This window comes from Streptomyces sp. NPDC024017, from assembly GCF_040638895.1.
GTDB lineage: Bacteria > Actinomycetota > Actinomycetes > Streptomycetales > Streptomycetaceae > Streptomyces.
The window spans coordinates 111,747-225,494 of sequence record NZ_JBEZYZ010000012.1; the positions used below are offsets into that span (position 1 = coordinate 111,747).

At 71.8% G+C, this 113,748-nt stretch carries 101 protein-coding genes, 1 tRNA gene and 1 pseudogene (2 of these 103 running past the window's edge); 44 read left to right on the top strand and 59 right to left on the bottom strand.

Annotated elements, in window-relative coordinates:
- On the bottom strand, window positions 1–137 hold the start of the coding sequence (locus AB0G20_RS29800; RefSeq protein ID WP_361307659.1) for a helix-turn-helix domain-containing protein. Its footprint begins 499 nt before the window's first position; 137 of the gene's 636 nt are visible here — the first part of the coding sequence; the start codon lies at window positions 135–137; the stop codon falls past the left edge of the window.
- A 122-nt stretch (window positions 138–259) separates the two neighbouring features.
- Between AB0G20_RS29800 and AB0G20_RS29805 the strand changes: the two genes are divergently transcribed.
- Window positions 260–874 (top strand): RNA-binding S4 domain-containing protein, encoded by a 615-nt coding sequence (locus AB0G20_RS29805; RefSeq protein ID WP_361307661.1) that lies wholly within the window; start codon window positions 260–262, stop codon window positions 872–874.
- Window positions 875–986: 112 nt separating this feature from the next.
- Here the strand turns inward: AB0G20_RS29805 and AB0G20_RS29810 are convergent, their stop codons facing one another.
- From AB0G20_RS29810 to AB0G20_RS29820, 3 genes are all read right to left on the bottom strand, one after another.
- On the bottom strand, window positions 987–1,451 hold the full coding sequence (locus AB0G20_RS29810) for a DoxX family protein (RefSeq protein ID WP_361307663.1): 465 nt from the start codon (window positions 1,449–1,451) through the stop codon (window positions 987–989).
- Window positions 1,452–1,613: 162 nt separating this feature from the next.
- Window positions 1,614–2,324 (bottom strand): class I SAM-dependent methyltransferase, encoded by a 711-nt coding sequence (locus tag AB0G20_RS29815; protein WP_361307665.1) that lies wholly within the window; start codon window positions 2,322–2,324, stop codon window positions 1,614–1,616.
- 103 nt (window positions 2,325–2,427) lie between these two features.
- A complete protein-coding gene (locus AB0G20_RS29820) occupies window positions 2,428–3,345 on the bottom strand; it encodes an acyltransferase domain-containing protein (RefSeq protein WP_361307667.1) in 918 nt (305 codons plus the stop codon).
- 73 nt (window positions 3,346–3,418) lie between these two features.
- Here AB0G20_RS29820 and AB0G20_RS29825 point away from each other — a divergent pair, with 73 nt between their 5' ends.
- Window positions 3,419–3,682: a DUF6343 family protein gene (locus tag AB0G20_RS29825; RefSeq protein WP_361307669.1), complete on the top strand. Its 264-nt coding sequence runs from the start codon at window positions 3,419–3,421 to the stop codon at window positions 3,680–3,682.
- A 19-nt stretch (window positions 3,683–3,701) separates the two neighbouring features.
- Here AB0G20_RS29825 and AB0G20_RS29830 read toward each other — a convergent pair whose 3' ends face one another.
- From AB0G20_RS29830 to rpsA, 4 genes are all read right to left on the bottom strand, one after another.
- The gene (locus AB0G20_RS29830) at window positions 3,702–4,082 is read right to left on the bottom strand and encodes a tetratricopeptide repeat protein (protein WP_283969766.1); all 381 of its coding nucleotides are present in this window, start codon (window positions 4,080–4,082) and stop codon (window positions 3,702–3,704) included.
- Between the two features lie 50 nt (window positions 4,083–4,132).
- Window positions 4,133–4,753, bottom strand: a complete 621-nt coding sequence (coaE, locus tag AB0G20_RS29835) for a dephospho-CoA kinase (RefSeq protein ID WP_361307671.1) — start codon at window positions 4,751–4,753, stop codon at window positions 4,133–4,135.
- A 53-nt stretch (window positions 4,754–4,806) separates the two neighbouring features.
- A complete protein-coding gene (locus tag AB0G20_RS29840; protein WP_361307673.1) occupies window positions 4,807–5,745 on the bottom strand; it encodes a PAC2 family protein in 939 nt (312 codons plus the stop codon).
- A gap of 231 nt (window positions 5,746–5,976) precedes the next feature.
- On the bottom strand, window positions 5,977–7,476 hold the full coding sequence (gene rpsA / locus AB0G20_RS29845; protein WP_030852955.1) for a 30S ribosomal protein S1: 1,500 nt from the start codon (window positions 7,474–7,476) through the stop codon (window positions 5,977–5,979).
- A 316-nt stretch (window positions 7,477–7,792) separates the two neighbouring features.
- On the opposite strand from rpsA, the gene AB0G20_RS29850 reads away from it, so the two are divergent.
- Window positions 7,793–8,653 carry a class I SAM-dependent methyltransferase gene (locus AB0G20_RS29850; protein WP_361307675.1) on the top strand — a complete coding sequence of 287 codons (861 nt, stop codon included), beginning with the start codon at window positions 7,793–7,795 and terminating at the stop codon, window positions 8,651–8,653.
- A 4-nt stretch (window positions 8,654–8,657) separates the two neighbouring features.
- Entirely contained in the window at window positions 8,658–11,198 is a 2,541-nt protein-coding gene (gene hrpB / locus AB0G20_RS29855; protein ID WP_361307677.1) for an ATP-dependent helicase HrpB, read from the top strand.
- Here the strand turns inward: hrpB and AB0G20_RS29860 are convergent.
- The 3 genes from AB0G20_RS29860 to AB0G20_RS29870 all read right to left on the bottom strand — a co-directional run bounded on the left by AB0G20_RS29860 (window position 11,188) and on the right by AB0G20_RS29870 (window position 14,225).
- The gene (locus tag AB0G20_RS29860; RefSeq protein ID WP_361307679.1) at window positions 11,188–12,180 is read right to left on the bottom strand and encodes a DUF3068 domain-containing protein; all 993 of its coding nucleotides are present in this window, start codon (window positions 12,178–12,180) and stop codon (window positions 11,188–11,190) included. The genes hrpB and AB0G20_RS29860 overlap by 11 nt on opposite strands.
- Before the next feature lie 25 nt (window positions 12,181–12,205).
- Complete coding sequence (locus AB0G20_RS29865) at window positions 12,206–12,340, bottom strand: SPW_0924 family protein (RefSeq protein WP_361307681.1); 135 nt, start codon at window positions 12,338–12,340, stop codon at window positions 12,206–12,208.
- A 148-nt stretch (window positions 12,341–12,488) separates the two neighbouring features.
- Window positions 12,489–14,225, bottom strand: a complete 1,737-nt coding sequence (locus AB0G20_RS29870; RefSeq protein WP_361307683.1) for a lytic transglycosylase domain-containing protein — start codon at window positions 14,223–14,225, stop codon at window positions 12,489–12,491.
- 341 nt (window positions 14,226–14,566) lie between these two features.
- Here AB0G20_RS29870 and AB0G20_RS29875 point away from each other — a divergent pair, with 341 nt between their 5' ends.
- On the top strand, window positions 14,567–15,424 hold the full coding sequence (locus tag AB0G20_RS29875) for a DUF4184 family protein (protein WP_361307685.1): 858 nt from the start codon (window positions 14,567–14,569) through the stop codon (window positions 15,422–15,424).
- Here the strand turns inward: AB0G20_RS29875 and AB0G20_RS29880 are convergent.
- Together AB0G20_RS29880 and polA are read right to left on the bottom strand one after the other, a co-directional pair.
- On the bottom strand, window positions 15,342–16,034 hold the full coding sequence (locus AB0G20_RS29880) for a hypothetical protein (RefSeq protein ID WP_361307687.1): 693 nt from the start codon (window positions 16,032–16,034) through the stop codon (window positions 15,342–15,344). The two genes, AB0G20_RS29875 and AB0G20_RS29880, sit on opposite strands and share 83 nt — an antisense overlap.
- Before the next feature lie 524 nt (window positions 16,035–16,558).
- The gene (gene polA / locus AB0G20_RS29885; RefSeq protein ID WP_361307689.1) at window positions 16,559–19,285 is read right to left on the bottom strand and encodes a DNA polymerase I; all 2,727 of its coding nucleotides are present in this window, start codon (window positions 19,283–19,285) and stop codon (window positions 16,559–16,561) included.
- Between the two features lie 190 nt (window positions 19,286–19,475).
- Between polA and AB0G20_RS29890 the strand changes: the two genes are divergently transcribed.
- The 9 genes from AB0G20_RS29890 to AB0G20_RS29930 all read left to right on the top strand — a co-directional run bounded on the left by AB0G20_RS29890 (window position 19,476) and on the right by AB0G20_RS29930 (window position 30,016).
- Window positions 19,476–21,755 (top strand): FdhF/YdeP family oxidoreductase, encoded by a 2,280-nt coding sequence (locus AB0G20_RS29890; RefSeq protein WP_361307691.1) that lies wholly within the window; start codon window positions 19,476–19,478, stop codon window positions 21,753–21,755.
- A 56-nt stretch (window positions 21,756–21,811) separates the two neighbouring features.
- Window positions 21,812–22,300, top strand: coding sequence for a hotdog fold thioesterase (locus tag AB0G20_RS29895; protein ID WP_361307693.1), 489 nt, complete (start codon window positions 21,812–21,814; stop codon window positions 22,298–22,300).
- A gap of 119 nt (window positions 22,301–22,419) precedes the next feature.
- Complete coding sequence (locus tag AB0G20_RS29900) at window positions 22,420–23,292, top strand: trypsin-like serine protease (RefSeq protein ID WP_361307695.1); 873 nt, start codon at window positions 22,420–22,422, stop codon at window positions 23,290–23,292.
- A gap of 103 nt (window positions 23,293–23,395) precedes the next feature.
- Complete coding sequence (locus AB0G20_RS29905) at window positions 23,396–24,196, top strand: hypothetical protein (RefSeq protein ID WP_361307697.1); 801 nt, start codon at window positions 23,396–23,398, stop codon at window positions 24,194–24,196.
- A gap of 121 nt (window positions 24,197–24,317) precedes the next feature.
- Complete coding sequence (locus AB0G20_RS29910) at window positions 24,318–25,547, top strand: branched-chain amino acid ABC transporter substrate-binding protein (RefSeq protein WP_031107138.1); 1,230 nt, start codon at window positions 24,318–24,320, stop codon at window positions 25,545–25,547.
- 138 nt (window positions 25,548–25,685) lie between these two features.
- The gene (locus AB0G20_RS29915) at window positions 25,686–26,615 is read left to right on the top strand and encodes a branched-chain amino acid ABC transporter permease (RefSeq protein ID WP_094052589.1); all 930 of its coding nucleotides are present in this window, start codon (window positions 25,686–25,688) and stop codon (window positions 26,613–26,615) included.
- A 4-nt stretch (window positions 26,616–26,619) separates the two neighbouring features.
- Complete coding sequence (locus tag AB0G20_RS29920; protein WP_361307699.1) at window positions 26,620–28,434, top strand: branched-chain amino acid ABC transporter permease; 1,815 nt, start codon at window positions 26,620–26,622, stop codon at window positions 28,432–28,434.
- 5 nt (window positions 28,435–28,439) lie between these two features.
- Window positions 28,440–29,303 carry an ABC transporter ATP-binding protein gene (locus AB0G20_RS29925; RefSeq protein WP_361307701.1) on the top strand — a complete coding sequence of 288 codons (864 nt, stop codon included), beginning with the start codon at window positions 28,440–28,442 and terminating at the stop codon, window positions 29,301–29,303.
- Entirely contained in the window at window positions 29,300–30,016 is a 717-nt protein-coding gene (locus AB0G20_RS29930; RefSeq protein WP_306924131.1) for an ABC transporter ATP-binding protein, read from the top strand. Before AB0G20_RS29925 ends, AB0G20_RS29930 begins: the two co-directional genes overlap by 4 nt.
- Window positions 30,017–30,089: 73 nt before the next feature.
- On the opposite strand, the gene AB0G20_RS29935 is transcribed toward AB0G20_RS29930, so the two are convergent.
- On the bottom strand, window positions 30,090–30,746 hold the full coding sequence (locus AB0G20_RS29935) for a response regulator (protein ID WP_361307703.1): 657 nt from the start codon (window positions 30,744–30,746) through the stop codon (window positions 30,090–30,092).
- Window positions 30,747–30,847: 101 nt separating this feature from the next.
- Between AB0G20_RS29935 and AB0G20_RS29940 the strand changes: the two genes are divergently transcribed.
- Both AB0G20_RS29940 and AB0G20_RS29945 read left to right on the top strand, forming a co-directional pair.
- Window positions 30,848–30,934 (top strand) — tRNA-Leu (locus tag AB0G20_RS29940).
- Between the two features lie 84 nt (window positions 30,935–31,018).
- On the top strand, window positions 31,019–31,807 hold the full coding sequence (locus AB0G20_RS29945; protein WP_361307705.1) for a helix-turn-helix domain-containing protein: 789 nt from the start codon (window positions 31,019–31,021) through the stop codon (window positions 31,805–31,807).
- Window positions 31,808–31,810: 3 nt separating this feature from the next.
- Here the strand turns inward: AB0G20_RS29945 and pyk are convergent, their stop codons facing one another.
- Both pyk and AB0G20_RS29955 read right to left on the bottom strand, forming a co-directional pair.
- On the bottom strand, window positions 31,811–33,247 hold the full coding sequence (gene pyk, locus AB0G20_RS29950; RefSeq protein ID WP_361307707.1) for a pyruvate kinase: 1,437 nt from the start codon (window positions 33,245–33,247) through the stop codon (window positions 31,811–31,813).
- A gap of 163 nt (window positions 33,248–33,410) precedes the next feature.
- Window positions 33,411–34,127, bottom strand: a complete 717-nt coding sequence (locus AB0G20_RS29955) for an SIMPL domain-containing protein (RefSeq protein WP_361307709.1) — start codon at window positions 34,125–34,127, stop codon at window positions 33,411–33,413.
- 161 nt (window positions 34,128–34,288) lie between these two features.
- Between AB0G20_RS29955 and AB0G20_RS29960 the strand changes: the two genes are divergently transcribed.
- Window positions 34,289–36,085 (top strand): 5'-nucleotidase C-terminal domain-containing protein, encoded by a 1,797-nt coding sequence (locus AB0G20_RS29960; RefSeq protein WP_361307711.1) that lies wholly within the window; start codon window positions 34,289–34,291, stop codon window positions 36,083–36,085.
- Between the two features lie 13 nt (window positions 36,086–36,098).
- Here AB0G20_RS29960 and AB0G20_RS29965 read toward each other — a convergent pair whose 3' ends face one another.
- From AB0G20_RS29965 to AB0G20_RS29995, 7 genes are all read right to left on the bottom strand, one after another.
- On the bottom strand, window positions 36,099–37,517 hold the full coding sequence (locus AB0G20_RS29965; protein ID WP_361307713.1) for a SidA/IucD/PvdA family monooxygenase: 1,419 nt from the start codon (window positions 37,515–37,517) through the stop codon (window positions 36,099–36,101).
- Window positions 37,517–38,914: an aminotransferase class V-fold PLP-dependent enzyme gene (locus AB0G20_RS29970; protein WP_361307715.1), complete on the bottom strand. Its 1,398-nt coding sequence runs from the start codon at window positions 38,912–38,914 to the stop codon at window positions 37,517–37,519. Before AB0G20_RS29970 ends, AB0G20_RS29965 begins: the two co-directional genes overlap by 1 nt.
- A gap of 108 nt (window positions 38,915–39,022) precedes the next feature.
- Window positions 39,023–39,856, bottom strand: a complete 834-nt coding sequence (locus tag AB0G20_RS29975) for an NAD(P)H-binding protein (RefSeq protein WP_361307717.1) — start codon at window positions 39,854–39,856, stop codon at window positions 39,023–39,025.
- Between the two features lie 112 nt (window positions 39,857–39,968).
- On the bottom strand, window positions 39,969–42,461 hold the full coding sequence (pepN, locus tag AB0G20_RS29980) for an aminopeptidase N (protein ID WP_361307719.1): 2,493 nt from the start codon (window positions 42,459–42,461) through the stop codon (window positions 39,969–39,971).
- Between the two features lie 67 nt (window positions 42,462–42,528).
- A complete protein-coding gene (locus AB0G20_RS29985; protein WP_361307721.1) occupies window positions 42,529–43,077 on the bottom strand; it encodes a response regulator in 549 nt (182 codons plus the stop codon).
- Window positions 43,078–43,204: 127 nt separating this feature from the next.
- Window positions 43,205–43,555, bottom strand: coding sequence for a chorismate mutase (locus AB0G20_RS29990; protein ID WP_361307723.1), 351 nt, complete (start codon window positions 43,553–43,555; stop codon window positions 43,205–43,207).
- A 45-nt stretch (window positions 43,556–43,600) separates the two neighbouring features.
- Window positions 43,601–44,074: a GNAT family N-acetyltransferase gene (locus AB0G20_RS29995; RefSeq protein WP_361307725.1), complete on the bottom strand. Its 474-nt coding sequence runs from the start codon at window positions 44,072–44,074 to the stop codon at window positions 43,601–43,603.
- 123 nt (window positions 44,075–44,197) lie between these two features.
- On the opposite strand from AB0G20_RS29995, the gene AB0G20_RS30000 reads away from it, so the two are divergent.
- The gene (locus tag AB0G20_RS30000) at window positions 44,198–45,085 is read left to right on the top strand and encodes a hypothetical protein (RefSeq protein WP_361307727.1); all 888 of its coding nucleotides are present in this window, start codon (window positions 44,198–44,200) and stop codon (window positions 45,083–45,085) included.
- 75 nt (window positions 45,086–45,160) lie between these two features.
- Here AB0G20_RS30000 and AB0G20_RS30005 read toward each other — a convergent pair whose 3' ends face one another.
- Together AB0G20_RS30005 and AB0G20_RS30010 are read right to left on the bottom strand one after the other, a co-directional pair.
- Complete coding sequence (locus AB0G20_RS30005) at window positions 45,161–46,069, bottom strand: SDR family oxidoreductase (RefSeq protein WP_361307729.1); 909 nt, start codon at window positions 46,067–46,069, stop codon at window positions 45,161–45,163.
- 1 nt (window position 46,070) lies between these two features.
- Window positions 46,071–46,829 (bottom strand): SDR family oxidoreductase, encoded by a 759-nt coding sequence (locus tag AB0G20_RS30010; protein WP_361307731.1) that lies wholly within the window; start codon window positions 46,827–46,829, stop codon window positions 46,071–46,073.
- A gap of 55 nt (window positions 46,830–46,884) precedes the next feature.
- Between AB0G20_RS30010 and AB0G20_RS30015 the strand changes: the two genes are divergently transcribed.
- Genes AB0G20_RS30015 through AB0G20_RS30030 form a run of 4 tightly spaced genes read left to right on the top strand, consistent with a single transcriptional unit; the run spans window position 46,885 to window position 50,235 of the window.
- A complete protein-coding gene (locus tag AB0G20_RS30015) occupies window positions 46,885–47,637 on the top strand; it encodes an enoyl-CoA hydratase family protein (RefSeq protein WP_361307733.1) in 753 nt (250 codons plus the stop codon).
- Entirely contained in the window at window positions 47,634–48,470 is an 837-nt protein-coding gene (locus AB0G20_RS30020; RefSeq protein WP_361307735.1) for a CoA-transferase, read from the top strand. The genes AB0G20_RS30015 and AB0G20_RS30020 overlap by 4 nt, the downstream gene beginning before the upstream one ends.
- A complete protein-coding gene (locus AB0G20_RS30025) occupies window positions 48,467–49,186 on the top strand; it encodes a CoA-transferase (protein ID WP_361307737.1) in 720 nt (239 codons plus the stop codon). The genes AB0G20_RS30020 and AB0G20_RS30025 overlap by 4 nt, the downstream gene beginning before the upstream one ends.
- Window positions 49,183–50,235: a nitronate monooxygenase gene (locus AB0G20_RS30030; RefSeq protein WP_361307739.1), complete on the top strand. Its 1,053-nt coding sequence runs from the start codon at window positions 49,183–49,185 to the stop codon at window positions 50,233–50,235. The genes AB0G20_RS30025 and AB0G20_RS30030 overlap by 4 nt, the downstream gene beginning before the upstream one ends.
- Here the strand turns inward: AB0G20_RS30030 and AB0G20_RS30035 are convergent.
- Genes AB0G20_RS30035 through AB0G20_RS30045 form a run of 3 tightly spaced genes read right to left on the bottom strand, consistent with a single transcriptional unit; the run spans window position 50,219 to window position 52,851 of the window.
- Window positions 50,219–51,376 (bottom strand): acetyl-CoA C-acetyltransferase, encoded by a 1,158-nt coding sequence (locus AB0G20_RS30035; protein ID WP_361307741.1) that lies wholly within the window; start codon window positions 51,374–51,376, stop codon window positions 50,219–50,221. The genes AB0G20_RS30030 and AB0G20_RS30035 overlap by 17 nt on opposite strands.
- A gap of 23 nt (window positions 51,377–51,399) precedes the next feature.
- Window positions 51,400–52,023, bottom strand: a complete 624-nt coding sequence (locus AB0G20_RS30040) for a TetR/AcrR family transcriptional regulator (protein ID WP_248501463.1) — start codon at window positions 52,021–52,023, stop codon at window positions 51,400–51,402.
- Between the two features lie 39 nt (window positions 52,024–52,062).
- Complete coding sequence (locus tag AB0G20_RS30045; RefSeq protein WP_361307743.1) at window positions 52,063–52,851, bottom strand: SDR family oxidoreductase; 789 nt, start codon at window positions 52,849–52,851, stop codon at window positions 52,063–52,065.
- A gap of 47 nt (window positions 52,852–52,898) precedes the next feature.
- On the opposite strand from AB0G20_RS30045, the gene AB0G20_RS30050 reads away from it, so the two are divergent.
- Both AB0G20_RS30050 and AB0G20_RS30055 read left to right on the top strand, forming a co-directional pair.
- Complete coding sequence (locus tag AB0G20_RS30050; RefSeq protein WP_361307745.1) at window positions 52,899–54,038, top strand: acyl-CoA dehydrogenase family protein; 1,140 nt, start codon at window positions 52,899–52,901, stop codon at window positions 54,036–54,038.
- Complete coding sequence (locus tag AB0G20_RS30055) at window positions 54,038–55,000, top strand: acyl-CoA dehydrogenase family protein (protein ID WP_361307747.1); 963 nt, start codon at window positions 54,038–54,040, stop codon at window positions 54,998–55,000. The genes AB0G20_RS30050 and AB0G20_RS30055 overlap by 1 nt, the downstream gene beginning before the upstream one ends.
- On the opposite strand, the gene AB0G20_RS30060 is transcribed toward AB0G20_RS30055, so the two are convergent.
- From AB0G20_RS30060 to AB0G20_RS30070, 3 genes are all read right to left on the bottom strand, one after another.
- Window positions 54,972–56,630 (bottom strand): cytochrome bc complex cytochrome b subunit, encoded by a 1,659-nt coding sequence (locus AB0G20_RS30060; RefSeq protein ID WP_361307749.1) that lies wholly within the window; start codon window positions 56,628–56,630, stop codon window positions 54,972–54,974. The genes AB0G20_RS30055 and AB0G20_RS30060 overlap by 29 nt on opposite strands.
- Before the next feature lie 112 nt (window positions 56,631–56,742).
- Window positions 56,743–57,477, bottom strand: coding sequence for a VWA domain-containing protein (locus AB0G20_RS30065; RefSeq protein ID WP_361307751.1), 735 nt, complete (start codon window positions 57,475–57,477; stop codon window positions 56,743–56,745).
- A gap of 13 nt (window positions 57,478–57,490) precedes the next feature.
- Entirely contained in the window at window positions 57,491–58,222 is a 732-nt protein-coding gene (locus AB0G20_RS30070) for an ABC transporter ATP-binding protein (protein WP_361307753.1), read from the bottom strand.
- 137 nt (window positions 58,223–58,359) lie between these two features.
- On the opposite strand from AB0G20_RS30070, the gene AB0G20_RS30075 reads away from it, so the two are divergent.
- The 4 genes from AB0G20_RS30075 (at window position 58,360) to AB0G20_RS30090 (ending at window position 66,524) form a co-directional block, all read left to right on the top strand.
- On the top strand, window positions 58,360–61,695 hold the full coding sequence (locus tag AB0G20_RS30075; RefSeq protein ID WP_361307755.1) for an FtsX-like permease family protein: 3,336 nt from the start codon (window positions 58,360–58,362) through the stop codon (window positions 61,693–61,695).
- 1 nt (window position 61,696) lies between these two features.
- Window positions 61,697–64,426, top strand: coding sequence for an ABC transporter permease (locus tag AB0G20_RS30080; protein WP_361307757.1), 2,730 nt, complete (start codon window positions 61,697–61,699; stop codon window positions 64,424–64,426).
- A complete protein-coding gene (locus tag AB0G20_RS30085) occupies window positions 64,423–65,391 on the top strand; it encodes an ABC transporter ATP-binding protein (RefSeq protein ID WP_361307759.1) in 969 nt (322 codons plus the stop codon). Before AB0G20_RS30080 ends, AB0G20_RS30085 begins: the two co-directional genes overlap by 4 nt.
- Before the next feature lie 239 nt (window positions 65,392–65,630).
- Window positions 65,631–66,524 carry a chitosanase gene (locus AB0G20_RS30090; RefSeq protein WP_361307761.1) on the top strand — a complete coding sequence of 298 codons (894 nt, stop codon included), beginning with the start codon at window positions 65,631–65,633 and terminating at the stop codon, window positions 66,522–66,524.
- Window positions 66,525–66,657: 133 nt separating this feature from the next.
- On the opposite strand, the gene AB0G20_RS30095 is transcribed toward AB0G20_RS30090, so the two are convergent.
- The 3 genes from AB0G20_RS30095 to AB0G20_RS30105 all read right to left on the bottom strand — a co-directional run bounded on the left by AB0G20_RS30095 (window position 66,658) and on the right by AB0G20_RS30105 (window position 73,838).
- Window positions 66,658–68,121, bottom strand: coding sequence for a glutamate synthase subunit beta (locus AB0G20_RS30095; RefSeq protein WP_361307763.1), 1,464 nt, complete (start codon window positions 68,119–68,121; stop codon window positions 66,658–66,660).
- Window positions 68,114–72,721 carry a glutamate synthase large subunit gene (gltB, locus tag AB0G20_RS30100; protein ID WP_361307995.1) on the bottom strand — a complete coding sequence of 1,536 codons (4,608 nt, stop codon included), beginning with the start codon at window positions 72,719–72,721 and terminating at the stop codon, window positions 68,114–68,116. Before gltB ends, AB0G20_RS30095 begins: the two co-directional genes overlap by 8 nt.
- Before the next feature lie 385 nt (window positions 72,722–73,106).
- Window positions 73,107–73,838 carry a VIT1/CCC1 transporter family protein gene (locus AB0G20_RS30105; RefSeq protein ID WP_361307765.1) on the bottom strand — a complete coding sequence of 244 codons (732 nt, stop codon included), beginning with the start codon at window positions 73,836–73,838 and terminating at the stop codon, window positions 73,107–73,109.
- 216 nt (window positions 73,839–74,054) lie between these two features.
- Here AB0G20_RS30105 and AB0G20_RS30110 point away from each other — a divergent pair, with 216 nt between their 5' ends.
- Genes AB0G20_RS30110 through AB0G20_RS30135 form a run of 6 tightly spaced genes read left to right on the top strand, consistent with a single transcriptional unit; the run spans window position 74,055 to window position 80,831 of the window.
- The gene (locus AB0G20_RS30110) at window positions 74,055–75,062 is read left to right on the top strand and encodes an ADP-ribosylglycohydrolase family protein (RefSeq protein WP_361307767.1); all 1,008 of its coding nucleotides are present in this window, start codon (window positions 74,055–74,057) and stop codon (window positions 75,060–75,062) included.
- Complete coding sequence (locus tag AB0G20_RS30115; RefSeq protein WP_361307769.1) at window positions 75,059–76,297, top strand: ADP-ribosylglycohydrolase family protein; 1,239 nt, start codon at window positions 75,059–75,061, stop codon at window positions 76,295–76,297. Before AB0G20_RS30110 ends, AB0G20_RS30115 begins: the two co-directional genes overlap by 4 nt.
- A 7-nt stretch (window positions 76,298–76,304) precedes the next feature.
- On the top strand, window positions 76,305–77,474 hold the full coding sequence (locus AB0G20_RS30120) for an ADP-ribosylglycohydrolase family protein (protein ID WP_361307771.1): 1,170 nt from the start codon (window positions 76,305–76,307) through the stop codon (window positions 77,472–77,474).
- Window positions 77,462–78,823 carry an ADP-ribosylglycohydrolase family protein gene (locus tag AB0G20_RS30125; RefSeq protein WP_361307773.1) on the top strand — a complete coding sequence of 454 codons (1,362 nt, stop codon included), beginning with the start codon at window positions 77,462–77,464 and terminating at the stop codon, window positions 78,821–78,823. Before AB0G20_RS30120 ends, AB0G20_RS30125 begins: the two co-directional genes overlap by 13 nt.
- Window positions 78,820–80,019, top strand: coding sequence for a CoA transferase (locus AB0G20_RS30130; RefSeq protein ID WP_361307775.1), 1,200 nt, complete (start codon window positions 78,820–78,822; stop codon window positions 80,017–80,019). Before AB0G20_RS30125 ends, AB0G20_RS30130 begins: the two co-directional genes overlap by 4 nt.
- Window positions 80,016–80,831 (top strand): CoA ester lyase, encoded by an 816-nt coding sequence (locus AB0G20_RS30135; RefSeq protein WP_361307777.1) that lies wholly within the window; start codon window positions 80,016–80,018, stop codon window positions 80,829–80,831. Before AB0G20_RS30130 ends, AB0G20_RS30135 begins: the two co-directional genes overlap by 4 nt.
- Before the next feature lie 61 nt (window positions 80,832–80,892).
- Here the strand turns inward: AB0G20_RS30135 and lgt are convergent, their stop codons facing one another.
- From lgt to hisI, 11 genes are all read right to left on the bottom strand, one after another.
- Window positions 80,893–81,834, bottom strand: coding sequence for a prolipoprotein diacylglyceryl transferase (gene lgt / locus AB0G20_RS30140; protein ID WP_361307779.1), 942 nt, complete (start codon window positions 81,832–81,834; stop codon window positions 80,893–80,895).
- Between the two features lie 84 nt (window positions 81,835–81,918).
- Window positions 81,919–82,695, bottom strand: coding sequence for a thioredoxin domain-containing protein (locus AB0G20_RS30145; protein WP_361307781.1), 777 nt, complete (start codon window positions 82,693–82,695; stop codon window positions 81,919–81,921).
- Between the two features lie 86 nt (window positions 82,696–82,781).
- On the bottom strand, window positions 82,782–83,600 hold the full coding sequence (gene trpA, locus AB0G20_RS30150; RefSeq protein WP_361307782.1) for a tryptophan synthase subunit alpha: 819 nt from the start codon (window positions 83,598–83,600) through the stop codon (window positions 82,782–82,784).
- Window positions 83,597–84,883, bottom strand: a complete 1,287-nt coding sequence (trpB, locus tag AB0G20_RS30155; RefSeq protein ID WP_361307784.1) for a tryptophan synthase subunit beta — start codon at window positions 84,881–84,883, stop codon at window positions 83,597–83,599. Before trpB ends, trpA begins: the two co-directional genes overlap by 4 nt.
- A 106-nt stretch (window positions 84,884–84,989) precedes the next feature.
- Complete coding sequence (locus AB0G20_RS30160; protein WP_184982751.1) at window positions 84,990–85,157, bottom strand: hypothetical protein; 168 nt, start codon at window positions 85,155–85,157, stop codon at window positions 84,990–84,992.
- A gap of 21 nt (window positions 85,158–85,178) precedes the next feature.
- On the bottom strand, window positions 85,179–85,988 hold the full coding sequence (trpC, locus tag AB0G20_RS30165; protein WP_358597006.1) for an indole-3-glycerol phosphate synthase TrpC: 810 nt from the start codon (window positions 85,986–85,988) through the stop codon (window positions 85,179–85,181).
- A 139-nt stretch (window positions 85,989–86,127) separates the two neighbouring features.
- Entirely contained in the window at window positions 86,128–86,562 is a 435-nt protein-coding gene (locus AB0G20_RS30170) for a DUF2752 domain-containing protein (protein WP_361307786.1), read from the bottom strand.
- Between the two features lie 92 nt (window positions 86,563–86,654).
- Entirely contained in the window at window positions 86,655–86,906 is a 252-nt protein-coding gene (locus tag AB0G20_RS30175) for an HGxxPAAW family protein (protein WP_361307788.1), read from the bottom strand.
- 110 nt (window positions 86,907–87,016) lie between these two features.
- A complete protein-coding gene (locus AB0G20_RS30180) occupies window positions 87,017–87,658 on the bottom strand; it encodes a TIGR02234 family membrane protein (protein ID WP_361307790.1) in 642 nt (213 codons plus the stop codon).
- A 41-nt stretch (window positions 87,659–87,699) separates the two neighbouring features.
- Window positions 87,700–89,181 (bottom strand): anthranilate synthase component I, encoded by a 1,482-nt coding sequence (locus tag AB0G20_RS30185; protein ID WP_361307792.1) that lies wholly within the window; start codon window positions 89,179–89,181, stop codon window positions 87,700–87,702.
- Between the two features lie 11 nt (window positions 89,182–89,192).
- Window positions 89,193–89,579, bottom strand: coding sequence for a phosphoribosyl-AMP cyclohydrolase (gene hisI, locus AB0G20_RS30190; RefSeq protein WP_361307794.1), 387 nt, complete (start codon window positions 89,577–89,579; stop codon window positions 89,193–89,195).
- 84 nt (window positions 89,580–89,663) lie between these two features.
- Between hisI and AB0G20_RS30195 the strand changes: the two genes are divergently transcribed.
- Entirely contained in the window at window positions 89,664–90,299 is a 636-nt protein-coding gene (locus tag AB0G20_RS30195; RefSeq protein WP_361307796.1) for a TIGR03085 family metal-binding protein, read from the top strand.
- Between the two features lie 75 nt (window positions 90,300–90,374).
- On the opposite strand, the gene hisF is transcribed toward AB0G20_RS30195, so the two are convergent.
- The 8 genes from hisF to hisD are packed head-to-tail and all read right to left on the bottom strand — an operon-like array spanning window position 90,375 to window position 96,094.
- Complete coding sequence (gene hisF, locus AB0G20_RS30200) at window positions 90,375–91,130, bottom strand: imidazole glycerol phosphate synthase subunit HisF (RefSeq protein ID WP_361307798.1); 756 nt, start codon at window positions 91,128–91,130, stop codon at window positions 90,375–90,377.
- On the bottom strand, window positions 91,127–91,531 hold the full coding sequence (locus tag AB0G20_RS30205) for a RidA family protein (RefSeq protein WP_361307800.1): 405 nt from the start codon (window positions 91,529–91,531) through the stop codon (window positions 91,127–91,129). The genes hisF and AB0G20_RS30205 overlap by 4 nt, the downstream gene beginning before the upstream one ends.
- The gene (gene priA, locus AB0G20_RS30210; RefSeq protein ID WP_361307802.1) at window positions 91,528–92,253 is read right to left on the bottom strand and encodes a bifunctional 1-(5-phosphoribosyl)-5-((5-phosphoribosylamino)methylideneamino)imidazole-4-carboxamide isomerase/phosphoribosylanthranilate isomerase PriA; all 726 of its coding nucleotides are present in this window, start codon (window positions 92,251–92,253) and stop codon (window positions 91,528–91,530) included. The genes AB0G20_RS30205 and priA overlap by 4 nt, the downstream gene beginning before the upstream one ends.
- Window positions 92,250–92,891 (bottom strand): imidazole glycerol phosphate synthase subunit HisH, encoded by a 642-nt coding sequence (gene hisH, locus AB0G20_RS30215; RefSeq protein ID WP_361307997.1) that lies wholly within the window; start codon window positions 92,889–92,891, stop codon window positions 92,250–92,252. The genes priA and hisH overlap by 4 nt, the downstream gene beginning before the upstream one ends.
- A gap of 8 nt (window positions 92,892–92,899) precedes the next feature.
- On the bottom strand, window positions 92,900–93,064 hold the full coding sequence (locus tag AB0G20_RS30220; RefSeq protein ID WP_361307804.1) for a hypothetical protein: 165 nt from the start codon (window positions 93,062–93,064) through the stop codon (window positions 92,900–92,902).
- Complete coding sequence (gene hisB, locus AB0G20_RS30225; protein WP_086601780.1) at window positions 93,061–93,663, bottom strand: imidazoleglycerol-phosphate dehydratase HisB; 603 nt, start codon at window positions 93,661–93,663, stop codon at window positions 93,061–93,063. Before hisB ends, AB0G20_RS30220 begins: the two co-directional genes overlap by 4 nt.
- Window positions 93,660–94,772: a histidinol-phosphate transaminase gene (locus AB0G20_RS30230; RefSeq protein ID WP_361307806.1), complete on the bottom strand. Its 1,113-nt coding sequence runs from the start codon at window positions 94,770–94,772 to the stop codon at window positions 93,660–93,662. Before AB0G20_RS30230 ends, hisB begins: the two co-directional genes overlap by 4 nt.
- Window positions 94,769–96,094, bottom strand: coding sequence for a histidinol dehydrogenase (hisD, locus tag AB0G20_RS30235; RefSeq protein ID WP_361307808.1), 1,326 nt, complete (start codon window positions 96,092–96,094; stop codon window positions 94,769–94,771). The genes AB0G20_RS30230 and hisD overlap by 4 nt, the downstream gene beginning before the upstream one ends.
- A gap of 178 nt (window positions 96,095–96,272) precedes the next feature.
- Here hisD and AB0G20_RS30240 point away from each other — a divergent pair, with 178 nt between their 5' ends.
- From AB0G20_RS30240 to ybaK, 4 genes are all read left to right on the top strand, one after another.
- Complete coding sequence (locus AB0G20_RS30240) at window positions 96,273–97,850, top strand: oxidoreductase (protein ID WP_361307810.1); 1,578 nt, start codon at window positions 96,273–96,275, stop codon at window positions 97,848–97,850.
- A 121-nt stretch (window positions 97,851–97,971) separates the two neighbouring features.
- A complete protein-coding gene (locus tag AB0G20_RS30245; RefSeq protein WP_361307999.1) occupies window positions 97,972–99,003 on the top strand; it encodes a hypothetical protein in 1,032 nt (343 codons plus the stop codon).
- Between the two features lie 11 nt (window positions 99,004–99,014).
- Window positions 99,015–99,755 carry an LON peptidase substrate-binding domain-containing protein gene (locus AB0G20_RS30250; RefSeq protein WP_361307812.1) on the top strand — a complete coding sequence of 247 codons (741 nt, stop codon included), beginning with the start codon at window positions 99,015–99,017 and terminating at the stop codon, window positions 99,753–99,755.
- A gap of 10 nt (window positions 99,756–99,765) precedes the next feature.
- Window positions 99,766–100,266 (top strand): Cys-tRNA(Pro) deacylase, encoded by a 501-nt coding sequence (gene ybaK / locus AB0G20_RS30255; protein WP_361307814.1) that lies wholly within the window; start codon window positions 99,766–99,768, stop codon window positions 100,264–100,266.
- On the opposite strand, the gene AB0G20_RS30260 is transcribed toward ybaK, so the two are convergent.
- The 4 genes from AB0G20_RS30260 to AB0G20_RS30275 all read right to left on the bottom strand — a co-directional run bounded on the left by AB0G20_RS30260 (window position 100,253) and on the right by AB0G20_RS30275 (window position 104,204).
- Window positions 100,253–100,945: an AAA family ATPase gene (locus AB0G20_RS30260; RefSeq protein ID WP_361307816.1), complete on the bottom strand. Its 693-nt coding sequence runs from the start codon at window positions 100,943–100,945 to the stop codon at window positions 100,253–100,255. The two genes, ybaK and AB0G20_RS30260, sit on opposite strands and share 14 nt — an antisense overlap.
- Before the next feature lie 56 nt (window positions 100,946–101,001).
- Entirely contained in the window at window positions 101,002–101,823 is an 822-nt protein-coding gene (locus AB0G20_RS30265) for an ABC transporter permease (protein WP_361307818.1), read from the bottom strand.
- A 71-nt stretch (window positions 101,824–101,894) separates the two neighbouring features.
- The gene (locus AB0G20_RS30270) at window positions 101,895–102,869 is read right to left on the bottom strand and encodes an ABC transporter ATP-binding protein (RefSeq protein WP_361307820.1); all 975 of its coding nucleotides are present in this window, start codon (window positions 102,867–102,869) and stop codon (window positions 101,895–101,897) included.
- A 123-nt stretch (window positions 102,870–102,992) separates the two neighbouring features.
- Window positions 102,993–104,204, bottom strand: a complete 1,212-nt coding sequence (locus AB0G20_RS30275) for an NYN domain-containing protein (RefSeq protein ID WP_361307822.1) — start codon at window positions 104,202–104,204, stop codon at window positions 102,993–102,995.
- Between the two features lie 221 nt (window positions 104,205–104,425).
- On the opposite strand from AB0G20_RS30275, the gene AB0G20_RS30280 reads away from it, so the two are divergent.
- A complete protein-coding gene (locus tag AB0G20_RS30280; protein ID WP_361307824.1) occupies window positions 104,426–104,593 on the top strand; it encodes a hypothetical protein in 168 nt (55 codons plus the stop codon).
- A 91-nt stretch (window positions 104,594–104,684) separates the two neighbouring features.
- Here AB0G20_RS30280 and dnaE read toward each other — a convergent pair whose 3' ends face one another.
- Entirely contained in the window at window positions 104,685–108,224 is a 3,540-nt protein-coding gene (dnaE, locus tag AB0G20_RS30285) for a DNA polymerase III subunit alpha (protein WP_361307826.1), read from the bottom strand.
- 217 nt (window positions 108,225–108,441) lie between these two features.
- Between dnaE and AB0G20_RS30290 the strand changes: the two genes are divergently transcribed.
- From AB0G20_RS30290 to AB0G20_RS30305, 4 genes are all read left to right on the top strand, one after another.
- Complete coding sequence (locus tag AB0G20_RS30290) at window positions 108,442–109,767, top strand: DUF2252 domain-containing protein (RefSeq protein WP_361307828.1); 1,326 nt, start codon at window positions 108,442–108,444, stop codon at window positions 109,765–109,767.
- A 79-nt stretch (window positions 109,768–109,846) separates the two neighbouring features.
- Window positions 109,847–110,542: a hypothetical protein gene (locus tag AB0G20_RS30295; protein WP_361307830.1), complete on the top strand. Its 696-nt coding sequence runs from the start codon at window positions 109,847–109,849 to the stop codon at window positions 110,540–110,542.
- A gap of 78 nt (window positions 110,543–110,620) precedes the next feature.
- Window positions 110,621–111,439 carry a thioredoxin domain-containing protein gene (locus AB0G20_RS30300; RefSeq protein ID WP_361307832.1) on the top strand — a complete coding sequence of 273 codons (819 nt, stop codon included), beginning with the start codon at window positions 110,621–110,623 and terminating at the stop codon, window positions 111,437–111,439.
- A 92-nt stretch (window positions 111,440–111,531) separates the two neighbouring features.
- Window positions 111,532–113,202: an alkaline phosphatase D family protein gene (locus AB0G20_RS30305; RefSeq protein WP_361307834.1), complete on the top strand. Its 1,671-nt coding sequence runs from the start codon at window positions 111,532–111,534 to the stop codon at window positions 113,200–113,202.
- A 10-nt stretch (window positions 113,203–113,212) separates the two neighbouring features.
- On the opposite strand, the pseudogene AB0G20_RS30310 reads toward AB0G20_RS30305, so the two are convergent.
- Window positions 113,213–113,748, bottom strand: a pseudogene (locus AB0G20_RS30310) (dienelactone hydrolase family protein); its annotated part runs 43 nt beyond the window's last position; the annotation flags it as partial.

Genomic DNA, 113,748 nt, shown 5'->3' on the forward strand with positions numbered 1-113,748 from the left:
GCCAGCTCACTGGCCGTGGCGGGCCCGTCCTGCCGCAGCAGTCCGAGCAGCTGGATACGCAGGGGGTGGGTGAGGGCCTTCAGGGCGGCGGTGTCGCGCTCGGGATCGAGTACGCGCTTGTGCTCGTCGCTGTCCATGCCGGGAGGTTAGGGCGCCGGGACCTTTTAGCAAAAGAGTTTTTGCAAAACTTGTTTGGGATAGTTGGCTCGGCGGGCGATATCCCGCCCGGCGGGGCGACTCGGAGGACTAAGGTCGGGGCATGGCTTCTCAAGGTGCGGAGCACGAGGGGGCGGACGGGACCGAGGACGCGGGCCCGGGCGCGGCGCCCGAGTCCCCCAAGGCCGCCGGCAGCTCCGAGAACGGCGATTCGAACACCCTGGATCCGAAGGTCGCCGCGGCGATCGCCGCCGCCGAGGCCGCGGGCCCGCAGGGCGGCACGACCGTGCGCGTCGACAGCTGGATCTGGTCCGTGCGTCTCGTCAAGACCCGTTCCATGGGAGCCACCGCCTGCCGGGGAGGCCACGTGCGCGTCAACGGCGAGCGCGTGAAGCCCGCACACGCCGTCCGCGTAGGAGACGAGGTGCGTCTACGGCACGAGGGCCGCGAGCGGGTCGTCGTCGTCACCCGGCTGATCCGCAAACGCGTCGGGGCTCCCGTGGCCACCCAGTGCTACATCGACAACTCCCCGCCGCCCCCGCCCCGCGAGGCCGTCGCCCCCGCTGGCATCCGCGACCGCGGCGCGGGCCGCCCGACGAAGCGCGACCGCCGCGAGATGGAACGCCTCCGCGGCGTGGCCGGCCCGGGCGGCGGGCCGGGCCCCGGCCCTGGTCCCGGCGGGGCCTTCGGCAGCGGCTCGGGCAAACCGAGGCCGTGAGCAGGCCGAGGAACCGGCACCACCCCTCAGACCGGCGCCCGGGACGGGCCGGTAGACCCTCCCGGACGCCGCCGGAGCCGTAAGCGACACGGTCGGACCCGGTCGCACCCGGTCACGCCCGTCGCCGGAGCAGCCGGAGCAGATCCGCGTTGTGCCCCCGCCGTGCCCACGCGATGAGGGCGAGCGGCACGATCAGGATCAGCGGCGTCGCCGCGTACTGCCCGTCGAAGACGGCTATCTGCACGATGAACGCGCCCACCATCAACGCGCTCAGCGCCATCGCCGCCACCGACTGGAGCACCGGGATCAACAGGGCGATCGCTCCGGCCAGTTCGAGCACGCCGATGATGTACATCCCCACGCTGCCCCAGCCGAGCCGCTCGAACGACTCGGCAGCCGACGCGTGCCCGATCAGCTTGGGCAGGGCGCTCGGGATCGCGTAGAAGAGGGCGAGCAGCACCTGCAGAGCGCGCAGGGCGATCCGGGCACGCCGCCCGCGAGCGGTCGCGGACTCGGCGACGACGACGCCGGCCGGGGTGGAGTCGGCGGCGGTGACGGAAGCGGTGGTCTCGGACATGGAGGTCTCCTGGGGGAAGCGGTCCGTGGTGGTGTCGGAGAGGTAGACCGGCCGTCGTCCCGGAACTCATCGCCATCGAGGAGAAGTCGAGCGGAATGTCACCCCGATTCCCTCGTCCCTCCGCCCGTCACGGGCAGGCGGGCCCTCCCTCACCCGAGCCCCCTAGACCGTCGGCACCTTCGGCACCGCCGGAACCGCCCGCACCCATATCCGGTCCTCCGTCAGATAGCGGTCCACCTTCAGGCCCGCCTCCTCCAGCGCTTCCTCGAACTGGGCCTGGGTCAGGGGCCGTGCCCGGAACGTCTGGGTCCAGACCGCGTCCGGGAACTCGTACTCCGCACGCACCGAGTTGACCCCGTCGCCGGCCGGCTCCGACGACGCGATCCGCACGGTGAAGCCGCTGGGGTCCTTGCGCTCGCGCGGCACGTTCTCGTGGTAGTCCTCGCCCTCCCGCTGGATCAGCACGCAGCCGCCCTCCGCGACATGACGCACGCAGGTGCGCAGCATGCCTCGCCGCACCTCGGCGTCTCCCGTGTGCACGAGGAACGACGCGAGCAGCACCACGTCGAACGTCTCGCCCAGGTCCAGTTCCTCGATCGGGCCGCATTTCGTCCGCGCGCCGCGCACGCGCTCCAGCATCGGGGCGGACTCGTCCACCGCAGTGACCGTGAAGCCGCGCTCCAGCAGTGCGTGGGTCATGCGTCCTACTCCGCTGCCCAGCTCCAGGATGCTCGCGCCCTCGGGGACCGCGGCCGCGATGACCTCCGGTTCGTCCCCGACGGGCAGCCGTGAGTAGAGCTCCACCGCGCAGCCGTCCGGGGTGATGGCCCCGGGTCCCGTCCCCTCGTACCCCTCACGCATTCTCATCTCCATGCCCGTCCAACGGGACGCATCCGCACGCCCGTTCCCGTGACGGCCGCCTTCACCCGACCGAGTGAACAGGGCTGTGGGGGGGCCGGAGTAGAGGCCACGGCGGCTACAGCCGGAACCAGCCGTGCTCCACGTACCAGTGGCCGCCCGCCCGCAGGTGGTCCCCCACCGCCCGCTCCACCGACGTGCGTCTCGGCAGGGCGTCTGTCGGCAGGTCCGGGTCTCCGAAGACGAAGCGGACGGGCTCGGCGTCCGCCGGTTCCGGCTCCTCGCCGGGCTCGCGACCGGGCTCGAAGCGTTCCTGGAACCGGACGATGTTGGAGTCCGGGTCGAGGTGGCGCTTCAACTGCGGGTCGAGCAGCCAGGAGTGACACACCGCCACGCGATATCGCTCCCGCGGAAAGTGGCGGGCGAAGAACTCCCGCGCCAGTTCCAGGGAACGGTCGCAGGCCGCCGGTGACAGCGGCCCGTGGAAGTCCGGGATGTGCAGGTTCAGACAAGGCTCCCCCGGCGCCGCGTCCAGCCCTGCCGCCGCCACCGCCCGCCCCGTCCGCTGCCCGAGGCGGGCCCGCTCGAACTGGAGCCGTCCCAGCTGGTACAGCTCACCCCGGAAGTGGTGCGTGAGCCACTGCGGGACCCGCAATCCTCCCGTGCCGTGCCGCCGTCGATGGATCGCCACGTTCCGCCCGAGGTCGGCGAGGGTGCGGCGGCTGACATCGGCCGTGACACCCCGCTCGCGGTGGTACGCGCGCGTGTGCGGCAACGCCGCGACGAACACGTACACGGCGAAGTAGGGGCCCAGCGCGGCCGGAGCCTCGGCGACGCGCTCGGCGAGCGGCGCCCCGGCCCCGGCCCCGACCTCTCCGATGTCCCGTACCAGCTGCTCGACGCACTCCTCCAGGAGCCTCATGGCCCCGGCATCCCCGGTGAGTGTCCGCCGCAGGGCGACCAGGTCGTTGATGTCCTCGTGCGGCACCGCGAGATCGAGCAGGATCTCGGGCAGTGTGTCGGCGTCCGGCAGCATGCGGCTCCCCCTGTCGACCTTGGTGAACCCTCGCCACGAAGAGTACGTTGCAAGCAGGAGTGGTGATCGAAGGATGCGTACAGGCAGTGAACCGCGGACCGCGCGCAGTGCCCTGCGGGCGCGCTTCTGGCTGAGCGTGTGGGGGCTGGCCTGGGCGCTCTTCGGGACGGTGGCGTTCGCCCTCGCCGGGCGGAGTGGGTGGGCCATCGCCTGCGGTGTGCTGCTGTTGATCGTCACGATCGACCTGGCCGTCGTCCTCCGGCACATCCGACAGGGCCCGCACTACCAGCCGGGCCCCGACATCCCACCCTACGAGCCGCCGGACGAACGCCCCTGAAGCAGGACGGGGCGGCCGCTCACGAGTCGAAGCGCGCCGCTTTCAGGAACTCCGGATTCGGGTCGAGCGCGGCCGCCAGGCGGAAGTGGCGCTTCGCCTGGTCGGGGCGGCCCTGGCGCTCATAGGTACGGGCGAGCGCGAAGTGCGCGAACGCGTTGTCCGGCTCCCGCTCCAGGACGATCTGGAACTCGAGCTCCGCCGGCCTCAGCTGCGCCGCCGCGAAGAAGGCACGCGCCCGCAGCAGCCGCGCCGCGGTGTTCTCCGGGTGGGTGGCGATGACGCCGTCGAGCAGCTTCACCGCGCCCCGCGGGTCCCGTGCCGCCAGCAGTTGCTCGGCGGCACGGAAGTCGATGACATGCGTCTCCGGGGTACGTCCGGTCGAACCGCTGGTCTCGGGCACGGCAGAGTCCTTCCCTCACTGCAGGGGTTCAACGCCCCCACGGGGTGCCGCTATTCCGCGGGAGACGGCCGGGACGCCTGCGACCTGCGCGCCAGCTCGGCCCACACGTCCTTCACGCGCTGCTCCAGCTCCGCCAGCGGGACGTCGTTGTCGATCACGATGTCCGCGATCTCCCGGCGCTGCTCGCGCGTCGCCTGGGCGGCCATCCGCGCGCGGGCGTCCTCCTCGGTCATGCCGCGCAGGCGTACGAGCCGGTCGAGCTGGGTCTCGGGGGCCGCGTCGACGACGATCACGAGGTCGTAGAGCGGCGCGAGGCCGTTCTCCGTGAGGAGCGGGACGTCGTGGATCACGACCGCGTCCTCGGCGGCGGCCTCCTCCAGCTCGCGGGAGCGGGCGCCCACCAGGGGGTGCACGATCGAGTTGAGGGTGGCGAGTCTGTCCGCGTCGGCGAAGACGATGGCGCCGAGGCGGGGCCGGTCCAGGCTGCCGTCGGCGGCGAGGATCTCCTCCCCGAAGGCCTCGACGACCGAGGCGAGCCCCGGCGTCCCTGGTGCGACGACCTCCCGCGCGATGCGGTCCGCGTCGATCAGCACGGCCCCGCACGCGACGAGCAGCCGTGACACCTCACTCTTGCCGGCACCGATGCCGCCGGTCAGGCCCACCTTCAGCATGCCCGCAGCTTAGGCCCTGCCACTGACAGGGCCCTCGCCCGGGCCGCACCGGTTCAGTTGTCGCCTTCTCGTTCCGCCAGGAACTTCTCGAACTCCTGGCCGATCTCGTCCGCCGACGGGATGTCCACCGGCTCGGCGAGCATGTTGCCCCGGCTCTCGGCGCCGGCGACGGCGTCGTACTGGTGCTCCAGGCCGTCGATGAGAGCGGTGAGGTCCTCGTCGCCCTCGCGGATCTGCCGGTCGATCTCCGTCTGGGTGCGGTGGGCGTCCGAGCGCAGGGCGTGGGCGATGCCGGGCAGGACCAGCCCGGTCGCCGCCGTGATGGCCTCCAGGACCGTCAGGGCCGCGTCCGGGTACGGGGAGCGGGCGATGTAGTGCGGGACGTGGGCGGCGACGCCCAGGACGTCGTGCCCGGCCTGGAGCAGGCGGTACTCGACGAGGGACTCGGCGCTGCCGGGCACCTGCGCCTCCTCGAACGGGCTCGGATGACCCGGGACGAGGTCGGTGCGGTTGCCGTGCGGGGTGAGGCCGACGGGCCGGGTGTGCGGGACGCCCATGGGGATGCCGTGGAAGTTCACGGAGAGGCGGACGCCGAGCCGCTCCACGATCTGCTTCACGGCGGCGGCGAAGCGCTCCCACTCCACGTCCGGCTCGGGGCCGGACAGCAGCAGGAAGGGCGCGCCGGTGGCGTCCTGTACGAGCCGCACCTCGAGGGCGGGGTCCTCGTAGTCGCTCCAGCGGTCGCGCTTGAACGTCAGCAGCGGGCGACGGGCGCGGTAGTCCACGAGCCGGTCGTGGTCGAAGCGGGCGACCACCTGGTGGGGCAGCGAGTCGAGCACCCGGTCGACGATCTGGTCGCCCGTCTCGCCCGCGTCGATGTATCCGTCGAAGTGGTAGAGCATGACAAGTCCGGCCGACTCCTGGGCGAGCGCCATGTCGACGACAGCCAGCCCCTTCGGCTCCCAGGCGTACAAACCCTGCGGATCAAGCACAGTGACCGCTCCTCCTCGTGTTCATACTCCACAACGCCGTTGCGGGCGTGGGCATTCCCCGGCGGAGGAGAACTTCGATCTTGGCAGCGGGCAACGCCCTTCAAGGGGCGCGGGGAACTGCGCCACGAGCCCCCACCGGCCGCCAGCCGACCGATCGCCCGGCAAGCGCTGAGGGCCCGCACCTCGAAAGGTGCGGGCCCTCAGTCAGGAAGAGCTAGTGCTCAGTGGGCGTCAGCTCTGCCCACCCGCCAGCTTCTCTCGCAGGGCGGCCAGCGCCTCGTCCGAGGCCAGCGCACCGGAGTTGTCCGGGCCCTCGGAGGAGTACGAACCGCCGCCACCACCGGACGCGGCCGGAGCGGCAGCCTCGCCACCCTCGGCAGCGGCCTTCTCGTCCGCCTCGCGGGACTTGATGACCTGCGCCTGGTGCTGCTCGAAGCGCTGCTGCGCCTCGGCGTACTGGGTCTCCCACGCCTCGCGCTGGGTCTCGTAGCCCTCGAGCCAGTCGTTGGTCTCGGGGTCGAAGCCCTCGGGGTAGATGTAGTTGCCCTGGTCGTCGTACGACGCGGCCATGCCGTACAGCGTCGGGTCGAACTCGACCGAGGCCGGGTCCGAACCGAAGGACTCGTTGGCCTGCTTCAGCGAGAGGCTGATGCGACGACGCTCGAGGTCGATGTCGATGACCTTGACGAAGATCTCGTCGTTGACCTGGACGACCTGCTCCGGGATCTCCACGTGGCGCTCGGCCAGCTCGGAGATGTGGACCAGACCCTCGATGCCCTCGTCCACGCGGACGAACGCACCGAACGGAACCAGCTTCGTGACCTTGCCGGGCACGACCTGGCCGATCTGGTGGGTGCGGGCGAACTGCTGCCACGGGTCTTCCTGGGTCGCCTTCAGCGACAGGGAGACACGCTCGCGGTCCATGTCGACGTCGAGGACCTCGACGGTGACTTCCTGGCCGACCTCGACAACCTCGGAGGGGTGGTCGATGTGCTTCCAGGAGAGCTCCGAGACGTGCACCAGGCCGTCGACGCCACCCAGGTCCACGAAGGCACCGAAGTTGACGATCGAGGAGACGACACCGGAACGGACCTGACCCTTCTGGAGGGTCGTGAGGAACGTCTGGCGGACCTCGGACTGGGTCTGCTCCAGCCAGGCACGGCGGGACAGGACCACGTTGTTGCGGTTCTTGTCCAGCTCGATGATCTTGGCCTCGAGCTCCTTGCCCACGTAGGGCTGGAGGTCGCGGACACGGCGCATCTCGACGAGGGAAGCCGGCAGGAAGCCACGGAGGCCGATGTCGAGGATGAGACCACCCTTGACGACCTCGATGACGGTACCGGTGACGATGCCGTCCTCTTCCTTGATCTTCTCGATGGTGCCCCAGGCGCGCTCGTACTGGGCGCGCTTCTTCGAGAGGATCAGGCGGCCTTCCTTGTCCTCCTTCTGGAGAACAAGGGCTTCGATCTCGTCACCGACGGCGACGACCTCGTTGGGGTCGACGTCGTGCTTGATCGAGAGCTCGCGGCTCGGGATGACACCTTCGGTCTTGTAACCGATGTCGAGCAGGACCTCGTCCCGGTCGACCTTCACGATGACGCCGTCGACGATGTCGCCGTCGTTGAAGTACTTGATCGTCTCGTCGATCGCGGCGAGGAAGGCTTCCTCGTTACCGATGTCGTTGACCGCTACCTGCGGAGTGGTAGAGGTGGTCTCGGTGCTGCTCGTCATGTGGGAAAGGGCTCCGGTACGGACAGTGAGTCGTAGGTACTGCTTACGCCGGGAGCCCGTTTCGCTCTGAAGAAGCCGGACAGCCAAGGAAGCGCCACACAAAACCACTGGTGGCGCCTCGACAACCGAGGGGACATACAACAGATGCGAGCGCGACCTGCTACGTCTGAGGTGCGCAGGCCCGCAGCGCAACTTGTAGCATACGGGGGCAGCCGGGCAGGGTCAATGCGCGAAGCCGCCCACGCGGGGCGGATCGCCGCATACCCGGCACAAGTCGTGTCGTTCGAGGCCACGCAGGCCGTACGACGCCCCCTTTGTGACACCGCCGGGACCGGCTGGACGGAAGAGTACGACGAGGGAGCCGATCATCCAAGAGTCCGAAGCGTCCGAACCCGAGGCCACCCGGCGTGATGCCGGGGCCACGGAGAGCTCCCGCGCCAATCGTGGCTGGTGGGACCGCAACGCGGACGAGTACCAGATCGACCACGGCACGTTCCTCGGCGACGACCGCTTCGTCTGGGGTCCCGAGGGGCTGGACGAGGTGGAGGCCGAGTTGCTCGGCCCGCCGGAGGAGCTGAAGGGCCGGGACGTCCTGGAGATCGGCGCCGGCGCCGCACAGTGCTCGCGCTGGCTGACCGCCCAGGGTGCGCGCCCGGTCGCCCTGGACATCTCCCACCGGCAGCTGCAGCACGCGCTGCGCATCGGCGCTTCCTTCCCCCTGGTGTGCGCCGACGCCGGTGCGCTCCCCTTCGCGGACGCGTCGTTCGACCTGGCCTGCTCGGCGTACGGGGCACTGCCCTTCGTCGCCGACCCGCGCCAGGTCCTGCGCGAGGTGCGCCGGGTGCTGCGGCCCGGGGGCCGTCTCGTCTTCTCGGTGACGCACCCGATCCGCTGGGCCTTCCCGGACGAGCCGGGGCCGGAGGGGCTGTCGGTGTCGGGCTCGTACTTCGACCGCACCCCCTATGTGGAGCAGGACGACGAGGGGCGGGCGGTCTACGTCGAGCACCACCGCACGCTCGGCGACCGGGTCCGGGACGTCGTGGCGTCGGGCTTCCGTCTGGTCGACCTGGTGGAGCCGGAGTGGCCCGCCTGGAACACCTCCGAGTGGGGCGGCTGGTCGCCCCTGCGCGGGAACCTGATCCCGGGGACGGCGATCTTCGTGTGCGTACGAGACTGAGTGCGTGATCCGTTACGACGCCCTGGAAGCCCTGCCCGTACGCGGCGCCCTGCCCGCCCTGGACGAAGCCCTGGAGGGGCACGGCACCGCCGTCCTCGTGGCGCCGCCCGGCACCGGCAAGACGACCCTGGTGCCGCTGGCGCTGGCGGGACTGCTCGGGGCGGGGCCCGGGCGGCGGGTGATCGTGGCGGAGCCGCGGCGGATCGCGGCCCGGGCCGCGGCGCGGCGGATGGCATGGCTGCTGGGTGAGAAGCCCGGCGAGAGCGTCGGCTACACCGTGCGCGGGGAACGCGTCGTCGGGCGGCACACGCGCGTGGAGGTCGTCACGACCGGTGTGCTGGTGCAGCGGCTGCAGCGGGACCAGGAGCTGGCCGGTGTCGACGTGGTGGTGCTCGACGAATGCCACGAGCGGCACCTGGACGCGGACACGGCGGCGGCGTTCCTGTGGGACGTACGGCAGACGCTGCGGCCGGAGCTGCGGCTGGTGGCCGCCTCGGCGACGACCGACGCGCAGGGGTGGGCGCGGCTGCTGGGCGGGGCGCCGGTGGTCGAGGCGCGGGGGACGGCGTATCCGGTGGAGGCCGTGTGGGCGCCGCCGGTGCGTCCGGTCCGGCCGCCGCACGGGATGCGGGTCGACCCGGCGCTGCTGACCCATGTGGCGTCCGTGGTGCGGCGGGCCCTGGCCGAGCGGGACGGGGACGTGCTGTGTTTCCTGCCGGGCGTGGGCGAGATCGCCCGGGTCGCCGGGCAGCTCGGGGGGCTCGGTGACGTCGAGGTGCTTCAGGTGCACGGGCGGGCGCCGGCGGCCGTGCAGGACGCGGTGCTGGTGCCCGGGGAGCGTCGGCGGGTCGTACTGGCCACGTCCGTCGCGGAGTCTTCGCTGACGGTGCCCGGGGTGCGCGTGGTCGTGGATTCGGGGCTGGCGCGCGAGCCGCGGGTGGACCACGCGCGCGGGTTGAGCGCGCTGACGACCGTACGGGCGTCGCAGGCGGCCGGGCGCCAGCGGGCGGGGCGGGCCGGGCGTGAGGCGCCGGGGGCGGTGTACCGGTGCTGGGCGGAGGCCGAGGACGCGCGTCTGCCGCGGTATCCGTCGCCGGAGATCAGGGTGGCCGACCTGACGGCGTTCGCGCTGCAGGTGGCGTGCTGGGGGGATCCGGACGCGTCCGGGCTCGCGCTGCTGGACGGGCCGCCGAGCGGCGCCATGGCGGCGGCGCGGGATGTCCTGGCGGCGGTGGGGGCGGTGGACGCCGCGGGGCGGGCCACTGAGCGGGGAGTCGCTCTGTCCCGGATGGGTCTGCATCCCCGGCTGGGGCGGGCGTTGCTGGACGGGTCCGGCTCGGTCGGGGTGGAGCGGGCCGCTGAGGTCGTCGCGCTGCTCAGTGAGGAGGCTCCGCGGGAGTACGGAGACGATCTGGCGGGCGCGTTGCGACGCGCTCGGCGTGGGGGTGACGCCTATGCGTCGCGGTGGCGGAGCGAGGTGCGGCGGCTGCGGGCCGTCTCCCCCGGAACGCCCCGTCGATCCACCCGGAACGGCCCTCCCGGGGCAGCGGCCGAGGGCTTGGAGAGCCTCTCCGAGGAGCAGCAGGTCGGGCTCGTCGCCGCTCTCGCCTTTCCCGAGCGGGTGGCAAGGCGTGACGGTGGGTCGTACCTCATGGCTTCCGGGACCCGGGCCGAGAGCGGCGCGGGGAGCCGGCTGGCCGGTGCTCCCTGGATCGCTGTCGCCATGGCCGACCGGCCCGTCGGCAAGGGGCACGCGCGCGTGCAGCTCGGGGCTGTCGTCGACGAGGAGACGGCCCGGCTCGCGGCGGGGGCGCTGCTGGAGGAGCGGGACGAGGTCGGCTGGGACGACGGGGATGTCGTGGCGCGGCGGGTGGAGCGGCTGGGGGCCGTGGAGTTGGCGGTGCGGGCGCTGAAGGACGCCGATCCCGGCCTCGTGCGCGCTGCGTTGCTCGACGGGCTGCGGGGTGAGGGGTTCGGGCTGCTGCGGTGGTCGGCGGAGGCCGTTGCCCTGCGGCAGCGGCTCGCTTTCCTGCGGCTGCACCTCGGTGAGCCCTGGCCGGACGTGTCCGATGACGCGCTGCACGCGCGCGTGGAGGAGTGGCTGGAGCCGGAGCTCGGCCGGGCGCGGCGGCGGGCCGATCTGGCGCGGATCGATGCCGGGGAGGGGCTCGCCCGGCTGCTGCCCTGGGCCTCCGGAGAGGCGGGGCGGCTCGACGAGCTGGCCCCGGAGCGGATGACCGTGCCGAGCGGGTCGAGGATCCGGATCGACTACTCCCGGCCCGAGCAGCCCGTGCTGGCGGTGAAACTGCAGGAGATGTTCGGACTCCAGGAGTCACCCCGGGTCGCCGGGGTGCCGCTGCTCGTGCATCTGCTGTCCCCGGCCGGGCGGCCGGCCGCCGTCACCGCCGATCTCGCCTCGTTCTGGCTGGACGGCTACAAGGGCGTACGGGCGGAGCTGCGGGGGCGGTATCCGAAGCATCCGTGGCCCGAGGACCCGGCGGGTGCCGAGCCGACCCGGCACACCAACGCGCGGCTCAGGCGCTGACCGACGACGGTTCCTCGGCCGCCGTGTTGGCCGGGCCCGAGGGGCGGCGGCTGCGGGCCTCCAGGTACAGCGCCAGGGCCAGCAGGAGGACACCGAGGGTCAGGAAGCCCCACGGCAAATAGGACGTCATCAACAGGATGAGCAGACGCTGGGACTTCACCAGGTCGACCGTGTGCGTGAGGTAGTCCTCGCGCATCTTCACGTGACCGGCGAACGCGGTCACCTTGTCGCGGTCGCCGAGGAGGGTGCCGCCGCGCAGTTCCTCCTTGTGGATCTCTTCTCCGTACACGGGGGCGCCGGTGAGGGGTTCAACCCAGAACTTGCGGACCGTGGTGTACCAGCGGGTCGTGCCGGTCTGTGCCACCGTCTCGGGGGTGAGGCCCTCCACGGGAAGGGTCTTCGGGATCTTCACCTTGGTCCAGGGGATGGTCTGCTCGAAGTAGTAGACCTCGAGGCCGCGGAAGTCCTGGGTGCCCTTGTAGGTGATGGGCGCGGTGATGCGGGCCTGGGCGTCGAAGTACTCGTAGTCCCGTTTCTCCGTCAGGAAGGGCCATTTGAACTCGATGCCCTGGCGGCGCACCGGGTCGCCGTCGACCATTTCGCCGGTGGCGTGGACGGGTTCCTGGGTGTGGGCGTCGAAGATGTAGCGCTCGGGGATCTTGGAGACCATCTTGCCGTCGGGGCCGACGACGTAGGACAGGCCGTCCCAGACGACGACGTCCCGGCCGGCCGACTCCTCGATCCGCTCGGAGGCCTCCACGTTGCCCTTGAGCGTCTGGACGATGGTGACCTTGGAGACCTTCTTCGCCTGCATCGTGCCGTAGTCGAGGAGGGTGGCGTCCTTCGCCTCCAGGACCATGTCCTGGTACTGGTTCGCGGGGATCTTGGCGAGGCGCGGGAAGGCGTACCAGCGCAGCAGCGGGGACAGGGCCGCGAAGAACACGGCGAGGGCGAGCAGGACCAGGCCGGCCTTGCGGCGCATCTCGGCCTCCCTCCCGGGCGGGCGGTCAGGGGTGTGCGGGCACCGTCGTCAGGAGCGGCTTCGGGGACGTTTCGCCCGAGGGGGACGCGAGGGCGGTCAGCGTCAGGACCACGGCGAACGCGACGGCGAGACCGGTGGCGGCGGCGATGAGAGCACGCATACGGAGCCTCCCCACGGGTCGTGACGGGTAGAACTGATACACCGTCAGCTTTCTCGGCACCGTAGCAACGCGCGGCGGAGATGAGAACACGTTGCACACACAACGACGCCCCTCTTGTAAGAGGGGCGTCGTGCGTCGTACCGGAGAGCTACGCGCTCGGACTGGCCGACGGGCTCGGCGAGGACGTCTCGGCCGCCGCCACGGTCAGTTCTACGGTGAGCGTCGCTCCGCCCGCCGTGGTGATGCGGAGCAGGAAGGTACCGGTCGTGTCGTCCGCGTACAGCTTGGGCAGCTTGAGCAGGCCCTTCGCGTCCGTCTTCAGGCCCGTCAGGGTACGGACGGTCTTACCGTCGGCGCCCTTGAAGTAGGGGCCCTTGTCGTTGGCGGTCGGGTCGTCCGCCGACTTGATCAGCGTGGCGGTGGCCGCGACACCGTCGGCGACGGCGCCTTGGTAGGTGGCCTTGACCTCGACCTGGTTCGCGAACTCGCCACCCGGGGCGCAGGTCAGCGCGGCGTCACCGGTGCGGGCGAGGGCGTCGGCGGCGCGCTCGGTAACGGTGGCCTTGTAGTCGAGGCCCGGGACGGCCCGGCCCACCACGGTGGCGCGGACGGTGACGACCCCGGTCTTCTCCCCTGCCACCAGGGCGGGCGCCACGGCCACGCCGGAGCTGTTGGTGGCGACCGTGGCCACGCTCTCGCCGCCGGTGAAGGTGGTGTCCGTGTCGCCGATGACCGTGAAGCGGACCCTGACCTTGGCCACGGCCTTGCCGGCCTCCGTCTCGGCGCGGGTGCTGATGCGCCGGCTGAACGTGTCGCCGGCCATGGCGGTCAGCTTCGCGGTTCCGGCGTCCTCCAGACGGTCCACCGTGTCGGTGGGAGTGGGGGGCGTCGCGGGCGGCGGGGCCGGGGTACCGGGCGGTGTGGTGGGCGGCTTCGGGGCCGTACCGCCACCACCGGGCTTCTCGGGCTTCTCGGGCTTGGGGCCGGGCTTGGGCGTCGAGGTGCCCGGGAGGGTCCTGCCCGGCGTGGTGGGCGTCGGGCTCGCGCCCGCGCCCCGGTCGCTGCGGTTGTCGGGCAGCGTGCCGGTGCCGTCCGGGACCTCGTGCGTGCCCTTGCGGTAGTACTCCAGCCACCTCATGACGAGGTTCAGGTAGTCCCGCGAGTTGTTGTAGCTGAGGATCGCCCGGTCGAGGTCGCCCTGGTCGGACAGGTCCCAGTTGTTGCGGCACAGGTAGTGCCCGGCGGCGAGCGCGGCGTCGTAGATGTTGTTGGGGTCCTTCTTGCCGTCGTCGTTGCCGTCGCGGCCGGCCCAGGCCCAGGTGGAGGGGATGAACTGCATGGGGCCGACGGCCTGGTCGTACGAGCTGTTGCCGTCGTACGCGCCGTCGTCGGTGTCCTTGATGAGGGCGAAGCCGTTGCCGTCGAGCTGCGGGCCCAGGATCGGCTTGAGGGTGGTGCCGTCGGCGTCGACGCGGCCGCCGCGGGCCTGTCCCGACTCCACCCGGCCGATGGCCGCGAGGAGTTGCCAGGGCAGGTTGCAGCCGGGCTTGGACTCGCGCAGCGCGGTCTCGGCCTTCTTGTAGGCGTCGAGGACGGTCGCGGGGATGCCGGCTTCCGTCGTGCCCGTGCCGCCCGGGCCGGGGCCCGTGGAGGGGGACGGGTTCGGGCTCTTGAGCGGGGGCAGGTCCGTGTAGTACGGCGAGTTGCCGGTGGCGCTGCCGTCGGAAGCACTCGCTTCGGGTGAGGGGGTGGCGTCGGCAGCGGTCTGTCTGCCGTGGTCGTTCACGCCCGGAGCCTGGGAGGCGGACAGGGCCGCGACCGCTAGCGCGGCCACGGCGGTGGTCGCCGCCCCCTTGCGCAGCCTCCTGCCGAATTGCGCCGCCATAGAGTGAACCCCTCCCGTGGACGCCCGAGCGCCCGGTCTACGTCTGCAGTGTTCGCCCTGTTGTGACGATCCAACCGCCCGAGGGGTTGCCCTCCGACGGCCACAACTCTGTTCTCTTGCGTGCTCTGCTCTTTACCGCGTTCACGTGATCGACGCGCTCCCCGCGCGGCGACTCTGGCGACCCTACGACAACTTCCTTTGCTCGGGCACCCGTTCGTGACCGTTTTTCACCAGTTGGTCATGTGCGCTCGTGACGTCGTCGGGATGGCGGGATCCCGCATACTGGGCCACTGACCGCCGGGCATCCCTGCCTGGTGCAACGACCGTCGCGAGGAGCCGAGTTGCCGTTCACGCTGAGCCATGCGGCAGCCGTACTGCCCGCCGTCCGCACCGACGGCACCGGCCGGGGCCCGCTGGTGCCCGCCGTGATGGTGGCGGGTTCCTTCGCGCCCGACATGACCTACTACGCGGCGAGTGTGCTGTCCGGGGCGATGGAGTTCGGTGACGTCACGCACGCCTTCCCGGGTGTGCTCACGGTCGATGTGCTCATCGCCTGGGCGCTGGTGGGGTTGTGGCTGCTGGTGCGTGAGCCGCTCGTCGCGTTGCTGCCGCGGACCCGGCAGGGGCGGGTCGCGGCCCTGCTGCGGTGCGGTGCGCCACGTGCGCGGGTGCGGCCGTCGCTGGTGGCGCGGTGGTACGTGTCTGCGGTGCTCGGTGCGTCGACCCATGTGGTGTGGGACGCGTTCACGCACCTCGACCGGTGGGGGATGCGGCTGTTTCCGGTGCTGGGCCGGGAGCTGGCGGGCTCACCGCTGTACTGGTACCTGCAGTACGGGGGTTCGGCCGTGGCCGCGGTCGTGATCGTCGTGTTCGTGGCGCGCGCATTGCGGCGGATGCCCGTGCGCGAGCCGGTGGGCGTCCCCGTGCTGGCGGTGCGGGACCGGTGGGCGGCCGCTGCCGTCATCTGCGGCTTCGCGCTGTTGGGGGCGGTGCAGCGGGCGTCGCGGTGGTGGGCGTACTGGGGCTCGGCCGCGAAGCCGTGGGAGATCATCCCGACGGTGTGCTTCGGCGCGGGCGCGGGGCTCGTCCCTGCGCTGCTGCTCTACGCCGTGGGGGTCAGGGTGCGGCGTCCGGTTCCGGTCCCTGCCGGTCCTGCCCCTGCCACCGAGACGGAGCCGAGCCGCCCGGCCGCTCGCTGAGGGCACTGTCGCTCGTCGTGATGTACACGGTGATGGTCGTGTGCGCGGGGCGGGGGCGTGGGAGCAGGGTGAGGACGAGGGTCAGGTAGTCGCGGGCCAGTCGAGCCCAGGGGCGGGAGGATCTGCCCCGGGTTTCGGGGGTGCCGGAGGGCCGGGACTCGGTGGGTACGTGGCCGGTGACGGCGGGCGGATCGGTACCGGTGGGCAGGGTGCCGGCGCCGGTGAGGGCGGACAGGGCGTCGGTGTCTGCGAGGCCGGTGAGCGCGGACAGGGCGTCGGTGCCGGCGAGACCGGCCAGGACGGACAAAGCATCGGTGCCGGTGAGACCGATGAGGGCGGACAGGGCCTCGGTATCGGCGAGTGCAGGAGCGGTGGCCGGGTCACCGGCGCCGGGGAGTGCCGTGGCGGCGGTCGGGTTGCCAGGGCCGGCGGAGCTGGTGGGCCGCCGTCCGCGGGGGGACAGGTGCTGCCGGAGGTCCGCCGTCGCGTGGCGCAGGGCCGTGCTGAAGGTGACGGGGACGCGAACCGTACTCGCGGCGGCCTCGAACGCCGGGACCGGCGGCAGTGCCCCGCCCTGTGCCGTGCGGCTGAGGAACGTGCGTATACCCATGCCCCGCATCTTTGCGACCGTCGGAGGCGGGGGCGCATTCTCGGGGGCCACGCGAGTGACGGGTCTGGGGGGGCGGGTGGGTGGCCGGGGGCCGCCCTTTCTCCTCGGCCGAGGCGGGCCCCGGGCTGCCGTGCGTACTCCCCGCCCGGCAGCGATCCCAGCACGCCCGCCGGGTCTCGCCCCCGCCGGGTGCTCCCTACGCCTCCGCCCCGGGGCGGCACCCCGACTGCGTGGCTACTCCCCACCCACTCGGCCCCACCTCGCGCCGTCGGACCTCACACCGGGCCGAAGCCCCTGCCACCGGCCGAGACTGCACCTCCGTACGTCGGCCGAGGCGGAACCCCGGCGCCCGGCCGAGACGGGACCCCGTCGCCCTGACCGAGACGGAACCCCCGGCGCCGCGGCCTGGCCGGACCCCAGTACCCCGGCGGAGGCGGGAGCCGGGCTGCCGTGGGTAACTCCCCGCCCGGCCCGATCCCACCACGCCCGTCGGGCCATACCCCGGGTCGGGCCCGCGCAGCGGCCTAGTGTGCTGCCGACTCCCAGTCCGGGCCCGCGCCCACGGAGACGCCCAGCGGGACGCGGAGGTGGACGGCGTTCGCCATCTCCCGGCGGACCAGTTCCTCGGCGGCGGCCCGCTCCCCGGGGGCGATCTCCAGCACGATTTCGTCGTGGACCTGGAGGAGCATGCGGGAGGCGAGGCCGGCGTCCTTCAGGGCGTCGTCGACCTTGAGCATGGCGATCTTGACGATGTCGGCCGCGGTGCCCTGGATGGGCGCGTTGAGGGCCATCCGCTCGGCGGCCTCGCGGCGCTGGCGGTTGTCGCTGTTGAGGTCGGGGAGGTAGCGGCGGCGCCCGAAGAGCGTCGCCGTGTAGCCCGTCGCCCGGGCCTCGTCGACCGCCCGCCGCAGATAGTCCCGTACGCCGCCGAACCGCTCGAAGTACGCGTCCATCAGGGCGCGGGCCTCCGCCGCCTCGATGTTCAGCTGCTGGGAGAGACCGAAGGCCGAGAGGCCGTAGGCCAGGCCGTACGACATGGCCTTGATCTTGCGGCGCATCTCGGCGTCGACCGCGGTCGGCTCGACCGCGAAGACCTGGGAGGCGGCCGTGGTGTGCAGGTCCTCGCCCGAGGTGAACGCCTCGATCAGGCCCTCGTCCTCGGAGAGGTGGGCCATCACGCGCAGCTCGATCTGGCTGTAGTCGGCCGTCATCAGCGACTCGAAGCCCTCACCGACGACGAAACCGCGGCGGATGGCGCGGCCCTCGTCGGTGCGGACCGGGATGTTCTGCAGGTTCGGGTCGGTCGAGGAGAGGCGGCCGGTGGCGGCGACCGTCTGGTTGAAGGTGGTGTGGATGCGGCCGTCCGCGGCGATCGTCTTGATCAGGCCCTCGACGGTCACGCGGAGCTTGGCCTGCTCGCGGTGGCGGAGCATGATCACCGGGAGCTCGTTGTCCGTCTGCGTGGCGAGCCAGGCGAGGGCGTCGGCGTCCGTGGTGTAGCCGGTCTTGGTCCGCTTGGTCTTGGGCAGGGCCAGCTCGCCGAAGAGGACCTCCTGGAGCTGCTTGGGCGAGCCCAGGTTGAACTCGTGCCCGGCCGCCGCGTGGGCTTCCTTGACCGCCTGCTGGACGGCGCCGGCGAACATCTGCTCCATGGCCTCCAGGTGGGGCCGGTCGGCGGCGATGCCGTGCCGCTCCATGCGGGCGAGCAGCGCGGACGTGGGCAGCTCCATGTCGCGCAGCAGGTCGGCGGCGCCGACGTCCGCCAGGCGGCTCTCGAAGGCCTCGCCCAGGTCGAGGACGGCCCGGGCCTGGATCATCAGGGCCTCGGCCTCGGCGCCGTCGTCCGCGCCGAAGGCGAGCTGCCCGTCGGCCGCGGCGGCCGGGGTCAGCTCGCGGTGCAGGTACTCCAGGGACAGCGCGTCCAGGTCGAAGGAGCGGCGGCCGGGCTTGACCAGGTAGGCGGCGAGCGCGGTGTCCATGCGCACGCCCTCGACGCTCCAGCCGTGCTCGGCGAAGACGCGCATGGCGCCCTTGGCGTTGTGGAGGATCTTGGGCCGCCCGGCGTCGGCGAGCCAGGCCGCGAAGGCCCGCTCGTCGGCCTCGTCGAGCTCGGAGGGGTCGAACCAGGCGGCGGGGCCCTCGGGCGCGGCGAGGGCGACCTCGGCGACCGAGCCGGTGCCGAGCGCCCAGGTGCCGACCGTGGCGATGCCGAGGGGCTGGGTACCGTGCTCGGTGAGCCATGCGGACAGCTCGCCGGTGCCGAGCACCGTGCCGTCCAGCTCCACGCCCTCGGAGCTGACCGGGGTGGTCTCGGCCTCCTCGGCGCCCGGGTCGACGGCGAAGAGCCGCTCGCGCAGCGACGGGTTACGGATCTCCAGGGTGTCCAGGATCATCGCGACGGCCTTGCGGTCGTAGGCCGCGCGCTCCAGCTCGGTGACGCCCTTGGGGAGCTCGACGCGGCGCTCCAGCTCGGTGAGCCGGCGGTTGAGCTTGACCGACTCCAGGTGGTCGCGGAGGTTCTGGCCGGCCTTGCCCTTGACTTCCTCGACGCGCTCGACGAGCTCGGCGAAGGAGCCGAACTGGTTGATCCACTTCGCGGCGGTCTTCTCGCCGACGCCGGGGATGCCGGGGAGGTTGTCGGAGGGGTCGCCGCGCAGGGCCGCGAAGTCGGGGTACTGCGCGGGCGTCAACCCGTACTTCTCGAATACCTTCTCCGGGGTGAAGCGGGTCAGCTCGGAGACGCCCTTGGTCGGGTACAGCACGGTCGTGTGCTCGCTGACCAGCTGGAAGGAGTCCCGGTCGCCGGTGACGATCAGCACCTCGAAGCCCTCGGCCTCGGCCTGGGTGGCGAGGGTGGCGATGACGTCGTCCGCCTCGAACCCGTCCACCGCGAAGCGGACGGCGCCCATCGCGTCGAGGAGCTCGCCGATCAGCTCGACCTGGCCCTTGAACTCGTCGGGGGTCTTGGAGCGGTTCGCCTTGTACTCCGTGAACTCCTGGGACCGCCAGGTCTTGCGGGAGACGTCGAAGGCGACCGCGAAGTGCGTGGGCGCCTCGTCGCGCAGCGTGTTGGCCAGCATCGACGCGAAGCCGTAGATCGCGTTCGTCGGCTGGCCCGTCGCGGTGGTGAAGTTCTCCGCGGGCAGCGCGAAGAACGCGCGGTAGGCCAGCGAGTGCCCGTCCATGAGCATCAGTCGCGGCCGGCTGCCGCCGGAGGTCTTGTCGGTCGTCTTCGATGCTGTCTCTGCCACGCCCCCGATCCTGCCACGCCCCACTGACAGCCGGCCCCGGCCCCGCGGACGCCGGGGCGGGGCCCACCCGGGCCGGGACACCGCGCACCCCCGTGCCGTAGCGGCCTCCCCGGCCCGCCCCTGCCCGCTGTCACCAGCGCGTGCGAGGATCGGAGACGTACCTCACAGCGCAGTCGAAGGGGAGTGTGCGATGGCGTCGAAGCCGCCCAAGAGCGATCCGGTTCAAGACGCGCCGCAGGTCGCCGGGCCGAAGCACGCAGCCGCGGGGCTCCCGGCGATCGGGCACACGCTGCGGATCGCCCAGCAGCAGATGGGTGTGAAGCGCACCGCGCTGACGCTGCTGAGTGTGAACCAGAAGGACGGCTTCGACTGCCCGGGCTGCGCCTGGCCCGAGCCGGAGCACCGGCACAAGGCGGAGTTCTGTGAGAACGGCGCGAAGGCCGTGGCCGAGGAGGCCACCCTGCGCCGGGTCACGCCCGAGTTCTTCGCCGCGCACCCGGTCGCCGACCTGGCCGGCCGCAGTGGCTACTGGCTGGGGCAGCAGGGCCGGCTCACCCACCCCATGTACCTCCCCGAGGGGGGCTCGCACTACGAGCCGGTCACCTGGGAGCGTGCCTTCGACATCATCGGCGAGGAGATCGCCGCACTCACCTCCCCGGACGAGGCCGTCTTCTACACCTCCGGCCGCACCAGCAACGAGGCGGCGTTCCTCTACCAGCTGTTCGCCCGCGAGTTCGGCACGAACAACCTCCCCGACTGCTCGAACATGTGTCACGAGTCGTCCGGTTCGGCCCTGTCGGAGACGATCGGCATCGGCAAGGGCAGCGTCCTGCTGGAGGACCTCTACAAGGCCGACCTGATCATCGTCGCCGGGCAGAACCCGGGGACGAACCACCCGCGGATGCTGTCCGCGCTGGAGAAGGCCAAGGCCAACGGCGCGCGGGTCATCAGCGTCAACCCGCTGCCCGAGGCGGGCCTGGAGCGCTTCAAGAACCCGCAGACGCCGCAGGGCATGGTCAAGGGCGCCGCGCTCACCGACCTGTTCCTCCAGATCCGCATCGGCGGCGACCAAGCGCTGTTCCGCCTCCTGAACAAGCTGATCCTGGACACGGACGGCGCGGTCGACGAGGCGTTCGTGCGGGAGCACACGCACGGCTACGAGGAGTTCGCCGAGGCCGCCCGCGCCGCCGACTGGGACGAGACGCTCAGGGCGACCGGCCTGAGCCAGGAGGACATCGAGAAGGCCCTCCGCATGGTCCTGTCCTCCGAACGCACCATCGTGTGCTGGGCGATGGGCCTCACCCAGCACAAGCACTCCGTCCCCACGATCAGGGAAGTCGTCAACTTCCTCCTCCTGCGCGGCAACATCGGCCGCCCGGGCGCGGGCGTGTGCCCGGTGCGCGGGCATTCGAACGTGCAGGGCGACCGCACGATGGGCATCTTCGAGCGGCCCGCCCCGGCGTTCCTGGACGCCCTGGAGAGGGAGTTCGGCTTCGCGCCCCCGCGCGAGCACGGCTACGACGTCGTGCGTGCCATCCGCGCCCTGCGCGACGGCGAGGCGAAGGTCTTCTTCGCCATGGGCGGCAACTTCGTCTCGGCGTCCCCCGACACGGACGTCACCGAGGCGGCCATGCGCCGGGCCCGGCTGACCGTGCACGTGTCGACGAAGCTGAACCGCTCGCACGTGGTCACGGGCGCGCGTGCCCTGATCCTCCCGACGCTCGGCCGTACCGAGCGCGATCTCCAGGGCGGCGGCGAGCAGTTCGTGACGGTCGAGGACTCGATGGGCATGGTGCACGCCTCCCGGGGCCGGCTGGAGCCCGCGAGTTCGCACCTGCTGTCGGAACCGGCCATCGTCAGCCGTCTGGCCCGCCGCGTGCTCGGTGAGGACAGCCGCACACCGTGGGAGGAGTTCGAGAAGGACTACGCGACGATCCGGGACCGTATCGCGCGGGTGATCCCGGGCTTCGAGGACTTCAACGCGCGCGTGGCCCGTCCCGGCGGCTTCGCGCTCCCCCACGCCCCCCGTGACGAGCGCCGCTTCCCCACGGCCACCGGCAAGGCCAACTTCACCGCCGCGCCCGTGGAGTACCCGGAATTGCCCGAGGGCCGTCTGCTGCTGCAGACGCTGCGCTCGCACGACCAGTACAACACCACGATCTACGGCCTCGACGACCGTTACCGGGGCATCAGGAACGGCCGCCGGGTGGTGCTGGTCAACCCCGAGGACGCGCGGGCCCTGAAGCTGACCGACGGTGCGTACGTCGACCTGGTCAGCGAGTGGAGGGACGGCGTGGAGCGCCGGGCACCCGGTTTCCGCGTCGTGCACTACCCGACGGCCCGGGGCTGCGCCGCCGCGTACTACCCGGAGACCAACGTGCTGGTGCCGCTGGACGCCACCGCGGACACCAGCAACACCCCGGCCAGCAAGTCCGTCGTGGTGCGTCTGGAACAATCTGCTGCCGACTGAGCGTTCGCTCAGTGACACAGGCAGCCGAGTGACGAGGACGAACGGAGCCGGGCTCGATGGGTGAGCAGCAGCATGTGAAGTTCCCGCAAGAGGTCATCGACGAATACGCCGCGCTCGGCGTGGACCTCCTGGCCCTGTTCTCCGCGGGCCACCTCGGGAACCGGATGGGCGTCCAGATCTCCGAGGCGTCGGCGGACCGGGTCGTCGGGACGATGCCGGTGGAGGGCAACACCCAGCCCTACGGACTGCTGCACGGCGGGGCCTCCGCGGTACTGGCCGAGACGCTCGGCTCGATCGGGTCGATGCTGCACGGCGGCAGCTCCAAGATCGCCGTGGGCGTCGACCTGAACTGCACCCACCACCGCGGGGCGCGCTCCGGGCTGGTCACCGGTGTGGCCACGCCCGTGCACCGGGGCCGGTCGACCGCCACGTACGAAATCGTCATCTCGGACGAAAACGACAAAAGGGTGTGCACGGCCCGGCTGACCTGCCTCCTGCGCGACGTGAAGCCGGGCGACGAGGAACTCATCCGCGCCGCGAGCTGACCGACGTAGGGAAAACCCTGGAGGGGCGGGCGCGCTCTTGTCGCGACCGCCCCGCGGGCAGTTCACTGGCGCTCCACCCCCACAGGAGAAGACCCGCCCCACCCGCAGAAGGGTTTCTCTTGACCTCCGTACGCGCCTTCGCCGTCACCGCCGCGGCCTGTGCCACCGTGCTCGCCACCGCGCTGCCGTCCTCCGCCATCAACTCCTACAACGCCGCGCCCGCCCCCGAGCGCACCGAGGTCGGCGCGCTCGTGGCCACCTGGGACGACGACGGCGACCCCGCGACCCCCGACCGGGCCGACTGGGTCTGCTCCGGCACCATGATCGACGCGGACACCTTCCTGACCGCCGCGCACTGCACCTCGGACTGGCCCGACAACGTGCGGTTCTACGTCTCCCTCGACCAGGACGTGCAGTCCGGGCTCGACGCGGCGGCGAAGGCGTACCCGGGCGACCCGGCCGCGCAGGCCGCCGCCGTCGCCGTCCGGGGCACCGCCCACACCCACCCCGGCTACCCGGGGCCCGCCTCCGACACCCACGACATCGCGGTGATCCAGCTGCCCGCCGCCGAGGTGAAGGCCCGCTGGAGCTTCACTCCGGCCACCCTGCCCACCGCCAACCAGCTCGGCAGACTCGGCCCGCAGGGCCTGAGCGCCACCGACTGGCTCGTCGCCGGATACGGCACCCAGGAGGCCGTCAACGGGCCCGGCGGCCAGACCCACCCCGGAGGCGGTGTCCGGATGAAGGCACCCGTCACCTTCAACGCCCTCAACGACTCCTGGGCCCGGCTCGCGATGACCGCGCCGCAGGGCAACGGAGGGGCCTGCTACGGCGACTCGGGCGGCCCCAACTTCGCCGTGATCGGCGGCCGGAGCATCCTCGCCGCCACCACCATCACCGGCGACACCCCCTGCTACGCGACCAACGTGACCTACCGCCTGGACACCCCCGGCGCCCGCGCCTTCCTCTCGCCGTTCGTGAAGCTGCCGTAACCCGACCGCCCCGCCGCATCGCGCACCCCGCGAAGCGGCGGGGCACCGTCCGCCTTCCCCGCCCCGGCCCCCTCCCCTACCGTTGCCCCATGAGGCTGCGGCCATGAGCGGCACCGGGCCCGTCGAACCGGTCAACTCGACTGAGCACGAACAGAGTCGGGACGTCATAGGCAGCGACGCACCACGCCCGTCCGACCGCCTCGCCGACCGCCGGAGCAGGCTTTCACCCGGGCGAAGAAGGGCGGTCGTCGCGGCTGTCGCGATCGCCCTCGCGGCGGCCTCGGCCGTGGCACTTCCCCGGGCCCTCACCCCCGACCGGCACCCCCGGCCGCACGAGCCGACGCCCGCCCCCACACCCTGGCCCGCCAACGTCACCGCCTGGCACTGCCTCGGCCTCGCCGAACCCCTCAACTCCCCTGGGAAAACAGGCCGGTTCCGGTTCGCCGTGACCGTCGACCGCGGCCCCGCCGTCACCCTGAGAGTCACCGGCACCTCCTACGCCGGACTCACCGCCCGCGCCGTCCCCGGCCCGGCCTTCACCGTGCCGGCCGGCATACCCCGCGGCGTCACCGTGGAAATCGCCGTTTCCGATTGCCCGGCACTCCCCCTGGACGTCGACCATCCTTTTCTCGGCGTAACGCTCCGTAACGCGCGCGCAATACAACGCCACAGTTTCATCTTCGGCCGCGCCTACGCCCGGGACCTTTCCGATCTCTTCCGGGCCGCCTGCGGCCCGAGTACGGCACGATCTCAGCCATGGCCAACCGGAAGTGCGGGTTCTCAGAATGCGGACCTCGACGATAATCCACCAAACCCGTCGAGAGGGTCCTCCGCCGAGACCAGGCATCCACCCCGTCATAACAAGAAAGTCACAAGCGAGCCCGCGCCGCTGACCCTGCCCTGAAACCGGGCTTAGAGTCACGGCCAGTCACCGCCTCCATCGGGAGTTCGGTACCAGCGCGGCACTCACCCCCCGACCAGGGCGGGGCCTGCCTGTGAAAGGACTGATTGTGCGACAGCGTTCCTTGGTGATTCTTACCTCCGTTCTCACGACCGGAGCTCTGACTCTCACCGCCTGCGGCTCCCGAGACGACAGCGGTGACAAGGGCGGAGACAACGGGAGCGGCACCACGCTGACCATCGGCGTGGACGCCCCCCTCTCCGGTGAGAACTCCACCACCGGCCTCGGCATCCAGTACGGCGCCCAGATCGCCATCGACGACGCCAACAAGAACAACTGGGTCCCGGGCGTGAAGTTCAAGCTCAAGGCCCTGGACGACAAGGCGCAGCCCGCCACCGGCCAGTCCAACGCCACCAGCATCGTCGGCGACAAGACCGCCGTCGGCGCCGTCGGCCCGCTGAACTCCGGCGTCGCCCAGACGATGCAGCAGGTCTTCGCCTCGGCCAACATGGTCCAGATCTCCCCCGCGAACACCGCCCCCGAGCTCACCCAGGGCAAGAACTGGCAGACGGACAAGAAGCGCCCGTTCAAGACCTACTTCCGTACCGCCACCACGGACGAGCTGCAGGGCAGCTTCGCCGCCGGCTACGCGTACAACGGCCTCAAGAAGAAGAAGGCCTTCGTCGTCGACGACAAGCAGACCTACGGCGCCGGCCTCGCGAAGATCTTCAACGAGCAGTACAAGAAGCTCGGCGGCAAGGTCGTCGGCACCGACCACGTCAACACCGGCGACAAGGACTTCGGCTCCCTCGTCACCAAGATCAAGAACTCCGGTGCCGACCTGCTCTACTACGGCGGCCAGTACGACGAGTCCGCGCTGATCACCAAGCAGCTCAAGGACGCCGGCGTCAAGATCCCGCTGTTCGGCGGCGACGGCATGTTCGCCTCCACCTACATCGAGGCCGCCGGCAAGTCCTCCGAGGGTGACCTCGCCACCGCCATCGGTGTCCCCGCCGACACCCTGCCCGCGGCCAAGACGTTCATCCAGACGTACAAGGACAAGGGTTACAAGGGCGACTACGGCGCGTACGGCGCCTACGCCTACGACGCCACCACCGCCATCATCAAGGCCGTCAAGGCCGCGGCCGACGCCAACGGCGGCAAGGTTCCGACCGACATCAACGACCTGCGCTCCAAGGTCGTCGACGGTGTCCAGAAGTCCGACTTCGAAGGCCTCACCGGCAAGATCTCCTTCGACCAGTACGGCGACACCACCAACAAGCAGCTGACGGTCTACCAGGTCGAGAAGGGTGCCTGGAAGGACGTGGAGACCGGCACCGCCGACCTGAAGTAGTCCGGCCCGCCACAACGCCTCACCACGGGCCGCGCGGAAGGGGACCCCGACCGCGCGGCCCGTTTCCACACCCCCACACAGCACACGACCACGCACACATCCAGTGCACACGACCACCAGCGACATGGAGGCCATGCGGTGAACACCCTGCCGCAGCAGCTGGCCAACGGGCTGCTTCTCGGCTCGATGTACGGGCTGATCGCCATCGGCTACACGATGGTGTACGGCATCGTCCAGCTCATCAACTTCGCGCACGGCGAGATCTTCATGACCGGGGCGTTCGGCGCCCTCACGGTCTACTTCTACATCCTGCCCGACGGCACCTCGATGGCCCTCGCCGTACCCCTCATGCTCCTCGGCGGAGCCCTCGTGGCCATCCTCATAGCCGTCGGAGCGGAACGGTTCGCCTACCGACCACTGCGCGGAGCACCACGCCTGGCACCGCTCATCACGGCCATCGGCCTGTCCCTGGCCCTCCAGGAGGTCGTGCGCAACTTCTACCCCGGCGCCGACCGCGCCCGCGCCTTCCCGGGTCTCGACGCCACCCACGAGATCGGCTCCGTCACCATCAAGGACGCCGACATCTTCCTCATCCTGGCCGCCATCATCTGCATGGCCGCCCTCGCCTTCTTCGTGCGCCGCAGCCGCACCGGCCGCGCCATGCAGGCCACCGCGCAGGACCCCGACACCGCGCAGCTGATGGGCATCGACACCAACCGCATCATCGTCATCGCCTTCGCCATCGGCGGCTTCTTCGCCGCCGTCGCGGCCGTCGCCTACGGACTCAAGTACGGCAACGTCGACTACCGCATGGGCTTCCTCATGGGCCTCAAGGCGTTCACCGCGGCCGTCCTCGGCGGCATCGGCAACATCTACGGCGCCATGCTCGGCGGCGTCGTCCTCGGCATCGCCGAGACCCTCGCCTCCGCCTACATCGACGAGATCCCCGGCATGCAGCAGCTCGGCGGTCAGAGCTGGGCCAACGTCTGGGCCTTCTGCCTCCTCATCCTCGTGCTCCTCTTCAGGCCACAGGGCCTGCTCGGCGAGCGCGTCGCGGACAGGGCGTGATGACATGACCGAGACGACCAAGACCCCAGTGCCGGACGCCGTCCCCACCCCGCCGCCCGCACTGCGCGGACTCATCCCGCTGCCCGCAGCGGCCGCCCGCGCCCTGCTGCTCGCCGGCGGCATCGCCACCGCCGCCTCCGCGTTCCTCGCCTGGACCTGGACCGCCGAATTCCCCGGCGACCTCACCTACTACGGCTACCCCGGTGGCCTGCAGTGGCTGACCTTCACCGCCGGCGTCCTCACCGCCCTGTTCGCGCTCGCCTCTTACGGCGTCCGCGGCCTCGGCTGGCTCCTGCCCGCCCGCAACAACGCACCCCTCGTGCTCACCGCACTCGGCGGCTTCACCGTCACCTGGTTCACCGTCATCGCCATCAGCGCCAACCTCGGCGGCGTCGTCAACCTCGAACCCGGTGGCTGGATCGCGGCCATCGCCTCCCTGCTGCCCGTCCTCGGCGCCTTCGCCCTCCCCCAGGAGCGCACCGGCACCGACGGCACCAAGGAAGCCATCAAGGCCTACATCGCCAAGCCCGACCGCATCCCCGCCGCCCAGGCCATCGCGCCCTGGATCCAGCGCGCCATCATCACCGTGGTCACCATCATCGGCCTCGGCGTCTTCACCTACGGCATCGACACCGAGTACGGCGAACTCTTCATCGGCTACCTCTTCGTCGTCACCTTCGCGATGTGGGCAGTGCACACCGCCGGCCTCATGGACCGCTTCTCCGCGCTCGTCGCCGCCAACCGCAGCTTCACCCTCGCCATGGGCTTCGCCGCGGCCATCGCCTTCCCCTTCACCCAGACCGACGACCACTACGCCAACATCGGCGTCAACATCCTGATCTTCGGGACCGTCGCCCTCGGCCTCAACATCGTCGTCGGCCTCGCCGGACTCCTCGACCTCGGATACGTCGCCTTCCTCGGCGTCGGCGCCTACACCGCCGCCCTCGTCTCCGGCTCCGAGTTCTCCACCATCTCCGGCGTCCACCTGCCCTTCTGGGCCTCCGCCCTGGCCGGCGCCGCCGCGTCCCTCATCTTCGGCGTCCTCATCGGCGCCCCGACCCTGCGACTGCGCGGCGACTACCTCGCCATCGTCACCCTCGGCTTCGGAGAGATCTTCCGCATCGCCGTCAACAACATGGACGGCGACTCCGGACCCGACGTCACCAACGGCCCGAACGGCATCGCCAACATCCCCGACCTGAACTTCTTCGGCTTCAACTTCGGCCAGGCCCACGACATCGGCGGATTCACCCTCGGCCGCTTCGCCAACTACTACCTGCTGATGGTCCTCATCATGGCCATCGTGGTCCTGGTCTACACGCGCGCCGCGGACTCCCGCATCGGCCGCTCCTGGATCGCCATCCGCGAGGACGAGACCGCCGCCACCGCCATGGGCATCAACGGCTTCCGCGTCAAGCTCGTCGCCTTCGCCCTCGGCGCCTCCCTCGCCGGCCTCGCCGGCACCGTCAGCGCCCACGTCACCTACAGCGTCGTCCCCACGCCGTACCAGTTCGCCGGCTCCACCCCGCCCAACTCCGCGTTCCTCCTGGCCGCGGTCGTCCTCGGCGGCATGGGCACCGTGGCCGGCCCGCTCCTCGGCGCGGCCCTGCTCTACCTGCTCCCCGAGAAGCTCGTCTTCCTCCAGGAGAAGTCGCTCCTCGCCTTCGGCATCGCGCTCATCCTCCTGATGCGCTTCCGCCCCGAAGGCATCATCGCCAACCGCCGGCGCCAGCTCGAATTCCACGAGACCGGCCAACTCGACGTACCGAAACAGACCACGCTGACCGACGAACCGGCCGTCACCAAGGCGGGGGCGTAAGAAACATGACCACACCTGTACTCGAAGCACGCGACGTCACGATGCGCTTCGGCGGCCTCACCGCCGTACGCTCCGTCGACTTCACGGTCAACGCCGGCGAGATCGTCGGCCTCATCGGCCCCAACGGCGCCGGCAAGACCACCTTCTTCAACTGCCTGACCGGCCTGTACGTCCCCACCGAGGGCACCGTCTCCTACAAGGGCACCGTCCTCCCGCCCAAGCCCCACCTGGTCACCCAGGCCGGCATCGCCCGCACCTTCCAGAACATCCGCCTGTTCGCCAACATGACGGTCCTGGAGAACGTGCTCGTCGGCCGCCACACCCGCACCAAGGAAGGCCTCTGGTCCGCCCTCCTGCGCGGCCCCGGCTTCAAGAAGGCCGAACGCGACAGCGAGGAACGCGCCATGGAACTCCTCGAGTTCATCGGCCTCGCCCACAAGCGCGACCACCTCGCCCGCAACCTCCCCTACGGCGAGCAGCGCAAGCTGGAGATCGCCCGCGCCATGGCCTCCGAGCCCGGCCTGCTCCTGCTCGACGAGCCCACCGCCGGCATGAACCCGCAGGAGACGCGGGCCACCGAGGAACTCGTCTTCGCCATCCGCGACAAGGGCATCGCCGTCCTGCTCATCGAGCACGACATGCGCTTCGTCTTCAACCTCTCCGACCGCGTCGCCGTCCTCGTCCAGGGCGAGAAGCTCGTCGAAGGAACCGCCGAGGTCGTCCAGGCCGACGAACGCGTCGTCGCCGCCTACCTGGGAGAACCCTTCGAGGGAGACCCCGGCGAGGCCGAAGCCGCCGAGGTCGAGGCCGCCGAAGCCGCCGCGGAAGCGCCCAGCACCACCAGCAGCACCAAGGGAGAAGCCAAGTGACCGCACTCCTCGAAGTCGAGGACCTCCGGGTCTCCTACGGCAAGATCGAAGCCGTCAAGGGCATCTCCTTCAGCGTCGAAGCCGGCCAGGTCGTCACCCTGATCGGCACCAACGGCGCGGGCAAGACGACCACCCTGCGCACGCTGTCGGGTCTGCTCAAGCCCACCTCCGGGAAGATCCTCTTCGACGGCAAGCCGCTGAGCGGCGTCCCCGCCCACAAGATCGTCGCCCTCGGCCTCGCCCACTCCCCCGAAGGCCGGCACATCTTCCCCCGCCTCACCATCGCCGAGAACCTCCAGCTCGGAGCGTTCCTCCGCAAGGACAAGGAAGGCATCGAGAAGGACATCCAGCGCGCCTACGACCTCTTCCCCATCCTCGGGGAACGCCGCAAGCAGGCCGCAGGAACCCTCTCCGGCGGCGAACAGCAGATGCTCGCCATGGGCCGCGCCCTCATGTCGCAGCCCAAGCTCCTCATGCTCGACGAGCCCTCCATGGGCCTTTCCCCGATCATGATGCAGAAGATCATGGCGACCATCTCGGAGCTGAAGTCCCAGGGCACGACGATCCTCCTCGTCGAGCAGAACGCCCAGGCCGCACTGTCCCTCGCGGACCAGGGCCACGTCATGGAGGTCGGCAACGTCGTCCTCTCCGGCACGGGACAGGACCTGCTGCACGACGAGTCGGTGCGCAAGGCGTACCTGGGCGAGGACTGAGGTCCCACCCAGTACGCCGAGAGGCCCGCTCCCCTTCCGTTCGGAAGGGGAGCGGGCCTCTCACATCTCGTTCTCAGCCCTTGTCGGCCTTCTTCTCGTCGGCGTCCTGAATGACCGCCTCCGCGACCTGCTGCATCGACATCCGCCGGTCCATCGACGTCTTCTGGATCCACCGGAACGCGGCCGGCTCCGACAGCCCGTACTCGGTCTGCAGAATCGACTTCGCCCGGTCCACCAGCTTGCGCGTCTCCAGCCGGAGCGTGAGGTCGGCGACCTCCTTCTCCAGCTCCTTCAGCTCCGTGAACCGCGAGACGGCCATCTCGATCGCCGGCACGACATCCGTCTTGCTGAACGGCTTCACCAGATAGGCCATGGCACCCGCGTCCCGGGCCCGCTCCACCAGGTCGCGCTGCGAGAACGCGGTCAGCATCAGCACCGGCGCGATGCTCTCCTCCGCGATCTTCTCCGCCGCGGAGATGCCGTCCAGCTTCGGCATCTTCACGTCGAGGATCACCAGATCGGGCCTGTGCTCACGGGCCAGCTCCACGGCCTGCTCACCGTCCCCGGCCTCACCGACGACCGTGTACCCCTCCTCCTCCAGCATCTCTTTGAGATCGAGCCGGATCAGCGCCTCGTCCTCGGCGATGACGACCCGCGTCGTCATCGGAGGCACGTGCGACTTGTCGTCATCAGGCACGTCAACAGGCTGGGGCGACTCGGGGGCACTCACGTGGGCTCCTTGGTAGGGGCAGGCCGGTACTGCTCCCAAGAGCGTACCTAGCAGCAAGGCCACACAGTGAACCGGTACACTGCTCATCGGTCCCCTGACTTGCCCGGTTGGAGGAACTGGTCAGACTCGCGGCACTCAAAATGCCGTGCCCTTTGGGCATGTGGGTTCGAATCCCACACCGGGCACCACAAGATCAGAAGCGGAGGATCACGTTCGCGTGGTTCTCCGCTTTTTGCTGCATTCGGTCACCTTCGGTGACCCACAGTGGTCGCATGAACTTCCATGGCACTGACGTGCGACAGAAAGCCCTGACCCTGCTGCGCGGCGGCGCGAGGAACGCGGAGGTGGCCCGCAGCCTCAACGTGCCACTGGGGACGGTCGGCTACTGGAAGCACCTGGACCGGGCGAAGCGGGGCGAGTGTCCCGGTCGCCACGATCCGAAGTGTCCGCGGTGCGACGGGCGGGAGCTGGATGGGCCCGCCTATGCCTACCTGCTGGGTCTGTATCTCGGGGACGGACACATCAGCCACTACTCGGAGCACCGCGTTCCCAACCTCATGATCACCTGCACGGAGTCATGGCCGGGGCTCATGGACGACTGCGAACAGGCCATGCGTGCGGTCTTCCCCGACAATTCTGTCTGCCGTGTCCGCAAGACCGGCTGCCGCAACGTGAAGGTCTACTCGAAGCACCTGCACTGCCTTTTCCCGCAGCACGGCCCCGGCAAGAAGCACGAACGCCGTATCACCCTCGAACCCTGGCAGCAGGCCATCGTCGACGCGCACCCCTGGGAATTCATCCGTGGCCTCATCCACTCCGACGGTTGCCGCATCACCAATTGGACGACCCGCATGGTCGCCGGCGAGCGCAAGCGCTACGAATACCCTCGGTACTTCTTCACCAACGTCTCCGAGGACATCCGGCGGCTCTACACCGACACCCTGGACAAGCTCGGCGTCGAGTGGACCCACTGCACCCGCGACGGCAACCCGTACAACATCTCCGTCGCCCGCAAAGCCTCCGTGGCTCTCATGGACGCCCACGTAGGCCCCAAGTACTGACGCCTACTTCGGGCTGTCGTCCTCTCCGATGTGGTGGACGCGGACCATGTTCGTCGAGCCGGAGACTCCGGGCGGGGAGCCGGCCGTGATGACGACCGTGTCGCCCTGGCGGCAGCGGCCGTAGCGGAGCAGCAATTCGTCGACCTGTTCGACCATCGCGTCCGTGGAGTCCACGCACGGGCCGAGGAACGTCTCGACGCCCCATGTGAGGCTGAGCTGGGAGCGGGTCGCCTGGTCGGGGGTGAAGGCGAGGAGGGGGATCGGGGAGCGGTAGCGGGAGAGGCGGCGGGCGGTGTCGCCGGACTGGGTGAAGGCGACCAGGAACTTCGCGCCGAGGAAGTCGCCCATCTCCGCCGCCGCCCGGGCCACCGCGCCGCCCTGGGTGCGGGGCTTGTTGCGTTCCGTCAGGGGCGGGAGGCCCTTCGCCAGGATGTCCTCCTCCGCCGCTTCGACGATGCGGGCCATCGTGCGGACGGTCTCGATCGCGTGCTTGCCGACGCTCGTCTCGCCGGACAGCATCACCGCGTCGGTGCCGTCGATGACGGCGTTGGCGACGTCGGAGGCTTCGGCCCGGGTCGGGCGGGCGTTGTCGATCATCGAGTCGAGCATCTGGGTGGCGACGATCACCGGTTTGGCGTTGCGCTTGGCCAGTTTGATGGCGCGCTTCTGGACGAGGGGGACTTGCTCCAGGGGCATTTCGACGCCGAGGTCTCCGCGGGCCACCATGATGCCGTCGAAGGCGGCGACGATGTCGTCGATGTTCTCGACGGCCTGGGGTTTTTCGACCTTGGCGATGACGGGGAGGCGGCGGCCTTCCTCGTCCATGATGCGGTGGACGTCCTGGATGTCGCGGCCGGAGCGGACGAAGGAGAGGGCGATGACGTCGAAGCCGGTGCGCAGCGCCCAGCGGAGGTCGTCCTCGTCCTTTTTGGAGAGGGCGGGGACGGAGACGGCGACGCCGGGGAGGTTGAGGCCTTTGTGGTCGGAGATGACGCCGCCCTCGACGACGGTGGTGTGGACGCGGGGGCCGTCGATCCGGGTGACTTCGAGGCAGACCTTGCCGTCGTCGACGAGGATGCGTTCGCCGGTGGTGACGTCGGCCGCGAGGCCGGCGTAGGTGGTGCCGCAGGTGGTGCGGTCGCCTTCGACGCCTTCCTCGACGGTGATGGTGAAGGTGTCGCCGCGTTCAAGGAGTACGGGGCCTTCGGTGAAGCGGCCGAGCCTGATTTTCGGGCCTTGAAGGTCGGCGAGGAGGCCGACGCTGCGGCCGGTCTCGTCGGCGGCCTTGCGGACCCGGTGGTAGCGCTCCTCGTGTTCGGCGTGGCCGCCGTGGCTGAGGTTGAAGCGGGCTACGTCCATTCCGGCGTCGACCAGGTCTTTGATCTGGTCGTACGAGTCGGTGGCGGGCCCTAGAGTGCAGACGATTTTTGCTCGGCGCATGAGACGAGCCTATGAGTTACCGACTGGTAGAGAATTGGTCGGGCATGACTACTCAACAGACTTTGCGTGAAGCGTTATTGACAAGTGTTGAATTGTGCGGCGGAGTGCTCCGATGAGCGTCTGAGAATTCGGTCGGATTTTCGGAATGGGCGCGCGGGAGTGCCTAGAGCTTCGGCGGCACCATCGTGAAGCGGGCGTTGATCTGGGCGTGGACGCGCTGGCGCTGGGGTTCGAGGTCGAGGGGGGCGGGGGTGTCCTCGGCGGCGCCGGCGAAGGCTGCGGAGCGCATGCGGCCGGGGGCCTGGGGGTAGGCCGGCGGAGCGCTCTCGGCGCCGATGTCGGCGAGTTCGACGAGGGCGGAGAGGCTGGTGCCGAGGGCTTCGGCGTACTCGCGGGCGCGCTGGACGGCTTCTCGTACGGCCTTCTTGCGGGCTTCGCGGTGGGCGGGTGAGTCGGGGCGCAGGGCCCACCAGGGGCCGTCGACGCGGGTGAGGTCGAGGTCGGCGAGGCGGGTGGTGAGTTCGCCGAGGGCGGTGAAGTCGGTGAGTTCGGCGGTGACGCGGACGCTGCCGTGGTAGGTGCGGACGCGTTCGCCGCGGCCGTGTTTGGTGAGTTCGGGCGTGATGGAGAAGGCGCCGGTCTCCAGGCGTTCGACGGCGTCGCCGTAGGTCTTGACGAGGTCGAGGACGCCGGCGTTGCGGCGGGTGAGGTCGTCGAGGGCGGAGCGGCGGTCGCGGCCGCGGGCGGCGACGGTGATGCCGATGCGGGCGATCTCCGGGTCGACCTCGAGGCGGGCTTCGCCGCGGACGGCGATGCGGGGGGCCTCGGGTGTGCCGTAGGGGACGGCGGGCTGGGAGGCGTCTGGGGTGGCCGCGGTCATACGCCCCACTCTGTCATGTCTGGGCTGGTTGGCGGCCCGGGTTCGGGGGGTCGAGTCATCAGATCGCAACCTGTCGGGTCTGTTGCGGCCGGTCATGGACGGGTCAGAATCTACGCGCGTTATCTACGCGCGTCGTTCACAGATTCCGCAAGGAGCCAGACATGCCGTTGAACCGCCGGAAGTTCCTGGAGAAGTCCGCCGTGACCGGGGCGGGGGTGGCGCTGGCCGGTGCGGTCTCAGCGCCGGGTGCGCAGGCGGCCGAGGCGAAGCAGGGCGCCAAGCGGTACGCGTTCACCGTGCTGGGGACGACGGACCTGCACGGCAACGTCTTCAACTGGGACTACTTCACGGACAAGGAGTTCGACGACAAGGACCACAACGACGTGGGCCTCGCGAAGGTCTCGACGCTCGTGAACCGGGTCCGTGCGGAGAAGGGCCGCCGCAACACGCTGCTGATCGACGCGGGCGACACCATCCAGGGCACGCAGCTGTCGTACTACTACGCCAAGGTCGACCCGATCACGGCCGAGGGCGGCCCGGTGCACCCGATGGCGCAGGCGATGAACGCCATGGGCTACGACGCGGCGGCGCTCGGCAACCACGAGTTCAACTACGGCATCCCGGTGCTGCGGAAGTTCGAGCAGCAGTGCCGTTTCCCGCTGCTGGGCGCGAACGCGCTGGACGCGAAGACGCTGCGCCCGGCGTTCGCGCCGTACAGCATGCACCGGCTGCGTACGCCGTTCGGGCGGGACGTGAAGGTGGCGGTGCTGGGGCTGACCAATCCGGGCATCGCGATCTGGGACAAGGCGAACGTGCAGGGGAAGATGACGTTCCCGGGTCTTGAGGAGCAGGCGGCGAAGTGGGTGCCGAAGCTGCGGTCGATGGGCGCGGACGTCGTCATCGTGTCGGCGCACAGCGGTTCGTCGGGGACGTCGTCCTACGGTGACCAGCTGCCGTACATCGAGAACGCGGCCGCTCTGGTGGCCGAGCAGGTGCCGGGGATCGACGCGATCCTGGTCGGGCACGCGCACACGGAGATTCCCGAGTACTTCGTCACCAACAAGAAGACCGGCAAGCAGGTCGTGCTGTCGGAGCCGTTGAAGTGGGGCCAGCGGCTGACGCTGTTCGACTTCGAGCTGGTCTGGGAGAAGGGCTGCTGGAAGGTCGAGAAGGTGGGCGCGAAGGTCCTCAACTCCAACACGGTGGAGGAGGACCCGAAGATCACGAAGCTGCTCGGGGACGAGCACGAGAAGGTCGTGGCGTACGTCAACCAGGTCATCGGCACGAACGCGGCGGAGATGACGTCGGTCGAGGCGCCTTACAAGGACGTGCCGATCATCGACCTGATCAACCACATCCAGGCCGACACGGTGAAGCAGGCGCTGGCGGGCACGGAGCACGCCTCGCTGCCGGTGCTGTCGCAGGCGGCGTGCTTCTCGCGCAGTGCCCGGATCCCGGCGGGCCAGGTGACGATCCGGGACGTGGCGGGTCTGTACGTCTTCGAGAACACGCTGGAGGCGCGTCTGATGACGGGCGCGCAGATGAAGGCGTACCTGGAGTTCTCGGCGAACTACTTCGTGCAGACGGCGCCGGACGCCGCGGTGGATCCGGCGAAGCTGACGAACGCGAACGGCACGCCGGACTACAACTACGACGTGGTGAGTGGTCTGACGTACGAGATCGACATCGCGAAGCCGGCCGGCTCGCGGGTGACGAACGTGCGGTTCGAGGGGCAGCCGCTCGCGGACGACGCGAAGTTCGTGTTCGCGGTGAACAACTACCGGGCCAACGGCGGCGGCAACTTCCCGCATGTCGCCGCCGCCCCGGTGCTGTGGTCGAACTCGGAGGAGATCCGCAACACCATGATCGCCTGGGTGAAGGCGAAGGGGGCGATCGACCCGGCTGTGTTCGCTGCGGTGGACTGGAAGCTCACGCGCAACGGCACGCCCGTCTTCTGAGCCGCGCGCCTCGTCACCTTCGGTCGTCGACGAGCGGGGTCAGTGCCGGTGCCTCGCGGGGCGGCGGGACGTGCGCCCGCTGGGTGAGGCCGAAGGTGGTGAAGGCGGTGCGGGCGGGGAGTGCGTAGGCTTCCCCGCCCGTCAGGGAGTTGAGGATGATGGCGCTGCGCCAGGCGGCGAGGCCGAGGTCGGGGGCCCCGATGCCGTGGGTGTGGGTCTCGGCGTTCTGGACGTACACCGTGCCGGTGACGGACGGGTCGAGGACGAGGCGGTAGTCCTCGTCGATGCGGGGCCGCTCCTGGTTGTCGCGGCGCATGTAGGGGTCGAGGCCGGCGAGGATCCGGTCGAGGGGGCGCTCGCGGTAGCCGGTGGCCAGCACGACGGCGTCCGTGGTGAGGCGGGAGCGGCTGTCCTGCGGGCCGTGCTCCAGGTGCAGTTCCACCTTGGTGGTCGCGACCCGGCCGGCGGTGCGGACCCGCACGCCGGGGGTGAGGACGGCGTCGGGCCAGCCGCCGTGCAGGGTGCGGCGGTAGAGCTCGTCGTGGACGGCGGCGATGGTGGCGGCGTCGATGCCCTTGTGCAGCTGCCACTGGCCCTCGACGAGCCGGTCGCGGGTGGACTCGGGCAGGGCGTGGAAGTAGCGGGTGTGGTCGGGGGTGAAGTGCTCCAGGCCGAGTTTGGAGTACTCCATGGGGGCGAAGGCCTCCGTGCGGCCCAGCCAGTGCAGCTTCTCGCGGCCGGCCGGTCTGTTGCGCAGCAGGTCGAGGAAGATCTCGGCGCCGGACTGGCCGATGCCCACGACCGTGACGTGTTCGGCGGCGAGGAGGGCGGCGCGGTGGTCGAGGTAGTCGGCGGCGTGCACGACGGGCACGCCGGGGGCCTCGACGAGGGGCCTCAGGGGGTCGGGGACGTAGGGCTCGGTGCCGATGCCGAGGACGACTCCCCGGGCGTAGGTCCGGCCGAGGGCCTCGGCTTCTCCGTCGGCGTCGAGCTGGGTGAAGTCGACCTCGAAGACGTCGCGTTCGGGGTTCCAGCGGACGGCGTCGACCTGGTGGCCGAAGTGCAGGCCGGGGAGGTTCTCGCTGACCCAGCGGCAGTAGGCGTCGTACTCGGCGCGCTGGATGTGGAAGCGCTCGGCGAAGTAGAAGGGGAACAGCCGCTCGCGGGACCTGAGGTGGTTGAGGAAGGTCCAGGGGCTGGTGGGGTCGGCGAGGGACACCAGGTCGGCGAGGAACGGGACCTGGATGGTGGCGCCCTCGATGAGCAGCCCGGAGTGCCAGCCGAAGGCGGGGCGCTGGTCGTAGAAGACGGTGTCGAGGCCGTCGAGCGGGTGGGCGAGCGCGGCGAGGGAGAGGTTGGCGGGGCCGATGCCGATGCCCACGAGGTCGCGGGGGGCGTCGGGCTCCTGGTGGGGGTGGGGCGTGGGGTTCATCAGGGGGTGTGTCCTTCCACGAGTGTCGCTCGGCTCGCCGCCGCGAGGTGCAGCAGGGCGGCCAGGTCGTCGGGCCCGGTGGCGGGGTTGAGGAGGGTGGCCTTGAGCCAGAGCCGGCCGTCGAGGCGGGCCCGGCCGAGGACGGCTCGGCCGTCGGTGAGCAGCGCGCGGCGTACGGCGGCCACGGTGGTGTCGGTGGCGCCGGTGGGCCTGAACAGCACGGTGCTGATGACGGGCGGGGCGTGCAGTTCGAAGCCGGGATGCTCGTCGACGAGGGCGGCGAACTGCCGCGCGTGGGCGCAGACCTGGTCGACGAGCGTGCCGAGTCCGCTGCGCCCCAGGGTTTTGAGGGTGACGGCGATCTTGAGGACGTCGGGGCGGCGGGTGGTGCGCAGGGACCGGCCGAGCAGGTCGGGCAGCCCGGCGTCGGTGTCGTCGTCGGCGTTGAGGTAGTCGGCGCGCTGGCGCAGGGCGGCGAGATCGCGGGTGTCCCGGACGGCGAGGAGGCCGGCGGCGACCGGTTGCCAGCCGAGTTTGTGCAGGTCGAGGGTGACGGTGTCGGCGGTGTCGAGCCCGGTGAGCCGGGTGCGGTGGCGGTCGCTGAAGAGAAGCCCTCCGCCGTAGGCGGCGTCCACGTGCAGCCGGGCGCCGTGGGCCGCGCAGCGGGCGGCGATCTCGGGCAGTGGGTCGATGCGTCCGGCGTCGGTGGTGCCGGCGGTGGCGGCGACGAGCAGCGGGCCGGTCAGGCCGGTGAGGGCCTGGTCGAGCGCTTGGGGGTCGAGCGTGCCGCCCGGGGCGGGGACGACGACGGGTTCGGGCAGTCCGAGCAGCCAGGCGGCGCGGGGCAGCGAGTGGTGGGCGTTGGTCCCGCACACGAGCCGGACGGATCCGCCGTGGGCCTCCCGGGCGAGGAGCAGGGCGAGCTGGTTGGACTCGGTGCCGCCGGTGGTGATGAGCGAGTCGTGAGTTCCGGGTTTCCCGGTCCCGTAGATCTCCCGGGCCAGTGCTCCGGCGACCAGCCTCTCCAGTTCCGACGCCCCCGGCGCCTGGTCCCAGGAGTCCAGGGACGGGTTGAGGGCGGAGGCGGCGAGGTCGGCCGCCGCGGCGACGGCGAGCGGGGGGCAGTGGAGGTGGGCGGCGCACAGGGGGTGGGCGGGGTCGGCGGCGGTCTCGGCGAAGGCGTGGACCAGGGTGCGGACGGCGTGCGGGTCGCCCCGGTCGGGGAGGAGGTCTCCCACCGCCTGCCGCGTCCGGGCCGCGACGGCCTCCGGGCCGCCCGCCGGCAGCGGCCCGCCCCGCGCCCGGGCCCCGGTGTCCAGTGCGTCGAGGACGATGTCGAGCAACGGCCGCAGGGCGCGGGGGCCTTCTGGGCCTGAGGAGAGGGGCGGCGTGCTCATGGGGCTGACCTCCGGGGCGCGGGGCGGCGCGCCCGAAGAGCCCAACGACCCAACCCGGGTGGAGGTACCTCCGTGCGGGAAAACCTGTCGGGCCGGGCGGCCCCGGCCTCAGTTCCTGAAGTCGGCGGTGTGGTCCTCGGCCCAGGCCGCGAAGGGGCGGGCCGGCCTGCCGGTGATCTCCCGGACGGTGTCGGTGATCTCGGGGGCGGTACCGACCGTGTCGGCGAAGGACTTGAGCAGGGCCGTGAGCATGCCGGGCGGGACGTGCGGGAACAGTTCGGGGCCCGCCTCGTCCGGGGGCAGCTCGGTGAAGCGCAGGTCGCGGCCGAGGGCGTGGCCGATCGCGGCGACCTGCTCGGCGTTGGTGACGGCTTCGGGGCCGGTGAGGCGGTGGGCGGCGCCCTCGTGGCCGTCGTCGAGGAGGGCGCGTTCGGCGACGGCGGCGATGTCGTCCTCGTGGATGGGCGCGGACCGTGCGTCGGCGAAGACACCGCGGACGGTGTCGCCGGTGCGGATCTGCGGGGCCCACTGGAAGGCGTTGGCGGCGAACGCGCCCGGCCGCAGGAACGTCCACGCCAGGCCGCTGTCGCGGACCTGCCGTTCGGCGGTGGCGTGCATGACGTGGATGGGGTGGGTCTCGTCGGCGCCCGGTTCGATGATCGCGGAGGACAGCAGGACGACATGGCGCACCCCGGCGGCCCGGGCGGCCGCCAGCAGGCCGGGCGTGCGGTCGCCGCCCGCCTGGACGTACAGGAACAGCTTGGTGGCGCCCTCGAACAGGGCTGCCGGGTCGTCGTACTGGAGTCGTACGGTCTCGGCGCCTGCGGGCAGGCGGGCCCGCTCCGGGTCGCGGGTCAGGGCCCGCACGGGCCGGCCGGCGGTGACGAGGCGTTCGACCAGGGCGCGGCCGACGTTTCCGGTGGCACCGGTCACTGCGATCATGGAGGGCTCCTCGGGCCGGGGTGGGTGTCCTGACCGAGGCTAGAAAGGGCGGCCGGTCCGCCGCATCGGCGAAAGGGACCAGCCGCCCCGCGGGCGCCCTACGTCGGCGGTCCTAGTTCTCCCCGACGCCCTGGACCCGCAACGCCCTTGCCAGGTCGTCGAGTTGGTCGACGAGCTTGCGGCGCAGGGCGGGGATCGGATCGGCGTCGCGCAGGCATTCCTCGCCGAGGCGGAGGGTGTCCGCGTCGACGGCGTGCGCCGGGAAGGCCCAGCGGCCCGCCGCGTCCGCGATGGCGGGGCCGCGGCGGTCGGCGACGGCGACCGCGTCCGCGTAGTAGCGCCCGACGTACTCGCGCACCAGGTCGGCCTGTTCGGGCTGCCAGAAGCCCCGGGCCGTGGCGGTGAAGAGGTAGTTGGACAGGTCGTCGGAGCCGAACATGGCCTGCCAGGCGCGGGCCTTGGCCTCCGGGTCGGGCAGGGCGGCCCGGCAGCGGGCGGCGCCCTCCTGGCCGGTGGCGCTCGGGTCGCGTTCCAGTTCGGCGGCGATCGCGGCCTCGTCGGTCGCACCGAGGACGGCGAGCCGGGCGAGCACGCGCCAGCGCAGCTCGGGGTCGAGCTCCGGACCGCCGGGGACGGTGCCGTCGGCGAGCCAGGCGGCGATGGTGTCGGGGTGGGCGGCCACGTCGATGCGGTGGCGTACGGCGATGAGGCGCAGGCCGGGGTTGTCGCCGTCCTCGGTGCGGCGGATGAGGTCGCGGCACAGATCGGAGAGGGTGGCGAGTGCCGCGGGCCGCTCCTCGGGCGTGAGGTAGCGGTCGGTGATGTAGGCGGAGGCGAAGGCCAGTACGCCCTGGACGATGGCGAGGTCGGTCTCCAGCGGGAGGTGGGCCCTGGCGGTCTCCAGGTAGGCGCCGGGGGCGAGTTCGCCGTCGCGGACGGCGTCGCGCAGGGCGTTCCAGACGACCGCGCGGGTGAGCGGTTCGGGCAGGCCGGACAGCTCCTTGCGGACGGTCTCGAAGGACTCGGGGTCGAAGCGGACCTTGGCGTAGGTGAGGTCGCCGTCGTTGAGGAGGAGCAGGGCCGGCCGCTTGCCGATGGGGTGGGCGTCGGTCTGCGGGAGGTCCAGGTGCAGGCGTTCGCGCCGGACGAGCTGGCCGCCGTCGTCGCCGAGGTCCCGGTCGTAGAGGCCGGCGGCGATGCGGTGCGGGCGGCTGCCGGCGCGGTCGACGGTGAGGGCGCAGGTGCCGTTCTCGCCCGTGGTGACCCGCGGGGTGAGGGTGTCGACGCCGGTGGTGCGCAGCCAGGCGTCGGCCCAGGCGTGGACGTCGCGGTCGGTGGCGCCGGCGAGGTTGTCGATGAAGTCGGCGAGAGTGGCGTTGGCGAACTTGTGCCGGGCGAAGTGGGTGTTGATGCCGGCGAGGAAGTCCTTCTCGCCGAGCCAGGCGACCAGTTGGCGCAGCGCGCTGGCGCCCTTGGCGTAGGAGATGCCGTCGAAGTTGAGCAGCGCGGAGGCGGTGTCGTCGACGGCCTCGGGGGCGACGGGGTGGGTGGAGGGGCGCTGGTCGGCGTCGTAGCCCCAGGACTTGCGGGTGACGCCGAAGTCGGTCCAGGTGTCGGTGAAGCGGGTCGCTTCGGTGAGGGTCTGGTAGCCCATGTACTCGGCGAAGGACTCGTTCAGCCAGATGTCGTCCCACCACTTGAGGGTGACGAGGTCGCCGAACCACATGTGGGCCATCTCGTGGGCGATGACCATGGCGCGGGTCTGGCGTTCGGTGTCGGTGACGGCTGAGCGGTATACGAACTCGTCGCGGAAGGTGACCAGGCCCGGGTTCTCCATGGCGCCGGCGTTGAACTCGGGGACGAAGGCCTGGTCGTAGGAGTCGAACGGGTAGGGCTCGTCGAACTTCTCGTGGTAGCGGTCGTAGCACGCGCGCGTGATGTCGAGGAGCTCGTCGGCGTCGGCGTCCAGGTGGGGGGCGAGGGAGCGGCGGCAGTGCAGGCCGAAGGGCAGGCCGCGGTGCTCGGTGCGCACGGAGTGCCAGGGGCCGGCGGCGACGGCGACCAGGTAGGTGGAGATCAGCGGTGTGGGGGCCGCCTTCCATACGCCGTCGACCTGTTCGGTGACGCCGTTGGCGAGGACGGTCCAGTCCTGGGGGGCCTTCACCGACAGCTCGAAGACGGCTTTCAGGTCGGGCTGGTCGAAGGCGGCGAAGACCCGCTGGACATCATCCATGAACAGCTGGGTGTAGACGTAGGTCTCGTTGTCGGTGGGGTCGGTGAAGCGGTGCATGCCCTCGCCGGTGCGGGAGTAGCGCATCCGCGCGTCCACGCGCAGTTCGTGCTCGCCGGCGGTGAGGTTCGGCAGGGCGAGCCGGTTGCCGTCCAGCGCTTCCGGGTCCAGGGGGTGTCCGTCGAGGGTGACGGAGCGCAGCTCGGCGGGCTTGAGCTCGACGAAGGTGTCCCCGTCCACGCGGGCATCGAACCTGATCAGGGTGCGGGAGTCGAAGGTCTCGTCTCCGCCGGTCAGGTCGAGTTCGATCGTGTAGCGGTGGACGGCCAGGAGCTGTGCTCGGGTCTGCGCTTCGTCGCGCGTCAGTACGGACATGCGTGACATGCTGCCTGATGGTGTCGGCAAGGCACAGAGGCGGATCGGTACGTGCCCAATGTCCGGTCTAGGTGCGGTCCTTTTCGAGCTCCCCGGCGTGCGCCCCCATGGGCCGCTGCGTCGGCACGCGCGCGTCGGGATGCGGCAGGCCGGGCCGGAGGTGCGCGGCGGTCCCGGTGTGCTCCGCGGCGAGGGCGCGCAGGCGGTGCACTTCCCGTTCCAGGGCGAGATGGCGCCGGTGGGCGTCGTAGAGGTAGCGGACCTTGGTGCGCAGGGCCCAGGGGTCCACGGGCTTCAGGACGAGGTCGGCGACGCCCAGTGCGAAGGCGGTGGTGGTCAGTTCGTGGTCGGCGCCGAAGCCGGTGAGCAGGATCACGGGGATGTGCTGGGTCTGCTCCACGCGCCGCATGTAGCGCACGACCTCCAGCCCGCTGACGCCGGGCATGCGCACGTCGAGCAGCAGCAGGCCGACCTGGCCGCGGAGGACCTGCTTGAGTGCCTCGTCGCCGCTGGTGGCCCGGCCGAGCAGGTAGCCCAGCGGGGCCAGGGCGCTCTCCAGCGCGTACAGCGTTTCCTCGTGGTCGTCGACGATGAGGATCCTGGTATCCGACGGCATGGCCCGACGCCCCTCCCTCGTGGAGGACCAGAGTAAGTCCGGGACACTGACGCGCAGTGCTCGTCAGCTGACATGCTGTGCACAGCGCAGCATGCCCCGCCCCGGGCGCCGTGTCACTCCCCCGAGGTCAGTTACCGGCGGTCGCCGAGCCGTTGAGCGCCTCGTCCGCGATGCGCTCGTGGTGGCGGATGACCTCGGCGACGATGAAGTTCAGGAACTTCTCGGCGAAGGCCGGGTCCAGCTTGGCGTCTTCGGCGAGCGCGCGCAGCCGGGCGATCTGGCGGGCCTCGCGGGCCGGGTCGGCGGGCGGCAGCTGGTGCCGGGCCTTGAGGAGGCCGACCTGCTGGGTGCACTTGAAGCGTTCGGCGAGCATGTGGACGACGGCCGCGTCGATGTTGTCGATGCTGTTGCGCAGCCGGGCGAGCTCTTCGCGGACGGCGGGGTCGACGTCACCCGAACCGGTGTTGCTGGTGGTCATGGGGCGTCAGCCTACGGGGATCACGCCGGGTGGCCGCCGGCCGTCTCATCCTTCGGCGGTAGGAGTCGCTTGTGAAAGCGGTAGGAGTCGCTTGTGGAAGTAGACGTCCTCGTGACCGCCGGGGACGCCCTGGATGCGGGCCCGTTCCCGGAAGCCGAGCCTCGGGTAGAAACCGGGTGCCTGGAAGCTGTACGTGGAGACGATCATGTCGGTGCAGCCGCGCCGGGCGGCCTCGGCCTCCGCCGCGCGCATCAGCCGGCCGCCCCAGCCGAAGTGCCGCTGGTCCTCGCGCACCCAGAGCATGTCCACCGAGCACAGGGTGCCCCAGGTCCAGGCGGTGAGCCCACCGACCAGCTCGCCGGCCCCGTCGGTGACGCGGACGGAGAGGGGCTCGGTGACGGCCCCGTCGGCGGCGGCGGTGTTGAAGGCGGTCAGCTCCTCGTCGAGCCGTTTTTCGAGGTCGTCGTCCTGGCCGCCCACCCGGAGCGAGGCGGCCACGGTGTGCTGTTCGCTGGTCACGGCCGGGATTCTGCCGCAGGCGCCGGGCGGCGACGACCGTTTTTCGCCGTGCCGGCGCCCGCCCGCGACGGGTCGCGTCCTCGTACAGTGGAACCGGGTTCAGGGGCGTCTTGGGGGTGAGGCGTGGCGAACGACGGGCCGGTCGAGCACGGCTACCCGCATCTGGAGACGGTGCGGGCCGCCATCACGGCGCTGTACAAGCGTCTGTCGTACGACACCATCCAGACGTTCGCGACCAGTGTGGTCCCGGCCGACGTGGCGTTCTGCGACACCGACGACCTGCATCTGGGGGCGCAGCGGGTGGCGCACGAGCTGGTGCGGCACTACCGGCTGCCGGACGCCCGGCTGGTCGTGGGCTTCCGGGAGATGCAGCACGCGGCGAACGTGGAGCTCACGGCCGGGCCGGAGTACTTCGTGGAGCTGAACGACCGGTTCCGTACGCATCGGCGGGACATCGGGGCGGCCCTCGCGCACGAGGTGATGCACGTGTATCTGCACCGCCTCGACCTGTCCTTCCCGGGCGTGCGGGACAACGAGATCCTCACGGACACGGCGACGACGTACCTGGGTGCGGGGTGGCTGCTGCTGGACGCGTACCGGGAGGACGGGGCCTCGTCGCAGAAGCTGGGGTATCTCACGCCGGAGGAGTTCGGGTACGTGCTGGCCAAGCGGGCGCTGGTCTTCGGGGAGGACCCGTCGGTGTGGTTCACCAGTGCGCAGGCCTACACGGCGTATGTGAGGGGGGTGGAGCTGGCCCGCCGTGACGAGCAGCAGCCGCCGCTGACCGCGGCGGGGTGGGCGGGGCGGCGGCGCTACGCCCGGGACCGGCGGCACGCGTCGGCGGGCCCGCCGCAGCCGGGGGTGCGGTACGCGTTCTCCCCCGACGGGGGCGGGCGGTTGCGGGTGTCGTTTCCCTGCCCCACGTGCCACCAGCGGATCAGGGTGCCGGTGCGGGGGCGGGTCCGGGCGCGGTGCGCGCTGTGCCGGAGCGTGCTGGAGTGCGATACGTAGCGGGGCGTGCGCGGGGTGCCGGGCCCTGCCCCGAAGCCCCAGCCCGCCCCCGTCGCATGCGAGGTGCGCGCGCCTTCACTGCGCCCCGTAGACCGCCCCGGGTACCTCCGCCTCCGACAGGAGTCTCCGGGTCTGTTCGCCCGCCTCGGCCGGGGTCCACCGTCCGCCCCTGTCCGTGCTCGGACCAGGCCTCCAGCCCTCCATCACCGTGATCCGGCCGCCCTCCGCCTCGAAGACCCGGCCGGTCACCCCCGCGCTCGCGGCCGATCCCAGCCAGACGACCAGGGGCGAGACGTTCTCCGGGGCCATGGCGTCGAAGCCCGAGTCGGGGGCCGTCATGGTGTCCGCGAAGGTGCGTTCGGTCATCCGGGTCCGGGCGGCGGGGGCGATCGCGTTGACCTGGACGCCGTAGTGGTGCAGTTCGGCCGCCGCGACCAGGGTCAGGGCGACGATTCCGGCCTTGGCGGCGCTGTAGTTGCCCTGCCCGACCGAGCCCAGCAGGCCCGCGCCGCTGCTGGTGTTGACGATCCTGGCCTCGGGGCGGCGGCCCGCCTTCGCCTCGGACCGCCAGTGCGCGGCCGCCTGCCGCAGGGGCAGGAAGTGGCCCTTGAGATGGACGCGTACGACGGCGTCGAAGTCGTCCTCGTCGAGGTTGACCAGCATCCGGTCGCGCAGGAAGCCCGCGTTGTTGACGAGGGTGTCCAGCCGGCCGTACGTCTCCAGGGCGGTCCGGACGAGTGAGGCGGCGCCGTCGGACGTGGCGATGTCGCCGCCGTGCGGCACCGCCTCGCCGCCCGCCGCGCGGATCTCCGCGACGACCCGGGCGGCGGGACCGTCGGATTCGGGCGTGCCGTCGAGCCCCACCCCGAGGTCGTTGACGACCAGCCGTGCCCCCTCGGCCGCGAACGCGAGCGCGTGGGCCCGGCCGAGCCCACGCCCCGCGCCCGTCACGACCACGACCCGGCCCGCGCAGATCCCGTTCATGTCAGCTCTCCTCGTCCGCGGCAGGCGTGTGGTCGGCGGTGGCCGCGTCCAGGAACGCCGGCCGCTCCCCGCCCCCGTGCACCGGCAGGCTCGCCCCGCTGATGTACGCGGCGGCGTCGGACGCCAGGAACACCGCAGCGGCACCCACGTCGGACGGCTCGGCGAGACGCCCCAGCGGGACCGTGCGGGCGACCGCGTCGATGCCGTCCTGGTCGCCGTAGTGGAGGTGGGACAGTTCCGTGCGGACCATGCCCACGACGAGGGTGTTGACCCGGATGTCGGGCGCCCACTCCACGGCCATCGACCGGGCGAGGCTCTCCAGGCCCGCCTTGGCGGCGCCGTAGGCGGCGGTGCCGGGCGAGGGGCGGCCGCCGCTGACGCTGCCGATCATGACGATCGAGCCCCCGGCGCTCCGGAGCCGGTCGTACGCGGCGAGGGACACGGCCAGCGGCGCGAGCAGGTTCAGCTCCACCACGCGCGCGTGCCGGTCCGCCCCGGCCTCGGTGAGCAGCCGGTGGGGCGCGCCACCCGCGTTGTTGACGAGGACGTCCAGCCGGGGCAGACCGGCGAACAGGCGTCCGACGGCGTCGGTGTCCCGGACGTCCAGCGGCACGAACTCGACGCCGGGGAACGGGACTTCCGGGGGCCGGCGGGCGCAGACCACGACCTCGGCGCCCGCCCGTACGAAGGCGCGCGCGATGCCGGCACCGACGCCGCGGGTCCCGCCCGTGACGACGGCGACCTTCCCGTCCAGCTCCATGCGCTGCTACCTTTCCACCTAACAAACGTTTGGTGGAAAGGTAGCTGATGCGGCCATGGGTGTCTCCACCTCGTGCGGGGAAAAGGGCGTAGCGGTCGTCACGGTCGACTTCCCGCCGGTGAACGCCCTGCCGGTGGCGGGCTGGTACGCGCTGGCCGACGCGGTGCGCGCGGCCGGACGCGACCCGGAGGTCCGGTGCGTGGTGCTGGCCGCCGAGGGGCGCGGGTTCAACGCGGGCGTGGACATCAAGGAGTTGCAGGCGGACGACCGGGAGCACAGCGCACTGCTCGGCGCGAACAGCGGCTGCGCGGAGGCCTTCGCGGCGGTCTACGAGTGCGAGGTGCCGGTCGTGGCGGCGGTGCAGGGCTTCTGCCTGGGCGGCGGCATCGGTCTCGTGGGGAACGCGGACGCGATCGTGGCGAGCGAGGACGCGGTGTTCGGGCTGCCCGAGCTGGACCGCGGCGCCCTGGGGGCGGCCACGCACCTGGCCCGCCTGGTCCCCCAGCACCTGATGCGCGCGCTGTACTACACGGCGCGCACGGCGAGCGCGGCCGACCTGCACGCGCACGGCTCGGTGTGGCGGGTGGTGCCGCGCACCGAACTGCGCGCCGCGGCCCTGGAGCTGGCCCGGGAGATCGCCGCCAAGGACGGGCGGCTGCTCCGCCTGGCCAAGGCCGCGCTCAACGGCATCGACCCCGTGGACGTGCGCCGCAGCTACCGCTTCGAGCAGGGCTTCACCTTCGAGGCGGGCCTCAGCGGCGTGGGCGCGCGGGCGCGCGACCGGTTCGGTCAGGAGGGAGCGCGATGAGGGACAAGACGATGTCGGCGGACGAGGCCGTGTCCCGGCTGGCCGACGGCATGACCCTCGGCATCGGCGGCTGGGGCTCGCGCCGCAAGCCGATGGCCCTGGTGAGAGCCCTGCTCAGGTCGGACATCACCGACCTCACGGTCGTCTCGTACGGCGGCCCGGACGTGGGCATGCTGGCCGCGGCCGGGCGGATCCGGAAACTGGTCACGGCCTTCGTCACCCTCGACTCGATCCCCCTGGAGCCGCACTACCGGGCGGCCCGCGAGCGGGGTGCCTTCGACCTGATGGAGATCGACGAGGCGATGTTCCTGTGGGGCCTGCGGGCGGCGGCGAACCGGCTGCCGTTCCTGCCGGTGCGGTCCGGGCTCGGCTCGGACGTCATGCGGGTCAACCCCGCTCTGCGAACGGTCACTTCGCCGTACGAGGACGGGGAGACGTTCGTCGCCGTGCCCGCCCTGCGGATGGACGCGGCCCTGGTGCACGTCAACCGCGCCGACCGGTCGGGCAACGGGCAGTACCTGGGCCCCGACCCGTACTTCGACGACCTGTTCTGCGCGGCGGCCGACACGGCGTACCTGAGCTGCGAGCGGATCGTCGGCACGGCCGAGCTCACGAAGGAGGGCCCACCGCAGACCCTGCTGGTCAAGCGCCACACCGTCACCGGTGTCGTCGAGGCCCCGAACGGGGCGCACTTCACGTCCTGCGCGCCCGACTACGGCCGGGACGAGGCCTTTCAGAAGAGGTACGCGACCACGCCCTGGCCCGAGTTCGCGGCCGGGTTCCTCACCGGGGACGAGCAGACGTACCAGTCGGCCGTGCGGGAGGGGACATGAGCGGGCCCACCCGCGCCGAGTACTGCGTGATCGCCTGCGCCGAGGCCTGGCGGGACGACGGTGAGGTGCTGGCGAGCCCCATGGGGCTGATCCCCTCGATCGGCGCCCGGCTGGCCCGGCTCACCTTCGCGCCGGACCTGCTGCTGACCGACGGTGAGGCGATGCTCGTCCGCCCGGACGGGACGCCCGAGGGCTGGCTGCCGTACCGCGAGCATCTGGCCTGGGTCACCGGTGGGCGGCGGCACGTGATGATGGGCGCGAGCCAGATCGACCGGTTCGGCAACCAGAACATCTCGTGCATCGGCGACTGGGAGCGGCCGAAGCGGCAGCTGCTCGGGGTGCGCGGTGCACCGGTCAACACCCTGAACAATCCGACCAGTTACTGGATCCCGAAGCACTCGCGGCGGGTCTTCGTCGAGCGGGTCGACATGGTCTGCGGAGTCGGCTACGACCATGCGGCCGGCGCGCGCTTCCACCGGATCCCGCGTGTCGTCTCGGATCTGGGCGTCTTCGACTTCGCCACCCCCGGCCGCTCGATGCGGCTGGCCTCGCTGCACCCGGGAGTCACCCTCGAGCAGGTCAGGGAGGCGACCGGCTTCGAGCTGACCGTGCCGGACGAGGTGCCGGCGACCCGGGAACCGACCGGTGAGGAGCTCCGGCTGATCCGCGAGGTCGTCGACCCGGCCGGGGCCCGGGCCCGGGAGGTCGCCTCGTGAGGGGGACGGCGCTCACCCGGCTCACCGGCGTGCGTCATCCGGTCGTGCAGACCGGGATGGGCTGGGTGGCGGGCCCCCGTCTGGTCTCCGCCACGGCGAACGCGGGCGCCCTCGGCATCCTGGCCTCCGCGACGATGACCCCCGGCCGGCTGCGCGCGGCCGTACGGGAGGTGAAGGCCCGGACCGACGCGCCGTTCGGGGTGAACCTGCGCGCCGACGCCGCCGACGCGGGCGACCGGGTCCGGATCCTGATCGAGGAGGGCGTCCGCGTGGCCTCCTTCGCCCTCGCCCCCTCCCGGGAGTTGATCGGCGAGCTCAAGGAGGCCGGTGTGGTCGTCATGCCGACCGTGGGGGCGCGGCGGCACGCCGAGAAGGTCGCGGCGTGGGGCGCGGACGCGGTGCTCGTCCAGGGCGCGGAGGGCGGCGGGCACACCGGCGAGGTGGCCACGACCGTGCTGCTGCCGCAGGTGGTGGACGTGGTGCCGATACCCGTGGTCGCGGCGGGCGGGTTCTTCGACGGGCGCGGGCTGGCCGCGGCCCTCGCCTACGGCGCGGCAGGCGTGGCGATGGGCACGCGGTTCCTGCTGACGTCGGACTCGACCGTGCCGGACGCGGTGAAGGCGAGGTACCTCGCTGCGACCGTGAAGGACGTGACGGTCACCAGGGCGGTGGACGGGCTCCCGCACCGCATGCTGCGGACGGAACTGGTGGCCGCCCTGGAGGACACCGGCCGGGCCGGGGCGCTGGTGCAGGCCGTGCGCAGGGCGGCCGGATTCCGCAGGCTGTCCGGGCTGACCTGGCGGCAGCTGGTCCGTGACGGGCTGGCCCTCAAGCACGGCAAGGACCTGTCCTGGAGTCAGGTGCTGCTCGCCGCGAACACGCCGATGCTGCTGAGGTCGGCGATGGTGGACGGCCGTACGGATCTGGGCGTGATGGCGTCCGGGCAGGTCGCCGGGGTGATCGACGACCTGCCGTCGTGTGCGGAGCTGGTGGAGCGGATCATGAAGGAGGCCGACGAGACGCTGACGCGGCTCACAGCCGTTCGATGATCGTCACGTTGGCCTGGCCGCCGCCCTCGCACATGGTCTGCAGGCCGAACCGGCCGCCGGTGCGCTCCAGTTCGTGCAGCAGGGTCGTCATGAGCTTGACGCCGGTCGCGCCGAGGGGATGCCCGAGGGCGATCGCACCGCCGTTGACGTTGACCCGGTCCGGGTCGGCGCCGGTCTCCTTCAGCCAGGCCAGGACGACCGGGGCGAAGGCCTCGTTGATCTCGACGAGGTCGATGTCGTCGATGGTCAGGCCGGTCTTCTTCAGGGCGTGGGCGGTGGCCGGGATCGGCGCGGTGAGCATCCGGATCGGGTCCTCGCCGCGCACCGAGAGGTGGTGCACGCGCGCGCGTGGGGTGAGCCCGTGGTCGCGCACGGCCCGCTCGGAGGCCAGCAGCATCGCCGCCGCCCCGTCGGAGACCTGCGAGGAGCAGGCGGCGGTGACGGTGCCGCCGTCGAGGACCGGCTTGAGGCCGGCCATCTTCTCCAGGGAGGTGTCCCGGCGCGGGCCCTCGTCGGCGGTGACCTCGCCGTACGGCACGCTCTCGCGGCCGAAGCGCCCCTCGTCGATCGCCCGCACCGCCCGCTGATGGGAGCGCAGGGCGAACTCCTCCTGGTCCCGCCGGCTGATCCCCCACTTCGCGGCGATCATCTCGGCGCCCACGAACTGGTTGACGGGCTTGTCCCCGTACCGTGCCCGCCAGCCGGCGCTGCCCGCGAAGGGGCCCTGCGTCAGCCCGAGCGGTTCGGCGGCCTGCCGAGTGGCGAAGGCGATGGGGATCATCGACATGTTCTGCACCCCGCCGGCGACGACCAGGTCCTGGGTGCCGGACAGTACGGCCTGCGCGGCGAAGTGCACGGCCTGCTGCGAGGAGCCGCACTGCCGGTCGACGGTTACGCCCGGCACCTCCTCGGGCAGCCCGGCCGCCAGCCAGCAGGTCCGCGCGATGTCCCCGGCCTGCGGCCCGACGGCGTCCAGACAGCCGAGGACGACGTCCTCCACGGCGGCCGGGTCGGCGCCCGAGCGGCTCATCAGCTCCCTGAGGACATGCGCGCCGAGGTCGGCCGGGTGGACCGCGCTCAGGCCTCCCCCGCGCCGCCCGACGGGCGTGCGGACCGCTTCGACGATGTAGGCCTCGGCCATGACCACTCCCTCGCAGATAGGGGCTATTCGCGTACGGCGATCCCGTCCAGCACCATCGACAGGTACTGCCGGGCGATCTCGTCCGGGCTGTGCTGTCCGCCCGGCCGGTACCAGGACGCGGCGACCCACACCGTGTCGCGCACGAACCGGTAGGTGAGCCGGACGTCGAGGTCGGCCCGGAAGGCCCGCTCTGCGACGCCGCGCTCCAGCGTGGACAGCCAGGCCTTCTCGAACCTGCGCTGTGACTCGGCGAGGAACGCGAACCGCTCCTGCGCCACGAGCTGCCTGCTCTCCTTCTGGTAGATCGCGACGGCCGCGCGATGCCGGTCGATCTCCCGGAACGACTCGGTGACCAGGGCCTGAAGCGTCTCGCGCGGACCGAGACCGGCGCCGAGGACGGTGTCGTAGCCGTCCCACAGCTCGTCGAGGAAGGTGCGCAGGATCTCCTCCAGCATCGATTCCTTGGAGTCGAAGTGGTAGTAGAGGCTGCCGGCGAGCATCCCCGCGTGATCCGCGATCTTGCGGACGGTGGTGGCGTTGTAGCCCTGCTCGGCGAACACCTCGGCGGCGGTCCCGAGGAGTTCACCGCGACGGTCGCGAGCGGCGGCGGCCGCGGCGGGCTCTGTGGCGGGCTCTGTGGCGTTCACCTGGGGCTTCTTCTTCGTGGGAGGCACGGGTCCATTGTCCTAGGGGTGCCGGCTGCTGACGGACACCACTTCTCCGGTCATGTAGGAGGAGTAGCCGGACGCCAGGAACACGATCACGTTGGCCACCTCCCAGGGTTCGGCGTACCGCCCGTAGGCCTCCTGGGCGGTCAGTTCGGCGAGCAGTTCGGGCGTGGTCACCTTCACCAGGTGGGGGTGCATGGCGAGGCTGGGCGCCACGGCGTTGACCCGCACCCCGTACCCGGCCGCCTCGACGGCCGCGCACCGGGTCAGCGCCATCACGCCCGCTTTGGCGGCCGCGTAGTGGGCCTGACCGGCCTGGGCGCGCCAGCCGACGACGGAGGCGTTGTTGACGATCACCCCGCCGCCGGTCCCCTTCATGTGCCGGAGCGCGGCGCGCACACAGCGGAACGTGCCGTTCAACGTCACGTCCAGGACGCGGGACCACTGTTCGTCGGTCATGTCGACGAGCTCCGCCGTGCCGCCCAGACCGGCGTTGTTGACCACGACGTCGATGCGCCCGTGCTCCGCCGCGGCCGCCTCGAAGAGCCTGCGCACCTGCGTCTCGTCGGTGACGTCGCAGGGCACCGCGGCGACCGACGTCCCGCCGAACTCACCGGCCAGCCGCGCCTCGTACTCCTTGAGCCGCCGCACGTGCGCGTCGCTGATCAGCACGCGCGCGCCCTCCTCCAGGAAGCGCCGCGCCGTGGCTCCGCCGATCCCCGCACCGGCCGCCGCGGTGACGACGGCGGTCCGCCCCTTCAGCAGGCCGTGGCCGGGTACGTACGACGGACTCTCGACGTCTGTCATGGGCTCACGCTAACCTACCAAACACTTGTTAGGGAAGGAGGGGCGTCGTGGACCTGGCGTTCTCCCCCGCGGACGAGGAGTTCCGCACCGAGGTGCGGGAGTGGCTGCACGCGCACGTGCCGCGCCTCCCCCTGCCCTCCCTGGAGACCGAGGAGGGCTTCGCCGCGCACCGCTCCTGGGAGGCGGAGCTGGCCGCGGACCGCTGGTCGGTCGTCAACTGGCCCTCGCGGTACGGCGGGAGGGACTCCGGGCTCCTGCGGTGGCTGCTGTTCGAGGAGGAGTACTGGGCGGCGGACGCCCCAGGGCGCGTGAGCCAGAACGGCATCCAGCTGCTCGCCCCGACCCTCCTCGACCACGGCACCGAGGAGCAGCGGGCCCGGGTCCTGCCCCCGATGGCCTCCGGCGAGGTGATCTGGGCGCAGGCCTGGTCGGAGCCCGAGGCCGGTTCGGACCTGGCCTCCCTGCGGGCGAGGGCCGTGCGCACCGACGGCGGCTGGCTGCTGAGCGGTCAGAAGACCTGGTCCTCCCGGGCCGCGTTCGCCGACCGTGCCTTCGGCCTGTTCCGCAGCGACCCGGACACCGCCAAGCCCCACCAGGGCCTGACGTACCTCATGTTCGGCCTGCGCGCCCCCGGCGTCACGGTCCGTCCGATCGCCCGCCTCGACGGCAAGCCGGCCTTCGCGGAGCTGTTCCTGGACGAGGTGTTCGTGCCCGACGAGGACGTGATCGGCGAGCCGGGCCAGGGCTGGCGGATCGCGATGTCGACGGCGGGCAACGAACGCGGCCTGATGCTCCGCTCCCCCGGCCGTTTCCTCGCCGCCGCGCGCCGGCTGGAGGAGCTGTGGCGGGAGCGGGGCAGCCCGCTGTCCGCGCGGGACCGGGTGGCCGACGCCCTGATCGGCGCCCGCTCCTACCAGCTGTTCACGTACGCGGCCGCCTCCCGATTCCTGGACGGCGAGGCCGTCGGCCCCGAGTCGAGCCTCAACAAGGTCTTCTGGTCCGAACTGGACATCGCACTGCACGAGACGGCCCTCGACCTGCTCGGCCCCGAGGGCGAGAGGGCGGACACCGACTGGGCGGAGCGGTACGTCTTCGCCCTCGCCGGCCCTCTCTACGCGGGCACGAACGAGATCCAGCGCGACATCATCGCCGAGCGTCTGCTCGGCCTGCCGAAGGGGCGCCGCTGATGCGTTTCCTGCTGGACGCCGAGCAGCGGGCCTTCGCCGCGTCGCTGGACGCCCTGCTGACGGCGGCGGACACCCCGGCGGTGATACGGGACTGGAGCCGGGGCGACCATGCGAGCGGGCGGGCGCTGTGGTCCCGTCTCGCGGCGGCGGGCGTGTTCGCACTGGCAGTGCCGGAGGCGTACGAGGGACTGGGCCCACGGCCCGCGGAACTGGCCGTGGCCTTCGTGGAGCTGGGCCGCCATGCGGTGCCGGGACCTCTGGTGGAGACGGTCACGGCGGCGGTGCTCCTCAAGGGGGCCGGCCCGGAGACCGCCAAGCGGCTGCTGCCGGCGCTGGCGTCCGGGCGGACGATGGCGACGGTGGCTCCCGAAGGTGCGTACGCCCTGGACGGAGACGCCGCCCCCCTCCGGATCGCCGTCACGCCCGAGGGCATCCGCCTCTCCCCCGGCCACGGCCCCGTCCTCCCCTCCCTCGACCCGGCCCGCCGCCTCACCCTCCTCTCCCCCGGCGGCGAGCTCCTCGATCTCCCCACGGAAGAGGCCCTCACCTGGGCCCGCCTCGCCACCGCCGCCCAGGCCCTCGGCGTGGGCCTCGCGCTCCTCGACAGAACCGTCGGATACGTCAAGCAGCGCACCCAGTTCGGCGTCCCGGTCGGCTCGTTCCAGGCGGTCAAGCACCGGCTGGCCGAGGCGAAGACGGCCCTGGAGTTCGCGCGTCCGCTGCTCTTCGGCGCCGCGCTCACCCTGCGTCCGGCCGACGTCGCCGCCGCCAAGGCCGCCGCGTCCGAGGCGGCGTACGCCACCGCCCGTACCGCACTGCAACTGCACGGCGCGATCGGCTACACCGCGGAGTACGGCCTGTCGCTGTGGCTGACCAAGGCCCGGGCCCTGCGCACCGCCTGGGGCGATCCCCGGGAGTGCCGGGCCCTGGTCGTCAGTGCGGCTGGTGATCGCCGCTGGTGATCTCCCGGTACTCCTCCACCGTCGGCTTCTCGATCCGCGCGTCGGGCCCGTACATGGCCTTCGCGAGCCGGGCGCGCAGCCGCTCGGACCGCTTGACCCTGCGGCGCACACCCCCGGCGTCGACCTCGCGCCCGATCTCGTACGGCGGGTGCTGCTCGTGCTGGGTGAGCGTGAACAGCTGGGCCTGCGACAGGGGCTCGTGCACCTCGATGTACTCGCCGGTCGGCAGCCGTTTGATCGTGCCCGTCTCCATGCCGTGCAGCACCTTGGCGCGGTCGCGGCGCTGCAGGCCCATGCAGATCTTCTTCGTGACGATGAAGGCGGCGACCGGCAGCACGAAGACGCCGATCCGCACGAACCAGGTGATCACGTTGATGGACAGATGCAGATGGATGGCGACGATGTCGTTGCCGCCGCCGATCAGCAGCACCGCGTACAGGGTCAGCCAGGCCACGCCGAGGCCGGTGCGCACGGGCGCGTTGCGCGGCCGGTCCAGGATGTGGTGCTCGCGTTTGTCGCCGGTGATCCACGCCTCGATGAAGGGGTAGAGGCCGAGGGCGAGCAGGATCAGCGGGAAGAGCGAGAAGGGGATGAACACGCCCAGGGCGAGCGTGTGCCCCCAGAGGTTGATCTCCCATCCCGGCATCACCCGGATCAGGCCCTCGGAGAAGCCGAGGTACCAGTCGGGCTGGGCTCCGGTGGTGACCAGGTCGGGGCGGTAGGGGCCGAAGGCCCACACGGGGTTGATCTGGGCGATCGCGCCCATCACCGTCAGGACGCCGAAGACGAGGAAGAAGAAGCCGCCGGCCTTCGCCATGTAGACGGGCAGGAAGGGCATCCCGACGACCGACCGCTCCTTGCGTCCGGGGCCCGGGAACTGGGTGTGCTTGTGGTAGAAGACCAGGATCAGATGGGCGGTGACCAGGCCCAGCATGATCCCGGGCAGCAGCAGGACGTGGACGGGGTACAGCCGCGAGATGATGTCCTCGCCCGGGAACTCCCCGCCGAACAGGAAGAACGACAGATAGGTCCCGACGATCGGGATCGACAGGATCGCGCCCTGCGCGAAGCGGATGCCGGTGCCGGACAGCAGGTCGTCGGGGAGGGAGTAGCCGGTCAGGCCGGTGATGATGCCGAGCATCAGCAGGGTCCAGCCGAAGACCCAGTTCAGCTCGCGCGGCTTGCGGAAGGCTCCCGTGAAGAACACCCGCATCATGTGCACCAGCATGCCGGTGATGAAGACCAGCGCCGCCCAGTGGTGGATCTGCCGGATCAGCAGCCCGCCGCGCACGTCGAAGCTGATGTCCAGCGTGGACTCGAACGCCCTGCTCATGAGCACGCCGTTCAGCTCCGTGTAGGAGCCGTTGTAGACGACTTCCTGCATGCTCGGCTCGAAGAACAGGGTGAGGTAGACGCCGGTGAGGATCAGCACGATGAAGCTGTAGAGGGTGACCTCGCCCAGCATGAAGGACCAGTGGTCCGGAAAGACCTTGCGCATGTTGGCCTTGGCCAGGGCGTAGAGCCCGAGCCGCCCGTCCGCCCAGTCGGCGAGCTTCTCGCCCTTGCCCGCGGGAGGTCTCCGGTCGGCGGAGTCCGTCCCGTACACCCGTCGTGCGCCGTCGTCGCCCATACGTCGTCGCCTCCCCGTCGGATCCTTCCCAGCGTGGCACGGTGCGGCGGACGTGCAAACGGGGCGTGGGCCAAGCGGCGGGGCGGTTGGGCCAAGGGGGCGAGCGGCCTGCTCAGCGGCTGCCGGGCTCCCTGACGATCCCCTGCGCCCGCGCGGCCACGAGCCACTTCGGGAACTCCCCCACCAGCCGGTCGTACAGTTCGGCGTCCGAGACCTTCCGCGGATCTCCCCCCGCGTGGAAGAACCCGGCGTTGTCGACGACCCGCTTGCCGGGCACGGCCAGCTCGTCGAGCTTGCGCAGGAAGTCGAACTGCTTGCTGCCCGGGTCGCCGAACCCGATGAACTGCCAGAACAGCGGCAGCTTCGCCGCCTTGCACAGATACCGCTCCGCGGCGAGCTTGTTGATGGGCCCGCCGTCGGTCTGGAACACGACCAGGGCGGGCTCCGTCGACCCGCTGTCGAGGTAGTGGTCGATCACGGCGTCCATCGCCAGGTGGTAGCTGGTCTTCCCCATGTGCCCGAGCCCGGCCGCGATCCGCTCGATCTTCCCCCGGTGGTCGGCGAGCGCGATGTCGGTGACGGCGTCGACGTCGGTGGAGAAGAACACCACGGGCACGCTCCCGTCGTCGTCCAGATGCGCCGACAGCCCGAGCACCCGGTCGGCCAGCGCCTGCACACTGCCGTCCTTGTAGTACGGCTTCATCGAGCCCGAGTAGTCGACCACGAGGTAGACCGCGGCCCGCAGCCCGTCGAGCCCGTGCTTCGCGAGGGAGACCCCGGCGGTCTTGTAGAGGTTCACCAGCGCGGGAGCGGTCTCCTGGACCTTGCTGAGACTGATCGCGACCATGGCCCGCATCCTCTCACTCCTCGACGACCACTCCGTCGCTCAGTTCCAGCACCCGGTCGGCCAGGCCGAGGAGTTGGGGGTCGTGGGTGGCGACGAGGACCGTGACGCCCTCGCTGCGCACCACCGCCCGCAGCAGCTCCATCACCGCCAGGCCGGTGGCGGCGTCGAGCTGGCCGGTCGGTTCGTCGGCGAGCAGCAGGGCCGGGCGGTTGGCGAGGGCCCGGGCGATGGCGACCCGCTGCTGCTGCCCGCCGGACAGCTCGGCGGGCCGCTGTGCCTCGTGACCGGCCAGCCCCACCAGGGCGAGCAGCAGTGCCACCCGCTCCTCGCGCTCACGCGGCTCGGCCCGGCGCAGCCGCAGCGGCACGCCCACGTTCTCGGCGGCGGTGAGGATCGGGATGAGCCCGAAGGACTGGAAGACGAAGCCGATGCGGTCACGGCGCAGTTCCAGCTGCTCGCTCTCGCTCAGCGCCGAGAGGTCGGTGCCGCCCACGACGACCCTGCCGCTCTGCGGGGAGTCGAGGCCGCCGATCAGATGGAGCAGCGTCGACTTGCCGGAGCCCGAACGGCCCCTGAGAGCGACCAGCTCACCGCGCCGGACGGTGAAGGACGCCCCGCGCAGCGCGTGCACGGCCGCGGCACCCGTGCCGTAGGAGTGGTGCACATCCTCCACCCGTAGCATCGGCCCGCCTGACGTGTCGTCGGCGAGGGCGGCACCGGGCCACGGGCTGGTGTTCTCGGTCATCAGCGCATCCCATACGGAACCGGTGCGGGTGGTCAAGACCCGGACAACGCACGTTCGAACTCATGTGCCGAGCCGGTAACTCCGTGATATGCATGCCGCGTTGGGGAACAGTGGCTCGGCCATCGGGTGGGGGAAGAGTGACGGGCTTACTGCTGCTGCGCCTGCGCGCGCATCGGCTGCTGCTCACGGCCGCCCTGCTCGCCGTCCTGCTGACCACCTCGGTCCTCGCCACCCTGGCGGCCTTCTCCGGCTCCGTCGGGGACGCGGCGCTGCGCGGCACCCTGGGAGGCCGGGCCGCGGTGGCCGCCTCCCTCGTCGTCGAGGCGGACGTACCCCGGGAGCGGCGGGACGCGGCGCACCGGGCCGTGGTGCGCGGGGCTCGGGAGGCCTTCGGCGGGCTGCCGGTGACCGTGCGGAGGCTGGAGCGGTCCGGACCGTACGCGCTGCCCCGGTCCCTGCAGGACGCTGACGCCCGGTCCGGGCAGCCCGACCTCACGCATCTCGCCGCCCTCGACCGGTCCCGGATCAGGCTGGTCTCGGGCGCCCTGCCGGGCCCGGCCCCGGCGCGCGGTGAGGCCGCCGTGCCCGTCGCCCTGCCCGAGGCGGCGGCCGACCGGCTGAAGCTGCGGGCCGGAGCGCACCTGAAGCTCACCGACCGGCTGGGCGGCGCGCCGCTCCGGGTGCGGGTGAGCGGGGTGTACCGGGCGGCCGACAGCTCGGATCCCTACTGGCAGGCGGACGCCGTCGGCGGCCAGGGCGTGCGCACCGTCGCCTTCACGACCTACGGACCGCTGCTGGCCGACGCGTCGGTGCTCGCCTCCGGCCGCGCCTCCGTGGACAGCACCGGCTGGGTGGCGACGGCCGACTACCGCACCTTCACCACCGGCGGCATCGGCGCACTTCGCGAGGAAGCCGTACACGCGGCCGGGGCGCTGCGCGAGGACCCGGCCCTCGGAGGCGACGCGACCGTACGCACCGGGCTGCCGGAGGTGCTCGACCGGACCGGGCGGACCCTGCTGGTGTCCCGGTCCACCCTGATGATCGTCTCCGTGCAGCTGGTACTGCTGGCCGGGTACGCGCTGCTGCTGGTGGCCCGGCTGCTGGACGGCGAACGGGCGGGTGAGACCGAACTGCTGCGCGCCCGGGGCGGCTCGCGCGGCCGGATCGCGGGGCTCGCCGCGCTGGAGGCGCTGCTGCTGGCGGTACCGGCCGCGGTCTGTGCCGCGCTGCTGTCCGGCCCGCTGGCCCGGCTGCTGGCCCGCTGGTCCTCGCTCGACCGGATCGGGCTGCGGCTCGACACCGCCCCGTCGGGCCGGGTCTGGCTGGTCGCGGGCGGCGTGGCGCTGGCGTGCGCGGTGGCGGTCGTGGCACCCGCGCTGGCGGCGACGGCGGGCGCGCCGGCACGGCTGCGACGCGTCCGTGCCGCCACGACGGCCGCGCCCGTGCGCGCCGGAGCCGATGTCGGGCTGCTGCTGATCGCGGGCGTGGCGTACTGGCAGCTCGAACGGCAGACCGACGCGACCGGCGGCGGTGTGCTCAGCCGGGACGGGGCCGGTCGGCTGGGCATCGATCCGCTGCTGGTCGCGGCGCCCGCCCTGGCGCTGCTGGCGGGCACGGTGCTGACGCTGCGTCTGCTGCCGCTCGCGGCCCGGCTCGCGGAGCGGCGTTCGGCGAGCGGGCGCGGGCTGCCGGCGGCGCTCGCGGGATGGCAGTTCAGCCGGCGTCCGCTGCGCGGGGCGGGTCCGGTGCTGCTGCTGGTCATCGCCGTGGCGACCGGGATGCTGGCGATCGGGCACGGCGCGTCCTGGGACCGGTCGCAGGACGACCAGGCCGACTTCAGGACGGGCGCCTCCGTCCGAATCCTCGACCACCGGCCCGGCAGTCCCGGGCAGACCGGCCTCTACGCCGCGCTGCCCGGGGCCCGGGACACCGCTCCCGCGCACCGCACCAGCCTGAGCCTGTCGGGGGGCCGCGACGCGACGGTCCTCGCCCTGGACACGGCCCGCGCCGCGGACGGGATGCGGATGCGCGACGACCTCGCCGACGAGCCCCCGGCGAAGCTGCTGCGGGCCCTGGCCCCGCCCGAGCAGGACGAGGACCGGGCGATACGGCTGCCCGACGGCACTCGGCGGCTCGGGCTCGACGTGCGGATCGCCGATCTGCGGGCCCGCACGGGACGGTCCGCCTCCGGCCGCGCGCCCCGGCTCACGGTGGTCGTCGAGGACCGGTACGGCATCGTGTACCGGCTGGGCGCCGGAGAGATCCCGGTGGACAACAGGGTCCACCGGATCGCACTCGGCCTGGACGTGACGGCGACGGACCGCCGCGCCGCCCCGGCCGGACCGCTGCGACTGACCGGCCTCCAGCTCGACGACACCTCGCCCCTCGGCCGCCCCGAGCAGCACCGGTTCACCGTCGAACGGCTCCTCGCCACCGGCCGCGACGGCGCCGCGCGGGCCGTCCCCGCGCCCGACGGGACGCGCTGGCGGGGCGGACGGACCGTGACGGAGAACGGCACCGTACTCGCCCGTGGAGCCACAAAGCCCGCCGCGTCGGGGTCGGCGCCGCTGACCGTGTCGTACGGCACCGGCGCCGACCCCGACGAGAACTTCAACGCCGCCCCGCTCTACACCGTCCAGGTCACCACCGCCGGGGGCGGGGCGCCGCGGAGCATCGCCGCCGTCGCCACCCGGGACTTCCTGCGGGCGGCGGGGGCCGGGCCCGGCGACACCATCGACGTACCGCTGTCCGGGGAACAGCTGCGGGTGCGGATCGTACGAACGGTGGAGGAACTGCCGACCACCGGCACCGGCCCGGACGAAGAGGCCGCGGACGGCGGGGCGCTGCTGCTCGATCTGCGGGCCGTCGACGCCGTGCTGGCCCAGCGGGCCGCCGCGCCGCTCACCCCCACCGAGTGGTGGGTGAGCACCGCCCCGGGCAAGGAGGCCGAGGTCGCCGCGGCGCTCAGGGCGCGCCCCGACCTCGAACCCCGGCAGGTGCTGGTGCGGGACGAGACCGCTGCCGAACTGCTGCGTGATCCGCTCGGCGCCGGACCGCGCTCGGCACTGACGGCGGTGGCGGTGGCCGCCGCGGCCCTGGCCGCCGGGGGTTTCGCGGTGAGCGCCGCCGGTGCGCGGCGGGAGCGGTCGGCGGAGTTCGCTGTGCTGCGCGCCCTGGGCACGCCCCGCCGGGACCTCGCCCGGCTGGTCGCGACGGAGCAGAGCCTGCTCATCGGCGCCGGCCTGCTCGCCGGGCTGGCGCTGGGCACCGTCCTGACCCGGGCCGTCCTGCCGCTGATCGTGCTGACCTCCGATGCGGCACGGCCGGTCCCGCCCGTCCTCGTCGAACTCCCGGTGGCCCGGGTGGCCCTGCTCGTCGCGGGGGTGGCCGCCCCGCTCCTGCTGATCACCGCCGCGTCGGCGCTGCGCCGCGCCGAGCCGGCGGTCGCGCTCCGCCACCAAGGGGAGGACTGAGATGCCACCGAACGCGCAGGGCGCGCCCTGGGTGCGGACCCGGCTGCGGGCCGCGCCCGTGTCCACCGTCGCCTTCGGTGTGCTGGTGCTGGTCACGGCGTTCCTCGCGGCCGTCCTGCCCCGGGCCGTCGAGGCGTACGAGACGGACGGGCTGCGCGAGGCCGTCGCCGTCGCCGCCCCCGAGTCCACCGTGCTGGAGCTGAAGGCGCCGCAGCCCGGTCTCGAACGGCCGGACGAGGCCCGTGCGAACGCGGTCCGGCCCGAGGCGCTCGCGTCGGTCGGCACACGGGCGAGGGCCCTGCTCCCCGCACCGTTGAGTGCGGACCCCACCGAGTCGGCGTACGGGGTGCGGACCGGGAAGAGCTTGGAGGCGCTGGACGCGTCGCTGCCCCGGCCAAACGGGTTGCCGCCCCGGTTCACCCTGGCCACGCAGTCGGCCGTCGCCGGCCACGCCACCGTGCGGGAGGGCCGGCTGCCCACCGCCGGCCCGGTGTCCGTGGACACGAGGGTGGTGGAGGGCGTCGTGACCACGGAGACGGCCCGCACGCTGCGGCTGCGGGCCGGGTCCACGCTCACCCTGGCCGGCTTCCCGGACGGCCCGCTGACCGTACGGATCACCGGCATCCTCGAACCCCGGAATCCGGGGCGGAGTTACTGGTCCGCGGAACCGGTCCTGCGCACACCGGCCCTGGCCTCCGTCAGCAGCCGTCCGCCGCTGTTCTACTGGGAGGCGGGCGTCCTGCTGGCGCCCGGTGCCGCACCGGCGCTGCTCGGCGGTCAGGGCGAGCCGGAGAAGTACTGGCGGTTCGCGCCCTCGACCGAACGGCTCACCGGGGCGGACACCTCGGCGCTCGTCGAGGCGGTGGCGTCCCTTGAGGACGGGCCCGGGCTGGTGCGGATGCGCGGGGCCGCCGGTCCTACGGCGCAGCTGTCCACCGGCCTGGAGCAGGTCGTCGGCTCCTACGGGCAGACACGCGACGCGATCACGCCCGTGGTCGCCGTCGCGGCTTTCGGGATCGCCGCGGTCGCCTTCGTCGTCCTGGTCATGAGCGGGGGCCTGGCCGCCGCCCGCCGTGACGTCGAACTCGCCCTGCTGCGGGCCCGGGGCGGTTCCCTGCCCGGCATCGCCGGGCGGCTGCTGGCCGAGAGCGCGGTGCCGGCGCTGCCCGCCGCGGCGTGCGGTCTGCTGCTCGCCGTGCTCGTCGTGGACGAGGCCCGGCTGCTGCCCGCCGTGCTCGGGGCGGGTGCCGTGGCGCTGCTCGCCTGTGCCGCGCTGCCGGTGCGCGCTGTCGTGGCACATCGCAGACCGCGGGCGCACCCGGAGCGCGACGACCTGGCCCACGCCCGGCCCGGCGGGCGCCGCACGGTCGCCGAACTGACCCTGCTGGTGCTGGCCGCCGGCTCGGTGCTGACGCTGCGCCGCCGCGGTACGGGCGGGGCGGGCGATCTGCTGGTCAGCGCTGCCCCGGTGCTCGTCGGGCTGGTCGCGGCGCTGGTCCTCGTCCGGCTGTATCCGCTGCCCCTGCGGTGGGCCGCGGGCCCGGCCGGGCGGCTGCGCGGCGTGGTCGGGTTCCTGTCGCTGGCCCGCGCGGGCCGCTCACCGGCGTCGGTCGCCACGCTGCCGCTGCTCGCCCTGCTGACGGCCCTGACGACGGCCGCGTTCGGGGGGTCCGTGCTGACGGGCGTGGCGGACGCCCGGGACCGGGCCGCGCTGCTGGAGACGGGGGCGGACGCGCTGATCTCCACGACCGACGCCACCCCGCTCCCGGCAGGGCTGGCGCGGGCGGTACGGGATGTGGCGGGCGTACGGCAGACCACGGCCGTGGGCATCGAGTACGCCTCGGAGCGCGCGTCCGACGAAACGCAGTCGCTGACCGTGGCCGGTGTCGAGCCGGACTCGTACGCGGAACTGGCCCGGCGGATGGGGCTCGGGGGCTTCGCGGCCGACCGGCTGCGGATCCGGGGCGGGGTGCTGGACGCGGTCGCCTCCCCCGAAGTCGCCGAGCGGCTGGGGCGGGTTCCGCGCCGGATCATGACCGACGGCGGACCTGTCACGGTGCGGATCACCGCCGTGCGCCCCCGCACCCCGGCCGTCCCCGAGGGCGAGTTCCTGCTGGTCGACGCGGCGGGTCTGAAGGGCTCCGGCGGTCCCACGACCCTGCTCGCGGCCGGTGCCGGGCTCGACACGAAGGCGCTGCGGGCGGCCGTGCGCGGCGCCGGTCCGGGCCTCTCCGTGACCCTGCGGAGCGAGGAACGCGCGGCGCTGTCCGACTCGCCGTTGCAGGCCGGCGCCGAACGGATCTACGTCTGGGCCGTCGCCGCGGGCGCGGGCTATGCCGTACTCGCCCTGGTGCTCGGCCTGCTGCGGACCGCACCGGAACGGGCCGCGCTGCTGGCCCGGCTGCGCACCCTCGGTATGACGGCCCGCCAGGGGCGGCACCTGCTCGGCCTGGAGGCGCTGCCCCAGACGCTGCTCGCGGCCGCCGGGGGCATGGCCGCCGGCTGGGCCACGGTGGGGCTGCTCGCCCCCGGCATCGACCTGGACCGGCTCGCGCTGGCCGACCCGTCGGGGACCACGGCACCGGATGCCGTGCTGCGGGCCGACCTGTGGTCGCTGGCCCTGCCGGCCGCGGGCGCCGTACTGCTGGCGGGGGCGGTGGCCGTCGCACAGGCCTGGTGGGCGGGGCACCGGACACCGATCACTCACCTCAGGGCGGGAGACATGCGATGAGCGGTACGACGGAGTCGCTCGACGAACTGGAGCGGCGGGTGGCGCGGCACCGCGACCGGCCCGCGTACGGGCATGACGCCCTGATCGCCTGCGACCGGCTGGTGCGGATCTTCGCCAGGCGCGGCGGCGGGGACGCCGTGGAGGTGCAGGCGCTCCAGGGGCTCGATCTCCTGGTGCGGGAGGGCGAGTTGATGGCCCTGGTGGGAGCGTCCGGCAGCGGCAAGTCGACGTTGATGAACATTCTCGCGGGCCTGGACGTCCCGACCGCGGGCGCCGCGAAGGTCGCGGGCCGCGATCTGCTGACGATGGACGCGAAGGCCCGGCTGCGGTACCGGCGCGAGGTGGTGGGCTTCGTCTGGCAGCAGACGGCACGCAACCTGCTGCCGTATCTGACGGCCGCGCAGAACGTCGCCCTGCCCCTGCAGCTGGCGGGCGCCTCGCGGCGCAAACGCGCCGGACGGGCGGACGACCTGCTGTCCCTGCTCGGCGTCGCCGACTGCCGTGACCGGCGTCCGCATCAGATGTCCGGTGGCCAGCAGCAGCGCGTCGCGATCGCCGTCGCCCTCGCCAACGCCCCGGTCGTCCTGCTCGCCGACGAGCCGACCGGCGAGCTGGACTCGGCGACGGGGCAGCAGGTCTTCGCGGCGTTCCGCCGGGCCAACGAGGAGCTGGGCACGACGATCGTCATCGTCACCCACGACCAGGCGGTCGCCGGCGAGGTCCGCCGCACGGTCGCGATCCGCGACGGCCGCACCTCGACGGAGGTACTGCGCCGCACGGAGGTCGACGCGGCGGGCCGGGAGTCCCTGGTGGCCCGTGAGTACGCGATGCTCGACCGCGCGGGCCGCCTTCAGCTGCCGGCCGAGTACACGGCGGCCCTGGGCATGGCGGACCGGGTGCTGCTGGAGCTGGAGGAGGACCACATCCAGGTGTGGCCGGACAGCAACGGGAGCGGGAACGGCTGAGGCCATGCGACCGGGCGTCCCTCGCCAGGTGGCAGCCGGTCTTCCCCGACCAGCGCGGGAGCGGCCTCCTGTGCCTCGGCGCCCCGCCGGTGGACACGCGCCGACGCTGGCGTACGCTTACGCGCCCCTGGACCGGCGCCGCGCGCCGGTGCGGGCGGGGGGCGTACGCCGGGCCGCTGGTGCTCCAAGCGGCCGGGACGGCGGGGAACGTGACGGAGCTGACAGGCAGGGTGATCCCAGTGAAGCGTGCTGGTGCGGCGTTCTTCGTCGCCGCGGTCGCCGCGGCGTCGGCCTACTTCCTCGTCCCCGCGGACTCCGCCGAGCCCACGGCGAAACCCTCCGTGTCCGCCGCCCAGGCGGCCCGGGAGGAGGCCAAGGACCGGGCCGAGCAGGAGCGGGCGGAGGACGACAAGGTGATCGCCGGGCTGCCCGCGGGACTGGCCGCCCCTCAGAAGAAGGAACTGGCGCAGCGGATCGTCGCGAGCGCCCACCAGTCGACGCTGAACTGGCGCACCCTCTACGGCTCCATCGAGGACCTGGAGGACGGGCGGGGCTACACCGCCGGGATCGCCGGCTTCTGCACCGGCACCCACGACCTGCTCGCCCTGGTCGAGCGCTACACCGAAACCCACCCGGACAACGGCCTGGCCCGCTACCTGCCGGCCCTGCGCGAGGTCGACGGCACGGACTCCCACGAGGGCCTGGACCCCGGCTTCACCGCGGCCTGGAAGGCGGAGGCGAAGCTCCCGGCCTTCCGCAAGGCCCAGGACGAGCACCGTGACCGTGTCTCCTTCGACCCGGCGGTCCGCCTCGCCAAGCTGGACGGCCTGGGCACGCTCGGCCAGTTCGTCTACTACGACGCTCTGATCTTCCACGGCCCCGACGCCGGCCCCGAGGGCTTCTACGGCCTGCGCGAACGCGCGCTGCGCGTGGCGGACACCCCGGCCGAGGGCGGCAGTGAGAAGGCGTACCTGGACGCCTTCCTCGACATCCGCCGCACCGCCATGGCCACCGAACGCACGGACACGAGCCGTGTCGACACCGCCCAGCGTCGTTTCCTGGACGAGGGCAACCTGCGTCTCGAGACGCCGTTGGAGTGGGCCGTCTACGGGGACACGTACAAGGTGCCGTGACCTGGGCCCGTACAGGGTGTCGTGGCCGGCGGGGGAAAGCGACAGCGCCTGCCCGGTCGTCCGGTCGGGGACTGTTGGGCAGGCGCCGTCAGTGTTCCGCACGCCTTTGTACGGGACGTCTTGTGAGGTGCGGTCAGACCATCAGCGCGCGGTCCGTCGGACGGATCGGCGCCGGCAGCTCGCTCGCACCCGTGAGGGCACGGTCCACCCCGCGCGCCGCCGAGCGGCCCTCCGCGATCGCCCAGACGATGAGCGACTGGCCGCGGCCCGCGTCACCGGCGACGAACACGCCCGGCACGTTGGTCTGGTAGCTGTCGTCACGGGCGATGTTGCCGCGCTCGTCGAGCTCCAGGCCGAACTGGTCCACCAGGCCGTTCTCCCGGTCGGTGCCGGTGAAGCCCATGGCGAGGGTGACCAGCTGCGCGGGGATCTTGCGCTCGGAGCCCGGCTTCGGGGTCAGCTTGCCGTCGATGAACTCCACCTCGGTGAGGTGCAGCCACTGGACGTTGCCTTCTTCGTCGCCCTCGAAGTGGGTCGTCGAGACGGAGTAGACCCGCTCGCCGCCCTCCTCGTGGGCCGAGGTGACCTTGTACAGCATGGGGAAGGTCGGCCACGGCTGGGAGGCCGCGTTCCGCTCCTCGCCCGGGCGGGGCATGATCTCCAGCTGCGTGACGGAGGCAGCGCCCTGGCGGTGGGCCGTGCCCACGCAGTCCGCGCCGGTGTCGCCGCCGCCGATGACCACGACGTGCTTGCCCTCGGCCGAGATCGGGGGCGCCACGAAGTCGCCCTCCTGCACCTTGTTGGCCAGCGGCAGGTACTCCATGGCCTGGTAGATGCCCTTGAGCTCACGGCCGGGCACCGGCAGGTCGCGGGCCGTGGTCGCGCCGACGGCCAGGACGACCGCGTCGTAGCGCTTCTTCAGGTCCGTGGCCTTCAGGTCGCGGCCGATCTCGATGCCCGTGCGGAAGCGGGTGCCCTCCGCGCGCATCTGCTCGATACGGCGGTTGATGTGCCGCTTCTCCATCTTGAACTCGGGGATGCCGTAGCGGAGGAGGCCTCCGATGCGGTCCGCGCGCTCGTAGACGGCGACGGTGTGGCCGGCCCGGGTCAGCTGCTGGGCGGCGGCCAGACCGGCCGGGCCCGAGCCGATGACGGCGACGGTCTTGCCGGACAGGCGCTCCGGGATCTGCGGGGCGACGTCCCCGGTCTCCCACGCCTTGTCGATGATCGAGACCTCGACGTTCTTGATGGTGACCGGCGGCTGGTTGATGCCGAGCACACACGCCGACTCGCAGGGAGCGGGGCACAGACGGCCCGTGAACTCCGGGAAGTTGTTCGTCGCGTGCAGACGCTCCGAGGCGGCCGCCCAGTCCTCGCGGTAGGCGTAGTCGTTCCACTCGGGGATCAGGTTCCCGAGCGGACAGCCGTTGTGGCAGAACGGGATGCCGCAGTCCATGCAGCGGCTGGCCTGCTTGCTGATGATGGGCAGCAGGGAGCCGGGAACGTAGACCTCGTTCCAGTCCTTGACGCGCTCCTCGACCGGGCGGGACTTGGCGAGCTCGCGCCCGTGGTTCAGGAAGCCCTTCGGGTCAGCCATTGATCGCCGCCTCCATCATCTTCTCGTGGGTCTCGGTCTCGGAGAGACCGGCTCGCTCGGCGGCTTCCTTGGCGGCGAGCACTGCCTTGTACGTGCTGGGGATGATCCTGCTGAAGCGCTCGACGGCGGTGTCCCACTCGGCCAGGAGCTTCTCGGCGACGGTCGAGCCCGTCTCCTCCTGGTGGCGGCGGACCACGTCGTGCAGCCACTGCTTGTCGGCGTCGTCCAGCGCCTCGACGGCGTCCAGGTTGCCGGCGTTGACGTTGTCGCTGTCCAGGTCGATCACGTACGCGATACCGCCGGACATGCCGGCCGCGAAGTTGCGGCCCGTCTCGCCGAGGACCACCGCGTGGCCGCCGGTCATGTACTCGCAGCCGTGGTCGCCCACGCCCTCGGAGACGACCGTCGCACCGGAGTTGCGGACGCAGAACCGCTCGCCGACCTTGCCGCGCAGGAACATCTCGCCGCCGGTGGCGCCGTAGCCGATGGTGTTGCCGGCGATGACGCTGTACTCGGCGAGGTGGTCGGCCGCGCGGTCCGGGCGGACGACGATCCGGCCGCCGGAGAGGCCCTTGCCGACGTAGTCGTTGGCGTCGCCCTCCAGGCGCAGCGTGACACCGCGCGGCACGAACGCGCCGAAGGACTGGCCGGCGGAGCCGGTGAAGGTGATGTCGATGGTGTCGTCGGGCAGGCCCGCGCCACCGAACTTCTTCGTCACCTCGTGGCCGAGCATGGTGCCGACCGTGCGGTTGATGTTGCGGATCTGCACCTGGGCGCGCACCGGCTGGGCGTCTGTGGCACCGGCCGCGGCGAGCGCGTCGGAGGCCAGCTTGATCAGCTGGTTGTCGAGCGCCTTCTCCAGGCCGTGGTCCTGTGCGATGACCTGGTGGCGCACCGCACCCTCGGGCAGCTCGGGCACGTGGAACAGCGGCTCCAGGTCCAGGCCCTGTGCCTTCCAGTGGTCGACGGCCCGCGTGACGTCGAGGGTCTCGGCGTGACCGACGGCCTCCTCGATGGTGCGGAAGCCCAGCTCGGCGAGGATCTCGCGGACCTCTTCGGCGATGAACTGGAAGAAGTTGACGACGTACTCGGCCTTGCCGTTGTACCGCTCGCGCAGGACCGGGTTCTGCGTGGCGATGCCAACCGGGCAGGTGTCCAGGTGGCAGACGCGCATCATGACGCAGCCGGAGACGACGAGCGGCGCGGTCGCGAAACCGAACTCCTCGGCGCCGAGCAGCGCGGCGATGACCACGTCACGGCCGGTCTTCAGCTGGCCGTCGGTCTGCACGACGATGCGGTCGCGCAGGCCGTTGAGCAGCAGGGTCTGCTGGGTCTCGGCGAGGCCGAGCTCCCAGGGACCGCCGGCGTGCTTCAGCGAGGTGAGCGGGGAGGCACCCGTACCGCCGTCGTGGCCGGAGATGAGCACGACGTCCGCGTGCGCCTTGGAGACACCCGCGGCGACGGTGCCGACGCCGACCTCGGAGACCAGCTTCACGTGAATCCGCGCCTGCGGGTTCGCGTTCTTCAGGTCGTGGATCAGCTGGGCCAGGTCCTCGATGGAGTAGATGTCGTGGTGCGGGGGCGGCGAGATGAGGCCGACGCCCGGCGTCGAGTGCCGCGTCTTGGCGACCCACGGGTAGACCTTGTGGCCGGGCAGCTGGCCGCCCTCGCCGGGCTTGGCGCCCTGGGCCATCTTGATCTGGATGTCGTCGGAGTTGACCAGGTACTCGGAGGTCACACCGAAGCGGCCGGAGGCGACCTGCTTGATGGACGACCGGCGGGCCGGGTCGTACAGCCGCTCCGGGTCCTCGCCGCCCTCACCGGTGTTGGACTTGCCGCCCAGCTGGTTCATGGCGATGGCGAGGGTCTCGTGAGCCTCCTGGGAGATGGAGCCGTACGACATGGCGCCCGTGGAGAACCGCTTGACGATCTCGGAGACCGGCTCGACCTCGTCGATGGAGATCGGCTGGCGGTCCGACTTGAAGCCGAAGAGCCCGCGGAGCGTCATCAGCCGCTCGGACTGCTCGTTCACGCGCTCGGTGTACTTCTTGAAGATGTCGTACTTGCCGGAGCGCGTGGAGTGCTGGAGGCGGAAGACCGTCTCCGGGTCGAACAGGTGCGGCTCGCCCTCGCGGCGCCACTGGTACTCGCCGCCTATCTCCAGCGCGCGGTGCGCCGGGGCGATGCCGGAGGCCGGGTAGGCCTTGGCGTGGCGGGCGGCGACCTCCTTGGCGACGACGTCGATGCCGACACCGCCGATCTTGGTGGCCGTGCCGTTGAAGTACTTCTCGACGAAGGCCTCGTCGAGACCGACGGCCTCGAAGACCTGGGCGCCGCGGTAGGAGGCGACGGTCGAGATGCCCATCTTCGACATGACCTTCAGCACGCCCTTGCCGAGGGCGTAGATGAGGTTGCGGATGGCCTGCTCGGGCTCGATGCCGGGCAGGAAGGTGCCGGCGCGGACCAGGTCCTCGACGGACTCCATCGCCAGGTACGGGTTGACCGCGGCGGCGCCGTAGCCGATGAGCAGGGCGACGTGGTGGACCTCGCGGACGTCACCGGCCTCGACCAGCAGGCCCACCTGGGTGCGCTGCTTGGTGCGGATGAGGTGGTGGTGGACGGCCGCGGTGAGCAGCAGCGACGGGATCGGCGCGTGCTCGGCGTCCGAGTGGCGGTCCGACAAGACGATCAGGCGGGCGCCGTTCTCGATGGCGGCGTCGGCCTCGGTGCAGATCTCGTCGATGCGCGCGGCCAGCGCGTCACCGCCGCCGTGCACCCGGTACAGGCCGGAGAGCGTCGCGGCCTTGAAGCCGGGCATGTCGCCGTCGGCGTTGATGTGGATGAGCTTGGCCAGCTCGTCGTTGTCGATCACCGGGAAGGGCAGCAGGACGCTGCGGCAGGAGGCCGCGTTCGGGTCGAGCAGGTTGCCCTGCGGGCCCAGCGACGAGCGCAGGGAGGTGACCAGTTCCTCACGGATGGCGTCCAGCGGCGGGTTGGTGACCTGCGCGAACAGCTGCGTGAAGTAGTCGAAGAGCAGACGCGGGCGGTCCGACAGGGCGGCGATGGGCGAGTCGGTGCCCATCGAGCCGATCGGCTCGGCGCCGGCCTTGGCCATCGGCGCGAGGATGACGCGCAGCTCCTCCTCGGTGTAACCGAAGGTCTGCTGGCGGCGGGTGACCGAGGCGTGCGTGTGCACGATGTGCTCGCGCTCGGGCAGGTCGGACAGCTCGATCTCGCCGGCCTCGACCCACTCCGCGTAGGGGTTCTCGGCGGCGAGCTCGGCCTTGATCTCGTCGTCCTCGATGATGCGGTGCTCGACGGTGTCGACGAGGAACATCCGGCCGGGCTGCAGGCGGCCCTTGCGGACGACCTTGGACGGGTCGATGTCGAGGACGCCGACCTCGGAGCCGAGGACGACGAGGCCGTCGTCGGTGACCCAGTAGCGGCCGGGGCGAAGGCCGTTGCGGTCGAGGACCGCGCCGACCTGCTTGCCGTCGGTGAAGGTGACACAGGCCGGGCCGTCCCAGGGCTCCATCATCGTGGAGTGGAACTGGTAGAAGGCGCGCCGGGCCGGGTCCATGGAGTCGTGGTTCTCCCACGCCTCCGGGATCATCATCAGCACGGAGTGCGGCAGGGAACGGCCGCCCAGGTGCAGGAGCTCCAGGACCTCGTCGAAGGAGGCGGAGTCGGAGGCGTCCGGCGTACAGACCGGGAAGATCCGGTCGATGGCCTTGTCGTCGGAGCCGAACAGGTCCGAGACGAGCTGCGACTCGCGGGCCACCATCCAGTTGCGGTTGCCCTTGACGGTGTTGATCTCACCGTTGTGGGCGACGAAGCGGTAGGGGTGGGCCAGCGGCCACGACGGGAACGTGTTCGTCGAGAACCGGGAGTGCACGAGCGCGATCGCGGAGGCGAAGCGGCGGTCGGACAGGTCCGGGAAGAAGGGCTCCAGCTGGCCGGTGGTCAGCATGCCCTTGTAGACGATGGTCCGCGCGGACAGCGACGGGAAGTACACGCCGGCCTCGCGCTCGGCGCGCTTGCGCAGCACGAAGGCCTTGCGGTCGAGGTCGATGCCCGTGGCGGGCACGGCCGCGCCGTCGCTGACGAAGATCTGGCGGAAGACCGGCATGGTCGACCGGGCGGTGGCACCCAGCAGCTGGGGAGCGACCGGCACCTCGCGCCAGCCGAGGACGGTCAGGCCCTCGTCGGCAGCGATCGTCTCGATCTGCGAGACGGCGTCGGCGGTGGAGTCCTCCGGCAGGAAGGCGATGCCGACGGCGTAGGAACCGGCGTCGGGCAGGTCGAATCCGGCCACGTCACGGAAGAAGGCGTCCGGAACCTGCGACAGGATGCCGGCGCCGTCGCCGGAGTCGGGCTCGGAGCCGGTGGCGCCGCGGTGTTCGAGGTTGCGCAGGACGGTCAGAGCCTGCTCGACCAGGGTGTGGGACGCCTCGCCGGTGAGGGTGGCGACGAAGCCGACGCCGCAGGCGTCGTGCTCGTTGCGGGGGTCGTACATACCCTGCGCAGCAGGGCGAGCATCCATGAACGACCAGTTCTGGCCATTCGCGGAATGCTGGGACGGCTGGCGCGGCGTACGCATCGGCTCTCCCGTCGTCGTCATCTGGCATATGTGCATGTGCCGAGGGACGACGTTGGCCCTCGCGTGATCGCAAAATTTCGTGCAGGTTACATGATGGAGCGGTTCTCGGGAACCGGGATAATCCGTTCCAGCATGCGGACACTGCGGGTTCGCGGCGGGGGTGCCGCGCCAGCAGTGGAAGCTATGGAGGGACCGCACGAAACGATCGGGTCAGATCGGTGTTCGTCGGCCCGAGGAGCGGGGACAGGCGTCTTCGCCCACCCCGCTGGGGGTGCGCGGCGAGCGTCGTTGCCCGCAGCGCTTACGGCTCATGCCCGGTGATTGCACATTCGAAACCAGTGAGTAACGGCTACCTATGCAGTCCCGTGCATAAGTCCGAGCCGCGCTATCCTACGGCCGTTCCGAACAAGGTGCCCAGGGCGTACGTCACACCGGCCGCCGCGCCTCCCAGGAGCAGCTGCCGCAGCCCGCTGTACCACCAGGTGCGGGCCGTCACCTTGGCCACCACCGCACCGCACAGGAAGAGCCCGAGCAGCGCCAGCATCACGGCCGGCCACATGCTGCCGGCCCCCAGCAGATAGGGCAGGACGGGAATCAGCGCGCCGAGCGCGAAGGAGCCGAAACTCGACACCGCGGCCACGGTCGGCGAGGGCAGCTCGCCGGGGTCGATGCCCAGTTCCTCCCGGGCGTGGATCTCCAGCGCCTGCTCGGGATCCTCCGACAGCTGCCGGGCCACCTCGCGGGCCAGTCGCGGCTCGACGCCCCTCGACTCGTAGAGCGCGGCGAGCTCGGCCTCCTCGTCCTTGGGATGCTTGCGCAGCTGGCGCCGCTCCACGTCCAGCTCGGCCTCGACGAGCTCACGCTGCGAGGCGACGGAGGTGTACTCGCCGGCGGCCATGGAGAAGGCACCGGCGGTCAGGCCCGCGAGCCCGCTGAGGACCACGGTGTGCTGGCTGACCGCTCCGCCCGCGACACCGGTCATCAGGGCGAGGTTGGAGACGAGGCCGTCCATCGCACCGAACACCGCGGGGCGCAGCCAGCCGCCGTTCACGTCCCGGTGCGTGTGGTTGTCCCGGTGCGCCTCGTGCAGCGTCGCCTCGGTCTCGATGATGGCCATGAAAGGAACCCCACTCCCCGTCTTTTGGACATGTTCCAGAGTTTTACAGCAACAAAAGTACGCCGAGCATTCCGACCTCGCCAGCAAGGAAAGGCTGCGCTAACCTGCGGTTTTACCGTTTCGCGCTCACATGATCATCAGTGCGCGCAGATGTCGACCGGGTGATGCTGGGGCTCGTGAGGCTCGGCGGAGTCACCGGAGTGGGACACATGCCGTATGGCATCGACCGCCTGCATCCCCTCCGTCCCGGCGCCCGGGGACGCCACCGAACTCCGCGCACGGGCCCGGGGCGCACTGCTGGGCCTGGCCGTCGGTGACGCCCTCGGGGCCCCGGCCGAGAACATGAAGCCCTCCGAGATCCGCGCCCGGTGGGGCCGGATCACCGGGTACGTGGCCGAGAAGCCGGCGGGCACGGACGACACCGAGTACGCGATCTTCTCCGGCCTCCTGCTGGCCCGGCACGGCTCCGCACTCACCCCCGCCCACGTGGAAGCGGCCTGGCACGAGTGGATCGCCGACCGCGACGAGGGCCCCTTCCGGGGCGCCGGTTTCAGTGAACGCGGCACCCTGGAGAACCTGCGCCGGGGCCTGGCCGCCCCGATCTCCGCGCAGCACCGGCACGCCTGGAGCGACGGCCTGGCCATGCGCGCGGCCCCTTTCGGGGTGTTCGCGGCGGGCCGCCCGGCGGAGGCGGCACGACTGGTGGCGATCGACGGCTCGGTGAGCCACGACGGCGAGGGCATCTACGGCGGCCAGGCGGTGGCGGCGGGCGTCGCGGCGGCGATGGCCGGCGCCCCGTCGGTCGCGGTCGTGGCCGCGGCCCTCGCGGTCGTACCCGACGACTCCTGGACGGCCCGCAGTCTGCGCCGCGCGGTGGCCGTCGCCCACCGCGGCGAACGAGCGGTCCGCTCCGCGGTCGTCGTCGGCGGCTACCCCTGGACCGACCTGGCCCCCGAGGCGGTCGCCCTCGCCTTCGGCGCGTACGCGGCGGCCGACGGCGACTTCGAGCAGTCCGTCCTGACAGCGGTGAACATGGGCCGCGACGCGGACACGACGGCGGCGGTGGCGGGGGCGCTGGCGGGTGCGACGCGGGGCGTGTCGGCGATCCCGGCGGCCTGGGCCGCGGCCATCACCCCGGCCCGCGGGTCATGCCTCCCGGCGATGGCGGGCTACCACGTCCTGGACGTGGCGGACCTGCTGACACCGGCGGAGGTCCTCCGATGACGACGTACGAAGCGGAAGTCGCCGACGGCGAACGCGCCCCACGGGAGACCAGGACCCCTCGGGTGACAGTTACGGGCGGTGCGCGGGTGGGAGACAAAAGGGCCGAAGGCGAAGCCAAGGCCACACGAAAGGTCGAAGGCCTCCTGCTCGGACTGGCCGCAGGCGACGCCGCCGGCTGGCCCGCGGCCCGCCACAGAGCCGCCCGCATGCCCAACTGGACCCGCCGCCTCACCCGCGAACTCGACACCTTCGCCGAACAGAACGCCACGACCACCCTCCCCGTCCCCATCGCCCTGAACCAGCCCCCCGAGCCCCTCCGCCTCGGCCCCTCCGACGACGCCGAATGGGCCGCCTTCGCCGCGGAAGCCCTCTTGCGCGCGGGCGACGACACCGTCCTGAACGACCTCAGCCGCGAACGCCGCACCCGAGCCGCGATCGACCTCACCTGGAACGCCCTCGCCGCCGAGGTCGCCGCCGCGGCGGACCGCGCCCCCGAGATCGAGTCCGCCGTCCTGCCCCTGCGGGCCCGCATCTCCGTCCGCGCCGGCCTCGGCAACCTCGCCGCGGGCCTGCGCCCGCCCGCCACCGGCCACGACAACCCGCACTACTTCGACGACGCCGCCTGCGTGCGCGCCTGCGTCCTGGCCGTGGCCCACCCCGGAGATCCCCGGAGCGCCGCCGACCTCGCCGAGTTCGACGCCCGCTACACCCAGGACGGCGACGGCGTCCACGGCGCCCGCGCGATGGCGGCGGCACTCGCCCTCGCCCTGGCCGGCGCCCATGTCGACGCCTGCGTCACGGCGGCCCTCACCGAACTCCCCGGGGAGACGGAGATCGGCCGCAACGCCCGGCACGCCCTGAAGCTCGCCGCCGACGCCGACAGCGCCTTCGCCCTGGTCCCGCCCCTGGAGCACCAGATCGTCGACCACGTCTACAGCTACGGCATCGCCGCCGCCGAGACGGTCCCGGTCGCCCTCGCCCTGGCCACCGCCGCCCGCGGCCGCGTCGCGGGGGCGATCCCCGCGGCGGCCTGCCTGTCCCGCGTCGCGGACTCCGCCCCGGCCCTGGTGGGCGCCCTGACCGGCGCCGTGGGCGGCGGCGCGTCGATCCCCGGCTCCTGGCGGGAGACCTGCCGCACCCTCTCCGGCTGCGTCCTCCCCCGCCTCACCGGCACCGACCTCGTAGAACTCGCCGAACTCCTGGAAGCCGTACAACCGGCCCGCCCGGGTGGATGATGCGGCCATGCAGCCCAAACCACACCAAAACGCACCCTTGGACGAGCGAATCACGAGCGCCCTCGTAGGCGCCGCGGTCGGCGACGCGCTCGGCGGCCCCGTCGAGGGCTACTCGCCCGAGCAGATCCTCGAACGCCACGGCGGCCGCGTCCACGGCATCGTCGGCCCCTGGCACGGCGACGACTGGCGCACCGCCCGCCCCCTCGCCCCGTACCACAAGGGCGACGGCCACGTCACCGACGACACCCTGATGACGCACGCCCTGGTCCGCGTCTACTCCCGGGTCCGCGACCACCTCGACGCCTACGCGATCGCCGACCACCTGGTCCCGGACCTGATGACCGAGCCGCGCTGGATCCCGGAACTGGAGTCCGAGGCCCTCCCCCTCCAGCGGATCTTCCTGGCGGAGAAATGGCTGGTGACGAGGATCCACTACGGCCATGCCGACCCGCGCGAGGCCGGCACCGGCAACATCGTCAACTGCGGTGCGGCGATGTACATGGCCCCGGTCGGCCTGGTCAACGCCGCCGACCCGCGGGCGGCGTACGCCGAGGCCCTCGACATCGCCGGCGCCCACCAGTCGTCGTACGGCCGTGAGGCGGCCGGCGTCCTGGCCGCGGCGGTCGCGGCGGCGTGCACCCCCGGCGCGACCCCGGACTCGGTCGTCTCGACCTGTCTCTCCCTCGCGAAGGACGGCACCCGGGCCGCGATCGAGCGGGTCTGCGAGGAGGCGTCCCGGCACCCGGACTTCGAGTCGGCGCTGCGCCCGTTGCGCGAGGCGGTGACCCCCTACGACACGGTGGGACCCGACTACCGTGCCCCTTCGCTCGGCGCCCGCCGCCCGTCGCGCCTGCACGCGATCGAGGAACTGCCCGTCGCGCTGGGCATGTTGCTCGTGGCGCGGGGCGACTACCGGCACGCGGTCCTCGGCGCGGTGAACTACGGCCGCGACTGCGACTCCATCGCCACGATGGCCGGCGCCCTGGCGGGTGCCCTGGGCTCGCCGGTCCCGGAGGACTGGGCCAAGACGGTCGCGGAGGCCAGCCGCCTGGACCTCTGGGAACCGGCGACCGCCCTCACGGCCGTGACCCGCGAGATCTTCGCCCGGGACGTGGCCCGCCGCCGCACCCACGAACACGCCTTCGCGTCCCTCGGAGGCCGGGAATGCTCCGACTGACCTGGGTCCAGCCGGAGGACCTGATCGGCCACGAGCTCCGCCAGGCGGCCCAGGACGGCCGCGAGCCGAAGGCGATCGCGGCCCGCTGGCGGGCGGCAGGCGGCCCGCAGACTCCGGCCACCGCAGGCGCGTCCCCCACCCCGGCGTCCCGCTACCTCCGGCAACTGGCGGAAGACCTCCTGGACGAACTGGCCGATCTCCCGAGCGCCTTGGCGGACGACGAACCGACGGACCTGGAGAGGATCCGGTCCGCCTGCCCCGAGTGGCCGGAGCCCGCGGGCACCCCGACGGCCCCCCTTCACCGCCTCGAAGCCGCCTGGCTCGGCCGAGCCACCGGCTGCCTCCTGGGCAAACCGGTCGAGAAGCTCCCCCTCACGGCCATCCGCCAACTCGCCCGGTCCACCGGCAACTGGCCCCTCACCACGTACTTCACCGCCCGGGGCGTCCCCGAGGACCTCCTCCGGCAGCACCCCTGGAACCGCCGCTCGGCACCCACCTCGCTCGCCGAGAACATCGACGGCATGCCCGAGGACGACGACCTCAACTACCCCCTGCTCAACCTCGTCCTCCTCCAGCGCCACGGCAGAACCTTCACCACCACGGACGTGGCCCGCACCTGGCTCGACGAACTCCCCGCCGGCCGCACCTTCACCGCCGAACGCGTCGCCTACCGCAACCTCCTGACCGGCCTGGAACCCCCGCACACCGCCCGTCACCGCAACCCGTTCCGCGAATGGATCGGCGCCCTGATCCGCGCCGACGTCCACGGCTGGACCAACCCCGGCCACCCGGCCGCGGCAGCCGCGCAGGCCCACCGGGACGCCACCCTCACGCACACCGCCAACGGCGTCTACGCGGCGATGTTCACGGCGGCCGCCGTCGCCACGGCCGCGACCGGCGAACACGACATCCACAGCTGCCTGCGCACCGGCCTCACCGTCGTTCCCCCACGCTCCCGACTGGCCCGAGCCGTCCGCGACGCCGTCCGACTGGCGCACGAGCACGAGGACTTCGACAGGGTCGTCGACGAACTCCACGCCACTCACGCCGACACGCACCACTGGGTGCACGCCGTCCCCAACACCGCCCTGATCGCCGCCGCCCTCACCCACGCGAACGGCGACTTCGCCGGCTCCATCTGCCGTGCCGTCAGCGGCGGCTGGGACACCGACTCCAACGGCGCCACGGCCGGCGGCATCGCCGGACTGCTGGCCGGACACCCCGCGGCACTGCCCGACCGCTGGACGGCGCCCCTGAAGAACCGGCTGTCGACGTCCATCGGCGACTTCAACGGCATCGGCTTCGACACCCTCGCCCACCTCACGCACCGGGAGATCCACCGCCCATGACCGCTCCCACGACCGCGCCCCTCACCGGCCTGCGCGTCCTCGACCTCGCCACCCTCTTCGCCGGCCCGATGGCCGCCACCCTGCTCGGCGACTTCGGCGCCGAGGTCGTCAAGATCGAGCACCCGACCAAGCCGGACCCCTCCCGCGGCCACGGCCCGTCGAAGGACGGCGTGGGCCTGTGGTGGAAGATGCTCGGCCGCAACAAGCGGACCATGACCCTGGACCTGTCGAAGCCCGGCGGCCGCGCCACCCTCCTGCGCCTGGCCGCCGGCACCGACGTGATCATCGAGAACTTCCGCCCAGGCACCCTGGAGAAGTGGGACCTGGGCTGGCCCGAGCTGTCGGCCGTGAACCCGCGCCTGGTCCTGGCCCGCGTCACGGGCTTCGGCCAGTTCGGCCCCTACGCGCACCGCCCCGGCTTCGGCACCCTCGCCGAGGCGATGAGCGGCTTCGCCGCGATCACCGGCGAACCCGACGCGCCCCCGACCCTCCCGCCGTTCGGCCTGGCCGACTCCATCGCGGGCCTGACGACGGCGTACGCGGTGATGACGGCGCTCGCCGCCCGCGACCGCACCGGCGAGGGCCAGGTCGTCGACATGGCCCTGATCGAACCGATCCTGGCCGCCCTCGGCCCCCAGCCCCTCTGGTACGACCAGCTCGGGCACGTCCAGCCCCGCACCGGCAACCGCTCCCCCAACAACGCCCCGCGCGGCGTCTACCGCACCGCGGACGGCACCTGGGTCGCCGTCTCCACCTCGGCCCAGTCGGTCGCGGAACGCGTGATGCACCTGGTGGGCCGCCCGGAACTGATCGACGAGCCCTGGTTCGCCACGGGCGCCGACCGCGCCCGCCACGCCGACGTCCTGGACGAGGCGGTCGGCGGCTGGATCGCCGCGCGCACCCGCACCGACGTCATGGCCGCCTTCGAGAAGGCCGAAGCGGCGGTGGCCCCGGTCCAGGACGTCCGGGACGTGATGCAGGACCCGCAGTACCAGGCCCTGGACACCATCACCACCGTCGACGACCCCGAACTCGGCCCGCTGCGCATGCAGAACGTCCTCTTCCGGCTCTCCGCCACGCCGGGCGCGATCCGCTGGGCCGGCCGCCCGCACGGCGCGGACACCGAGGAGGTCCTGACCGAGCTGGGCCTGTCCCCGGACGACCTCACGGCACTGCGCGCGGAGGGCGCCCTGTGACGGCGTACCCGCTCACCTGGCTCTACGTCCCGGGCGACCGCCCCCACGTGGTGGCGAAGGCCCTCACCTCCGGCGCCGACGTCGTCGTCGTCGACCTGGAGGACGCGGTCGCCGCCGACCGCAAGGCCTACGCCCGCGCCACCACCGCCGACCTGCTCGAAGACCCGCCGGCCGTCCCGGTCCACGTACGGGTCAACGCCCTGGAGGGCCCCTGGGGCGAGCAGGACCTCGCGGCCCTGGCCCCGGCTCCCGGGCTGTCCGGCCTCCGACTCCCCAAGATCACCTCACCCGCCGAGGTCCACCACGCCGCACGCCGAGCCGCTGGGGCCGACCTGTACGCCCTCCTGGAGACGGCCCTCGCCGTGGAACAGGCGTACGCCATCGCCGGCGCCCACCCGAACCTGCGCGGCATCGCACTCGGCGAGGCCGATCTGCAGGCCGACCTCGGTGTGCGCGGCGACACTGGCCTCGACTGGCCCCGCTCCCGGGTGGTCGTGGCAGCCAGGGCCGCCGGTCTGCCCCCACCGCCCCAGTCCGTCCACGCCGACACCCGCGACCTGGACGGCCTCGCCGCCTCCTGCGCCCACGGCCGCGCCCTGGGCTTCCTCGGCCGGGCCGCGATCCACCCCCGCCAGCTCGCGGTGATCGAGCGCGCCTACCTGCCCACCGGGGCGGAGATCGAGCACGCGGAGACGGTTCTCAAGGCGGCCGCGACGGAGCAGGGCGCCCAAGCCCTCCCGGACGGCCGCTTCATCGACGCGGCGGTCGTGACGGCGGCCCAGCGCACCCTGTCCCTGGCGCGCCGCCGCTGACATGCCGAGAGCGCCCGGGAAGCTTCCCGGGCGCTCTCGGCATGTCACATACGGCAGGCCGTCAGGTCTTCTTCCCCGACCCGGCCTCGTTCTTGGCCGCGTCCGCCTCGGTCTCGTCCGCGAGCTCGTCGTCCTTGCCGGCGTCCTCGGACTTCTCGCCGCCGTCGGCCTCGTCACCGGAGGCCGCGGCACCCGGCTCCACGACCTCTTCCCGCCCGGGCCGCTTCTTCGACGACAGCACCAGGTACGTCACCGCGAGCAGGAACACGAGGATCGCGGTCCAGACGTTCAGCCGGAGACCCAGGATGTGGTGGGCGTCGTCGACGCGCATGTACTCGATCCACGCCCGGCCCGAGCAGTACGCGGCGACGTACAGCGCGAACGCCCGGCCGTGTCCGAGGCGGAAACGGCGGTCCGCCCAGATGACCAGGAACGCCACGCCGATGCACCACAGCGACTCGTACAGGAACGTCGGGTGGTACGTGCCCGGCACCCGCCCGTCCGACGAGGAGGTGATCTCCAGGGCCCACGGCAGATCGGTGGGCTTGCCGTACAGCTCCTGGTTGAACCAGTTGCCCCAGCGGCCGATCGCCTGGGCGAAGGCGATGCCCGGCGCGACGGCGTCGGCGTAGGCGGGCATCGGGATGCCCCGGCGCCGGCAGCCGATCCAGGCGCCCAGTGCGCCCAGTGCGATCGCGCCCCAGATGCCGAGGCCGCCCTCCCAGATCTTGAAGGCGTCCACCCAGTCGCGGCCCTCGCTGAAGTACAGCTCGTAGTCCGTGATCACGTGGTAGAGCCGGCCGCCGACCAGGCCGAAGGGCACGGCCCAGACAGCGATGTCGGCCACCGTGCCGGCCCGCCCGCCCCGGGCGATCCAGCGCTTGTTGCCGAGCCAGACCGCGACGAAGACGCCGATGATGATGCAGAACGCGTAGCCGCGCAGCGGAACGGGGCCGAGGTACAGCACCCCGCGCGACGGGCTGGGAATGAAGGCAAGTTCCATGGCAAGGTCGACGCTACCGTGCCGCACCGGGCCCGCGGCAGGCAGCCCGGCTACGGGTCCATAACGGGGGCGTGAGAATGCCCCTTACCCCTTGTTCGCTTCCAGGACCATCTGCTTCAGCTTGGCCGGGGTCATCGTGCGGTCCTGGTAGATGTTCTTGCCGTCGAACAGCACGGTCGGCGTGCCCGAGAAGTCGCCCTTGTTGAAGGCCTCGTGGGACTTGGCGACCCAGCCGTTGTGCGTGCCGTCCTCGACGCAGGTGCGGAAGGCGGGGGTGTCCAGGCCGTCGACCTTGCCGGCCAGCTCGATCAGCTTGGCGTTGTTCGCGAAGGCGTCGTCGACTTCCGAAGGCTGATTGTCGAAGAGCACGTCGTGGTACGCGGGGAACTTCCCGGCGTCCTGGGCGCAGGCCGCGGCGTTGGCCGCGTTGCGGGAGCCGGTGCCGCGCATGTTGCCGTCGATGAGGGTGACCAGGTGGTACTCGGTCTTCAGCTGGCCGGCGTTCGTCAGCTCGTGGATCACCGGCCGGTACGCCGTCTCGAAGGACTTGCACGCGGGGCAGCGGAAGTCCTCCCACACCGTGAGCGTGGACTTGGCGCTGTCCTTGCCGACCGGGATGGCCAGGCTGTCCTTGCCCTGGGCTCCCGAGGGCGCCACGACCGGGCCCGCGGCCTCGCTGTCGTCGTCCTTGCCGGCGTTGGCCGCGACGACGCCGATCACCGCCGCGAGTCCCAGGACGGCGACGACGGCCCCGCCCACGATCAGCGCGCGTCGGCGCTTGTCCGCGGACTTCTGCTTCTCGCGCTCGACCGCCAGCTTCTCCCGGGCGGTGCGCTTTCCCTCACGGTTCTTCTCGCTCACACCCCGGAAACGAACCGGGGAGGCGCACCGCGCCTCCCCGGCCGCAGGTCCACCCGTACGAGGGACCTGTATGACTTCCCGGCTTCTTACGCCTGTCGGCGCACGCCCTTGGCGAGGTCGCCGGCGAGGACGCGCACGGCCTCCACACCGGCCGCGTCGTCCGGGGCGTCGAGCATGGCCTTGACGAAGGCCGAGCCGACGATCACGCCGTCGGCGAAGCCGGCTACCTCGGCGGCCTGGGCGGGGTTGGAGACGCCGAGCCCGACGCAGACGGGCAGGTCGGCGCGCGTGGCCCGGGTGCGTTCCACCAGGCCCTGGGCCTGCGAGCTGACGCTGGCGCGGGTGCCGGTGACGCCCATGAGGGAGGCGGCGTAGACGAAGCCGCTGCCCGCCGCGGTGATCTGCGCGAGCCGCTCGTCCTTGCTGCTGGGCGCGACGACGAAGACGGTGGCGAGGCCGTGCTTCTCGGCGTGCTCCCTCCACAGTGCCGACTCCTGCACGGGCAGGTCGGGCAGGATGCACCCGGCGCCGCCCGCCTCGGCGAGCTCGGCGGTGAACCGCTCGACGCCGTAGCGGTCGATGGGGTTCCAGTACGTCATGACGAGGATCGGCTTGCCGGTGGCGGCGTGGGCCTCGCGGACCGTGCGCATCACGTCGGCGATCCTGACGCCGCCGCGCAGGGCGATGTCGTCGGCGGTCTGGATGACGGGGCCGTCGAGGACCGGGTCGCTGTGCGGCAGTCCCACCTCGACGACGTCGGCGCCGCCGTCGACGACGGCCTTGATCGCCTCGATGCCGCCGTCCACGGTCGGGAACCCGGCCGGGAGGTAGGCGATGAGGGCGGAGCGCCCTTCGGACTTCGCCGTGGCGAGGGTGTCGCTCAACAGCTGGATGTTGCCGCTCACTTGGCGTCCCCCTCGATCTCGGCGGTGTCGGTGTCCGCGTCGGCGGCGACCTCGGCGTCGGTGTCGTAGAGGCCGAAGTAGCGGGCGGCGGTGTCCATGTCCTTGTCGCCGCGGCCGGACAGGTTGACCACGATCAGCCCGTCCTTGCCCAGCTCCTTGCCGACCTCCAGGGCGCCGGCCAGCGCGTGGGCGCTCTCGATGGCCGGGATGATGCCCTCGGTGCGCGACAGCAGGCGCAGGGCCTGCATCGCCGCGTCGTCGGTGACCGCGCGGTACTCGCCCCTGCCTGTGTCCTTCAGGTACGAGTGCTCCGGGCCGATGCCCGGGTAGTCCAGGCCGGCCGAGATCGAGTAGGGCTCGGTGATCTGGCCCTCGTCGTCCTGGAGGACGTAGGAGCGCGAGCCGTGCAGGATGCCGGGCTCGCCCGCGGTGAGGGTCGCGGCGTGCTCGCCGGTCTCGACGCCGTGCCCGGCCGGCTCGCAGCCGATGAGGCGGACGTCCGTGTCCGGGATGAAGGCGTGGAAGAGGCCGATGGCGTTGGAACCGCCGCCGACGCAGGCGACGGCCGCGTCGGGCAGCCGCCCGGCGCGCTCCAGGAGCTGGCGGCGGGTCTCGACGCCGATGACCCGGTGGAAGTCGCGGACCATGGCCGGGAACGGGTGGGGTCCGGCGACGGTGCCGAAGAGGTAGTGGGTGTGGTCGACGTTGGCGACCCAGTCGCGGAAGGCCTCGTTGATGGCGTCCTTCAGCGTGCGGCTGCCGGACTTCACGGCGATGACCTCGGCGCCGAGCATGCGCATGCGGGCCACGTTGAGGGCCTGGCGCTGGGTGTCGATCTCGCCCATGTAGATCGTGCACTCGAGGCCGAACAGCGCACAGGCGGTGGCCGTGGCCACGCCGTGCTGGCCGGCGCCCGTCTCGGCGATGACCCGGGTCTTGCCCATGCGCTTGGTGAGCAGGGCCTGGCCGAGGACGTTGTTGATCTTGTGGGAGCCGGTGTGGTTGAGGTCCTCGCGCTTGAGGAAGACGCGGGCGCCTCCGGCGTGCTCGGCGAAGCGGGGAACCTCCGTGAGCGAGGACGGGCGGCCGGTGTAGTTGACCAGGAGGTCGTCGAGCTCCCTCGCGAACTCCGGGTCGTGCTTGGCCTTGTCGTACTCGACGGCCACCTCGTCTACTGCTGCGACGAGGGCCTCGGGGATGAACTTGCCGCCGAACGCCCCGAAGTAGCCTTCGGGGTTGGGGGTTTGACCCTCGGGGTCGGGGATGAAGAACTGGCTGGGCATGCGGATACCTCACGGTGAGTGTGTTGGATGCACTAATCGCCGTGGGGGCGAGGACTATCTGTTGGCTGCGGGCCCGTTGGGGCTGGTCGCGCAGTTCCCCGCGCCCCTAGAGGGCGCGCTGCCATCGCATGCCGTTGACCTGCCCGGGCTCGTCACCGATGACGTACCGGACGCGGCGGCCGTGTACGCGGCGCGCGGGCGCACGGCAGCCGCGGGGGCGGCAGCCGCGCGCGAGGCGGGCGTACCGGTCCACGGTCGTCATGGTGAGAGTCATCGGGGCAAGCCTAGCGGGTGATCAGCTCCGGCCGTGCCGGAGTGCGGGGTGTTCGCCGGCCGCCACCAGGTCCGAGACCGCGGTCCTGGGATCCTTGCCGGTGACGAGGGACTCGCCGACCAGGACCGCGTCGGCGCCGGCGTTGGCGTAGGCGATGAGGTCGTGCGGGCCGCGGACACCGGACTCGGCGATCTTGATGATGTGGTCGGGGATCTCCGGTGCCACACGCTCGAAGGTGCCGCGGTCGACCTCGAGGGTCTTGAGGTTGCGCGCGTTGACGCCGACCACCCGGGCGCCGGCGTCGACCGCGCGCTCGACCTCGTCCTCGTCGTGCACCTCGACGAGCGGCGTGAGCCCAATGGACTCGGCGCGCTCGATGAGGGACTCCAGGGCGGGCTGGTCGAGTGCGGCGACGATCAGCAGCACGACGTCGGCGCCGTAGGCGCGGGCCTCCCACAGCTGGTAGGAGGTGACGATGAAGTCCTTGCGCAGCACGGGGATGTCCACCCGGGCGCGGACCGCCTCGAGGTCGGCGAGCGAGCCGCCGAAGCGGCGCTCCTCGGTGAGGACGGAGATGACGGCCGCGCCGCCCGCCTCGTAGTCCGCGGCGAGTCCGGCGGGGTCGGCGATCGCGGCCAGCGCGCCCTTGGACGGGCTGGAGCGCTTGACCTCGCAGATGACCTTGACGCCGTCGCCGCGCAGCGCGGCCGCGCCGTCCTTGGCCGCGGGAGCCTTCGCCGCGCGCTCCTTGAGCTCGTCGAGGCTGACGCGCGCCTGCCGCTCAGCGAGGTCGGCACGGACTCCGTCGATGATCTCGTCGAGCACACTCACGCGAGCGGCCCCCTTCCAGACTCTTGACAGTTCCAGCGACCGATCGAAAACCGATGGTCACTGCGATGGTATCCGCAGCGGGGCGTAGGCCTCACATCCGGTTGACGCCGGTCCCACTAGCTGGACATCCGCCCGTTGATCAAGGATGGAGCCAGCCACCGAAGGGCAGGTTCCGGACAACCGTGAAGACCAGCAGCAACGCCCCGAGGCTCCACACCAGCCCCGGGTGGGGGTCCATCCGCAGGGAGCGCCCGCGGACCGCGTGGACCACCCATACGGTCCACAGCACGGCGAAGCCCACATAACCGACGGTCGCGAGCGCGTTGGCGTGCAGCGCCGCCAGGACGTCCCCGTGGACGAAGGCGTGCGCGCTGCGCAGTCCGCCGCAGCCGGGGCAGTAGAGGCCGGTGTAGCGCAGCAGCGGGCAGACGGGGTAGTGGCCGGGCTCGTTGGGGTCCACGGTGCCCACGTAGGCGAAGGCGGCGGCCACGGCCGCGAGCACGCCGGCGGGGACGGCCAGGCGGCTCGGGACGCTCGGCGTCACCCTTCGGCTCTCGGCGTTCACGGTATGCATTGTGCCCCTCACGCGCGTGAAGGGCGGTCCCGGCACTCGCGTGCCGGCCGCCCCTCACGTGAGGACGTGCTCCGCGGATCGTGCCGCGGGGGTCAGCTCCCGGCGCCGGCCGGCTCGCGGTCGCCCGTGGTCCGGTGCGGCTGGTGCAGTTCCTTGGGCTGGCCCAGGCCCATCATCCGCATGATGCCGCCGACGACACCGCCGAGCAGCACGACCACCATGCCCGCCCAGAAGCCCAGCGGCTGGTCCATCACCATGAACGCGCCCGAGACGCAGAAACCGATGAAGGCGATCGTGACACCGGTCCAGGCGGCCGGGGTGTGACCGTGGCTGCTGCCCGCCATTGCTTGCTCCTCGTTGCTGTGTGCGTGTCTGAGCAGGACGCTCGGGCCCATTGTCCCGCACGCGCGCCTGCGGAGTGAGCGGGGGTGCTCCCCCGGTCCCCCGTGTGGGCTCAGGCCCCGGTCGGGTCCTCGCCGCGGTCGAGTGCCTTCCACAGGTCCTCGGGGCGGTCGGGGTCGACGGCGGGGGCCTTGCGGCGCGGCTGGGGCGTGCCGCCCCGCTCGTAGCGGCCGGACATGGCGGGCCACAGCCGGCCGTAGCGCAGGGCGAGCAGCCCGGCCAGGAGGATCAGGACGCCGCCGACGGCCGCGACGTACGGCCAGGCGGTGTGGCTGAGGGCGTAGACGGAGGCCGAGGTGTCGCCGGAGGCCTGGGCGGCCTGCTCGTCGAGCGCGGAGCTGTCGGAGGCGCCGAGCAGGGCCGCGACGACGATGCCGACGCCGGAGAGCGCCAGCAGCGCGGCGACGACGAAGCGGCCGGCGCGGCGGACGGCGAAGACGGCGACGAGCGCGGCGAGGCCCACTATGGCGAGCGCCGCGGGAACACCCGTGACGTCGCTGCCCTTGGCGGTCAGGGGGAAGGCGCCACCGGCCACCGTCGCCGTGCCCTGCGACCACTGCTGCCGGGTGGCGAGCAGCGCCACGGCGGCGCCGAGCGCGCCGCTCAGCAGGGCGACGGCGAGGCTCAGGCGGCCGGCCCGGGCGGATCCGGGGGCTTCGGAACGGGGGTGAGGTACAGCAGTCACGTACCCCACTATCGCCTGAACCCCGGGCGAACCGTCACCCGGGGTTCATCTCAGGCCTTTCCCAGCCGGTTCGCCGTGTGTACGGCCCTGAGGACCGCCGCCGCCTTGTTGCGGCACTCGGTGTCCTCGGCGACCGGGTCGGAGTCGGCGACGATGCCCGCGCCGGCCTGCACGTACGCGGTGCCGTCCCGAAGGAGGGCGGTGCGGATGGCGATGGCGGTGTCGGAGTCGCCGGCGAAGTCGAGGTAGCCGACGCAGCCGCCGTACAGGCCGCGCCGGGACGGTTCGAGTTCGTCGATGATCTGCATGGCGCGGGGCTTCGGGGCGCCGGAGAGGGTGCCGGCCGGGAAGCACGCGGTGAGGACGTCGAAGGCCGTGCGGCCCTGGGCCACGCGGCCCGTCACGGTCGAGACGATGTGCATGACGTGCGAGTACCGCTCGACGGACATGAAGTCGACGACCTCGACCGAGCCGGGCTCACAGACCCGCCCCAGGTCGTTGCGGCCCAGGTCGACGAGCATCAGGTGCTCGGCGCGCTCCTTGGGGTCGGCGAGCAGCTCGTCGGCGAGGGCCTGGTCCTCCTGGGGGGTGGCGCCGCGCCAGCGGGTGCCGGCGATGGGGTGGACCATGGCCCGGCCGTCCTCGACCTTGACCAGGGCCTCGGGGGACGAGCCGACGACGTCGAACCCGTCGAAGCGGAACAGGTACATGTACGGGGACGGGTTGGTGGCCCGCAGGACCCGGTAGACGTCCAGCGCGCTCGCCGTGCACGGGGTCTCGAAGCGCTGGGAGGGGACGACCTGGAAGGCCTCGCCGGCCCGGATGCGCTCCTTGATGTCCTCGACGGCCACCTGGAAGTCGGGGCCGCCCCACAGCGCGGTGTACTCGGGGAGCTCGGAGGGCGGGAGGACGGCCGGGGGCTGGGCGACCGCGCGGGAGAGGTCGGCCTCCATGGCGTCGAGGCGGGCGACGGCGTCGGCGTAGGCCTCGTCGACACCCGTCTCCAGGTCGTTGTGGTTGATCGCGTTGGCGATCAGCAGGACCGAGCCCTCCCAGTGGTCCATGACGGCCAGGTCGCTGGTGAGGAGCATGGTCAGCTCGGGCAGCTTCAGGTCGTCGCGCTCGCCGGGGCCGATCTTCTCCAGGCGGCGGACGATGTCGTAGCCGAGGTAGCCGACCATGCCGCCGGTGAAGGGCGGCATGCCCTCCTGGTGGGGCGTGTGCAGGGCATCGATGGTGGCGCGCAGGGCGGCGAGGGGGTCACCGTCCGTGGGGACGCCGACGGGCGGGGCGCCGAGCCAGTGGGCCTGCCCGTCGCGCGCGGTCAGCGTCGCCGCGGACCGCACGCCCACGAAGGAGTACCGGGACCACGAGCGGCCGTTCTCCGCGGACTCCAGCAGGAAGGTGCCGGTGCGCTCGGCGGCGAGCTTGCGGTAGAGCGCGACCGGGGTGTCACCGTCGGCGAGGAGCTTGCGGGTGACGGGGATGACCCGCCGGTCGGTGGCGAGCTTGCGGAAGGTCTCGAGGTCCATGGCCGCTGACCTTACTGATCCGTGGCGGAGCCGTCGGAACCGCCGTCCTTGAGCAACACGTCGGTGTCGAAACACGTGCGCGCGCCCGTGTGGCAGGCGGCGCCGACCTGGTCGACCTTGACGAGCACGGTGTCGGCGTCGCAGTCCAGGGCGACGGACTTCACCCACTGGAAGTGGCCGGAGGTGTCGCCCTTGACCCAGTACTCCCGGCGGCTGCGCGACCAGTACGTGCAGCGGCCGGTGGTCAGGGTGCGATGCAGCGCCTCGTCGTCCATCCAGCCGAGCATCAGCACCTCTCCGGTGTCGTACTGCTGGGCGATGGCGGGCAGGAGGCCGTCGGGGCTGCGCTTGAGGCGCGCGGCGATCTCCGGGTCGAGGCGACTGGGCGTGCTGGTCATGACGACTATTGTGCCGCGCGCCACTGACAGGCCAGGTGGAGTGTCCACTGGGCGGACCCTGCCGCCGGTCGTAAGGTGGGCCGCATGTCGACCCATGCCAAGCGTGAACGACTCCTCCTCGCCGATCTGTTGGAGACCGCGGGCCCGGACGCGCCCACCCTGTGCGAGGGCTGGACGTCCCGGGACCTCGCCGCGCACGTGGTGGTGCGCGAGCGCCGCCCGGACGCGGCCGGCGGGATACTGATCAAGCAGCTCGCGCCACGCCTGGACAAGGTGATGGCTGAGTACACCGACAAGCCGTACGAGGAGCTGATCCAGCTGATCCGTACGGGTCCCCCGCGTTTCTCCCCCTTCTCCCTCAAGCCGGTCGACGAGGCGTCGAACATCATCGAGTTCTACGTCCACTCCGAGGACGTCCGCCGCGCCCAGACCGACTGGTCGCCGCGCGACCTCGACCCGGTCTTCCAGGACGCCCTGTGGTCCCGCCTGGAGCGCACCGCCCGCCTGATGGGCCGCGGTGTCCCGACGGGTCTGGTCCTGCGCCGCCCCGACGGCCAGACGGCGGTCGCCCACCGCGGCACCCCGGTGGTCACCGTGACCGGCGAACCGTCCGAACTGGTCCTGTTCTGCTACGGCCGCCAGAGCGCTGCCAAGGTCGACCTGGACGGCGACGAGAACGCGATCGCGAAGCTCCACGAGACGAAGCAGCTCGGGATCTGAGGGCAGCTCCGCATCTGAGGGCATGAAGAAGCCCCGGCCGCTCCATGCGGCCGGGGCCTTCAGCAGACGGGGGCGTCACCGCACCGGGTGCCCCGCCTCCCGCAGCGTCTCCTTGACCTGGCCTATGCGCAGATCCCCGAAGTGGAACACCGACGCCGCCAGCACCGCGTCCGCGCCCGCCTCGACGGCCGGGGGGAAGTCGGTGAGCTTGCCGGCGCCGCCCGAGGCGATGACCGGGACCGTGACGTGCCCCCGGACCGCCCGGATCATCTCCAGGTCGTAGCCGTCCTTGGTGCCGTCCGCGTCCATCGAGTTGAGCAGGATCTCGCCCGCGCCCAGTTCGGCGGCCCGGTGGGCCCACTCGACGGCGTCGATGCCGGTGCCCTTGCGGCCTCCGTGGGTGGTGACCTCGAAGGAGCCTGACTCCGTGCGGCGGGCGTCGACCGACAGGACCAGGACCTGGCGGCCGAAGCGCTCGGCGATCTCGCGGATCAGGTCGGGGCGGGCGATGGCGGCGGTGTTGACGCCGACCTTGTCCGCGCCCGCGCGCAGCAGCTTGTCCACGTCCTCGGTCGTGCGGACGCCGCCGCCGACCGTGAGCGGGATGAACACCTGCTCGGCCGTGCGGCGCACCACGTCGTACGTGGTCTCGCGGTTGCCCGACGAGGCGGTGATGTCCAGGAACGTCAGCTCGTCGGCGCCCTCGGCGTCGTACACCTTGGCCATCTCGACGGGGTCGCCCGCGTCGCGCAGGTTCTGGAAGTTGACGCCCTTGACGACCCGGCCGTTGTCCACGTCCAGGCAGGGGATGACTCGGACCGCCAGGGTCATGAATCCTGCTCCTCTGATGTCCCTCTGATTGCTTCCACTTCCACCGACACCAGGACCCGGGAGTCGATGAAGCCCTGCACGACCAGCAGGGTCGTGACCGGGCGTACGGCGTCGAACAGTTCCTTGTGGGCCCGGCCCACGGCGTCGACGTCCCGGGCGTGTGCCAGGTACACACGGGTGCGGATCACGGACTCGGGTGCGAGCCCGAACTCGCCGATCGCCTCCAGGGCGGAGGTGAAGGCCACCTTGGCCTGCTCGTACGGGTCGCCGTCGCCGTAGAGCACATCGCCCTTGAAGGCGGTCGTGCCCGCGACCAGCACACGGTCGCCCGCCGCCACGGCGCGTGCAAAACCGAAGGACTCTTCCCAGGGACTTCCGCTCTGCACACGCCGCACGGTCATGACGACACAGCCTCCAAGGCCTCTTCCAGGGTGAACGCCTTCGCGTACAGCGCTTTCCCGACGATGGCACCTTCGACACCGAGCGGGACGAGGTCGGCGATGGCCCGCAGGTCGTCGAGCGAGGAGACCCCGCCGGACGCCACGACCGGGCGGTCGGTGGCGGCGCACACGTTGCGCAGCAGTTCCAGGTTCGGGCCCTGGAGCGTGCCGTCCTTGGCGATGTCGGTGACGACGTATCGCGCGCAGCCCTCCTTGTCGAGGCGCGCCAGCGTCTCGTAGAGGTCGCCGCCGTCGCGGGTCCAGCCGCGCCCGCGCAGGGTCGTGCCCCGGACGTCGAGCCCGACCGCGATCTGGTCCCCGTGCTCGGCGATGACCTTGGCGACCCACTCCGGCGTCTCCAGGGCGGCCGTGCCCAGGTTGACGCGCTTGCAGCCGGTGGCGAGGGCGGCGGCGAGGGTGTCGTCGTCGCGGATGCCGCCGGACAGCTCCACCTTGATGTCCATGGCCTGCGCGACCTCGGCGATCAGTTCCCGGTTGTTCCCGGTGCCGAACGCGGCGTCCAGGTCGACCAGGTGCAGCCATTCGGCCCCGGAGCGCTGCCAGGCGAGGGCGGCCTCCAGCGGGGAGCCGTACGAGGTCTCCGAGCCGGACTCGCCGTGCACCAGGCGGACGGCCTGGCCGTCACGGACGTCCACGGCGGGGAGGAGTTCGAGCTTGCTCACAGTGTTCCGATCCAGTTGGTGAGGAGCTGGGCTCCGGCGTCGCCGGACTTCTCGGGGTGGAACTGCGTGGCCCACAGGGCGCCGTTCTCGACGGCCGCGACGAACGGCTTGCCGTGCGTGGACCAGGTGACCTTGGGGGCCTCCAGCGCCGGGTTGTGCGTCTCCAGCGACCAGTCGTGGACGGCGTAGGAGTGCACGAAGTAGAAGCGGGCGTCCGGGTCGAGGCCGGCGAACAGCTGCGAACCGGGCGCCGCCTCGACGGTGTTCCAGCCCATGTGGGGCACGATCTCGGCCTGGAGCGGCTCGACCGAGCCGGGCCACTCGTCCAGGCCCTCGCTCTCCACGCCGTGCTCGATGCCGCGCGCGAAGAGGATCTGCATGCCGACGCAGATGCCCATGACCGGGCGGCCGCCCGACAGCCGGCGGTCGACGATCCAGTCGCCGCGCACCTCGCGCAGGCCCGTCATGCAGGAGGCGAAGGCGCCGACGCCGGGCACCAGCAGGCCGTCGGCGTTCATGGCCTTGTCGTAGTCACGCGTGATCTCGACGTCCGCTCCCGCGCGGGCGAGGGCACGCTCGGCGGAACGGACGTTGCCGAAGCCGTAGTCGAAGACGACGACCTTCTTCCGCGTCTTCAGGGGGTTGCTCAATTCCACACCTCCAGCCTCACGACACCGGCCGCCAGGCACATCGCGGCGCCGATCGACAGCAGCACGATGAGGCCCTTGGGCATCTTCTGCTTGACGAAGGAGTAGATCCCGCCGGCGAGGAAGAGGCCGACGACGATCAGCAGGGTCGAGGTGCCGTTCACAGGGCGCCCTTCGTGGACGGGAGGATGCCGGCCGCGCGCGGGTCGCGCTCGGAGGCGTACCGCAGGGCCCGGGCCAGCGCTTTGAACTGGCACTCCACGATGTGGTGCGCGTTGCGCCCGTAGGGGACGTGCACGTGCAGTGCGATCTGCGCCTGGGCCACGAAGGACTCCAGGATGTGCCGGGTCATGGTGGTGTCGTACTCGCCGATCATCGGCGCCATCTTCTCGGGCTCGGTGTGCACGAGGTAGGGGCGGCCGGACAGGTCGACGGTGACCTGGGCGAGGGACTCGTCCAGCGGGACCGTGCAGTTGCCGAAGCGGTAGATGCCCACCTTGTCGCCGAGGGCCTGCTTGAAGGCGGCGCCCAGGGCGAGGGCGGTGTCCTCGATCGTGTGGTGCGAGTCGATGTGCAGATCGCCCTCGGTCTTCACGGTCAGGTCGAACAGACCGTGCCGGCCGAGCTGGTCGAGCATGTGGTCGTAGAAGCCGACGCCGGTGGAGATCTCCGTCTTGCCGGTGCCGTCGAGGTCGATCTCGACGAGGACCGAGGTCTCCTTGGTCGTCCGCTCGATTCGGCCGACGCGGCCTTCGCGAGTCATGAAGTCTGCTCCTTCTTCAGTGCACGGACCGCGTCGAGGAACGCGTCGTTCTCTTCGGGGGTTCCGGCGGTGACCCGGAGCCAGCCGGGCACGCCGTTGTCCCGGACCAGGACGCCCCGGTCGAGGATCTTCTGCCAGGTCCGGTGGGAGTCCTCGAACCGGCCGAACTGCACGAAGTTCGCGTCCGAGGCGGTCACCTCGTAGCCGATCGCGAGCAGTTCGGTGACCAGGCGGTCCCGTTCGGTCTTGAGCTGCTCGACGTAGCCCAGCAGCGTGCCGGTGTGCTCCAGGGCGGCCAAGGCGGTCGCCTGGGTCACGGCCGACAGGTGGTAGGGCAGCCGGACCAGCTGGACGGCGTCGACGACGGCCGGGTGCGCCGCGAGGTAGCCGAGGCGCAGGCCCGCCGCGCCGAACGCCTTCGACATCGTGCGGGAGACGACGAGGTTCGGGCGGCCCTCCAGCAGCGGCAGCAGCGAGGCGCCGTGACTGAACTCGATGTACGCCTCGTCGACCACCACCATCGACGGCTTCGCCGCCTGCGCGGCCTCGTACAGCGCGAGGACCGTCTCGGGCGGAACCGCGGTGCCCGTGGGGTTGTTGGGGGTGGTGACGAAGACGACGTCCGGCTGGTTCTCGGCGATCGACTTCTCGGCGGCGGCGAGGTCGATCGTGAAGTCCTCGTTGCGGGGACCGGAGATCCAGCCCGTGCCCGTGCCGCGCGAGATGAGGCCGTGCATCGAGTACGACGGCTCGAAGCCGATGGCCGTGCGGCCCGGACCGCCGAAGGTCTGCAGCAGCTGCTGGATGACCTCGTTGGAGCCGTTGGCCGCCCAGACGTTGGCCACGCCGACCTCGTGGCCGGAGGTGTCGGTCAGGTACTTCGCCAGCTGCGTGCGCAGCTCGACCGCGTCCCGGTCCGGGTAGCGGTTGAGGTTCCGGGCCGCCTCACGCACCCGCTCGGCGATCCGCTCGACGAGCGGCTCGGGCAGCGGGTAGGGGTTCTCGTTGGTGTTCAGCCGTACAGGGACGTCCAACTGGGGCGCGCCGTAAGGGGACTTGCCGCGCAGCTCGTCCCGTACGGGGAGATCGTCGATACGTACGTCGCTCACTTGCTCTCAGGTACCTTCCAGCCGAACCTCGCCTTGATCGCCGCGCCGTGTGCCGGCAGGTCCTCCGCCTCCGCCAGCGTGACCACGTGATGCGCGACCTCGGCCAGCGCGTCCTCGGTGTAGTCGACGATGTGGATGCCGCGCAGGAAGGACTGGACGGACAGGCCCGAGGAGTGGCACGCGCAGCCACCGGTGGGCAGGACGTGGTTGGAGCCGGCGGCGTAGTCGCCGAGGGAGACCGGGGCCCAGGGGCCGATGAAGATCGCGCCGGCGTTCCTGACGCGGTCGGCCACGGCGGTGGCGTCGGCCGTCTGGATCTCCAGGTGCTCGGCGCCGTACGCGTCGACCACCTTGAGGCCCTCGTCGACACCGTCGACCAGGACGATCGCGGACTGCCTGCCCTTGAGGGCCGGGACGATCCGGTCGTCGACGTGCTTGGTGGCGGCGACCTGCGGGTCCAGCTCCTTCTCGACCGCGTCGGCGAGCTCGACGGAGTCGGTGACGAGGACGGCGGCGGCCAGCGGGTCGTGCTCGGCCTGGCTGATCAGGTCGGAGGCGACGTGCACCGGGTCGGCCGTGTCGTCGGCGAGGACCGCGATCTCGGTCGGTCCGGCCTCGGCGTCGATGCCGATCTTGCCGGTGAAGTAGCGCTTGGCGGCGGCGACCCAGATGTTGCCGGGGCCGGTGACCATGTTCGCGGGCGCGCAGGACTCGGTGCCGTAGGCGAACATCGCGACGGCCGTGGCACCGCCGGCCGCGTACACCTCGTCGACGCCGAGCAGCGCGCAGGCGGCGAGGATCGTCGGGTGCGGCAGGCCGCCGAAGTCGGCCTGGGCGGGAGAGGCGAGCGCGACGGACCCGACGCCGGCCTCCTGCGCGGGCACCACGTTCATGATCACGGAGGACGGGTACACGGACCGGCCGCCGGGCGCGTAGAGCCCGACGCGCTCGACCGGCACCCACTTCTCGGTCACGGTGCCGCCGGGGACGACCTGGGTGGTGTGCGTCTCACGGCGCTGCTCGCGGTGGACGATCCGGGCGCGGCGGATGGACTCCTCCAGGGCCGCGCGCACGGCCGGGTCGAGCTCCTCCAGCGCGCGCGTGAGCGCGGCGGCCGGAACCCGTACCTGGTCGAGCCTGACCCCGTCGAACCGCTCGGCTGCGTCGATCAGCGCCGCGTCGCCCCGATGATGCACGTCCTCGCAGATCGGACGCACCTTCTCGAGGGCGGCCGCTACGTCGAAGTCGGCTCGGGGCAGCAGGTCGCGCAGGGCGGGGCCCTCGGGAAGGGCGTCGCCGCGCAGATCGATTCGGGAGATCACGTGCTCAATTCTCTCAGACCCGGGTGAGGCACCGTCCGCGCGTATCAATGGCTGATACAGAACGCCGCAGCAACCCGGAAGATCACCTTCACGTCTTGTGTTCGGGGCGTCACGCAGCGGGCATGAACAGGTGTACGAGGCAAGTGACCCGCGAGTACCCGGGGAGGAAGGAAGAGCTGTGACCGAGGGGGCCGGCGTCCGTGCCGGGGATCTGCCCGATGACCTGACCGCGACCGAGGCCGGCATGTGGCAGGCCTTCCGCAACGGCACCGTGTACGACCTGAGCAGCGGCGACACCGTGGTGGACGATCCGCACGGCGGCCACCCCTGGGGCGAGGAGCGGACCGTACGGGCCCGGATCGTGTGCTGGCTGCTCCTCGACGGCCCGCCCGCCCTGGCCGGCCGTGTGTCGTCGCTGAAGCTGATCGGTGTGCAGGTCAGCGGCTCGCTGGACCTCGCGGGCGGCACAGTGGTGCCGTACGTCGAGATGCGCCGGTGCCGGTTCGAGCAGGACGTGCTGCTGCCGGAGGCCCGCTTCACCACCCTGCGGATGGTGGACTGCTCGGTGCCCCGGCTGGAGGCGGCCCGGGTGCACACCGAGGGCGATCTGCACCTGCCGCGCTGCCGCTTCCACCACGGCATCCGGCTCACGGACGCGCAGATCGGCACGGACCTGATGCTCAACCAGGCGATCGTGCACCGGGACCGCAGCGGCCGGTCGATCGCCGCGGACGGCATGACCGTCGGACAGGACTTACAGGCGGAGCTGCTGGAGTCGCACGGCGAGCTGAGCCTGCGCGCCGCCACCATCGGCGTGTCCCTGAGCCTGCGCGGGGCGCGTCTGTCCAACCCCTTCGAGCGGCTGGCGCTGAACGCCCCGCAGCTGACCGTCGAGCGCAGTCTGTATCTCACCCCGGCGGGGGTCGGCGCCCAGGCGATGAGCGGGATGACCCCGGCGCAGGGGACCCGCATCCAGCGCTTCGCGTGCGAGGGCGGGATGCGGCTGGACGACGGGCGGTTCGGCGACGCCGTCGACTTCGAGCAGGCCCGGTTCACCCTCACCGACGACCAGGAGCTGTCGCTGCGCCGGGTGCAGACGCCGGAGCTGCGGTTCCTCGGGGAGCAGCCGGTGCGCGGGCGGGTGGTGCTGTCCGGGGCGAAGGTCATCAACCTGATGGACCGGGCGGACGCCTGGCCGGGCCCCGGGCGGCTGCACATGGGCGGCTTCGCCTACGAGAACCTGGTGCCGCGCGGGCCGTTCCCGCTGGCCGAGCGGCTGGACTGGGTGGCCGCGGCGACCGCCGAGTACAACCCGGAGCCGTACGAGCGGCTCGCGTCCGTGCTGCGGGCCGGCGGGGAGGACGAGGACGCCCGCGAGGTGCTGCTCGCCAAGCAGCGCCGACATCGCGAGAGTCTGCCGATGGCGGCCAAGCTGTGGGGCTACGCGCAGGACTGGACGGTCGCCTACGGATACCGGCCGGGCCGGGCCGCGGTGTGGATGGCGGTGCTGTGGGCGGCGGGCTCGTTCGCCTTCGCGCAGGCCGGCCATCCGCCGATGAAGCGGGGCGAGCATCCGGAGTGGAACCCCACGCTCTTCACCCTCGATCTGCTGCTGCCGGTCATCGACCTGGGCCAGGTGGGTTTCTGGCAGCTGCGGGGGGCCTGGCAGTGGCTGGCGACGGCGATGATCCTGCTGGGCTGGATCCTGGCGACGACGGTGGCGGCGGGGGCGACACGACTGTTGCGGCGCAACTGATGGTGCTGGTGTGACCACAGTCATTGAACGGTCACGGTTTTACGCTCTCTTGACCATTGGATGTACAACTTTCCGTAGGTTCCATGAACGGTCTGGCGCCGTCATGACCAGCGGACTTTCAATGGTCGGCACCATGGCAATGCAGCTCCCGTTCATCCGCACGAGCCGGATGGCAAGGACCGCCCCCCACCTCGTCGGCGAGCCGCGGGCCGACGACGAGGTGCTGCTCGACGCGCCCGACGCCCGGCTGAGCCCGGCGCTGGTCGCCGCGGCCCGGGGCGACCACGTCCCGGCCGCCTCGCTGCTCCTGGCCACCCGCGTGGCCTCCGAGTGGGAGCGGCGCGACCGGTACGTGACCCGGCTGGCCGCCTTCGCCCGCTCGCGGCCCGAGTGGCTGGACGCCTGGCTCGCCACCGCCCCGCAGGACCCCGACGCGCTGCTGGTCGGGGCCCAGCTGGCGGTGGACCGCGCCTGGCAGTCACCGGCCCGGGCCGAGCTGCTGCGCGAGGTGAGCCCGCTGATCACGGCCGCGGCCCGCGGCGACCAGCGGGACCCGGTGCCGTGGCGGCTCGCGCTCGACCACGCCCGGGGCGCCCAGGCCGGGCACACGTACTTCGAGGAACTGTGGGCGGCGGCCGTCCGCCGTGCCCCGCACCACTACGGGTGCCATGTGGCGGCCCTGCGCTACCTGGCCACCTACTGGCACGGTTCGCACCACGAGTGCTTCGACTTCGCCGACCGGGCCGCCCAGGACGCTCCCGCCGGCGCGCTCGTCCAGGCCCTGCCGCTGCGGGCGGCCTTCGGCTACCTCACCGACGACTGCGGGCCCGAGATCCCGCGCGAGCGGCTGGACGCGGCGGCCGACCGGGCGATCGCGCTGTCCCCGCGGCTGCCGGCGGCCGACCCCTGGCCGGCCCGGATGCGCAACCTGCTGATCTTCGTCCTGGTGTGCCTGGAGCGCTGGCCGGACGCCACCGAGCAACTGCGCCTGAACGGCCCGTACGCCACCTCCTTCCCCTGGGACCGGGTGTCGGACGACCCCCTCGGGCACTTCCTGCGGGTGCGCGAGGGCATCCGGGTCGGGGCGGCCGGGAACCCGTCCGGGCATCCACGGAATGAACGGGGCGGGCGAGCCCGTCCCGGCGACCATTAGGCTTTTACGTCGTGACCACCGTCCGGCTCCCCCTCTTCCCCCTGAACTCGGTGCTGTTCCCGGGGCTCGTGCTCCCGCTCAACGTCTTCGAGGAGCGGTATCGCGCCATGATGCGCGAGCTGCTGAAGACGCCCGAGGACGAGCCGCGCCGGTTCGCCGTCGTGGCGATCCGCGACGGCCACGAGGTGGCCTCGACCGCGCCCGGCATGCCCGACCCGACGGCCCTGCCCGAGCGGGGACCGGCCGCCGGTTTCGGCCCGGACCCCGTCAAGGCGTTCCACAAGGTGGGCTGCATCGCGGACGCGGCGACGATCCGGGAGCGCACCGACGGCTCCTTCGAGGTGCTGGCGACCGGCACGACCCGGGTGAAGCTGCTGTCGGTCGAGGCGTCCGGGCCCTTCCTGACGGCCGAGCTGGAGCCGTTGGAGGAGGAGCCGGGCGACGAGGCCGCGCCGTTGGCCGAGGGGGTGCTGCGGTCCTTCCGCCAGTACCAGAAGCGGCTGGCCGGGGCGCGGGAACGGTCCCTGGCGACGGGGGCCGACCTGCCGGACGAGCCGGGCGTGGTGTCGTACCTCGTGGCGGCCGCGATGATGCTGGACACCCCGGCCAAGCAGCGCCTGCTCCAGGCCCCCGACACGGCGTCCCGTCTGCGCGACGAGCTGAAACTCCTTCGCTCCGAGACGGCGATCATCCGTAGTCTGCCGTCGTTGCCGGCGTCGGAGCTGACGCGCGGCCCGATGAGTCTCAACTGAGCGGATCGGCATGGCGAAGAAGTCGAAGAAGCAGCAGCAGCCGGGCGGCACCCCCGCGACGGTGGCCCTCACGGCGGCGGGCGCGGCGTACACGGTCCACTCCTACGACCACGACCCCGCGCACCCCTCCTACGGCGAGGAGGCCGCCGAGGCCATGGGTGTCTCCCCGGACCGTGTCTTCAAGACCCTGGTCGCAGACGTCGACGGCACCCTGACGGTCGCGGTGGTCCCGGTGGCGGGCCAGCTGGACCTGAAGGCCCTGGCGGCGGCGGTCGGCGGCAAGCGCGCCACGATGGCCGACCCGGCCCTGGCGGAACGCACGACCGGCTATGTCCGGGGCGGCATCTCGCCCCTGGGTCAGCGCAAGAAGCTGCCGACGGTCCTCGACGCCTCCGCTTCGGCGCACGCGACGATCTGCGTGTCGGCGGGCAGGAGGGGCCTGGAGGTGGAGCTCGCCCCCGACGACCTGCTCGAGCTGACGGAGGCGGTCCTGGCGCCTATCGGCCGTTAGCGGCGGGCGGTCCCGGATACGGGCTCTCGCCGAACTCCGGCTCAGGGTCTCGGGGTCCGAACAGCGCCATGAGCCCGAGATGCAGCACCAGTGCGGCAAGCGGCCAGGCCAGCAACGCCCCCTTCGCGCCCAGCTTCAGCGGCGCGGTGAACGTCACGCCCCGCCCGACTTCCCGCGCGTGCGCGATCACGTCCTCGGCGGGCCCGAGCCACACCCCGACCCGCCAGGCGAGCAACGACCCGAGCAGCCCTCCGAGGGCCAGCCCCACCACCAGCGGCACGCCCCCGCGCCGCCGCAGCAGGAAGACGACCAGCGCGCTGACGGCCCCGAAGCCCAGCCCGAGCAGCGTGAACGTGCCGTCGACACCGATGGCCTGCTCCCCCTCGGTGTCCTTGAGGTAGACGACCCAGCTCTTCTCGACCACGTCACCGACCAGCGGCACGTGCGGCGCGAGCCACCACCACAGCACTCCGAGCAGCACCCCGCCGAGCGCCACGGCCACCGCGACCACGGCGGCCTCCCGCAGTTCCGTCTTCATCCCGGGGCCGTCCTGTCCGTACCAGCCGTGCCCGGCGTACTCGGCGTGCTGGGACCCGGGAGCCGCCGGCCCGGCGTCCTGCCATGCGTCCTGTGCGGAGCGTTCGTGCGGCGGCGGTGGCGGAGTCAGTGGTGCGGTCACCCTGCCATCGTGCCAGGCCCGCTTGTGTGCTGCGTCACCGGACGACCGCTCCGCGCTCAACGGACGGCCGCCCGGCGGTACGCCCAGGTCGCCACGGCCAGCGAGACGACGCCCACGACCCCGCACACGGCGAGGTCACCGAGCACGAAGGCCCAGTCGGGACGCGGTCCGAACGTCCGCGCGAAGGCCTCCACGCCGTACGTCGACGGCAGCAGGTCCCGCGTGAAGCGCACGGCCTCCGGCATCCGGTCCGCCGGCAGCACGCCCAGCAGCAGCGCCGCCGACATGCCCAGCTGCCCGAGCAGCGTGGCCAGTTCCGGCCGGGGCGCGAGCAGCCCCAGCGCCGCACCGAGCCCGGCGAGCGCGGCGCCCGCGAGCGGGATCACGGCCATGAGGACCCACAGGTGGGCCATCGGCAGCCCGAACAGCACGCAGCCGAACACCGCGGTCACGACGGTCCCGGGCACGGTGAACGACGCGTACGCGCCCGCCGCGCCCAGCACCACGGCCGCCGGCGGCACCGGCAGCGTCGCGTAGTGGTCGAGCCCGCCGCTGGCCCGCAGCTGCCCGAAGTACTGCGCGAGCAGGTTCAGCGCGACGAAGGCGACCACCAGGACCGACGACCCGGCGACGACGGCCTGGGCCTCCCGCCCGTCGTCCACGACCCCACGCATCAGGATCATGATCCCGATCGACTGGAACGTCGCCACGAACAGCAGCGGGATCCGCGCCACCCTCGCCCGGGACAGCTGGGCCCGGTACACGGCCGCCAGCGACGGCCACAGCCGCGCCCGAGGTCCGAGCTCGGCCGCTCGCGCGGCGGGCTCCTCCGCGGCCAGGGCACTGCCCGGCAGGACATCGGCGGGTACGACACTCACGTCGCGCTGCTCCCCTTCGCTCGGGTCCACTGCGGCAGTCGTCTTCGGTACGTATGCGGCGGCCGGTGTGCTCACACCTTCACCAGCCCCTGCTGCACGGCACCGCCGAGGGCGAGGTACACGTCCTCCAGGCTCGGCGTGGCCAGGGTGAAGTCGTCCAAGGCGGCGAAGGCGGCCCCGCCGGTGACGGTCGCGACGACCGCCCGGGCCTCCTCGGGCCCGAGCCGGAGCGTCCAGCGGCGGCCCGACTCCACGACACGGTCCTTCAGCGCGGCCACCTCGGGCACGTGCAGCGGAGCCGCGTCCCGCCACACCAGGTCGACGCGCACCTCACCGGCGACCTGCTCCTTGAGCCCGGCGGGGGTGTCGCAGGCGATCACCCGCCCCCGGTCGAGGACGGCCACCCGGTCCAGCACCGTCTCGGCCTCGATGACGTTGTGGGTGACGAGCAGCACGGTCGTCCCGTGCTCGGCCCGCCGCCGGTCGACGGCGGACCACACGGCCCGCCGCGCCACCGGGTCCATGCCGGTGGTCGGCTCGTCCAGCACGAGCAGCGGACGCTCCCCCACCAGGGCCGCGGCGAAGCACGCCAGGCGCCGCTGGCCCCCGGAGAGCTTCTTCAGCGGCCGCCCGGCGAGTGGGGCGAGCCCCAGCTCGTCGAGGACGGCGTCCCGCTCGGCCCGCGCCGTCCGTACGTCCAGACCGCGCAGCCGCCCGGTGGTCTCGGCGGCGAGCGACACGGTCAGCTCGTCGAGGGCGGTGGACTCCTGCCCGAGGTAGGCGAGGATCCGCGCGGCCCGCTCGGGGTGGCGCACGATGTCGTGCCCGAGGATCTCCACACTGCCGCGGTCGGGCCGCATCAGCCCGGTCATCTGGCGCACGAGGGTGGACTTGCCGGCGCCGTTCGGGCCGAGCAGGCCGAAGATCTCGCCGCGGCGGATGTCCAGGGTCACGTCGTCCGTGGCCCGCACCTCGGGTGTTCCGGGGGTGCCGCGCCGGCCCCGGACCGCCGGATAGGTCTTGGTCAGCCCGCGCACCGCGCACACGACGTCACCATCGTGCCGAAATGCCTGTGCCGCGCGCTTACTCACAAGGGACGAGACTACGGGGTCGGCGACCCCGGTCCGCTCTCGGGTCGGTCCATACCGGGAAATCCGCCGGCAAAGAACTCAGTCGTCGAGGGGTGGGTGCTCCACGCCCGTGCGCACGCTGATCTCCCGCCAGAAGCCCGCCCGGATGGCGTACCGGTCCCGCTCGTCGATCTGGTCGTCCTTGTGGGCGAGCAGGCCGAAGCGGGCGGCGTAGCGCAGCAGCTCGCCGTCGACGCGGTGCGGGATCCGCGGGTACATCCCGGACAGTTTCTGCAGGTGGTTCTGGTCGCCGAGGCGTTCGACCCAGCGCCGGGCGAAGACCTGCCCCACCTCGAACGGGTCACCGCCGACGGTGGTGATGTCCTCCTCGCGGTCGGCCCACCGCTGCTCTGCCGTGGTCAGCTGGGCGAGCGTCGGCATCGAGGCGGCCTCGGGGGGCTCGGCTGTGGGCCGGTCGACCCAGCCTTTGTCGGAGGACCACCGGAGGGTGGCGGAGGCGGGGGGCTGGGCCGGCTGGGTGCCGGGGGCGCGCAGGGCGGCGAGGTCTTTGGGCGTGGGGACGCCTTTGGCGGCGGGCACCCGCTCTTCGGTGCCGTTCTGCCCGGGGCCGGCCGCCGGGTGCCGGGGCTGCGGGGCGGGCCGTTCGGTCGTGGCACCGAGCGCGGACTCGGGCAGCGGCGCGGAGAGGATCGCGGCGATCTCGGGCCGGGGCGCGGGCTGCGGCGCGCACACCCCGGTGTAGTCCTTGGCGCGGACGGCCTTGGTGATCCACGTGCGGTCCAGGACGCGCCGCTCGTCGGCTTCGGCGACCAGGTCCTCGGACTGGTTGTAGTCGCCGTCGGCGGCCTGGACGGCCCACAGGTGGACGGCGACGCCGTGCTCCTTGGCGGCCATCATGCCGGGCAGCAGATCGCCGTCGCCGGTGACGAGGACGACGTCGGAGCAGGCGCGGTTGCGGGCCAGTTCGGTGAGCTCGGCGTGCATCGCGGCGTCCACGCCCTTCTGCGCCCAGCGGCCGTCGCTGCGGGTCAGGGCGCCGAGCCGGACGGTGACCCGGGGCATCACGCGCAGCCTGCGGTGCTCGGGTTGCGGGACGCGGTCGGGGGCGCCGTCGAACCAGTAGATGCGCAGCAGCGGCTGCTGTGTGTCCGATTCGGCGCGTTCCCGCAGCCCCTGGATGAGAGCGGTGTGGTCGATGGTGATGCGGGACCGCGAGGGCTCCCCGGCGAGGAGACTCGCCGCGGCTCCCAGCAGATACCCAGCGTCCACCAGGACGATGCAGCGGTCCACGCGACTCACCCTCTTCCCAGGAGGTTTGCTTCGGGCTTGCTTCGAGTCTGCCCGACCGCGCGGAGGTTAACGGCCGGAACTCGATCTTCGGCGTGGCGTTTCGGGACTTCCGGCTCCGACCACCCCTGTCACGCACGGTAATTGTCCGACATGCGATCGTTGTCGGCCTGTGTGAATCTGGTCCCGGCCCTGGCCCCTAGTCCCCCACAGGAGGCATCACCATGGCCAAGAACAAGAACCGTGACCGTAAGCAGCAGCGTCCCACCGAGCGTGGCCAGCGGGCGGACCGCAGCCCCGCCTCGCAGGCGGAGCCCCAGACCGAGGTCGAGGTGACCCCCGGCGAGATGGCCCCGACCGGCAAGCGAAAGCGCAGCTTCGGCCACAACTGACATCTGCGTGACGGGTTGTTGAGCCCACGCACATGCACGAGGGGCGTACCCGCAACCGGGTACGCCCCTCAAGCGCATCAAGAGCCCTGCGTCACCCCGCCAGGCAGGACGGTCCGAGCAGCACCTTCAGGTCGCCGAAGAGCGCCGGGTCCGGCTTCACCCGGTGCCGGTCCAGCCGCAGCACGGTCGTCTTGGTCGGTCCCTGGAGCTTGATCCGGACCTCGCTGTCGCCCTTGTGGTGGCTGAGGACCTCGCCGAGGCGGCTGACCAGCGGCGGGGTGACCCGGGTGGCCGGGATGGTGAGGACCACGGGCGCGTTGGTGCCCGCGTTGGACAGGTCCGGGACCATCAGCTCCATCGCGACGAGCCGCGGGATGTCCTCGCGCTTGTCGAGGCGGCCCTTGACGAACACCACGGCGTCCTCGACGAGTTGGGTCGAGACGAGCTGGTAGGTCGCGGGGAAGAACATGCACTCGATCGAGCCGGCGAGGTCCTCGACGGTGGCGATGGCCCAGGCGTTGCCCTGCTTGGTCATCTTGCGCTGCAGGCCCGAGATGATGCCGCCGATGGTGACGACCGCGCCGTCGGAGTGCTCGCCTCCGGTCAGCTGGGAGATGCCCGCGTCGGCCTTGTCCGACAGGATGTGCTCCAGGCCGAACAGCGGGTGGTCGGAGACGTACAGACCGAGCATCTCCCGCTCCTGGGCGAGCAGATAGGTCTTGTCCCACTCGTCGGGGGAGAACTCCACGTCGAGCCCGAAGCCCGGCTCGCTGGTCTCGGCCTCGCCCATGCCGCCGAAGAGGTCGAACTGCCCCTCGGCCTCCTTGCGCTTGACCGCGACCACGTTGTCGATCATCGGCTCGTAGTGCGCGGTGAGGCCCTTGCGGGTGTGGCCCATGGCGTCGAAGGCGCCGGCCTTGATCAGCGATTCGGTGGTGCGCTTGTTGCAGACCACCGCCTCCACCTTGTCGAGGTAGTCCGGGAAGGAGACGTACTTCCCCTTGGCCTTGCGGCACCTGATGATCGACTCGACCACGTTCGTACCGACGTTGCGGACGGCGGAGAGGCCGAAGAGGATCACGTCGTCGCCCTGGGCCGCGAAGTTGGACATCGACTCGTTGACGTCCGGCGGGAGCACCTTGATGCCCATGCGGCGGCACTCGTTGAGGTAGACGGCCGACTTGTCCTTGTCGTCCTTCACGGACGTGAGCAGCGCGGCCATGTACTCGGCGGGGTGGTTCGCCTTGAGGTACGCCGTCCAGTACGAGACGAGTCCGTACGCGGCGGAGTGCGCCTTGTTGAACGCGTAGCCGGCGAAGGGGACCAGCACGTCCCACAGGGCCTGGATGGCTTCGTCGCTGAAGCCCTTCTTGCGGGCGCCCTCCTGGAAGAGGACGAAGTTCTTCGCGAGCTCCTCGGGCTTCTTCTTGCCCATCACGCGGCGGAGGATGTCGGCCTCGCCGAGCGAGTAGCCGGCGATGATCTGGGCGGCCTTCTGCACCTGCTCCTGGTAGACGATCAGGCCGTGGGTGACGTCCAGGACCTCCCTGAGCGGCTCCTCCAGCTCCGGGTGGATCGGTGTGATCTCCTGCTGCCCGTTCTTGCGCAGCGCGTAGTTCGTGTGGGAGTTCATTCCCATCGGGCCCGGGCGGTACAGGGCCGACACGGCGGAGATGTCTTCGAAGTTGTCCGGCTTCATCAGCCGGAGCAGGGAGCGCATGGGGCCGCCGTCGAACTGGAAGACACCGAGGGTGTCGCCGCGCTGGAGCAGTTCGAAGGTCGTGGGGTCGTCGAGCGGGAGGCTCAGGAGGTCGATGTCGACCCCCTTGTTGGACTTCACCATCTTGACGGCGTCGTCCATGATCGTCAGGTTGCGCAGGCCCAGGAAGTCCATCTTCAGCAGGCCGAGCGACTCGCAGCTCGGGTAGTCCCACTGGGTGATGGTGACCTTGTCCGTGTGCCTGACCCAGACGGGCACGTGGTCGGTGATCGTCTCGCTGGACATGATCACGCCGGCGGCGTGCACGCCCATCTGCCGGACCAGGCCCTCGACGCCCTTGGCGGTGTCGATGACCTTCTTCACGTCCGGCTCGTTCTCGTACATCGCCCGGATCTCGCCCGCCTCCGAGTAGCGGGGGTGCTCGGGGTTGGTGATGCCGTCGAGGTTGATGCCCTTGCCGAGGACGTCGGCGGGCATGGCCTTGGTGAGGCGGTCGCCCATCGCATACGGATAGCCCAGCACGCGCGCGGAGTCCTTGATCGCGTTCTTGGCCTTGATGGTGCCGTACGTGCCGATCATGGCGACCTTGTCGGCGCCGTACTTCTCCGTCACGTACCGGATCACCTCGACGCGCCGGCGCTCGTCGAAGTCGATGTCGACATCGGGCATGGAGATGCGCTCGGGGTTGAGGAACCGCTCGAAGATCAGTCCGTGCGGGATGGGGTCGAGGTCGGTGATGCCGAGGGCGTAGGCGACGATCGAGCCGGCCGCGGAGCCTCGGCCGGGGCCGACCGCGATGCCCTGCTTCTTGGCCCACATGATGAAGTCGGCGACCACGAGGAAGTAGCCCGGGAAGCCCATCGAGATGATGGTGTCCATCTCGTACTCGACCTGCTTCATGCGGTCGTCCGGGATGCCGTCCGGGAAGCGGCGGTTCATGCCGCGCAGGGTCTCCTCGCGGAACCAGCTGACCTCCGTGTACCCCTCCGGGATGTCGAACTTCGGCATCAGGTCGCGCTTCTGGAACATGCCCGTGGTGTCGACCATCTCGGCGATCAGGCGGGTGTTGGCGCAGCCCTCCTGCCAGGCGTCCGAGGAGTCGATGGCGTACATCTCGTCCGTGGACTTCAGGTAGTAGCCGGTGCCGTCGAACCTGAAGCGGTCGGGGTCGGAGAGGTTCTTGCCGGTCTGGATGCACAGCAGGGCGTCGTGTGCGGACGCCTCGTGCGAGTACGTGTAGTGCGAGTCGTTGGTGACCAGCGGGGGGATGCCGAGCTTCTTGCCGATCTCCAGCAGGCCGTCGCGGACCCGGTGCTCGATCTCGATGCCGTGGTCCATCAGCTCCAGGAAGTAACGGTCCTTGCCGAAGATGTCCTGGTAGTCGGCGGCGGCCTTCAGGGCCTCGTCGAAGTGGCCGAGGCGCAGCCGGGTCTGGACCTCGCCGGAGGGGCAGCCGGTGGAGGCGACGATCCCCTCGGACCACTGGGAGATGGTCTCCTTGTCCATCCGGGGCCACTTCTGCAGCCAGCCCTCGGCGTAGGCGTCGGAGGACAGCCGGAAGAGGTTGTGCAATCCGGTCGAGTTCACCGCCCACATCGTCTTGTGGGTGTAGCCACCGGAACCGGAGACGTCGTCCCGCTTCTGGTGCGGCTGGCCCCACTGGATCTTGCGCTTGTTGCGCCGGGACTCGGGCGCGACATAGGCCTCGATCCCGATGATCGGGGTCACTCCGGACTTCTGGGCGGTATGGAAGAAGTCGTACGCGCCGTGGAGGTTGCCGTGGTCGGACATGGCGATGTGCGTCATGCCCATCTCGTTGCACGCGTTGAACATGTCCTTCAGCCGCGCGGCACCGTCCAGCAGCGAGTACTGGGTGTGGACGTGCAGGTGCGTGAACGGCGGCTTTGACACGGCTGCGGCCTCCAGAGAGAACAGGGGTCGAATGGGGCCCGGCAGGCTGCGGACAGTCTGGGGGACAGCGTCGAAGTCTATGCCTCGGCACTGACACCCGGAGGGCTGACCCGCGTACCTTCGTCCGAGGGTTCGCGGGCACTCCCGCGGACCGCCGCACGTTAGGCAGAGGGCGGACCAGCCGCCCTGAAACGCATGCACCAGGAGGCACCCAGCGATGTCGTTCCCGCAGCTCGACGACGAGCACCGCGGTGAGGAGATCCTCGCCGTCTTCGACACCGCCTTCGGCCGGCTGCTGGCGGCCGACCCGGCCGCCTTCCGCGTGAAGTTCCGGAAGATGGCGGCCTCGGCCTTCGCCTTCTACCGGGGTACGGCGTGCCTCTTCTACCACGACATGGACGAGGAGAAGCGGGGCGGCCCGTACCTGGACGAGCGCACCTCGCGCGTGTGGATCCACGGCGACCTGCACGCGGAGAACTTCGGCACGTACATGGACGCCAACGGCCGCCTGATCTTCAACGTCAACGACTTCGACGAGGCCTATGTCGGCCCCTTCACCTGGGACCTGAAGCGCTTCGCCGCCTCCATCGCGCTGATCGGGTACGCGAAGGCGCTCGGCGACGAGCAGATCACCGAGCTGGTGACGATCTACGCGGGCGCCTACCGCGAGCGGATCCACGCGCTGGCGACGGGCGCGAAGAGCGACGAGGTGCCGCCGTTCACGCTGGACACGGCGCAGGGTCCGCTGCTGGACGCGCTGCGTGACGCCCGCTCGCTGACCCGCTTCGGCCTGCTGGACTCGATGACGGAGATCCGCGACTTCGAGCGCCGCTTCGCCTCGGGCGGCGGCTCCGTCGAGCTGGACGCGGCCACGCGCTACAAGGTCCTCGCCGCCTTCGACGGCTACCTGGAGACGCTCCCGGACAGCTCGCTGGCCCGCCCGGACTCCTACCGAGTGAAGGACGTCGTCGGCCGGCGCGGCATCGGCATCGGCTCGGCGGGTCTGCCGTCGTACAACATCCTGCTGGAGGGGCACAGCGACGCCCTGGAGAACGATGTCGTGATCTACATCAAGCAGGCCCAGACCCCGGCCGTCTCCCGGCACATCACGGACCAGGCGATCCGCGGGTACTTCCAGCACGAGGGACACCGCACGGTGATCTCCCAGCGCGCCCTCCAGGCGCACGCCGACCCGTGGCTGGGCTGGACCGAGCTGGACGGCGCGGGCCAGCTGGTCGCCGAGATCTCGCCGTACGCCGTGGACCTCGACTGGGGCGACATCGACGACCCGGAGGAGATCGCCCTGGTGGTGGCCGACCTCGGCCGGGCGACGGCCACGATGCACTCGGCGGCGGACGACCAGTCCGGCGAGTCCCTGGTGCCGTTCTCCACGGAGCGGGCCATCGACGCGGCGCTCGCGGCCGACGAGGAGGGCTTCGCCCCCCTGCTGGTCGACTTCGCGCACCGCTACGGCGCACGCGCGCGTGCCGACCACCAGACCTTCGTGGACCTGTTCCGCAACGGACGGATTCCGGGTCTGTAACCGGCTTTGGCCATCCGCTCACTCACAGGCATCCTTTAGGGGTCCCTTACCGGCCCCCATGACAGACTCTCCTTTCGCTATGGACATATCCGGGATCCAGCTCAGAGCCGTACGCGCGGCGCTGTTCACGACGGTGGTCGTGACGCTCAGCACCGCGTCGCACGTGCTGCTGTCCCGGGCCCCGCTGCCGGTGGGCACGGTGGCCGCGGTCGCCGCCTCCGTGTTCGTGATCGCGTTCGCCCTGGCGGGCCGCGAGCGCTCCTTCGGGAGGATCGCGGCCCTGCTGATCCCGCTGGAACTGGCCGCCGACACGGTGTTCACCACGGGCCAGCACGCCTGTTACGGCCGGGCGGGCGGGCCGGTCACCGGTCCCCTGCGCTCGGTCGGCCTGGACGTGCTCTGCGGCGGCGGCGAGGTCGGCACACCCCTGGCCCGGATGGCCGGGGCCACCGGCACCGACCGGCTCGCTGCCGCGGCCGCCCTTGCCGACCCCGCCACCGCCTGGCTGCTGCTCGGCGCGCACATCGGCGTCGGGCTCCTCGCCGCCGCATGGCTGCGCCGCGGCGAGCGCGCCCTGGCCCAGCTGCTGCGGGCGGTGACGGCGACCACGTTCCGGCCGCTGCTGCTGGCGGTCGCCGCGGTCGCGGTGGAGCGGGCCCCGGCCGGGCGGCGCCTGCCGGCGCGCGCCGCCGACCGCACTCCCACCGCCCGCGACCGGATCCTCGCGTACTCCCTGGGACGGCGTGGACCGCCGTGCTCACCCGCCCTGGCATGAGGCACTTTCGAGCACCGGCAGTCCCCCTTACGTATTCCGCACACGCAGGTGTGCGCGTCCCCCACGGAGAACATCACCATGAGCAAGCGGAACACCCAGGCGGCGAAGACGGCGGCCCGCGAGCGGCTGCGCGTCGAGCGTGAGCGCGAGGCCAAGCGCGCGAAGGTCAAGCGGCAGGTCATCGTCGCCTGCTCCATCGTCGGCGTGCTGGCGATAGCCGGCGGCATCGGGTACGCCGTCGTCCAGGCCAACAAGCCCAGCTACTGGGAGGGCCAGAAGGACGCCAAGGTCACCGCCCCGGCCAACACCACGGGCACCGACGGCACCACGGTCGTCATCGGCAAGGACTCGGCCAAGAAGACCCTGAAGGTCTACGAGGACCCGCGCTGCCCCGTGTGCGCCCAGTTCGAGCAGACCGTCGGCCCGACCGTGAAGAAGGACATCGACGGCGGCAAGTACAAGATGCAGTTCGTCGGCGCCACGTTCATCGACAACAAGGACAACGGCGAGGGCTCCAAGAACGCCCTGAGCGCCCTGGGCGCCGCGCTGAACGTCAGCGACAAGGCGTTCCTCGACTACAAGGCCGCGCTGTACTCGGCGAAGTACCACCCGGACGAGACGACCGACAAGTTCAAGGACGACAGCTACCTCATCAAGGTCGCCGACACCGTCCCCGAGCTGAAGAACAACAAGAAGTTCCAGGACGCGGTCGAGAAGGGCACCTACGACGCCTGGGCGATGGCCATGTCGAAGACCTTCGACGACAACAAGGACGGTGTCACGGGCACCCCGGGCTTCGTCATGGACGGCAAGCAGCTCACCGCCGACAACCAGGGCACTCCGCTGATGACCGTGGCCGACTTCAACAGGGTCGTGGGCGAGGCCCTCAAGAAGTGACGGCAGGTCAGGGACCGGCCGGCATGTGAAGAGCGGGCGAACTTCGCGAGTTCGCCCGCTCTGGCGCGTACCGATCAGTAACCTGATCGGTCGTGACCAGTCGATACAGATCATCGAAAACGTCAGAGGGCCTCAACTCCCTCACCCCGCGCCGCCGTACGGTCGTCAAGGCCGCGGCGGCGACCGCTGTCCTGGCCGGCCCGCTGGCGGCGACCCTGCCGGCGCGCGCCGTCGACCAGGCCCCCGCCTTCCTGCACGGCGTCGCCTCCGGTGACCCGCTGCCCGACGGCATCCTGCTGTGGACCCGCGTCACCCCGGTCCCGGAGGCGATACCCGGCTCCGGAGTCGGCCCGGACACCGAGGTGAGCTGGGTCGTCGCCAGGGACAAGGCGTTCAGCAGCGTCGTCGCCAAGGGCTCCACCACCGCGACGGCCGCCTCCGACCACACCGTGAAGGCCGACATCCGCGGCCTGCAGCCGGGCACCGACTACTGGTTCCGCTTCTCCGCCGGCGGCACCGACTCCCCCGTCGCGCGCACCCGCACCGCCCCGGCGCACGACGCGGCCGTCCCGGGCCTGCGCTTCGGCGTCGTCTCCTGCGCCAACTGGGAGGCCGGCTGGTTCTCCTCGTACCGCCACCTCGCGGCCCGCGGCGACCTGGACGCCTGGCTGCACCTCGGCGACTACATCTACGAGTACGGCACCGGCGAGTACGGCACCCGCGACAAGGTCGTCCGCCCGCACGCCCCGGCCCACGAGATCGTCACACTCGCCGACTACCGCATCCGGCACGCGCGGTACAAGACCGACCCGGACCTCCAGGCGCTGCACGCCACGGCCCCGGTCGTGGCGATCTGGGACGACCACGAGCTCGCCAACGACGCCTGGTCGGGCGGCGCGGAGAACCACACCGAGGGCGCGGAGGGCGCCTGGTCCGCCCGTCAGGCCGCCGCCAAGCAGGCCTACTTCGAGTGGATGCCGGTGCGTCCGGCGATCGCGGGCACCACCTACCGCCGGCTGCGCTTCGGCAAGCTGGCCGACCTCTCGCTGCTGGACCTGCGCTCCTTCCGCTCGCAGCAGGTCAAGGTCGGCAACGGCGACGTCGACGACCCGGACCGCACGCTCACCGGCCGCGCCCAGCTCGACTGGCTCAAGGCGGGGCTGACGTCGTCCGACACCACCTGGCGGCTGGTCGGCAACTCCGTGATGGTCTCGCCGTTCGCCATCGGCTCGCTCTCCGCCGACCTGCTGAAGCCGCTGGCCAAGCTGCTGGGCCTGCCGCAGGAGGGCCTCGCCCTCAACACCGACCAGTGGGACGGCTACACCGACGACCGCCGCGAGATCCTGGCGCACCTGCGGACCAACGCGATCCGCAACACGGTCTTCCTCACCGGCGACATCCACATGGCCTGGGCCAACGACGTGCCCGTGGACGCCGGTACGTATCCGCTGTCCCCGTCGGCCGCCACGGAGTTCGTCGTCACGTCGGTCACCTCCGACAACCTCGACGACATCGTCAAGGTCCCGGAGGGCACGGTCTCCGCGGTCGCCTCGCCGGTCATCCGTGCCGCCAACCGCCATGTCCACTGGGTCGACACCGACCGGCACGGCTTCGGCGTCCTGGACATCACGGCCGAGCGCGCGCAGATGGACTTCTACGTCATCTCCGACCGCACGAAGCACGACGCGACGGCCAAGTGGGCCCGCTCGTACCGCACCCGCAGCGGCACGCAGAAGATCGAGCGGGTCTACGCCCCGGTCTGAGCCGGCCCTCTCAGAGGGTGTCGAGGAAGCCGAGTGCCACCCGCCAGGTGGCCTCGGCGGCCTCCTCGTCGTAGTCCGGCAGGTCGGGGTCGGTGTAGAGGTGGCCGGCCCCGGCGTACCGGTACACCTCGACGTCGGCGCCGGTGCGGCCCATCTGGAGGTACCAGGCGCTCAGCCAGTCGTCCGTCTCGAAGGGGTCCGGCTCCGCCACGTGCAGCTGGACCGGCAGGTCCTCCACCGTGACATCCGGCGCGATGTCCGACGTGCCGTGCAGGAGCAGCAGGCCGCGCGCCTTGTCGTCGCCGAGGGCGAGGGTCTGGGCGATGGAGGCGCCGAGCGAGAACCCGGCGTACACCAGCCCGCGCTCGGAGTAGGGAGCAGCGGCCAGCACGGCCCGCTTCAGCAGCTCCTCCTTGCCGATCTTCTCCTTGTGCTCCATGCCCTCCTCGACCGACTCGAACGTGCGCCCCTCGAAGAGGTCGGGCGTCCACACTTCGTGTCCGGCCGAACGCAGCCGGTCAGCGGCCTGGAGCACCGCGGGCCGCA

Bases quoted from the DNA above. Each gene is read 5' to 3' on its own strand.
- AB0G20_RS29805 (WP_361307661.1), top strand. From the start codon at position 260: ATGGCTTCTCAAGGTGCGGAGCACGAGGGGGCGGACGGGACCGAGGAC.
- AB0G20_RS29810 (WP_361307663.1), bottom strand. From the start codon at position 1,451: ATGTCCGAGACCACCGCTTCCGTCACCGCCGCCGACTCCACCCCGGCC.
- AB0G20_RS29815 (WP_361307665.1), bottom strand. From the start codon at position 2,324: ATGGAGATGAGAATGCGTGAGGGGTACGAGGGGACGGGACCCGGGGCC.
- AB0G20_RS29820 (WP_361307667.1), bottom strand. From the start codon at position 3,345: ATGCTGCCGGACGCCGACACACTGCCCGAGATCCTGCTCGATCTCGCG.
- AB0G20_RS29825 (WP_361307669.1), top strand. From the start codon at position 3,419: ATGCGTACAGGCAGTGAACCGCGGACCGCGCGCAGTGCCCTGCGGGCG.
- coaE (WP_361307671.1), bottom strand. From the start codon at position 4,753: ATGCTGAAGGTGGGCCTGACCGGCGGCATCGGTGCCGGCAAGAGTGAG.
- rpsA (WP_030852955.1), bottom strand. From the start codon at position 7,476: ATGACGAGCAGCACCGAGACCACCTCTACCACTCCGCAGGTAGCGGTC.
- AB0G20_RS29860 (WP_361307679.1), bottom strand. From the start codon at position 12,180: ATGCGCCGCAAGGCCGGCCTGGTCCTGCTCGCCCTCGCCGTGTTCTTC.
- AB0G20_RS29865 (WP_361307681.1), bottom strand. From the start codon at position 12,340: ATGCGTGCTCTCATCGCCGCCGCCACCGGTCTCGCCGTCGCGTTCGCC.
- AB0G20_RS29870 (WP_361307683.1), bottom strand. From the start codon at position 14,225: ATGGCGGCGCAATTCGGCAGGAGGCTGCGCAAGGGGGCGGCGACCACC.
- AB0G20_RS29880 (WP_361307687.1), bottom strand. From the start codon at position 16,034: ATGGGTATACGCACGTTCCTCAGCCGCACGGCACAGGGCGGGGCACTG.
- AB0G20_RS29890 (WP_361307691.1), top strand. From the start codon at position 19,476: ATGGCGTCGAAGCCGCCCAAGAGCGATCCGGTTCAAGACGCGCCGCAG.
- AB0G20_RS29895 (WP_361307693.1), top strand. From the start codon at position 21,812: ATGGGTGAGCAGCAGCATGTGAAGTTCCCGCAAGAGGTCATCGACGAA.
- AB0G20_RS29905 (WP_361307697.1), top strand. From the start codon at position 23,396: ATGAGCGGCACCGGGCCCGTCGAACCGGTCAACTCGACTGAGCACGAA.
- AB0G20_RS29920 (WP_361307699.1), top strand. From the start codon at position 26,620: ATGACCGAGACGACCAAGACCCCAGTGCCGGACGCCGTCCCCACCCCG.
- AB0G20_RS29925 (WP_361307701.1), top strand. From the start codon at position 28,440: ATGACCACACCTGTACTCGAAGCACGCGACGTCACGATGCGCTTCGGC.
- AB0G20_RS29945 (WP_361307705.1), top strand. From the start codon at position 31,019: ATGAACTTCCATGGCACTGACGTGCGACAGAAAGCCCTGACCCTGCTG.
- pyk (WP_361307707.1), bottom strand. From the start codon at position 33,247: ATGCGCCGAGCAAAAATCGTCTGCACTCTAGGGCCCGCCACCGACTCG.
- AB0G20_RS29955 (WP_361307709.1), bottom strand. From the start codon at position 34,127: ATGACCGCGGCCACCCCAGACGCCTCCCAGCCCGCCGTCCCCTACGGC.
- AB0G20_RS29960 (WP_361307711.1), top strand. From the start codon at position 34,289: ATGCCGTTGAACCGCCGGAAGTTCCTGGAGAAGTCCGCCGTGACCGGG.
- AB0G20_RS29965 (WP_361307713.1), bottom strand. From the start codon at position 37,517: ATGAACCCCACGCCCCACCCCCACCAGGAGCCCGACGCCCCCCGCGAC.
- AB0G20_RS29970 (WP_361307715.1), bottom strand. From the start codon at position 38,914: ATGAGCACGCCGCCCCTCTCCTCAGGCCCAGAAGGCCCCCGCGCCCTG.
- AB0G20_RS29975 (WP_361307717.1), bottom strand. From the start codon at position 39,856: ATGATCGCAGTGACCGGTGCCACCGGAAACGTCGGCCGCGCCCTGGTC.
- pepN (WP_361307719.1), bottom strand. From the start codon at position 42,461: ATGTCCGTACTGACGCGCGACGAAGCGCAGACCCGAGCACAGCTCCTG.
- AB0G20_RS29985 (WP_361307721.1), bottom strand. From the start codon at position 43,077: ATGCCGTCGGATACCAGGATCCTCATCGTCGACGACCACGAGGAAACG.
- AB0G20_RS29990 (WP_361307723.1), bottom strand. From the start codon at position 43,555: ATGACCACCAGCAACACCGGTTCGGGTGACGTCGACCCCGCCGTCCGC.
- AB0G20_RS30005 (WP_361307729.1), bottom strand. From the start codon at position 46,069: ATGAACGGGATCTGCGCGGGCCGGGTCGTGGTCGTGACGGGCGCGGGG.
- AB0G20_RS30010 (WP_361307731.1), bottom strand. From the start codon at position 46,829: ATGGAGCTGGACGGGAAGGTCGCCGTCGTCACGGGCGGGACCCGCGGC.
- AB0G20_RS30015 (WP_361307733.1), top strand. From the start codon at position 46,885: ATGGGTGTCTCCACCTCGTGCGGGGAAAAGGGCGTAGCGGTCGTCACG.
- AB0G20_RS30020 (WP_361307735.1), top strand. From the start codon at position 47,634: ATGAGGGACAAGACGATGTCGGCGGACGAGGCCGTGTCCCGGCTGGCC.
- AB0G20_RS30025 (WP_361307737.1), top strand. From the start codon at position 48,467: ATGAGCGGGCCCACCCGCGCCGAGTACTGCGTGATCGCCTGCGCCGAG.
- AB0G20_RS30035 (WP_361307741.1), bottom strand. From the start codon at position 51,376: ATGGCCGAGGCCTACATCGTCGAAGCGGTCCGCACGCCCGTCGGGCGG.
- AB0G20_RS30045 (WP_361307743.1), bottom strand. From the start codon at position 52,851: ATGACAGACGTCGAGAGTCCGTCGTACGTACCCGGCCACGGCCTGCTG.
- AB0G20_RS30055 (WP_361307747.1), top strand. From the start codon at position 54,038: ATGCGTTTCCTGCTGGACGCCGAGCAGCGGGCCTTCGCCGCGTCGCTG.
- AB0G20_RS30060 (WP_361307749.1), bottom strand. From the start codon at position 56,630: ATGGGCGACGACGGCGCACGACGGGTGTACGGGACGGACTCCGCCGAC.
- AB0G20_RS30065 (WP_361307751.1), bottom strand. From the start codon at position 57,477: ATGGTCGCGATCAGTCTCAGCAAGGTCCAGGAGACCGCTCCCGCGCTG.
- AB0G20_RS30070 (WP_361307753.1), bottom strand. From the start codon at position 58,222: ATGACCGAGAACACCAGCCCGTGGCCCGGTGCCGCCCTCGCCGACGAC.
- AB0G20_RS30080 (WP_361307757.1), top strand. From the start codon at position 61,697: ATGCCACCGAACGCGCAGGGCGCGCCCTGGGTGCGGACCCGGCTGCGG.
- AB0G20_RS30085 (WP_361307759.1), top strand. From the start codon at position 64,423: ATGAGCGGTACGACGGAGTCGCTCGACGAACTGGAGCGGCGGGTGGCG.
- AB0G20_RS30095 (WP_361307763.1), bottom strand. From the start codon at position 68,121: ATGGCTGACCCGAAGGGCTTCCTGAACCACGGGCGCGAGCTCGCCAAG.
- gltB (WP_361307995.1), bottom strand. From the start codon at position 72,721: ATGCGTACGCCGCGCCAGCCGTCCCAGCATTCCGCGAATGGCCAGAAC.
- AB0G20_RS30105 (WP_361307765.1), bottom strand. From the start codon at position 73,838: ATGGCCATCATCGAGACCGAGGCGACGCTGCACGAGGCGCACCGGGAC.
- AB0G20_RS30110 (WP_361307767.1), top strand. From the start codon at position 74,055: ATGGCATCGACCGCCTGCATCCCCTCCGTCCCGGCGCCCGGGGACGCC.
- AB0G20_RS30115 (WP_361307769.1), top strand. From the start codon at position 75,059: ATGACGACGTACGAAGCGGAAGTCGCCGACGGCGAACGCGCCCCACGG.
- AB0G20_RS30120 (WP_361307771.1), top strand. From the start codon at position 76,305: ATGCAGCCCAAACCACACCAAAACGCACCCTTGGACGAGCGAATCACG.
- AB0G20_RS30125 (WP_361307773.1), top strand. From the start codon at position 77,462: ATGCTCCGACTGACCTGGGTCCAGCCGGAGGACCTGATCGGCCACGAG.
- AB0G20_RS30130 (WP_361307775.1), top strand. From the start codon at position 78,820: ATGACCGCTCCCACGACCGCGCCCCTCACCGGCCTGCGCGTCCTCGAC.
- lgt (WP_361307779.1), bottom strand. From the start codon at position 81,834: ATGGAACTTGCCTTCATTCCCAGCCCGTCGCGCGGGGTGCTGTACCTC.
- trpB (WP_361307784.1), bottom strand. From the start codon at position 84,883: ATGCCCAGCCAGTTCTTCATCCCCGACCCCGAGGGTCAAACCCCCAAC.
- AB0G20_RS30160 (WP_184982751.1), bottom strand. From the start codon at position 85,157: ATGACTCTCACCATGACGACCGTGGACCGGTACGCCCGCCTCGCGCGC.
- AB0G20_RS30170 (WP_361307786.1), bottom strand. From the start codon at position 86,562: ATGCATACCGTGAACGCCGAGAGCCGAAGGGTGACGCCGAGCGTCCCG.
- AB0G20_RS30175 (WP_361307788.1), bottom strand. From the start codon at position 86,906: ATGGCGGGCAGCAGCCACGGTCACACCCCGGCCGCCTGGACCGGTGTC.
- AB0G20_RS30185 (WP_361307792.1), bottom strand. From the start codon at position 89,181: ATGGACCTCGAGACCTTCCGCAAGCTCGCCACCGACCGGCGGGTCATC.
- hisI (WP_361307794.1), bottom strand. From the start codon at position 89,579: ATGACCAGCACGCCCAGTCGCCTCGACCCGGAGATCGCCGCGCGCCTC.
- AB0G20_RS30195 (WP_361307796.1), top strand. From the start codon at position 89,664: ATGTCGACCCATGCCAAGCGTGAACGACTCCTCCTCGCCGATCTGTTG.
- hisF (WP_361307798.1), bottom strand. From the start codon at position 91,130: ATGACCCTGGCGGTCCGAGTCATCCCCTGCCTGGACGTGGACAACGGC.
- AB0G20_RS30205 (WP_361307800.1), bottom strand. From the start codon at position 91,531: ATGACCGTGCGGCGTGTGCAGAGCGGAAGTCCCTGGGAAGAGTCCTTC.
- hisB (WP_086601780.1), bottom strand. From the start codon at position 93,663: ATGACTCGCGAAGGCCGCGTCGGCCGAATCGAGCGGACGACCAAGGAG.
- AB0G20_RS30245 (WP_361307999.1), top strand. From the start codon at position 97,972: ATGGTCGGCACCATGGCAATGCAGCTCCCGTTCATCCGCACGAGCCGG.
- ybaK (WP_361307814.1), top strand. From the start codon at position 99,766: ATGGCGAAGAAGTCGAAGAAGCAGCAGCAGCCGGGCGGCACCCCCGCG.
- AB0G20_RS30280 (WP_361307824.1), top strand. From the start codon at position 104,426: ATGGCCAAGAACAAGAACCGTGACCGTAAGCAGCAGCGTCCCACCGAG.
- AB0G20_RS30290 (WP_361307828.1), top strand. From the start codon at position 108,442: ATGTCGTTCCCGCAGCTCGACGACGAGCACCGCGGTGAGGAGATCCTC.
- AB0G20_RS30295 (WP_361307830.1), top strand. From the start codon at position 109,847: ATGGACATATCCGGGATCCAGCTCAGAGCCGTACGCGCGGCGCTGTTC.
- AB0G20_RS30300 (WP_361307832.1), top strand. From the start codon at position 110,621: ATGAGCAAGCGGAACACCCAGGCGGCGAAGACGGCGGCCCGCGAGCGG.